Origin of the sequence: Acidisoma silvae, from assembly GCF_020618775.1 — a bacterium.
Taxonomy (GTDB): domain Bacteria; phylum Pseudomonadota; class Alphaproteobacteria; order Acetobacterales; family Acetobacteraceae; genus Acidisoma; species Acidisoma silvae.
Map to the genome: position 1 here is coordinate 392,178 of NZ_JAESVB010000003.1, position 110,244 is coordinate 502,421.

General features: G+C 64.4%; 108 protein-coding genes (2 of these 108 running past the window's edge). 61 read left to right on the forward strand and 47 right to left on the reverse strand.

The window, feature by feature from the left end; all coding sequences use genetic code 11:
* The 20 genes from ASILVAE211_RS09865 to ASILVAE211_RS09960 all read left to right on the forward strand — a co-directional run.
* Window positions 1–937: the 3' portion of a cell division protein FtsX gene (locus ASILVAE211_RS09865; RefSeq protein ID WP_227321128.1), read on the forward strand. The gene continues 89 nt to the left of window position 1, outside the view; the window shows 937 of its 1,026 coding nt (coding positions 90–1,026); the start codon falls outside the window, past its left edge; its stop codon occupies window positions 935–937.
* The gene (locus ASILVAE211_RS09870) at window positions 916–1,611 is read left to right on the forward strand and encodes a YdcF family protein (RefSeq protein ID WP_227321129.1); all 696 of its coding nucleotides are present in this window, start codon (window positions 916–918) and stop codon (window positions 1,609–1,611) included. The genes ASILVAE211_RS09865 and ASILVAE211_RS09870 overlap by 22 nt, the downstream gene beginning before the upstream one ends.
* Window positions 1,608–2,390 (forward strand): lysophospholipid acyltransferase family protein, encoded by a 783-nt coding sequence (locus tag ASILVAE211_RS09875; RefSeq protein WP_227321130.1) that lies wholly within the window; start codon window positions 1,608–1,610, stop codon window positions 2,388–2,390. Before ASILVAE211_RS09870 ends, ASILVAE211_RS09875 begins: the two co-directional genes overlap by 4 nt.
* A gap of 156 nt (window positions 2,391–2,546) precedes the next feature.
* Window positions 2,547–2,966, forward strand: a complete 420-nt coding sequence (locus tag ASILVAE211_RS09880) for an HPr kinase/phosphorylase (protein ID WP_227321131.1) — start codon at window positions 2,547–2,549, stop codon at window positions 2,964–2,966.
* Window positions 2,963–3,862 (forward strand): RNase adapter RapZ, encoded by a 900-nt coding sequence (rapZ, locus tag ASILVAE211_RS09885; protein WP_227321132.1) that lies wholly within the window; start codon window positions 2,963–2,965, stop codon window positions 3,860–3,862. The genes ASILVAE211_RS09880 and rapZ overlap by 4 nt, the downstream gene beginning before the upstream one ends.
* A 36-nt stretch (window positions 3,863–3,898) precedes the next feature.
* Window positions 3,899–4,315, forward strand: coding sequence for a PTS sugar transporter subunit IIA (locus ASILVAE211_RS09890; protein WP_227321133.1), 417 nt, complete (start codon window positions 3,899–3,901; stop codon window positions 4,313–4,315).
* Window positions 4,316–4,317: 2 nt separating this feature from the next.
* The gene (locus tag ASILVAE211_RS09895) at window positions 4,318–4,641 is read left to right on the forward strand and encodes an HPr family phosphocarrier protein (RefSeq protein ID WP_227321283.1); all 324 of its coding nucleotides are present in this window, start codon (window positions 4,318–4,320) and stop codon (window positions 4,639–4,641) included.
* Window positions 4,628–6,469, forward strand: a complete 1,842-nt coding sequence (gene ptsP / locus ASILVAE211_RS09900) for a phosphoenolpyruvate--protein phosphotransferase (protein ID WP_227321134.1) — start codon at window positions 4,628–4,630, stop codon at window positions 6,467–6,469. The genes ASILVAE211_RS09895 and ptsP overlap by 14 nt, the downstream gene beginning before the upstream one ends.
* Before the next feature lie 198 nt (window positions 6,470–6,667).
* Window positions 6,668–7,102: a 50S ribosomal protein L11 gene (gene rplK / locus ASILVAE211_RS09905; RefSeq protein ID WP_227321135.1), complete on the forward strand. Its 435-nt coding sequence runs from the start codon at window positions 6,668–6,670 to the stop codon at window positions 7,100–7,102.
* 4 nt (window positions 7,103–7,106) lie between these two features.
* The gene (rplA, locus tag ASILVAE211_RS09910; RefSeq protein ID WP_227321136.1) at window positions 7,107–7,811 is read left to right on the forward strand and encodes a 50S ribosomal protein L1; all 705 of its coding nucleotides are present in this window, start codon (window positions 7,107–7,109) and stop codon (window positions 7,809–7,811) included.
* Between the two features lie 307 nt (window positions 7,812–8,118).
* Window positions 8,119–8,637, forward strand: a complete 519-nt coding sequence (gene rplJ / locus ASILVAE211_RS09915) for a 50S ribosomal protein L10 (protein ID WP_227321137.1) — start codon at window positions 8,119–8,121, stop codon at window positions 8,635–8,637.
* A gap of 93 nt (window positions 8,638–8,730) precedes the next feature.
* Window positions 8,731–9,108 (forward strand): 50S ribosomal protein L7/L12, encoded by a 378-nt coding sequence (gene rplL, locus ASILVAE211_RS09920; protein WP_227321138.1) that lies wholly within the window; start codon window positions 8,731–8,733, stop codon window positions 9,106–9,108.
* Window positions 9,109–9,426: 318 nt separating this feature from the next.
* The gene (rpoB, locus tag ASILVAE211_RS09925; protein ID WP_227321139.1) at window positions 9,427–13,608 is read left to right on the forward strand and encodes a DNA-directed RNA polymerase subunit beta; all 4,182 of its coding nucleotides are present in this window, start codon (window positions 9,427–9,429) and stop codon (window positions 13,606–13,608) included.
* 131 nt (window positions 13,609–13,739) lie between these two features.
* Entirely contained in the window at window positions 13,740–17,906 is a 4,167-nt protein-coding gene (rpoC, locus tag ASILVAE211_RS09930; RefSeq protein WP_227321140.1) for a DNA-directed RNA polymerase subunit beta', read from the forward strand.
* Between the two features lie 222 nt (window positions 17,907–18,128).
* A complete protein-coding gene (locus tag ASILVAE211_RS09935) occupies window positions 18,129–19,211 on the forward strand; it encodes a helix-turn-helix domain-containing protein (RefSeq protein ID WP_227321141.1) in 1,083 nt (360 codons plus the stop codon).
* Window positions 19,212–19,257: 46 nt separating this feature from the next.
* A complete protein-coding gene (ispG, locus tag ASILVAE211_RS09940; RefSeq protein WP_227321142.1) occupies window positions 19,258–20,400 on the forward strand; it encodes a flavodoxin-dependent (E)-4-hydroxy-3-methylbut-2-enyl-diphosphate synthase in 1,143 nt (380 codons plus the stop codon).
* A gap of 106 nt (window positions 20,401–20,506) precedes the next feature.
* On the forward strand, window positions 20,507–21,766 hold the full coding sequence (hisS, locus tag ASILVAE211_RS09945; RefSeq protein WP_227321143.1) for a histidine--tRNA ligase: 1,260 nt from the start codon (window positions 20,507–20,509) through the stop codon (window positions 21,764–21,766).
* Complete coding sequence (prfA, locus tag ASILVAE211_RS09950) at window positions 21,763–22,827, forward strand: peptide chain release factor 1 (protein WP_227321144.1); 1,065 nt, start codon at window positions 21,763–21,765, stop codon at window positions 22,825–22,827. Before hisS ends, prfA begins: the two co-directional genes overlap by 4 nt.
* A gap of 2 nt (window positions 22,828–22,829) precedes the next feature.
* A complete protein-coding gene (gene prmC, locus ASILVAE211_RS09955) occupies window positions 22,830–23,672 on the forward strand; it encodes a peptide chain release factor N(5)-glutamine methyltransferase (protein WP_227321145.1) in 843 nt (280 codons plus the stop codon).
* 225 nt (window positions 23,673–23,897) lie between these two features.
* Complete coding sequence (locus ASILVAE211_RS09960; protein ID WP_227321146.1) at window positions 23,898–24,383, forward strand: DUF4167 domain-containing protein; 486 nt, start codon at window positions 23,898–23,900, stop codon at window positions 24,381–24,383.
* A gap of 159 nt (window positions 24,384–24,542) precedes the next feature.
* On the opposite strand, the gene ASILVAE211_RS09965 is transcribed toward ASILVAE211_RS09960, so the two are convergent.
* From ASILVAE211_RS09965 to ASILVAE211_RS09995, 7 genes are read right to left on the reverse strand one after another with little or no spacing between them, the layout of a single operon-like run.
* On the reverse strand, window positions 24,543–24,824 hold the full coding sequence (locus tag ASILVAE211_RS09965) for an acylphosphatase (protein ID WP_227321147.1): 282 nt from the start codon (window positions 24,822–24,824) through the stop codon (window positions 24,543–24,545).
* Window positions 24,821–25,528 carry an ATP12 family chaperone protein gene (locus ASILVAE211_RS09970; RefSeq protein ID WP_227321148.1) on the reverse strand — a complete coding sequence of 236 codons (708 nt, stop codon included), beginning with the start codon at window positions 25,526–25,528 and terminating at the stop codon, window positions 24,821–24,823. The genes ASILVAE211_RS09965 and ASILVAE211_RS09970 overlap by 4 nt, the downstream gene beginning before the upstream one ends.
* A gap of 37 nt (window positions 25,529–25,565) precedes the next feature.
* Complete coding sequence (locus ASILVAE211_RS09975; protein ID WP_227321149.1) at window positions 25,566–28,217, reverse strand: AsmA family protein; 2,652 nt, start codon at window positions 28,215–28,217, stop codon at window positions 25,566–25,568.
* Window positions 28,218–28,253: 36 nt separating this feature from the next.
* A complete protein-coding gene (mazG, locus tag ASILVAE211_RS09980; RefSeq protein ID WP_227321150.1) occupies window positions 28,254–29,087 on the reverse strand; it encodes a nucleoside triphosphate pyrophosphohydrolase in 834 nt (277 codons plus the stop codon).
* Entirely contained in the window at window positions 29,084–29,917 is an 834-nt protein-coding gene (locus ASILVAE211_RS09985) for an NAD kinase (RefSeq protein WP_406566040.1), read from the reverse strand. The genes mazG and ASILVAE211_RS09985 overlap by 4 nt, the downstream gene beginning before the upstream one ends.
* Entirely contained in the window at window positions 29,914–30,750 is an 837-nt protein-coding gene (locus ASILVAE211_RS09990; protein WP_227321151.1) for a carbon-nitrogen hydrolase family protein, read from the reverse strand. Before ASILVAE211_RS09990 ends, ASILVAE211_RS09985 begins: the two co-directional genes overlap by 4 nt.
* Before the next feature lie 41 nt (window positions 30,751–30,791).
* Window positions 30,792–31,214, reverse strand: a complete 423-nt coding sequence (locus ASILVAE211_RS09995) for a hypothetical protein (protein WP_227321152.1) — start codon at window positions 31,212–31,214, stop codon at window positions 30,792–30,794.
* Between the two features lie 110 nt (window positions 31,215–31,324).
* Here ASILVAE211_RS09995 and ASILVAE211_RS10000 point away from each other — a divergent pair, with 110 nt between their 5' ends.
* The 3 genes from ASILVAE211_RS10000 to ASILVAE211_RS10010 are packed head-to-tail and all read left to right on the forward strand — an operon-like array spanning window position 31,325 to window position 35,153.
* A complete protein-coding gene (locus ASILVAE211_RS10000) occupies window positions 31,325–32,452 on the forward strand; it encodes an aminotransferase class V-fold PLP-dependent enzyme (RefSeq protein WP_227321153.1) in 1,128 nt (375 codons plus the stop codon).
* A 42-nt stretch (window positions 32,453–32,494) separates the two neighbouring features.
* Window positions 32,495–34,165: a formate--tetrahydrofolate ligase gene (locus ASILVAE211_RS10005; protein WP_227321285.1), complete on the forward strand. Its 1,671-nt coding sequence runs from the start codon at window positions 32,495–32,497 to the stop codon at window positions 34,163–34,165.
* A gap of 49 nt (window positions 34,166–34,214) precedes the next feature.
* Window positions 34,215–35,153: a Gfo/Idh/MocA family protein gene (locus tag ASILVAE211_RS10010; RefSeq protein ID WP_227321154.1), complete on the forward strand. Its 939-nt coding sequence runs from the start codon at window positions 34,215–34,217 to the stop codon at window positions 35,151–35,153.
* A gap of 39 nt (window positions 35,154–35,192) precedes the next feature.
* On the opposite strand, the gene holA is transcribed toward ASILVAE211_RS10010, so the two are convergent.
* The 6 genes from holA to ASILVAE211_RS10040 form a co-directional block, all read right to left on the reverse strand.
* Window positions 35,193–36,206, reverse strand: a complete 1,014-nt coding sequence (holA, locus tag ASILVAE211_RS10015) for a DNA polymerase III subunit delta (protein ID WP_227321155.1) — start codon at window positions 36,204–36,206, stop codon at window positions 35,193–35,195.
* Between the two features lie 34 nt (window positions 36,207–36,240).
* On the reverse strand, window positions 36,241–36,831 hold the full coding sequence (locus tag ASILVAE211_RS10020; RefSeq protein ID WP_227321156.1) for a hypothetical protein: 591 nt from the start codon (window positions 36,829–36,831) through the stop codon (window positions 36,241–36,243).
* Window positions 36,832–36,837: 6 nt separating this feature from the next.
* Window positions 36,838–39,453, reverse strand: a complete 2,616-nt coding sequence (gene leuS / locus ASILVAE211_RS10025; RefSeq protein ID WP_227321157.1) for a leucine--tRNA ligase — start codon at window positions 39,451–39,453, stop codon at window positions 36,838–36,840.
* A 114-nt stretch (window positions 39,454–39,567) separates the two neighbouring features.
* The gene (locus ASILVAE211_RS10030; protein WP_227321158.1) at window positions 39,568–40,140 is read right to left on the reverse strand and encodes a DUF3576 domain-containing protein; all 573 of its coding nucleotides are present in this window, start codon (window positions 40,138–40,140) and stop codon (window positions 39,568–39,570) included.
* Window positions 40,141–40,295: 155 nt separating this feature from the next.
* Window positions 40,296–41,531 (reverse strand): porin family protein, encoded by a 1,236-nt coding sequence (locus ASILVAE211_RS10035; protein ID WP_227321159.1) that lies wholly within the window; start codon window positions 41,529–41,531, stop codon window positions 40,296–40,298.
* Window positions 41,532–41,975: 444 nt separating this feature from the next.
* Window positions 41,976–43,208 (reverse strand): porin, encoded by a 1,233-nt coding sequence (locus ASILVAE211_RS10040; protein ID WP_227321160.1) that lies wholly within the window; start codon window positions 43,206–43,208, stop codon window positions 41,976–41,978.
* Between the two features lie 222 nt (window positions 43,209–43,430).
* Here ASILVAE211_RS10040 and ASILVAE211_RS10045 point away from each other — a divergent pair, with 222 nt between their 5' ends.
* Genes ASILVAE211_RS10045 through ASILVAE211_RS10055 form a run of 3 tightly spaced genes read left to right on the forward strand, consistent with a single transcriptional unit; the run spans window position 43,431 to window position 45,107 of the window.
* Window positions 43,431–44,171 carry a YggS family pyridoxal phosphate-dependent enzyme gene (locus tag ASILVAE211_RS10045; protein ID WP_406566041.1) on the forward strand — a complete coding sequence of 247 codons (741 nt, stop codon included), beginning with the start codon at window positions 43,431–43,433 and terminating at the stop codon, window positions 44,169–44,171.
* Complete coding sequence (locus ASILVAE211_RS10050) at window positions 44,149–44,709, forward strand: Smr/MutS family protein (protein ID WP_227321161.1); 561 nt, start codon at window positions 44,149–44,151, stop codon at window positions 44,707–44,709. Before ASILVAE211_RS10045 ends, ASILVAE211_RS10050 begins: the two co-directional genes overlap by 23 nt.
* Window positions 44,706–45,107 carry a helix-turn-helix domain-containing protein gene (locus ASILVAE211_RS10055; RefSeq protein ID WP_227321162.1) on the forward strand — a complete coding sequence of 134 codons (402 nt, stop codon included), beginning with the start codon at window positions 44,706–44,708 and terminating at the stop codon, window positions 45,105–45,107. The genes ASILVAE211_RS10050 and ASILVAE211_RS10055 overlap by 4 nt, the downstream gene beginning before the upstream one ends.
* Here the strand turns inward: ASILVAE211_RS10055 and ASILVAE211_RS10060 are convergent.
* The 3 genes from ASILVAE211_RS10060 to cysK form a co-directional block, all read right to left on the reverse strand.
* Entirely contained in the window at window positions 45,102–46,379 is a 1,278-nt protein-coding gene (locus ASILVAE211_RS10060) for a protein kinase (protein WP_227321163.1), read from the reverse strand. The two genes, ASILVAE211_RS10055 and ASILVAE211_RS10060, sit on opposite strands and share 6 nt — an antisense overlap.
* A gap of 182 nt (window positions 46,380–46,561) precedes the next feature.
* Window positions 46,562–46,780 carry a hypothetical protein gene (locus tag ASILVAE211_RS10065; protein WP_227321164.1) on the reverse strand — a complete coding sequence of 73 codons (219 nt, stop codon included), beginning with the start codon at window positions 46,778–46,780 and terminating at the stop codon, window positions 46,562–46,564.
* 146 nt (window positions 46,781–46,926) lie between these two features.
* Window positions 46,927–47,877 carry a cysteine synthase A gene (cysK, locus tag ASILVAE211_RS10070; RefSeq protein WP_227321165.1) on the reverse strand — a complete coding sequence of 317 codons (951 nt, stop codon included), beginning with the start codon at window positions 47,875–47,877 and terminating at the stop codon, window positions 46,927–46,929.
* Between the two features lie 158 nt (window positions 47,878–48,035).
* Between cysK and ASILVAE211_RS10075 the strand changes: the two genes are divergently transcribed.
* Entirely contained in the window at window positions 48,036–48,488 is a 453-nt protein-coding gene (locus ASILVAE211_RS10075; protein ID WP_227321166.1) for an RrF2 family transcriptional regulator, read from the forward strand.
* Window positions 48,489–48,500: 12 nt separating this feature from the next.
* On the opposite strand, the gene ASILVAE211_RS10080 is transcribed toward ASILVAE211_RS10075, so the two are convergent.
* From ASILVAE211_RS10080 to ASILVAE211_RS10125, 10 genes are all read right to left on the reverse strand, one after another.
* Window positions 48,501–48,956: an iron-sulfur cluster assembly scaffold protein gene (locus ASILVAE211_RS10080; RefSeq protein ID WP_227321167.1), complete on the reverse strand. Its 456-nt coding sequence runs from the start codon at window positions 48,954–48,956 to the stop codon at window positions 48,501–48,503.
* On the reverse strand, window positions 48,953–50,497 hold the full coding sequence (locus ASILVAE211_RS10085; RefSeq protein ID WP_227321168.1) for a UxaA family hydrolase: 1,545 nt from the start codon (window positions 50,495–50,497) through the stop codon (window positions 48,953–48,955). Before ASILVAE211_RS10085 ends, ASILVAE211_RS10080 begins: the two co-directional genes overlap by 4 nt.
* 128 nt (window positions 50,498–50,625) lie before the next feature.
* Window positions 50,626–51,252, reverse strand: a complete 627-nt coding sequence (locus ASILVAE211_RS10090) for a hypothetical protein (RefSeq protein WP_227321169.1) — start codon at window positions 51,250–51,252, stop codon at window positions 50,626–50,628.
* A 23-nt stretch (window positions 51,253–51,275) separates the two neighbouring features.
* A complete protein-coding gene (gene accC, locus ASILVAE211_RS10095) occupies window positions 51,276–52,619 on the reverse strand; it encodes an acetyl-CoA carboxylase biotin carboxylase subunit (protein WP_227321170.1) in 1,344 nt (447 codons plus the stop codon).
* A 6-nt stretch (window positions 52,620–52,625) separates the two neighbouring features.
* Entirely contained in the window at window positions 52,626–53,087 is a 462-nt protein-coding gene (accB, locus tag ASILVAE211_RS10100; RefSeq protein WP_227321171.1) for an acetyl-CoA carboxylase biotin carboxyl carrier protein, read from the reverse strand.
* Window positions 53,084–53,533 (reverse strand): type II 3-dehydroquinate dehydratase, encoded by a 450-nt coding sequence (gene aroQ / locus ASILVAE211_RS10105; RefSeq protein WP_227321172.1) that lies wholly within the window; start codon window positions 53,531–53,533, stop codon window positions 53,084–53,086. Before aroQ ends, accB begins: the two co-directional genes overlap by 4 nt.
* Before the next feature lie 84 nt (window positions 53,534–53,617).
* Window positions 53,618–54,193, reverse strand: a complete 576-nt coding sequence (locus ASILVAE211_RS10110; RefSeq protein WP_227321287.1) for a malonic semialdehyde reductase — start codon at window positions 54,191–54,193, stop codon at window positions 53,618–53,620.
* A gap of 329 nt (window positions 54,194–54,522) precedes the next feature.
* Window positions 54,523–57,996, reverse strand: coding sequence for a chromosome segregation protein SMC (gene smc / locus ASILVAE211_RS10115; protein WP_227321173.1), 3,474 nt, complete (start codon window positions 57,994–57,996; stop codon window positions 54,523–54,525).
* Window positions 57,997–58,002: 6 nt separating this feature from the next.
* Window positions 58,003–58,614, reverse strand: coding sequence for a thioredoxin domain-containing protein (locus tag ASILVAE211_RS10120; RefSeq protein WP_227321174.1), 612 nt, complete (start codon window positions 58,612–58,614; stop codon window positions 58,003–58,005).
* A gap of 90 nt (window positions 58,615–58,704) precedes the next feature.
* Entirely contained in the window at window positions 58,705–59,211 is a 507-nt protein-coding gene (locus ASILVAE211_RS10125) for a DUF721 domain-containing protein (protein ID WP_227321175.1), read from the reverse strand.
* Between the two features lie 10 nt (window positions 59,212–59,221).
* On the opposite strand from ASILVAE211_RS10125, the gene ASILVAE211_RS10130 reads away from it, so the two are divergent.
* Both ASILVAE211_RS10130 and ASILVAE211_RS10135 read left to right on the forward strand, forming a co-directional pair.
* Window positions 59,222–60,361, forward strand: coding sequence for an A/G-specific adenine glycosylase (locus ASILVAE211_RS10130; RefSeq protein WP_406566045.1), 1,140 nt, complete (start codon window positions 59,222–59,224; stop codon window positions 60,359–60,361).
* A gap of 11 nt (window positions 60,362–60,372) precedes the next feature.
* Window positions 60,373–61,482, forward strand: a complete 1,110-nt coding sequence (locus ASILVAE211_RS10135; protein ID WP_227321176.1) for an S-(hydroxymethyl)glutathione dehydrogenase/class III alcohol dehydrogenase — start codon at window positions 60,373–60,375, stop codon at window positions 61,480–61,482.
* Between the two features lie 15 nt (window positions 61,483–61,497).
* Here the strand turns inward: ASILVAE211_RS10135 and ASILVAE211_RS10140 are convergent, their stop codons facing one another.
* Genes ASILVAE211_RS10140 through ASILVAE211_RS10150 form a run of 3 tightly spaced genes read right to left on the reverse strand, consistent with a single transcriptional unit; the run spans window position 61,498 to window position 63,320 of the window.
* Window positions 61,498–61,869: an HVO_A0114 family putative DNA-binding protein gene (locus ASILVAE211_RS10140; protein ID WP_227321177.1), complete on the reverse strand. Its 372-nt coding sequence runs from the start codon at window positions 61,867–61,869 to the stop codon at window positions 61,498–61,500.
* Complete coding sequence (locus tag ASILVAE211_RS10145; RefSeq protein WP_227321178.1) at window positions 61,854–62,138, reverse strand: toxin-antitoxin system TumE family protein; 285 nt, start codon at window positions 62,136–62,138, stop codon at window positions 61,854–61,856. Before ASILVAE211_RS10145 ends, ASILVAE211_RS10140 begins: the two co-directional genes overlap by 16 nt.
* Before the next feature lie 60 nt (window positions 62,139–62,198).
* Window positions 62,199–63,320 (reverse strand): AI-2E family transporter, encoded by a 1,122-nt coding sequence (locus tag ASILVAE211_RS10150; RefSeq protein WP_227321179.1) that lies wholly within the window; start codon window positions 63,318–63,320, stop codon window positions 62,199–62,201.
* Between the two features lie 138 nt (window positions 63,321–63,458).
* Here ASILVAE211_RS10150 and sseA point away from each other — a divergent pair, with 138 nt between their 5' ends.
* Genes sseA through ASILVAE211_RS10170 form a run of 4 tightly spaced genes read left to right on the forward strand, consistent with a single transcriptional unit; the run spans window position 63,459 to window position 66,929 of the window.
* A complete protein-coding gene (gene sseA, locus ASILVAE211_RS10155; RefSeq protein WP_227321180.1) occupies window positions 63,459–64,310 on the forward strand; it encodes a 3-mercaptopyruvate sulfurtransferase in 852 nt (283 codons plus the stop codon).
* On the forward strand, window positions 64,300–65,517 hold the full coding sequence (gene metC / locus ASILVAE211_RS10160; protein WP_227321181.1) for a cystathionine beta-lyase: 1,218 nt from the start codon (window positions 64,300–64,302) through the stop codon (window positions 65,515–65,517). Before sseA ends, metC begins: the two co-directional genes overlap by 11 nt.
* Window positions 65,498–65,905 carry a phosphoribosyl-AMP cyclohydrolase gene (gene hisI, locus ASILVAE211_RS10165; RefSeq protein WP_227321182.1) on the forward strand — a complete coding sequence of 136 codons (408 nt, stop codon included), beginning with the start codon at window positions 65,498–65,500 and terminating at the stop codon, window positions 65,903–65,905. Before metC ends, hisI begins: the two co-directional genes overlap by 20 nt.
* Before the next feature lie 16 nt (window positions 65,906–65,921).
* A complete protein-coding gene (locus tag ASILVAE211_RS10170) occupies window positions 65,922–66,929 on the forward strand; it encodes a zinc-dependent alcohol dehydrogenase (protein ID WP_227321183.1) in 1,008 nt (335 codons plus the stop codon).
* 1 nt (window position 66,930) lies between these two features.
* On the opposite strand, the gene ASILVAE211_RS10175 is transcribed toward ASILVAE211_RS10170, so the two are convergent.
* The 4 genes from ASILVAE211_RS10175 to ASILVAE211_RS10190 form a co-directional block, all read right to left on the reverse strand.
* The gene (locus ASILVAE211_RS10175) at window positions 66,931–68,556 is read right to left on the reverse strand and encodes an ABC-F family ATP-binding cassette domain-containing protein (protein ID WP_227321184.1); all 1,626 of its coding nucleotides are present in this window, start codon (window positions 68,554–68,556) and stop codon (window positions 66,931–66,933) included.
* Between the two features lie 98 nt (window positions 68,557–68,654).
* Window positions 68,655–69,296, reverse strand: coding sequence for a LolA family protein (locus ASILVAE211_RS10180; protein ID WP_227321185.1), 642 nt, complete (start codon window positions 69,294–69,296; stop codon window positions 68,655–68,657).
* Between the two features lie 84 nt (window positions 69,297–69,380).
* Window positions 69,381–70,364 (reverse strand): UDP-3-O-acyl-N-acetylglucosamine deacetylase, encoded by a 984-nt coding sequence (gene lpxC / locus ASILVAE211_RS10185; RefSeq protein WP_406566046.1) that lies wholly within the window; start codon window positions 70,362–70,364, stop codon window positions 69,381–69,383.
* 155 nt (window positions 70,365–70,519) lie between these two features.
* Window positions 70,520–71,368 carry an NUDIX hydrolase gene (locus ASILVAE211_RS10190; protein ID WP_227321187.1) on the reverse strand — a complete coding sequence of 283 codons (849 nt, stop codon included), beginning with the start codon at window positions 71,366–71,368 and terminating at the stop codon, window positions 70,520–70,522.
* Window positions 71,369–71,415: 47 nt separating this feature from the next.
* On the opposite strand from ASILVAE211_RS10190, the gene ASILVAE211_RS10195 reads away from it, so the two are divergent.
* From ASILVAE211_RS10195 to rpmB, 3 genes are all read left to right on the forward strand, one after another.
* Entirely contained in the window at window positions 71,416–73,341 is a 1,926-nt protein-coding gene (locus ASILVAE211_RS10195) for an ABCB family ABC transporter ATP-binding protein/permease (protein WP_406566047.1), read from the forward strand.
* Window positions 73,338–73,616, forward strand: a complete 279-nt coding sequence (locus ASILVAE211_RS10200) for a hypothetical protein (RefSeq protein WP_227321188.1) — start codon at window positions 73,338–73,340, stop codon at window positions 73,614–73,616. Before ASILVAE211_RS10195 ends, ASILVAE211_RS10200 begins: the two co-directional genes overlap by 4 nt.
* 136 nt (window positions 73,617–73,752) lie before the next feature.
* Entirely contained in the window at window positions 73,753–74,064 is a 312-nt protein-coding gene (gene rpmB, locus ASILVAE211_RS10205) for a 50S ribosomal protein L28 (RefSeq protein WP_227321189.1), read from the forward strand.
* 62 nt (window positions 74,065–74,126) lie between these two features.
* Here rpmB and moaA read toward each other — a convergent pair whose 3' ends face one another.
* Together moaA and ASILVAE211_RS10215 are read right to left on the reverse strand one after the other, a co-directional pair.
* The gene (gene moaA / locus ASILVAE211_RS10210) at window positions 74,127–75,158 is read right to left on the reverse strand and encodes a GTP 3',8-cyclase MoaA (protein ID WP_227321190.1); all 1,032 of its coding nucleotides are present in this window, start codon (window positions 75,156–75,158) and stop codon (window positions 74,127–74,129) included.
* Complete coding sequence (locus ASILVAE211_RS10215; protein ID WP_227321191.1) at window positions 75,158–75,340, reverse strand: DUF3553 domain-containing protein; 183 nt, start codon at window positions 75,338–75,340, stop codon at window positions 75,158–75,160. Before ASILVAE211_RS10215 ends, moaA begins: the two co-directional genes overlap by 1 nt.
* Window positions 75,341–75,546: 206 nt before the next feature.
* Here ASILVAE211_RS10215 and ASILVAE211_RS10220 point away from each other — a divergent pair, with 206 nt between their 5' ends.
* Both ASILVAE211_RS10220 and ASILVAE211_RS10225 read left to right on the forward strand, forming a co-directional pair.
* Complete coding sequence (locus ASILVAE211_RS10220; RefSeq protein WP_227321192.1) at window positions 75,547–76,446, forward strand: UDP-2,3-diacylglucosamine diphosphatase; 900 nt, start codon at window positions 75,547–75,549, stop codon at window positions 76,444–76,446.
* Complete coding sequence (locus ASILVAE211_RS10225; protein WP_227321193.1) at window positions 76,443–77,543, forward strand: glycosyltransferase family 4 protein; 1,101 nt, start codon at window positions 76,443–76,445, stop codon at window positions 77,541–77,543. Before ASILVAE211_RS10220 ends, ASILVAE211_RS10225 begins: the two co-directional genes overlap by 4 nt.
* Window positions 77,544–77,595: 52 nt before the next feature.
* On the opposite strand, the gene zapE is transcribed toward ASILVAE211_RS10225, so the two are convergent.
* Entirely contained in the window at window positions 77,596–78,777 is a 1,182-nt protein-coding gene (gene zapE, locus ASILVAE211_RS10230) for a cell division protein ZapE (protein ID WP_227321194.1), read from the reverse strand.
* A gap of 138 nt (window positions 78,778–78,915) precedes the next feature.
* Here zapE and ASILVAE211_RS10235 point away from each other — a divergent pair, with 138 nt between their 5' ends.
* From ASILVAE211_RS10235 to ligA, 4 genes are all read left to right on the forward strand, one after another.
* Window positions 78,916–79,491 carry a cob(I)yrinic acid a,c-diamide adenosyltransferase gene (locus tag ASILVAE211_RS10235; RefSeq protein WP_227321195.1) on the forward strand — a complete coding sequence of 192 codons (576 nt, stop codon included), beginning with the start codon at window positions 78,916–78,918 and terminating at the stop codon, window positions 79,489–79,491.
* 64 nt (window positions 79,492–79,555) lie between these two features.
* On the forward strand, window positions 79,556–80,473 hold the full coding sequence (locus tag ASILVAE211_RS10240) for an outer membrane protein assembly factor BamD (protein WP_227321196.1): 918 nt from the start codon (window positions 79,556–79,558) through the stop codon (window positions 80,471–80,473).
* Window positions 80,474–80,501: 28 nt separating this feature from the next.
* Complete coding sequence (gene recN, locus ASILVAE211_RS10245; RefSeq protein ID WP_227321197.1) at window positions 80,502–82,202, forward strand: DNA repair protein RecN; 1,701 nt, start codon at window positions 80,502–80,504, stop codon at window positions 82,200–82,202.
* The gene (ligA, locus tag ASILVAE211_RS10250) at window positions 82,199–84,274 is read left to right on the forward strand and encodes an NAD-dependent DNA ligase LigA (protein WP_406566042.1); all 2,076 of its coding nucleotides are present in this window, start codon (window positions 82,199–82,201) and stop codon (window positions 84,272–84,274) included. Before recN ends, ligA begins: the two co-directional genes overlap by 4 nt.
* A 91-nt stretch (window positions 84,275–84,365) precedes the next feature.
* Here the strand turns inward: ligA and ASILVAE211_RS10255 are convergent, their stop codons facing one another.
* From ASILVAE211_RS10255 to ASILVAE211_RS10265, 3 genes are all read right to left on the reverse strand, one after another.
* A complete protein-coding gene (locus tag ASILVAE211_RS10255; RefSeq protein WP_227321198.1) occupies window positions 84,366–85,091 on the reverse strand; it encodes a methyltransferase domain-containing protein in 726 nt (241 codons plus the stop codon).
* Window positions 85,092–85,156: 65 nt separating this feature from the next.
* Window positions 85,157–86,500, reverse strand: a complete 1,344-nt coding sequence (locus ASILVAE211_RS10260) for a glutamate--cysteine ligase (protein ID WP_227321199.1) — start codon at window positions 86,498–86,500, stop codon at window positions 85,157–85,159.
* Window positions 86,501–86,536: 36 nt separating this feature from the next.
* Window positions 86,537–87,262 (reverse strand): 16S rRNA (uracil(1498)-N(3))-methyltransferase, encoded by a 726-nt coding sequence (locus ASILVAE211_RS10265; protein ID WP_227321200.1) that lies wholly within the window; start codon window positions 87,260–87,262, stop codon window positions 86,537–86,539.
* On the opposite strand from ASILVAE211_RS10265, the gene ubiA reads away from it, so the two are divergent.
* Together ubiA and ASILVAE211_RS10275 are read left to right on the forward strand one after the other, a co-directional pair.
* A complete protein-coding gene (gene ubiA, locus ASILVAE211_RS10270; RefSeq protein WP_227321201.1) occupies window positions 87,261–88,160 on the forward strand; it encodes a 4-hydroxybenzoate octaprenyltransferase in 900 nt (299 codons plus the stop codon). The genes ASILVAE211_RS10265 and ubiA overlap by 2 nt on opposite strands.
* A complete protein-coding gene (locus ASILVAE211_RS10275) occupies window positions 88,160–88,813 on the forward strand; it encodes a class I SAM-dependent methyltransferase (RefSeq protein ID WP_227321202.1) in 654 nt (217 codons plus the stop codon). The genes ubiA and ASILVAE211_RS10275 overlap by 1 nt, the downstream gene beginning before the upstream one ends.
* Window positions 88,814–88,933: 120 nt before the next feature.
* On the opposite strand, the gene ASILVAE211_RS10280 is transcribed toward ASILVAE211_RS10275, so the two are convergent.
* A complete protein-coding gene (locus tag ASILVAE211_RS10280; protein ID WP_227321203.1) occupies window positions 88,934–89,794 on the reverse strand; it encodes a universal stress protein in 861 nt (286 codons plus the stop codon).
* A gap of 63 nt (window positions 89,795–89,857) precedes the next feature.
* The gene (gene pdxH / locus ASILVAE211_RS10285) at window positions 89,858–90,460 is read right to left on the reverse strand and encodes a pyridoxamine 5'-phosphate oxidase (RefSeq protein ID WP_227321204.1); all 603 of its coding nucleotides are present in this window, start codon (window positions 90,458–90,460) and stop codon (window positions 89,858–89,860) included.
* Window positions 90,461–90,694: 234 nt separating this feature from the next.
* Here pdxH and fabI point away from each other — a divergent pair, with 234 nt between their 5' ends.
* From fabI to ASILVAE211_RS10300, 3 genes are all read left to right on the forward strand, one after another.
* The gene (gene fabI, locus ASILVAE211_RS10290) at window positions 90,695–91,537 is read left to right on the forward strand and encodes an enoyl-ACP reductase FabI (protein WP_227321205.1); all 843 of its coding nucleotides are present in this window, start codon (window positions 90,695–90,697) and stop codon (window positions 91,535–91,537) included.
* Window positions 91,538–91,563: 26 nt separating this feature from the next.
* Window positions 91,564–92,649, forward strand: a complete 1,086-nt coding sequence (gene aroC, locus ASILVAE211_RS10295) for a chorismate synthase (protein WP_227321206.1) — start codon at window positions 91,564–91,566, stop codon at window positions 92,647–92,649.
* Window positions 92,650–92,720: 71 nt separating this feature from the next.
* On the forward strand, window positions 92,721–93,968 hold the full coding sequence (locus ASILVAE211_RS10300) for a hypothetical protein (RefSeq protein ID WP_227321207.1): 1,248 nt from the start codon (window positions 92,721–92,723) through the stop codon (window positions 93,966–93,968).
* Window positions 93,969–93,983: 15 nt separating this feature from the next.
* Here ASILVAE211_RS10300 and ASILVAE211_RS10305 read toward each other — a convergent pair whose 3' ends face one another.
* The 3 genes from ASILVAE211_RS10305 to ASILVAE211_RS10315 are packed head-to-tail and all read right to left on the reverse strand — an operon-like array spanning window position 93,984 to window position 96,464.
* Complete coding sequence (locus ASILVAE211_RS10305) at window positions 93,984–94,730, reverse strand: TlyA family RNA methyltransferase (protein WP_227321291.1); 747 nt, start codon at window positions 94,728–94,730, stop codon at window positions 93,984–93,986.
* Between the two features lie 28 nt (window positions 94,731–94,758).
* On the reverse strand, window positions 94,759–95,889 hold the full coding sequence (locus ASILVAE211_RS10310) for a Maf family protein (RefSeq protein WP_227321208.1): 1,131 nt from the start codon (window positions 95,887–95,889) through the stop codon (window positions 94,759–94,761).
* Window positions 95,886–96,464 carry a DedA family protein gene (locus ASILVAE211_RS10315; RefSeq protein ID WP_227321209.1) on the reverse strand — a complete coding sequence of 193 codons (579 nt, stop codon included), beginning with the start codon at window positions 96,462–96,464 and terminating at the stop codon, window positions 95,886–95,888. The genes ASILVAE211_RS10310 and ASILVAE211_RS10315 overlap by 4 nt, the downstream gene beginning before the upstream one ends.
* 140 nt (window positions 96,465–96,604) lie before the next feature.
* On the opposite strand from ASILVAE211_RS10315, the gene ASILVAE211_RS10320 reads away from it, so the two are divergent.
* On the forward strand, window positions 96,605–97,096 hold the full coding sequence (locus tag ASILVAE211_RS10320; protein WP_227321210.1) for a disulfide bond formation protein B: 492 nt from the start codon (window positions 96,605–96,607) through the stop codon (window positions 97,094–97,096).
* On the opposite strand, the gene ASILVAE211_RS10325 is transcribed toward ASILVAE211_RS10320, so the two are convergent.
* Window positions 97,093–97,947, reverse strand: a complete 855-nt coding sequence (locus ASILVAE211_RS10325) for an EAL domain-containing protein (protein ID WP_227321211.1) — start codon at window positions 97,945–97,947, stop codon at window positions 97,093–97,095. The genes ASILVAE211_RS10320 and ASILVAE211_RS10325 overlap by 4 nt on opposite strands.
* A gap of 153 nt (window positions 97,948–98,100) precedes the next feature.
* Here ASILVAE211_RS10325 and ASILVAE211_RS10330 point away from each other — a divergent pair, with 153 nt between their 5' ends.
* From ASILVAE211_RS10330 to ASILVAE211_RS10340, 3 genes are read left to right on the forward strand one after another with little or no spacing between them, the layout of a single operon-like run.
* Window positions 98,101–98,409, forward strand: a complete 309-nt coding sequence (locus ASILVAE211_RS10330; protein ID WP_227321212.1) for a DUF3253 domain-containing protein — start codon at window positions 98,101–98,103, stop codon at window positions 98,407–98,409.
* 37 nt (window positions 98,410–98,446) lie between these two features.
* Entirely contained in the window at window positions 98,447–100,219 is a 1,773-nt protein-coding gene (locus ASILVAE211_RS10335) for an ABC transporter ATP-binding protein/permease (RefSeq protein ID WP_227321213.1), read from the forward strand.
* 36 nt (window positions 100,220–100,255) lie between these two features.
* Window positions 100,256–100,897 (forward strand): glutathione binding-like protein, encoded by a 642-nt coding sequence (locus ASILVAE211_RS10340; protein WP_227321214.1) that lies wholly within the window; start codon window positions 100,256–100,258, stop codon window positions 100,895–100,897.
* Between the two features lie 115 nt (window positions 100,898–101,012).
* Here ASILVAE211_RS10340 and ASILVAE211_RS10345 read toward each other — a convergent pair whose 3' ends face one another.
* Window positions 101,013–102,293, reverse strand: coding sequence for a porin (locus tag ASILVAE211_RS10345; protein ID WP_227321215.1), 1,281 nt, complete (start codon window positions 102,291–102,293; stop codon window positions 101,013–101,015).
* Window positions 102,294–102,811: 518 nt separating this feature from the next.
* Window positions 102,812–104,380: a glycosyltransferase family 61 protein gene (locus ASILVAE211_RS10350; protein WP_227321216.1), complete on the reverse strand. Its 1,569-nt coding sequence runs from the start codon at window positions 104,378–104,380 to the stop codon at window positions 102,812–102,814.
* 436 nt (window positions 104,381–104,816) lie between these two features.
* Between ASILVAE211_RS10350 and rpsL the strand changes: the two genes are divergently transcribed.
* The 10 genes in view from rpsL to rplV are tightly spaced (at most 52 nt apart) and all read left to right on the forward strand, a layout consistent with a single transcriptional unit that may run on beyond the window.
* Window positions 104,817–105,188, forward strand: a complete 372-nt coding sequence (gene rpsL / locus ASILVAE211_RS10355) for a 30S ribosomal protein S12 (protein ID WP_011631258.1) — start codon at window positions 104,817–104,819, stop codon at window positions 105,186–105,188.
* Window positions 105,189–105,200: 12 nt separating this feature from the next.
* On the forward strand, window positions 105,201–105,677 hold the full coding sequence (rpsG, locus tag ASILVAE211_RS10360) for a 30S ribosomal protein S7 (RefSeq protein WP_227321217.1): 477 nt from the start codon (window positions 105,201–105,203) through the stop codon (window positions 105,675–105,677).
* Window positions 105,678–105,729: 52 nt separating this feature from the next.
* Window positions 105,730–106,920 (forward strand): elongation factor Tu, encoded by a 1,191-nt coding sequence (tuf, locus tag ASILVAE211_RS10365; protein WP_227321218.1) that lies wholly within the window; start codon window positions 105,730–105,732, stop codon window positions 106,918–106,920.
* 43 nt (window positions 106,921–106,963) lie between these two features.
* Window positions 106,964–107,272, forward strand: coding sequence for a 30S ribosomal protein S10 (gene rpsJ, locus ASILVAE211_RS10370; protein WP_227307423.1), 309 nt, complete (start codon window positions 106,964–106,966; stop codon window positions 107,270–107,272).
* A 19-nt stretch (window positions 107,273–107,291) separates the two neighbouring features.
* Window positions 107,292–107,966, forward strand: coding sequence for a 50S ribosomal protein L3 (gene rplC, locus ASILVAE211_RS10375; RefSeq protein ID WP_227307422.1), 675 nt, complete (start codon window positions 107,292–107,294; stop codon window positions 107,964–107,966).
* Between the two features lie 10 nt (window positions 107,967–107,976).
* Window positions 107,977–108,624: a 50S ribosomal protein L4 gene (gene rplD, locus ASILVAE211_RS10380; protein ID WP_227321219.1), complete on the forward strand. Its 648-nt coding sequence runs from the start codon at window positions 107,977–107,979 to the stop codon at window positions 108,622–108,624.
* A gap of 38 nt (window positions 108,625–108,662) precedes the next feature.
* A complete protein-coding gene (locus ASILVAE211_RS10385; RefSeq protein WP_227321292.1) occupies window positions 108,663–108,959 on the forward strand; it encodes a 50S ribosomal protein L23 in 297 nt (98 codons plus the stop codon).
* A 17-nt stretch (window positions 108,960–108,976) separates the two neighbouring features.
* The gene (rplB, locus tag ASILVAE211_RS10390; protein WP_227321220.1) at window positions 108,977–109,810 is read left to right on the forward strand and encodes a 50S ribosomal protein L2; all 834 of its coding nucleotides are present in this window, start codon (window positions 108,977–108,979) and stop codon (window positions 109,808–109,810) included.
* 4 nt (window positions 109,811–109,814) lie between these two features.
* Window positions 109,815–110,093 carry a 30S ribosomal protein S19 gene (rpsS, locus tag ASILVAE211_RS10395; RefSeq protein WP_227307419.1) on the forward strand — a complete coding sequence of 93 codons (279 nt, stop codon included), beginning with the start codon at window positions 109,815–109,817 and terminating at the stop codon, window positions 110,091–110,093.
* 3 nt (window positions 110,094–110,096) lie between these two features.
* A protein-coding gene (rplV, locus tag ASILVAE211_RS10400) for a 50S ribosomal protein L22 (protein WP_227321221.1) crosses the window boundary here: on the forward strand, window positions 110,097–110,244 show its 5' end (the start). The gene runs 257 nt beyond the window's last position; the window shows 148 of its 405 coding nt (coding positions 1–148); it begins with the start codon at window positions 110,097–110,099; its stop codon lies off the right edge, out of view.

The following is a 110,244-nucleotide window of genomic DNA, read 5'->3' on the forward strand; positions in this document are numbered from 1 at the left end:
CGCGCCGCGCCGCGCCAAGGCCGCGCGCAATCTGCGCCCCGTGGGGTTCGACGATCTTGGGCTGAAACGCGCGCTGTCGGATCGACTGCTGCCGTTTCTGGTCGCCGCGATGGCCTTTCTCGCAGCGCTTGCTTTGGCGGGGGCTTTGGCGACCGCCATGCTGGCCCAGCACTGGCAACAGGGGGCGGAGGCGGAACTGACCATCCAAGTGCCGACACCGAATGACCCGGCGGCGAGCGGGCATGGCACGCGTCTGAGCGCGGTCATGGCCATCCTGCATGCCGAGCCCGGTGTCGTCACCGCCCGTTCGATGAGCAGCGACGATCTCGCGGCGCTTTTGAAGCCTTGGCTGGGTGATGCGGGCACGACTCTCGCCCTGCCGCTTCCGGCCGTGATTGCCGTCACGCTCGACCCTGGCCGGGCCTTGGCCGCCGATCTTCCCGCCAGGCTGACGGCTGTCGCCCCCGATACCGCAGCGGAAAGCGCGGATGTCTGGGCGGGCCGCCTGTCGGCGCTGGCGCGCAGCCTGCAGGCTTGCGCCGCCGTCATGCTGCTTCTGGTCGTGGGTGTCGCGATTGCGGTGGTGACCGTCGCGACAAGGGCCGGCCTGTCGGCGCGGCGCGATGCCATTGAGATCGTGCATGGTCTGGGGGCGACGGACGCCTATATCGCCGGCCGCTTCGCCCGGCGCGCCATGCGGCTGGCTGCGGCCGGCGGTGTCGGCGGCGCGCTGGCAGCGTTGCCGGTGCTGCTGTGGCTTGCCTATCTGGCCGCACCCTTCGCCCAGGGCAGCGCCAGCCTATCCGATCAGACGCCGCTGATCGCCTTGCCCCTGCCGTTATGGATTGCTCTGCCGGCGCTGCCGCTGGCGGCGGCGGCCATTGGTTATGTCACCGCCGAAGGCACGGTTCGCCGATGGCTCAGACGCCTGCCGTAACGCCGCGGCGCCGGCGGCGGACAGCGCGGCAGAAATCTGACGCCGCGCGCCAGAAATCCGGTCGCCTGCCGCCGCGCCGGCTGGGCGCGCGCCTATTGGCGTTGGCCGTCATGCTGGCGCTGGTCGCCTGGTGCGGCGGCTTTCTCTGGTTCCTGCGCAATACCTATATGCCGTCCGACCCGCCGCCGCAGGCGGACGGCATCGTCGTGCTGACGGGCGGCGAGGACCGGCTGGCGACGGCCTTTCAGATGCTCAACCAGGGGCGGGCGGATCAGCTGCTGATCTCAGGCGTGCCGGTAACGGTCTCGCTGCGCGATATGGAGCGTTCGGCGCATCTGGCCCGGCCGCCCGCTGCCTCGCACATCACCATCGGCCATCATGCCCAGACGACTGTCGGCAATGCCGATGAAACCTCGGCCTGGGTGGAGGTGCATCATATCCGCAGGCTGATCGTGGTGACGGCCGGCTATCACATGCCCCGTGCGCTGCTGGAATTGTCACGGTCCATGCCGGGTGTGACGCTCTATCCCATGCGCGTGCAGCCGGTGGCGATTTACGACGGCGCGCGCCTGCATGTATGGCGTTTGCTGGTCTCGGAATACACCAAATGGCTGCTGGCCCAGCTGCGCTTCGGCCGGGTCGCCAGCTTTCTTCGAGGGATACACGACGCATGAGGCGCCTGTGGCTGACGGCCACCTCCTTGCTGTTCAATTTAGGCTTCATCGCGACCACGACGGTCCTGAGCCTCTGGGGTTATGTCTATCTCGTTACGGGGCGGGAAAAGCGGCTGATTCGGCTGGGCCGGCTTTGGGCGCTGGTGATCATCCGACTGCTGCGGATCTGCTGCGGCATACGCGTGCGGATCATCGGCCTGGAACATCTTCCCTTTGACGGGCCGGCGCTCATCGCCTCCGTCCATCAATCGGCCTTCGACACGGCGATTTGGATGCTGATGCCGAAGCCCGCCTATGTCCTCAAGCAGGAACTTCTGAAGGTTCCGGTTTTCGGCCGGTTGATGAAGCCCTCCGGGATGATCGCGGTGGATCGCAAGGCCGGTGCGAAGGCCATCCGCGATCTGATGCGCGACGGCCAGGCCGCACGCGACGATGGGCGGCAAGTGGTGATCTTTCCGCAAGGAACCCGCGCCGGATTTGGCGAGCCGCGCGTTATACAGCCTGGGATCGCGGCACTGGCCGGCGCCATGGCCGTACCCGTCATTCCAGTCGCGACCAATTCCGGCGCCCATTGGGGACGCAATGCCTTTACCAAGCGCCCCGGGGTCATCGACATCGTCATTGGCGCGCCCCTGCCGGCCGGCTTGGCCCGGGCGGCGCTGGTTTCCGCGCTGGATGAGGCCTGGACCGTGCTTGAGGCGAGAATCCACACCCCTGTGGATAAGACTGTGGGCGAGCCGGTCTCGACCTTCGCTTCACGCACGAGGGATTTTCTGTAAGTCTGCAATATATCTCGATTCTTGTTGTCCCCACTCTCCTTCGCACCCTGCTTTAGAGTCCTGGGGATTATCTTGGGATAAGCTTCGCGGCGCATGATGCGTCGCGATTGTCGCTTTCCCCCGCCTCAGTCTTGCCGCATTGTCCGCCGGATGCTGATGCATGCGAGTTGTGCCGCGCGAGATGGCTTGGGGATTCTGCTTACCGGTGCGCCCGGTTCCGGCAAATCTGACCTGCTTTTACGTTTGCTCGACCGGGGGTTTGATCTGGTGGCGGATGATCAGGTGACGATCGGAGACGACGGCATGGCGCGCCCGCCTGCGGCCTTGGCGGGCCTGATCGAGGTGCGTGGCCTCGGCATCATGCGGCTCCCTTTTGTCCCCTCCGCTCGGCCGGTTCTGGTCGCGGAGCTGACGGCCCAGCCGGTCGATCGGCTGCCGCAGCCGCGACGGGATAAAGTTCTCGACCTTCCAGCCATTGCGGTCGATCCGCGCCCGGCCAGTGCCGCGCAGCGCCTGGCTTTGGCTTTCGAGGTCGTGACAGGCCGCGCCAGTCAGCATAGCGGCGCTTTCGCATGACGACGCCCCCGTCGCAGCGTCGCATCGTTCTGGTGACGGGGCTATCCGGTGCCGGCAAATCCTCCATCCTCCATACGCTGGAAGATCTCGGCTATGAGACGGTGGATAACCCGCCGTTTTCGCTGCTCGATGACCTGCTCTCACGGACGGATCAGGCGCTGGCCATCGGGCTTGATGCGCGCACGCGCGGTTTCGAGGCAGCGGCCGTCCTGGCTGCGATCGAACGCCTCAAGACTGAAACCGAGATCACGCCCGAGCTGATTTTCGCGACCGCCGATGATGCGGTTCTCATGCGCCGCTATACCGAGACACGACGCCGCCATCCGCTCGCCCCGCAGGGCCAGGTGCGTGACGGAATCGCCGCCGAACGCGCGCTGATCGACCGATTGCAGGCCGCAGCCGACCTTGTTCTGGACACCTCTGCTTTGCCATTGCCTGTGTTGCGGCAAAGGATTGGGCAGCGGTTTGGCCTCTCGCTCGATGAGGGCCTGTCGCTCACATTGATTTCGTTCGCTTATCGCGGCGGCCTGCCGGCCGAAGCCGATCTTGTTTTCGACGCCCGCTTCCTGCGCAATCCTCACTATGACCAGACGCTGAGGCCGCGCACTGGATTGGACGCTGAAGTTTGCGCATATGTGGCTCAAGATCCGGACTGTGCGGCCTTCCAGACCCTTATCCGATCGATGGTGTTGCTTTTACTCCCACGCTTCGTGCAGGAGGGTAAGAAATATGTCACCGTCGCAATCGGTTGTTCAGGTGGGCGTCATCGCTCCGTTTTTCTGATCGAAACATTGGCTAAGCTATTACGGGAAGCAGGTTGGCAACCGATGGTTGTGCATCGAGAGCTCGATCGACCGGAACGTGAAAAAAGCCTTTCGGGTTCGGCTGCCGCATGAACTCGCGTTTGGCCATGGGAGGCCACTGAACCTATTATGATCGGTCTTGTACTCGTCACTCACGGCCATCTCGCCGAAGAGTTGCGGTCGGCAATGGAGCATGTCGTCGGACCCCAATGCGGGGTTGAGACGGTCTGCATCGGTCCCGACGACAATATGGAAGATCGGCGGCGCGATATTCAGCGCTCGATCGACCGCGTCGATTCCGGCGATGGCGTCGTGCTTCTCACCGATATGTTCGGCGGCACGCCCAGCAATCTGGCGATCTCGCTCATGGATTCAAGGTCGGTCGAGGTGATCGCGGGCGTCAATCTGCCGATGCTGGTCAAGCTCGCGAAAGTTCGCGGTCAGCAGACGCTGGAAAGCGCCGTGACCTGCGCCCAGGAAGCCGGGCGCAAATACATCGCCTGCGCCTCTCAGGTGCTGCAAGGCGTGCGCGGAACCTGCGGTTGACCATGCCCACGCCGCGTCGCTGTTTCAGCCCGAATGACGTGGGGGGCGGCGGGGCTGGCCTGTCCCGCCATATTCTGATCGTCAATAAGCGCGGGCTGCATGCCCGTGCCGCCGCCAAACTGGTGACGCTGGCCGAGCAGTTCGGCGCGGAAATCAATCTCGCCAAAGACGGCCAGACAGTCTCGGCCCGTTCCATCATGGGGTTGATGATGCTGGGCGCGGGGATCGGATCCAAGGTGACCGTCGCGGTCGAGGGCTGGGATGCCAAGGAAGCGCTCGATGCGGTTGCCGCTCTGATCGAAGCCGGCTTCCATGAGGAAGACTGAGCAGAAGGCGGTCCCCAAGCCGCGCACCATTCGGGAAACGACCGTCGAGCGGGACGTCCCGCCTGAACAGCATTTCACCGGCCTGCCCATCGTTGCCGGTATCGCGGTCGGGCCTGCCTATCTTTTCCAGGATCAGACACCCGTTCTGACCACGGCGCCGATTACGGCCGAGGCAGTCGACGGCGAACTGGACCGTCTGGACGGCGCGGTCAAGAAATCCCGCCGTCAGTTGGCCAAGCTGCGTGGCCAATTGGCGATGCTGCCGGCCGAGGGGGCGGCTGAACTGGAGCCGCTGCTCGACGCCTATATGCAGATGATCGGTCCCTCGCGCCTGCTGCGGGGCGTGCGTAAGCGGATCGAAACCCTCTCCGCCGCCGACACCGCCGTGCATGACGAGGTGGAAGAGCTGGCCGGCACCATCCTGGCTTTGCCGGATCGCGACCGCGCCGGTCTCAAGCGACGGGCCGAGGAAATTCGCGAAATCGGACGCCGCCTGATCCGCAATCTGACCGAGACGCCCTTCCAGAGTTTCGCGAAGCTGGCCCAGGGCACCATTCTGGTCATCGACACGCTGCGGCCGGCCGACGCCGCGCTTCTAAGCCCCGCGCGGCTGGCGGGCGTCGTGACGGAGGAAGGCGGCACCGACGGCCATACCGCCGTCATGCTGCGGGCCTTGGGCATTCCGTCCGTGCTGGGCGCCGAGGGCGTGACGGATGCCATTCGCAGCGGCGCGCTGCTGGTGCTGGACGGCAGCCTGGGCAAAGTCACGCTCAATCCCGGCCCTGCCACCATGGCTAGCGCCAAGCGGTCCTCGGCGAGTTTCGCGCGGGAACGGCAGAAGCTGGCCCAGCTGCGGCGTCTTCCGGCCGAGACGATGGACGGCCAGACGGTCGAACTGCTGGCCAATCTGGAAGTGCCGCTGGAACTGCCGCTCATCGCCCAGGCCGGAGTCGAGGGAATCGGGCTGTTCCGCAGCGAGTTCATGTTCATGAACCGGGCCGAGCTGCCGGACGAGGACGAGCAGACGGAGGTCTATGGCGCGGCGGTCGAGGCCATGGAGGGCGATCCCGTCACCATTCGCGTGCTCGACTGGGGCGGCGAAAAAGAGATCGAGGCGCTACAGAACAGCGGCTTCACCACAGAGATTTCAGGCATCAACCCGGCGCTGGGCCTGCGCGGTATCCGCATGCTGCTCCGCAATCCCGAATTGCTGGAAACCCAGCTGGCGGCCATCTTGCGCGCCGGCAGCAAAGGACCGGTCAAAATTCTGCTGCCGATGGTGACCTCGGTCGAGGAAGTCCGCGCCACGCGGGAGATTTTGCAGAAGGTCGTCCGTCGTCTGAAGCGGCGGGGTGAGGAATTGCCGGCGCGCATGCCGCCGCTCGGCATCATGATCGAAACGCCGGCGGCGGCGCTGTCCGCCGATGCCCTGGCGCTGGAGGCCGATTTCTTCGCCATCGGCACTAATGACCTGACGATGTACGCCATGGCGGCCGATCGCGGCGATATCGAAGTCGCCAAACTATATGACCCGCTGCATCCTGGCCTGCTGAGGCTTATTCAATTCACGGTCGAGGCCGGTTTGCGCCTGCGCAAGCCGGTCTCGGTTTGCGGAGAAATGGCCGCCAATCCGAAGCTGACGCCGCTGCTGCTCGGCCTTGGGCTGCGGTCGCTGAGCATGAATGCCAGCGCGGTGCCGAAGGTAAAGCTGGTGGTGCGCAATATTTCGATCGCCGAATGCGCGCGGCTGGCGCGCCGGGTGATGGAACAGACGGAACCTGCCGAGATTCGCGATCTGGTCGCCGAGTTCGCTGAAAAATCCGCCTGACCGTCTTTCCGCGCGGGCGCGGGTCTGATCTGCCGTAAAGGCAGCATGGCTGCTCGGCGATATCGCTTTTGTCACATCGCTGGACTCTGAGCGGTCCTTCCTTTATGTCGCGCCCCTCTATCGGAACGCGGGAGAGAACGGGAAACCGCTCTCGGATGAACCGCGGTCCTTGTTCGCGTTTAAACAGGAACGAGGGTTATGGCGAAAAAAATCGTCGGCTACGTTAAGCTGCAGATCCCGGCCGGCAAGGCCAATCCGTCTCCGCCGGTGGGCCCCGCGCTCGGCCAGCGCGGCCTGAACATCATGCAGTTCTGCAAGGAATTCAATGCGGTCACGCAGGGTATGGAGCCGGGCATGCCGGTTCCGGTGGTCATCACCGCCTTCGCTGACCGTACGTTTACGTTCATCACCAAGACCCCGCCGAACACCTACTTCCTGATGAAGGCTGCGAACATCAAGAAGGGTTCGCCGACCGTGGGCAAGGGCGCGACCGTCGGCAAGGTGACGATGTCCCAGCTGCGCGAGATCGCCGCGACCAAGATGATCCACATGAACGCGAACGACGTCGATGGCGCCGTCCGCATGCTGGTAGGTTCGGCCCGCTCGATGGGCCTTTCGGTGGTGGAGGGCTGATCCCATGGCCAAGAACAAGCGCCTGACGGCCGGCTACGAGACTTTCGACCGCAACAAGGTCTATTCGCTCGCCGAAGCGATCAAGCTGGTGAAGGGCAATGCCCGTGCCAAGTTCGACGAGACGGTTGAGTTCTCGATGAATCTCGGCATCGATCCGCGTCACGCCGACCAGATGGTCCGTGGCCTGATCAGCCTGCCGAACGGCACCGGCAAGGTGCTGCGCGTCGGCGTCTTCGCTCGTGGCGCGAAGGCTGAGGAAGCGCTCGCCGCTGGTGCCGACGTGGTCGGCGCCGAAGACCTGGCCGAGAAGGTCCAGGCCGGTGAGATCGCATTCGACCGCTGCATCGCGACCCCGGACATGATGGCTCTCGTCGGTCGTCTTGGTAAGATCCTCGGGCCGCGCGGCCTGATGCCGAACCCGAAGCTCGGCACCGTGACCATGGACGTCAAGGGCGCCGTTTCCGCCGCCAAGGCTGGCCAGGTTGAGTTCCGCGCCGAAAAGGCCGGTATCATCCATGCTGGCGTCGGCAAGGCGAGCTTTGACGAAGAGAAGCTGGTCGAGAATATCCGCGCGCTCGCCGACGCAGTGACCAAGGCCAAGCCGACGGGTGCCAAGGGCACTTATTTGCAGAAGGCCGCGCTGAGCTCGTCTCAGGGCCCGGGCATCCGCGTGGATGTCTCGACCCTGCTGGCCTCGGCCGCGCAGTAAGTCTATCGAATTCGCTCCGTGGCCTCGGCCACGGGGCGCTTAGGAGAGGGGGACCTCTCCGAACCTGTCCAAGACCAGACGTGAGCCGACATGGGTCGGTGCTTAAACGGCCAGCAGGCCGGCGGTTGGAAGACGGGGAAGCCAGCGATTACGAGGCAGACCTTTCGAGGGCTGCTGACTGAACTTTGGCGGTTCCGGCTTTAAAAGGACAGGCGAACCGAGCGTCTGCGGCGTGTAAACGCCGCTGATGCTCATGGGAAACCCGGCGGCGCCCAATAGGGTTGTCGCCAAGGTGGCGGAGTTGAACTTGGACCGTACGGAGAAGCACGAGTTCGTCGCTTCGCTCGCGTCTGTGTTCGCAGAGACGTCCATGGTGGTCGTGACCCGTAATAACGGGTTGACGGTTGCCGATGTGACCGAACTGCGTCGCAAAATGCGGGCCGAAGGGGTGACCTTCAAGGTTGCTAAGAACCGTCTGGCCAACCTCGCCCTGGAAGGTACCCAATTCGACGGCATCAAGCCAATGCTGAAGGGCCCGACCGCGCTTGCGTGGTCTAAGGATCCTGTGGCGGCGGCGAAGGTTGCTGTTGAGTTCGCCAAGACTAACGAGAAGTTCGTCGTCATCGGCGGTGCTCTTGGCTCCCAGACGCTTGATGCGTCTGGCGTTAAGGCGCTGGCCGAACTGCCGTCGCTCGACACTCTGCGTGCAAGGTTCCTGGGGCTGCTCAATACCCCGGCGACGCGCATCGCAGCTGTTGTTCAGGCGCCGGCCGGCAACCTCGCGCGGGTCTTTGGTGCCTATTCCAGGAAGGACGAGGCGGCCTGATTTCTGGCTGAGCCTGGACTTTCATGGATGTGATGCCGGGAAACCCCCGGCTTGCATTGAACCGATCAAAGTTATTATAGTAGGATTTTGCACATGGCTGACCTTTCCCGCCTGGTGGAAGAGCTTTCGACGCTCACCGTTCTCGAAGCCGCTGAGCTTTCCAAGCTTCTCGAAGAGAAGTGGGGCGTTTCCGCCGCGGCTCCCGTTGCCGTCGCCGCTGCTGCCGGCCCGGCCGCTGCCGCTGCCCCGGTCGAAGAGCAGACCGAATTCACTGTCATCCTGGCCAAGGCCGGTGACAAGAAGATCAACGTTATTAAGGAAGTCCGCGCCATCACTGGTCTCGGCCTGAAGGAAGCGAAGGACCTCGTTGAGGGCGCTCCGAAGCCGGTCAAGGAAGGCGTGAACAAGGACGAAGCCGAGAAGATCAAGAAGGTCCTCGAGGAGAATGGCGCTTCTGTCGAGATCAAGTGATCTTGACCATCCTGGGCTTCCAGGCCCGGGATGGGAGATGCGAACTGCGAACGGGGTGGAGATCAGCTTGATCTCCACCCTTTCCGTGGTTGCGGGGTAGGGTTGCTGTTCCTGCGGCGACGCGCACCCGTTTAAGTTTGTAGAACAGGCCCGGCCGATCTTTGGATTGGCGATTGCGGGCTTGGGGCTGAGCTTCAGCCGTCCTGACGGACGCGGAGCGGGATGGACTTGGTCGGCTTCGTTCGCGGAGCAGGATCATACTGAGACCGGCCGGCATGGTTTCGGCGCGGTGGTACAATCGAGGGCTAAGGGCAAGCGATGAACGCTATTTCAGGTGGCTCGAACCAATCCTTCACTGGGCGGAAGCGTATTCGCAAGAGCTTCGGACGCATCCCGGAAGTGGCGCCGATGCCAAACCTGATCGATGTGCAGCGGGCCAGCTACGAGGCCTTCCTTCAGATGAACGTCGTGCCGGACAGCCGGACGCAGACGGGCCTGCAGGAAGTCTTCAAGTCCGTCTTCCCGATCGATGACTTTGCCGGCCGCGGCCGGTTGGAATTCGTCTATTACGAGCTCGAAGAGCCGAAATATGACGTCGAGGAATGCATTCAGCGCGGCATGACCTTCGCCGCGCCGCTGAAGGTTGTTCTCCGTCTCATCGTCTGGGACGTGGATGAGGACACCGGCGCCCGCTCCATCCGCGATATTAAGGAACAGCCGGTCTATATGGGCGATCTGCCGCTCATGACCGATAACGGCACCTTCGTGATCAACGGCACCGAGCGCGTCATCGTCAGCCAGATGCACCGTTCGCCGGGCGTCTTCTTCGATCACGACAAGGGCAAGACGCATTCCAGCGGCAAGTTCCTGTTCACCGCGCGCGTCATTCCCTATCGCGGCTCCTGGCTGGACTTCGAATTCGACAGCAAGGATCTCGTCTACGTCCGTATCGACCGCAAGCGTAAGCTGCCGGTGACGACGCTGCTTTATGCGCTGGACAGCATGGAGACGGGTAAGCTGCGCGAAGCCCGCGCGGCCAAGGGTGAGCCGGTCGATATCGGCGAAATCCGCGGCATGGGCCCGGAGGAAATCCTGTCCTCCTTCTACGGCCAGGTCGTCTACAGCCACACGCCGAAGGGTTGGGCGCGTCCCTTCGACCCCGAAGCCTTCCGCGGCATGAAGCTGTTCGAGAATCTGGTCGATGCCGAGACCGGCGAGATCGTCGCCAAGCCTGACGAGAAGATGACGACGCGCCTGACGCGCCGCATTGCCGAGAAGACCAAGACCGTCCTCTCGACCCGTCTCGACATGATCGGCCGCTTCATGGCGGTGGATCTGGTGAACGAGAACACCGGTGAGATCTTCGTCGAAGCCGGTGAAGAGCTGACCGACGCCCGCCTCACGGCGCTGGAAGAGGCCGGCATCACCGAATTGCCGACGCTGGCCATCGACCAGGCCAAGGGTCCGTGGATCCGCAATACGCTGGCCGTCGACAAGAACACCAACCGCGACGACGCGCTGATCGACATCTATCGCGTCATGCGTCCGGGTGAGCCGCCGACCAGCGAAACGGCGGAAGCGCTGTTCCGTGGCCTGTTCTTCGACATGGACCGCTATGATCTCTCGGCCGTCGGCCGCGTGAAGATGAACATGCGTCTGAACGTCCAGGCCGAAGACACGGTCCGCGTGCTGCGCAAGGAAGACATCCTGCGCACCGTTCAGATTCTGTGCGAGCTGAAGGACGGCCGTGGGTCGATCGACGACATCGACAATCTCGGCAATCGCCGCGTGCGTTCGGTCGGCGAACTGATGGAAAACCAGTATCGCGTCGGCCTGCTCCGCATGGAGCGTGCCATTCGCGAGCGCATGGGCTCCGTCGATATCGACACCGTCATGCCGCATGACCTGATCAACGCGAAGCCGGCCGCCGCCGCGGTACGTGAATTCTTCGGCTCCTCGCAGCTCAGCCAGTTCATGGATCAGACCAACCCGCTGTCGGAAGTGACGCATAAGCGCCGCCTTTCCGCGCTTGGGCCGGGCGGTCTGACCCGTGAGCGCGCTGGCTTCGAAGTCCGCGACGTTCATCCGACCCATTACGGCCGCATCTGCCCGATTGAGACGCCGGAAGGCCCGAACATCGGTCTGATCAACAGCCTGGCCACTTACGCCAAGGTGAACAAATACGGCTTCATCGAGACGCCCTATCGCCTGGTTGAAGACGGCGAAGTGAAGGACGGCTGGAAGTATCTGTCCGCCATGGAAGAAGAGAAGCTGATCGTCGCCCAGGCCGATGTGCCTCTGGACGGCAACCGCTTCTCGGAAGAGCTGGTCTCCGTCCGTCATCAGGGTGATTTCCGCCTGGTGCCGCCGGATCAGGTGACGGCCGTCGACGTGTCGCCGCGTCAGCTGGTCTCGGTCGCGGCCGCGCTCATTCCGTTCCTTGAGAACGATGACGCGAACCGCGCGCTGATGGGTTCCAACATGCAGCGTCAGGCCGTGCCGCTGATCCGGGCCGATGCGCCGCTGGTCGGCACCGGCATGGAAGCCGCTGTCGCCCGTGACTCGGGGGCGACCATCGTCGCGCGCCGCGCCGGCATCATCGACCAGATCGACGGCGCCCGTATCGTGGTGCGGGCCTCCTCCAGCGAGGCCGGCACGGGCGGTGTGGACATCTACCGTCTGCGCAAGTTCATGCGTTCCAACCAGTCCACCTGCATCAACCAGCGCCCGCTGGTTCGCGTGGGTGACCGCGTTCAGGCCGGCGACATCATTGCCGACGGCCCGTCGACGGAACTGGGTGAATTGGCGCTGGGCCGCAACGTCCTCGTCGCCTTCATGCCGTGGAACGGCTATAACTTCGAAGATAGCATCCTGATTTCCGAGCGCATCGCGCGGGACGACGTCTTCACCTCGATCCATCTCGAGGAATTCGAAGTCATGGCCCGCGACACCAAGCTGGGCCAGGAAGAAATCACCCGCGACATTCCGAATGTGGGTGAAGAAGCGCTTCGCAATCTCGACGAAGCCGGCATCGTCTATGTCGGCGCGGAAGTGCATCCGGGTGACATCCTCGTCGGCAAGGTGACGCCGAAGGGCGAAAGCCCGATGACGCCGGAAGAGAAGCTGCTGCGCGCCATCTTCGGCGAAAAGGCCTCCGACGTTCGCGATACCTCGCTGCGTCTGCCGCCGGGCGTCTCCGGCACCATCGTCGATGTCCGCGTCTTCAGCCGTCGTGGCGTCGACAAGGACGAGCGTTCGATGGCGATCGAGCGCGCCGAGATCGAGCGTCTGGCGAAGGATCGTGATGACGAGAAGGCCATTCAGGAGCGTTCCTTCCTGAACCGGCTGAAGGAACAGCTGCTGGGCCAGAAGGCCTCGGGCGGTTTCAAGGGCATCAAGACCGGCACCGACATCACCGAGGAAGTCCTGGCCGAACATCCGCGTGGCACGATGCGCCACATGGGCGTGCAGGACGATGCGGTGATGGCCGAAATCGAGCTCATCAAGCGCGAGTTCGACGCCTCCGTCGTTCGCCTGCAGCAGCGTTTCGAGAACAAGGTCGACAAGCTGCAGCGCGGTGACGAGCTGCTTCCTGGCGTCATGAAAATGGTCAAGGTCTTCGTCGCGGTGAAGCGCAAGCTGCAGCCGGGCGATAAGATGGCCGGCCGTCATGGCAATAAGGGTGTTGTCAGCCGCGTGACGCCGATCGAGGACATGCCGTTCCTGGAAGACGGCACGCATGTCGATCTCGTGCTCAACCCCTTGGGCGTGCCGTCGCGCATGAATGTCGGTCAGATCCTGGAGACCCATCTGGGTTGGGCCTGCGCCGCGCTTGGCAAGCAGGTCGGTGAGCTGGTCGAGGAATACCGTCGCACCGGCGCCGGTCAGCTGGAACTGCATGACTATCTGAAGGACATCTATGGCGAGAAGGTCCATCGCGACATCATCGCCAATATGACCTCGGCGGAGCTGATCGAACTCGGTCAGAACCTCAAGAAGGGCATCCCCATCGCGACGCCGGTTTTCGACGGCGCCCGCATGGCCGATATCGAGGGCATGCTGACCAAGGCTGGCCTTGCCACTTCCGGCCAGGTGACGCTGACGGACGGCCGCACCGGCGAGCCCTTCGAACGTAAGGTCACGGTTGGCTATATCTACATGCTGAAGCTGCATCACTTGGTCGACGACAAGATCCATGCGCGTTCGATCGGGCCGTACAGCCTCGTCACCCAGCAGCCGCTGGGCGGTAAGGCGCAGTTCGGTGGCCAGCGCTTCGGTGAAATGGAAGTCTGGGCGCTTGAGGCCTATGGCGCCGCCTATACGCTGCAGGAAATGCTGACGGTGAAGTCCGATGACGTGTCGGGCCGCACCAAGGTTTACGAAGCCATCGTGCGCGAGCAGGACAACTTCGAGGCCGGCATTCCGGAAAGCTTCAACGTGCTGGTGAAGGAGCTGAAGTCCCTTGGTCTGAACGTGGACCTGGACAATCAGCCGGCCTGATCTTCGATTTCGGAAGCGGGTTCGCCCGCTTCCGGTCTGAAGATTTGATACGAGTACAACGCGTTCGATAAATCCCTCCTCCTGGCGCGGCTTCGGCCAAGTCAGGAACAGGGTGTGAAGGTGAAGCCCGCATGAACGAGCTTATGAAAATCCTGGGTCAGACCGGTCAGCCGATGACCTTTGACCAGATCCAGATCAAGATTGCCTCCCCCGAGCAGGTGCGCAGCTGGTCCTACGGCGAAATCAAGAAGCCGGAGACCATCAACTACCGTACCTTCAAGCCGGAACGGGACGGCCTGTTCTGTGCCCGCATCTTCGGGCCGATCAAGGACTACGAGTGCCTGTGCGGCAAGTACAAGCGCATGAAGTTCCGTGGCATCATCTGCGAAAAGTGCGGCGTTGAAGTGACGCTCGCCAAGGTGCGGCGTGAGCGTATGGGCCATATCGAGCTGGCCTCGCCGGTTGCCCATATCTGGTTCCTGAAGTCCCTGCCGTCGCGCATCGGCCTGATGGTCGACACCACGCTGAAGGATCTGGAAAAGGTTCTCTATTTCGAGAACTACATCGTGCTGGAGCCGGGCCTGACGGACCTCAAGCTGCATCAGCTGTTGACCGAGGACCAGCTCTTCTCGAAGCAGGATGAATTTGGCGAAGACGGTTTCCGGGCCGGCATCGGCGCTGAGGCGATCAAGCACATCCTGGCCAATATCGATCTCGACGCCGAAAAGACCCGCATGCGCGTGGAGCTGAAGGCGACGACGAGCGAAGCCAAGCGCAAGAAGCTGGTGAAGCGTCTGAAGCTGGTCGAGGCTTTCGCCGAGTCCGGTTCACAGCCGAGCTGGATGATCCTGGACGTCGTCCCGGTCATTCCGCCGGAACTGCGTCCGCTGGTGCCGCTGGACGGTGGCCGCTTCGCGACCTCCGACCTCAACGATCTCTATCGTCGCGTCATCAACCGCAACAACCGCCTCAAGCGCCTGATCGAGCTGCGCGCGCCGGACATCATCGTCCGCAACGAAAAGCGCATGTTGCAGGAATCGGTCGATGCGCTGTTCGACAACGGCCGTCGCGGTCGCGCCATCACGGGTGCCAACAAGCGTCCGCTTAAGTCGCTGTCCGACATGCTGAAGGGCAAGCAGGGCCGCTTCCGTCAGAACCTGCTCGGCAAGCGCGTCGACTATTCCGGTCGTTCGGTCATCGTCGTGGGTCCCGAGCTGAAGCTGCACCAGTGCGGCCTGCCGAAGAAGATGGCGCTGGAGCTGTTCAAGCCCTTCATCTACGCGAAGCTTGAGAAGTATGGCCACGCGACCACCATCAAGGCCGCGAAGCGCATGGTGGAAAAAGAGCGTCCGGAAGTTTGGGATATCCTGGAAGAGGTTATCCGCGAGCATCCCGTCATGCTCAACCGCGCGCCGACGCTGCATCGTCTGGGCATCCAGGCTTTCGAGCCCGTGCTCATCGAAGGTAAGGCGATCCAGCTGCATCCGCTCGTCTGCACCGCCTTCAACGCGGATTTCGACGGCGATCAGATGGCGGTCCATGTGCCGCTCAGCATCGAGGCTCAGCTTGAAGCCCGCGTGCTCATGATGTCGACCAACAACATCCTGAGCCCCGCGAACGGCAAGCCGATCATCGTGCCGAGCCAGGATATCGTGCTCGGCCTGTATTACCTCTCGCTGGAAACGCCCGAATACCGCGCGACCGATGAGAAGGACGCGCCGGCTTTCGGCACGATCGGCGAACTGGAACACGCACTCGCCGCCAAGCGCATCAAGATGCACGATAAGATCCGTGCGCGCATGCAGGTGATGGAGCCGAACGGCGAAGTCGTCCGCAAGGTTATCGTCACTTCTCCGGGCCGTATGCTGCTCGGCCAGATCCTGCCGCTGCATCCGAACGTGCCCTTCGCCCTGCTCAACAAGCAGCTGACGAAGAAGAACGTCTCTGACGTCATCGACGCGGTCTATCGCCATTGCGGCCAGAAAGAATGCGTGATCTTCGCGGACCGCATGATGGGCCTCGGCTTCTCCAACGCGGCGAAGGCCGGCCTGTCCTTCGGCAAGGATGACTTGATCATCCCGGCGTCCAAGGGCGAGCTGATCGGCAAGACCCAGGGCGAAGTGAAGGAATTCGAGCAGCAGTATCAGGACGGTCTGATCACGGCTGGCGAACGCTACAACAAGGTCGTCGACGCCTGGTCGCGCTGCACGGATAACGTCGCCGCCGCGATGATGAAGGAGATTTCCAAGCAGGAAATCGGCACGCCGACGAACTCGGTCTGGATGATGAGCCATTCCGGCGCGCGTGGGTCGCCGGCCCAGATGCGTCAGCTCGCCGGTATGCGCGGCCTCATGGCGAAGCCCTCGGGCGAGATCATCGAGCAGCCGATCATCGCGAACTTTAAGGAAGGCCTCTCGGTTCTCGAATACTTCAACTCCACCCACGGCGCCCGTAAGGGTCTCGCGGATACGGCGCTGAAGACCGCGAACTCGGGTTACCTCACCCGCCGTCTGGTGGACGTGGCGCAGGACAGCATCATCGTCCAGGAAGATTGCGGCACCGAGAAGGGCCTGACGGTTCGCGCCGTCATGGACGGCGGTGAAGTTGTGTCCTCGCTGTCCGAACGCACCCTGGGCCGCACAACGGCCGAGGACATCATCGACCCGGCCTCGGGCAAAATTCTCCTCAAGAACAATGTTCTGATCGAGGAAGTCGAGGCCGAGATGATCGAGAAGGCCGGCGTCGAGGCGGTGAAGATCCGCTCGGTGCTGACCTGCGAGGCGCCGATCGGCTGCTGCGGCCATTGCTATGGCCGCGACCTGGCCCGTGGCACGCCGGTCAATGCCGGTGAAGCTGTCGGTGTCATCGCCGCGCAGTCCATCGGTGAGCCTGGCACGCAGCTGACGATGCGCACCTTCCATATCGGTGGCGCGGCGCAGCGTGGTGCCGAGCAGTCGAGCGTGGAAGCGAGCCATGACGGCACGGTGGTGATCCGCAACCGCAACGTGGTTGTGAACTCCTCCGGTGTTCCCGTCGTCATGAGCCGTAACTGCGAAATCGTGCTGACGGACGGCAACAATCGTGAGCGTGCGCGCTTCCGCGTCCCCTACGGCGCGCGTCTGCTGACCGACGACAACCAGACGGTTGCGCGCACGCAGAAGCTGGCCGAATGGGACCCCTACACCCTGCCGATCATCACGGAACGTGCGGGCGTCATCGAGTTCGCCGATGTGATGGAGGGTGTCACCCTCGTCGAACGGATGGACGAAGTGACCGGCCTCACCTCCAAGGTCATCGTCGACTACAAGCAGGCCACCAAGGCCGTCGATCTGCGTCCCCGCCTCCTGCTGAAGGATGCCAAGGGCGACGTGGTGAAGCTGCCGAACGGCGCCGAAGCCCGCTACTTCCTCTCGCCGGACTCGATTCTCTCGATCGAGAATGGCGCGACGGTTGCGGCCGGTGACGTGGTGGCGCGTATCCCGCGCGAAGGCAGCAAGACGCGTGACATTACCGGCGGTCTGCCGCGTGTGGCCGAACTGTTCGAAGCGCGCCGTCCGAAGGATCATGCGATCATCGCCGAAATCGATGGCCGCGTGGAATTCGGCAAGGATTACAAGGCAAAGCGCCGCATCATCGTGAAGAACGACGAGACCGGCGAAGAGACCGAGTATCTGGTGCCGAAGGGCAAGCACGTCTCGGTGCAGGAAGGTGACTTCGTGCGTCTGGGCGATCCGCTGGTCGACGGTCCGCGCGTGCCGCATGACATCCTGCGCGTGCTGGGTGTCGAGGCGCTGTCCGATTACCTCGTCAACGAAATCCAGGACGTCTATCGACTTCAGGGCGTGAAGATCAACGACAAGCACATCGAGGTGATCGTTCGCCAGATGCTGCAGAAGGTTGAAATCACGGATCCGGGCGACAGCACCTTCCTGATCGGCGAGCAGATCGATCGTTCTGAATTCGATATCGAGAACGATAAGCGCATGAATGCCGGTGAGCGCGTTGCCATTGGCATGCCGGTGCTTCAGGGCATCACCAAGGCCAGCTTGCAGACGCATAGCTTCATCAGCGCCGCCTCCTTCCAGGAGACGACGCGCGTGCTGACCGAAGCGGCAACCGCCGGCAAGATGGATCAGCTGCAGGGCCTGAAGGAAAACGTGATCGTCGGGCGTCTTATCCCGGCGGGCACGGGCAGCGTTATGAACCGTCTGCGCCAGGTGGCTTCGGGCCAGACAAAGGGCCGTACGCTGCGTCAGGAAATCACCAAGCTGGAAAGCCCTGACGTCGCCGCTGAGTAACTTATCGCGAATGTGATCGGCGAGATGCTGGACGGGGTTATGCTCCGTCCAGCATTCGTTACCCTGTGATAGGTTATTCTAGATTTAACCCTGGGCCAGTCGACGGGCCGCGAGAAACGAGGCATTGTCCTCTTTCCCAAAACCCGGCGGGGTGGCGGCTCTCGCACGCGGGTTCGTGTGACGGCTTTGCTACGACACCGAGCCGCACGGAACGTTAGAAGAGTGGCATCCCTTCACAAGCGCACAGATACCGAGATCATGGATCGGAGCTACCCAGGGGCTGACCAGCCGGAGAGTGCCTCCCGTATCGGGAGCGACCTTCGTGAAGCCCGTGAACGTCTCGGCTGGGATATCGACGCAGTCGCTGAGGCATTGCGCCTGAAGCCGGCGTTTGTTCGCGCGATTGAACAAGGCGATATCCGCGATCTGCCCGGCACGGCCTATGCCGTCGGCTTCGTCCGCACGTACGCAACAGCGCTGGGGCTTGACCCCAATGAGGCCATCCGCCGCTTCCGCGCCGAGCGTGAGGACGTCAACCGCAAGACCGAGCTGGATTTCCCTGCGCCCGTACCGTCTCGCGGCATGCCGGCCGGGGCGCTGGTTCTGGTCGGCGCGGTGATCGCCATCGGCGGCTATGTCGCCTGGTATCATTATTCCAGCCGCAGCACCGGTTCGACCGAAACGGTCGATGCGCTGCCCGCGCATCTGGAGCCGCTGGCCCCGCCGCCGGCACCCAAGATGGCAAGCGTGACACCGCCGGCTGCTGCCCCCGCCACGTCGCCGGTTGCGACCGCGCCGCCGGTCGTCGCATCCGCTCAGCCTGCCGAACCTGACGTTTCTCCGTCATCCGCCGCTGCCGCCGTTCCGCCGCCCTTGCCGGCGGCTGTGGTGCCGAGCCCGAATGCGCAGGTCGCCGCTTTAACGCCGCCGACCGTGCAGGCGACGGACGGTGCCGCTTCCGGCGCGTCCACGGCGACGCCGGGCGCGACCGATCCCGGCATGGTCATTCAGGCGACGGCCGATGCCTGGATCGAAATCAAGGATGCGCAGGGCAAGGTCGTCTATCAGACCATCCTGCACCCGGGTGACAGCTATAAGGTGCCGGATCAGCCGCAGCTGACGCTGACCACCGGCAATGCCGAAGGCACGCAGATCATGCTGGCGGGCAATGTCATCGGGCCGCTGAAAGGCCATGTCCTGCATAATATTCCGCTGGATGCCGAAGGCTTGAAAGCGGCCAGCGGTCAGGCGGCGGGTGCGGTGACGCCTGCTGCCCCGGCAGTGCCGCTTCCCGCGGCGCAGTGACGGCGTTCGAGTCCCAGCCGGGTTCCGGCGGGAACAGGAGCAAGTAATGAACTATCGCGCGTATCAGCAGATCATCCGCCGGAAGTCCCGCCAGATCAGCGTGGGCAATGTGAAGGTCGGCGGCGATGCCCCGATCAGCATCCAGACCATGACCAACACGCTGACGACGGATGTGGACGGCACCGTCGCGCAGATCCGGCTGGCCGAGAAGGCGGGCGTCGATATCGTGCGCGTGTCCTGCCCCGATCAGGAAAGCACCAAGGCGCTGAAGGAAATCGTTGCCCAGGCCAATGTGCCGATCGTGGCCGATATCCATTTCCACTACCGTCGTGCCATCGAAGCCGCCGAGGCCGGCGCTGCCTGCCTCCGCATCAATCCGGGCAATATCGGCAGCGCCGAGCGCGTGCGCGAAGTGGTGAAGGCTGCGAAGGATCATAATTGTTCCATTCGCATCGGCGTCAATGCCGGCAGCCTGGAGAAGCATCTGCTCGAGAAATACGGCGAGCCCAACCCGGATGCGCTGGTCGAAAGCGCGCTGGAACACGCCAAGATCCTGCAGGACCACGATTTTCACGAGTTCAAGATCAGCGTGAAGGCGTCCGACGTCTTCCTGGCGGTCGCGGCCTATCAGCAGCTGGCCGAAGTCTGCGATCATCCGTTGCATATCGGCATCACCGAAGCGGGCGGCCTGCGCACCGGCACGGTCAAATCCTCGATCGGCCTTGGCTCGCTGCTCTGGGCCGGCGTGGGTGACACGATGCGCGTCTCCCTCTCGGCCGAGCCCGAGGAAGAAGTCCGCGTCGGCTGGGAAATCCTGAAATCCCTCGGCCTGCGCCATCGCGGCGTGCGCATCATCTCCTGCCCGTCCTGCGCGCGTCAGGGTTTTGACGTCATCCGCACGGTACAGGCGCTGGAAGAGCGGTTGGAACATATCGAAACGCCGCTGACGCTCTCGATCATCGGCTGCGTGGTGAACGGGCCGGGCGAGGCGCTGATGACCGATCTGGGCGTCACCGGCGGCGGTGCCGGCCGCCACATGGTCTATAGCGCCGGCAAGCAGGACCATACGATCGACAAGGGCGATATGATCAACCACGTCGTCGATCTGGTGGAACAGCGCGCCGAAGCGATCCGCAATGCCGAAGCCAAGGCGCTGGCGGAAGCCGCGCCGGCCGCAGCGGCGGAATAAGTCCGCTTCATTACCGGCTCGCGCCTGCTACCCGCTCTCCGCATAGGGGGGCGGGTTTTCGTTTGCTACTAAGAAACAAGAACCTTCAGTCAAGGCACCCATATTCGTGTCCAGCCTTCAGCCTGTCCGTGGTACCCGTGATCTCATTGGCGAGGACCAGCGCCGCTACCGCCACGTGACCGAGACCGCACGCCATGTGTCGGGCCTGTACGGCTTCGAGGAATGGCAGACGCCGATCTTCGAGGATACGGGCGTCTTCTCCCGCACGCTGGGAGAGACCTCGGACGTCGTGACGAAGGAAATGTACACCTTCACCGATCGCGGCGGCGACAGCGTGACGCTGCGTCCGGAAGGCACGGCCGCCGTGTGCCGCGCTTTGGTCAGCAACGGGCTGACGCAGTCCCTGCCACTGAAGGTTTTCTACGCGGGGCCGATGTTCCGCTACGAGCGACCGCAAAAGGGCCGCTACCGCCAGTTCCACCAGATCGGCATCGAGCTGATCGGCCCGGCCGAGCCGCTGGCGGACGCCGAAGTGATCGCCTGCGGCTGGCAGATTCTGACCGCCCTCGGCATCGCCGACAGCGTGACGCTTGAGATCAATACGCTGGGTGATGCCGAGAGCCGTGCCGCCTATCGCGCCGCGCTGGTCGAATACTTCACCCGCTTCGCGGCCGATCTGTCCGCCGACAGCAAGCAGCGGCTTGAGAAGAATCCGCTGCGCATCCTCGACAGCAAGGACGAAGGCGACCGTAAGATTGTCGCTGACGCACCGACGATCGCCGCTCATCTGACGCCGCTTGCAGCCGGTTTTTACGACTCTGTGCGGAATTCCCTGACGGCGCTCGGCATTCCCTTCGTCGAGAATCCACGCATCGTCCGTGGCCTGGACTACTACAACCACACCGCCTTCGAATTCGTGACGACGCAGCTGGGTGCCCAGGGCACGGTCATGGGCGGCGGCCGCTATGATGGTCTGGTGAAGCAGATGGGCGGGCCGGAAACCCCGGCCGTCGGCTGGGCCGCCGGGATCGAACGCCTGGCCATGCTCATCGCCGAGCCCAAGACCGATGCGGCGCCAATCGCCGTTATTCCGGCGGGTGACGACGCGGAGGCCGCCGCCTTCGGCATCGTGCAGCGGCTGCGCGCGGGCGGCATCCGGGCCGATATCGGCTATAAGGGCAACCTGCGCCGCCGCATGGAACGCGCGAACAAGGCCGGCGCGCGGGCCGCGATCATTCTCGGGTCCGAGGAAGCCGCGCGTGGCGTCGCGCAGTTGAAGGATCTCGTCTCTGGCACGCAGAGCGAAGTTTCGCTCGACGCGCTTCTGGAAGCCGTGCGCGCCCTGCCATCAGGATCGCCCGCGTGAGTCTGGCCGCCAAGTTCGACGATATTCTGGCCCGATCGGAAGAACTCCGCGACCTTTTGGCATCCGGCGTGCAGGGCAAGGCATTCGTGCGTGCCTCCCGCGAATTGGCCGAACTCGATCAGGTCGTGGGTCTGATCTCCGACCTGCGGGCGACCGAGCAGAATCTCAGCGAAGCGACGGCGCTGCTGGCGGACCCGGAAATGCGCGAACTGGCTGAGGCCGAGGCGCAGTCGCTGAAACAGCGGATTCCGGTGCTGGAGCATGATATTCAGCTGGCGCTGCTGCCGAAGGACGAGGCGGACGAGCGTTCGGCGATCCTGGAAGTGCGTCCGGCGGCGGGTGGCGATGAAGCCGGGCTCTTCGCCTCCCAGCTTTTCGGCATGTATCAGCGCTATGCCGAGGGCCAGGGCTGGCGTTTCGAGGTAATGGAATATGGCGAGACGGAGCTGGGCGGCCTGAAGGAAGGCATTGCCAGCATCACCGGCCGCAATGTCTTCGCCCGTTTGAAATTCGAATCCGGCGTGCATCGCGTGCAGCGCGTGCCGGAGACGGAGAACCAGGGCCGTATCCATACGTCCACCGTGACCGTCGCCGTGCTGCCGGAAGCGGAAGAGGTGGATGTTGAGATCAATGAGACGGATCTGCGCATCGACGTTTATCGCGCCTCGGGCGCCGGCGGCCAGCACGTCAACAAGACGGAAAGCGCCGTCCGCATCACGCATATTCCGACAGGCATCGTCGTCGCGATGCAGGAGGAGAAGAGCCAGCATAAGAACCGCGCCAAGGCGATGAAGATCCTGCGCGCGCGGATGTATGAGCGTGAGCGCGCAAGCCTGCATGCCACCCGCGCGGCGGACCGCAAGTCCCAGGTCGGTACCGGCGACCGTAGCGAGCGCATCCGCACCTATAATTTCCCGCAAGGCCGGGTGACGGATCATCGCATCAACCTCACCCTGTATAAAATCGACCGGGTGATCATGGGCGAGCTGGACGAGGTTGTGCAGGCGCTGATGGCCGATGATGAGGCGGCGCGCCTTGCGAGCTTCGCCTCCGCGGCCTGATCATGGATCTCGACGCCGCTTTGCGTGATGCGACGCGACGGCTGACGGAAGCCGAGATCGAGGGGCCGAACCGTGAGGCCCGCATCCTTCTGATGCACGCCATCGGCGCCGATCAGACCGGGTTGCTGCGCCGCCGGGGCGGCAAGCTGACGGAGGCGGAAGCCGGGACATTTCAGGCCATGGTCACGCGCCGGGCCGCGCGCGAGCCGGCGGCCGTGATCATCGGCCACCGGGAATTCTGGAGTCTCGATTTCCTCGTCACTGCCGATACGTTGATTCCACGCCCGGATTCGGAAACCGTGATCGAGGCCGCGCTGGATTATCGTCGCGACCGGCCGCCATCGCGCATTCTGGACCTTGGTACCGGCACTGGCTGTCTGCTGCTGTCGGCGCTATCGGAATTTCAGGACGCTTGGGGGCTGGGCGTCGATCTGTCGCCGCCTGCTGCTTTGGTCGCAGAGGCCAATGCGCGGCGTTTGGGTCTGGCCGATCGGGCCGCGATCATGGTCGGGCGCTGGACCGATGCTCTGGCCGGGCGGTTTGACCTCATCCTGTCCAACCCGCCCTATATTCCAGCCGGCGACATTCCGGGCCTGATGCCGGAGGTCGAACGGTTCGAACCGCATCTGGCACTCGACGGCGGACCGGACGGGCTTGACCCGTATCGCCGTCTGTTTGGCGATTTGCCCCGGATTTTGTTGCCCGGCGGGCTGGCTTTGTTTGAATTCGGCATCGGTCAGGCTGAGGCGCTGGTGGCGCTGGCAGAGACCTTGTCTTTGAAGGTTATCGACGTGCGGCGCGATCTCGCCGGGCAGCCCCGAGTCTTGGCTGTGTCCCACCCTTAAAAAAACGGTTGGCTTCCCGTGGCACGCGGGCTAGCGTGCCGCCTGCAAGGTGAAGCGGTCCTGGACGGCTGACCTGCAGCGTTCTCCGGTGCTGTTGCTTGGGCGGTTGTCCCGAAGCCAAATCGTGGAACCCCAAAGTCCGAAGCGTGCGACTGGCTGCCGATAGACCCTCGTGACTTTCACGAGCTGGCCAGTCTGCTAACAGGAAAGCGACTTGTCCTAGTAATGAACATCAAACGTATGCGCGGTCGCGGCCATCGTGGAAACGGCGCCAATGGTGGTGGGGGCGGCGGCAATGGTGGCCAGATCCGGCACCAGAGCTCCGGCGGCTCCAACGGTATTCCGCTGAACCGCAACCATGTCTTCGACAGCAATGGTCCCGATCTTCGTATCCGTGGCACGGCGCAGCAGTTGTTCGAGAAATATCTGCAGCTTGGACGGGATGCGACCAGCGCGGGAGATCGCGTGATGGGCGAGGGCTATTTCCAGCATGCCGAGCATTACTTCCGCATCGTCAGCGCCATGAACCAGGCGGCGGCCCAGCATCAACAGCAGCAGCCGGCGCAGCAGACCAACCAGAACCGCCGCCAGGGCAATGATGACGGGTCTGCGGGCGATGAGTTCGAAGGCCAAAGCGAAGCCGAGGAAAGCCGCCCGGTGGCCGTTGAAGCCCGGGAAATTCCGATCGCCGTCGCCGCACCGGAAGCCTGATTTTGGCCTAGGTTGTCAGGATTTCGTTGAACTAATGTCATTCCCGCGAAAGTGGGAATCTTCTTTGCTACGAGTGGCAACAAGAAGATGCCCGCTTTCGCGGGCATGACGGCTGAGCGATTATGATGAAACCTGACAGGCTCGAGGCTGAATTCATGCTCAGCCTCTGAGGCTGGGCAGAATGTGAAAGCCGGGTTCCTCCGGCGGGGGCGCGATTTCTTCCTCGATCGCCTCCACCTGCGCGAAGCGTGGGCCGCGCCGGCAATTCCGGGCCAATTCCTCCACCGCATCCGCGGTTCCGCTGATTAGCGCTTCCACCGACCCGTCCGCCGTATTGCGGACCCATCCGTCGATGCCGAGCGTATTGGCCTGGTCGGCCATCCAGGCGCGGTAACCCACGCCCTGCACGCGCCCCGAGATGATCAGTCGCTTGCTGCTCATTCATCCCTCCGCGTGAGGTCTAGATAGCGGCCAGCCGCCATTGCGTCCCGCTGGGCGGCAGCGCGGTAGGCGGCCGCTTCCGCATCCGCACCCCAACGCTCTTCCTGAAACAGATCGTCCAATACGGATAGGCGATAAGCCTCTTCCGCGTCGAGCACGCCTTCGGTGACGGCGAGGCCAAGGATGAGACTGCCGAAGATCGGCACGATGACGCCGAGCACGGCCAGCCCGTGGGCATCATGCCGCGACACGGCCAAAGCCAGCGCGGCCAGGCTTTGCGGGCTCTGCGCGACGAAGCCGACACTGGTGGTGGTGGCAAGAAGCGCGTCATGGCGCTGCACCGCCCAGTCCAGCCAAGGCTGCCATTCCGCCTGCTGGCGCTGCGCCAGAGGGGCAGGGTCGGCCACGCGGTAGCACAGCAGATCGCTCTGGCCATAGGCCGCGATGGCGGTCGCGGTATCGGTGGGGTTGGCGGCGATACGCAGAAGCGCCGTCGCCGCCAGCTGCGTCAGCGGCATGTTTTTCGGCTGCACGTCCTGACCCGGTGCCGTTGCTTGCCACTCGGCCGCTATGGCTTCCGCCAGGGCGGGCTGGTCGATCAGCAGCGTCTCGCCGCCCGGCAGCCGCATCGGCTTGCCGTCCAGCAGAAGGGTGAAGCCGCCGGGCTCCGCCGTGATCGAGGTTTCAGTCCAGAAGCGCTTCATGATGCGGGTCAGCCGTTCAGATAAGAGGATGCACCTTCTATTGGCCGTTCAGCAGCTTTTGGAAAAGGTTCATCGGCTTTTGCAGAATGCCCGCGTCGGCATTGCCGCTCGGCGTCGGGCCGGGCTGGCCGTTGCGGGCCAGGGTCAGCGCCGGGCCGCAGGCCGGCGACACGGCGGGTGCGGTATGCTTGCCGCCGCCGATCAGCGATTGCACAAGGCCGTTCAGGCCATTGCTGCCGCTCTGTCCCGGCTGTTGGGCGATGACGACCTTGCCGACCTTGCCGGCGTGCGGGTCAGCGAAAGTGCCGCCCATATCCAGCGGCACGGTGACGGCCATCTCGCCCAGGTAAAGTTCTGGAGTCAGGGCGAGGTTCAGCGATTCCTGCCCGAAATTGAGGGAACCTGTGCCTTGCACCAGCAGGCGCGGCGTATCCAGCAGTAGCGCATTTACCGCCGCTTCGCCGTTGGTCGCGTCCAGGCGGATGGCGAGGCAGCGCATCGGCACCTGTCCGGCGGCATTGAGCAGTTCGGCCGGCACCACGCCGCCGGCGCGGATCGCGGGCGCTATCAGGCTGGACAGCGCATGGGCGTCGATCACGCCATCGACCGAGGCAAGGCCAAAATGCCCGCTGACGCTGCCAGCGATCTGCCGCGTCGTCGCGCCGCTGGCGGTCAGGTTCGCGAAGACCTGCACCAGACCGTTGGCGGCGACCGGAATTCGCAGGGCGTTCAAAAGCGGCGCGATGGCTAGGTTCTGCGCCTGCATGGCGAAGCTCTCGGTCGGCACTGGGGGGCGCGTATCGATGGTGCCGGCTGCCAGCAGCTGGCCGCCCGGCACGACGACGGAAGAGGGTTGCAGGGACAGGAGCCCGCCGGAAAGCGAGGCATGGGCCACAAGGGCGCGATAGTCGGCGCCGCCAAAATGCAGATCGGCGAAGCCGAGATTGGCAGCAGCATCGAAGCTTTTCAGGCTCGCGATGGGCAGCGCGATATCCGGGATGAGCTTGCGCGGGCCTGCGGCCTTGGCGGGAGGGGTAGCAACAGGCGCAGCAGCAGCCGGCGCCGGTTGCGCCGTCGCCGGCTGGGGAGCCGGGGCAGGCGCGGTCTGTGCCGCATTCAGCACCTGATCGAGATCAAGCTTGGCCGAGCGCAGCGTGGCGCCGATGAACAGACGCGGCGCGAAAGCGATATTCAGCGCGCCTTCCAGATCGCCCTGCGGCGCCGTCAGGTTCACGGCAGTCAGGGCGACGCCTTGGGCCAGACCGCCGGTGCCGGCCGCATCCGTCAGCGTGCCGGTGCCATTTAGGGATGTAAAGGCGGGCAGGGGCGCACCGGCCAATGGCGCGAGAAGCGCCAGATTCGCGATCTGCGCGGATAGCGCCAGGCTCAGGCCATGCATGGTCCAGGGGTCTTGGATAGTACCCTGGGCGTGCAGATTGCTTTGCGCGGCATTCAGCGTCAGGTCGACCGGCAGCGGCACGGGGGCAGCGCCCGGCGTGGGTACGGCCATCGGCCCGAGGGAGCCGGACAGCGTGAAGGCCAGACCCTGGCGGTCGCCCAGGATATTGACTGAAACCGGCTGATCCGGTGCCGGCGTTACCAGCGACAGGCTATCGAGCTTCAGGCCGGGCGCAAGGCTGGACAGGTCGGAGGCCTGAGCCTGAAGGCTGAGATTGCTGAAATGCGGCCCACCTTGGCCGCCATCCGCCAGATGCGCGCCGAGCGCCACGCCATGCAGCGGCGGCAGGCTTTGCCCGGCAGGCAGAAGGCCGGGCGGCAGCAGCGGGGTGATGGCCTCCAGAGCCGGAACCTGGGCCTGTAGCGTGAGGTCATAGCCGCGAGCCTGGCGCGGATCGGTGACGCCGCCCTGGGCCGAGAGCGTCGCCCCGGCCGCCGTTACGGTCAGCTGCACCGGCCAGCTGGATTGATCGGCCGGGTTGGTCAGATGCGCGATGGGGCCGGTCTTGCCGGCGAGATGGATCGGCTGCTTCTGCCACAGCAGGTCGGCGTCGATGGCCAGCGGCTCGTCTTCGGGCCGGGCATTCGCGTCACCCTGGGCGGCAAGGCTGGCCTTGGGCAGCTGCACCGTCGCCGTTTGGCCGGCCTGATCGTCCCGCCAGTCGACCGTGCCGTCGGTGATATCCAGCGAATGGACTGTGACCTGCCAGGGACCATGGCCGGTATCGACCGTCACCGGTGGGGCCGGAACGGCGGCCGGCGCCGCTGTATTGCTCACCGGCTGGAACAGCCAATTGGCCCGCCCGTCGGCTGTCTTTTCCAGCAGGATGGTGGGGTGACGCAGCACCAGGGCTTCGATATCGATCTGATGGTGCAGCAGCGGCAGCAGCGCGATACGCGTTTCGATGCTGCTGACACGCGCCATCAGCGGCGCGGCACCACCGGCGATATTGGCGATGCGCACGTCGCTCGCGGTCAGCGTCGGGATCAGCGATAGCTTGACCGCGATCGGTCCGGCGATCGTCACCGGACGGCCCAGCGCCTGACTGGCGGCGGACGTGATCTGGTCCTTGTAGCTGTTCGGATTGAAGGTCAGCACCGCCGCCGTCACGGCGGCGATGGGCACCACGATGATGACCGCAATGCCGCCCAATAGAATGCGCCGCCAAGGCCTGCGGCGCGCGGCCGGGCGGGAGGTGCGGTAAGGCTTGTCTTCGGGCGTGTCGACCATGCCGCTCTTTACCATGAGCGGCGGCGAACCGCGCCCCTAGCCGCTCTTCTCAGCGACCTTCACGGCAACCCAGAGATTTTCCATTTCCTCAAGCCCTGCCTCGCTCGGCTGGCGTCCCTGCTCTGCCAGCAGCGCTTCCACACCCTGAAAGCGGCGCGTAAATTTTGCGTTAGCCGCGCGCAACACGGTTTCGCTGTCCAGGTGCAGCTTACGGCAGAGATTGGCCATGACGAACATCAGATCGCCCATCTCATCCGCGATCCGGTCGGTCTGTCCGGTCGGGATTTCGGCCTTCAGTTCCGCGACCTCTTCCTCAAGCTTATCGAAAAGATCGTCGAGCTTCGGCCAGTCGAAGCCGACACGGGCGGCGCGGGACGAGAGTTTCTGCGCGCGCGTCAGGGCGGGCAGGGTGGTGGCGACACCGTCCAAAGCGCTGACGGGGGTTTGCGTCTTGGCCTTGGCGGCGCGTTCCTCGGCCTTTTGCGCTTCCCAGGCGATGGTCTGGGCGCGGCTGTCGCGCTGGGCGGCGTCACCGAAAATATGCGGATGCCGGCGGATCAGCTTGTCGTTGATGCCCCGCGCCACTTCGGCGAAGGAAAACAAACCCGTCTCGCGGGCAATCTGGGAATGGAAGACGACCTGCAACAGCAGATCGCCCAGTTCCTCCCGCAGGCCGGTCATATCCCCGGTCTCGGCTGCTTCTGCGACCTCGTAAGCCTCTTCCACCGCATAAGGGGCGAGAGACGCGAAACTCTGCTTCAGATCCCAGGCGCAGCCTCCCACCGGGTCGCGCAGCCGCGCCATGGTCTCGATCAGGGCGTGCAGGGCCGCGGCGTCTGTCGGATTGCGATTATCGGGGGCGTCGTTCATGCCGTAAATTGTTCCGTCAGAATACGCTCGGATAGGCCCTGGTCCGGGTCGAAGAGCACCGTCACCGACATCGAGCGTTCCTCGGTCACGGCGACGGAAATGACGTGGCGGACTTCGAAGGAATCCGCGACCGCCGCCACCGGGCGCTTGTCGACCTCCAGCACCTCGAACAGCACGTCGGCCGAGCTGGGCAGCAAGGCGCCATGCCAGCGGCGCGGGCGAAAGGCGCTGATGGGCGTCAGCGGCAGCAGATTGGCCGAAAGCGGGATGATCGGGCCATGGGCCGACAGGTTATAGGCGGTGGAGCCGGCAGGCGTGGATATCAGGATGCCGTCGCAGACCAGTTCCGGCATGCGCACGCGGCCGTCGACCGAGATGCGAAGCTTTGCCGTTTGCCGCAATTGGCGCAGCAGGCTGACTTCGTTCAGCGCCAGCGCTTCTTCGACCGCGCCGGTCTGCGTCACCGTATGCATGCGCAAAGGATGCAGGACCGCGCCCTGGGCTAGCCCCAGGCGCTCGGGCAGCGCTTCATCGACATAGCCATTCATGAGGAAGCCGACCGAGCCGCAATTCATGCCATAGACGGGAATGCCCCGGCCAAGGACGCTATGCAGCGTCTCCAGCATGAAACCGTCGCCGCCCAGCGCCACCACGACCTGGGATTCCAGCACCGGCACATTGCCATAAAGCGCGGTGAGCTTTTCCAGCCGCTCCTGCGCCTGCGGCGCCGAGGAAGCGACGAAGGCGATGCGCGTCAGGCTGGCAACACGCAGGATCGGCTCCGCCGCGAGCGGGGCGCCGGACCGGTTGAGCGTATGGCTGACGCTCATGCAAGTTTCCGATGCGCGAGCACGGGCATGTCACGGCGGATGCGATCGGTGACGATTGCGTCCGCGCGGGCCGTGATCCAGCCGGTGCCGTCTGGCACGCGGGCTGTGACGATTCCCCAAGGGTCGGCGATCAGCGTGCGGCCGAAGGTCATGCGCGGCTCGCCACTGGCATCGAGGTGGCGGCCCCAGCAGGCCGGGGCGACGATCCAGCTTTGCGTCTCGATGGCGCGGGCCTGCAACAGAACCTCCCAATGGTCGCGTCCAGTCGGCACCGTGAAGGCCGCCGGCAGGAAGATGATCTCGGCGCCGGCCTGGCGCAGCTTCAGGAAAAGTTCTGGGAAGCGGATATCGTAACAGATGGACAGGCCGCAGGTGACGCCATGGGCCTGGAAGGTGACAACGCGATCGCCGGCCCCGAAGGTGGCACTTTCCCGATAGCCGAGCCCGTCCGGCGTCACGATGTCGAAGAGATGGATCTTGCGGTAGCGCGCGATCTCCGTCCCGTCCGGATCGAAAACCACAGTCGTATTATAAAGCCTGTCGCCGGCGCGTTCCGCGATGGAACCGCCATGAACGTGGATGCTATTGCTGCGCGCCACTTCGCGCAGAAATTCATAGGCCTCGCCGCCGGTCTCCTTCGACCCTTCGGGCGGCAAGGTCTCGGCGGCGGCGAATTTGGTCGGCCGGTCGCCGCCAAGGCAGGTCCACATTTCCGGCAGCGCCACGATGCGTGGCCGGCCTTCGGTCAATGCGCCTTGGATCAGGTCCCTGGCCTGCGCGATATTTTGCGCCTTGTCCGCACCCGGGTTCATCTGGATCGCACTGATGCGCATGGGCGTCCTTGCTGGCTGGCTTGCGATGGGGCGGCTAAACGTCAGCGGTCGAAACGCGGCTCGGCGCGTGTCGGGCGAGGTTCATAGCGCTCGGCACGCGGGGCGCGGGCGCCGCGATCCGTGCGCTGCTCGGGCTCATCATCATAGCGATAGGGGTCATGCGCCGGTGGCACCGGAGGGCGGCTGCGAGGCGCCTGCGCGGCAGGTGCCGGCAGAGGATTGGTGTCATAGGCGTCCTCGTCCGACCGGTAATTGCGGGCGGGCTCGCCCAGGCGCAGCGACAGGGTGCGGATTTCGTGCTGCACCTCGTCCAGCCGGGCCTCGATCACGTCCAGCCGCCCCTTCAGGCCCAGAACGCTGAAGGGCATCAGCAGAAAGACCAGCCCGTACAGGATCGCCGGGATCAGAACGAGAATTGGCACCCACCAAGGCAGCCAGGGAGGAAGAGTGAAGGGCATCGTCATGCCAATCTCCTTAACAGCAAATCCGCGCGCCTGCGATGGCATCCATGGGGTGGATTTGCGCAGCGCATCATGCCAAGCCCTGACATCCAGCGCCTGAGAAAGTTCGCCTGATGTTGCTGCTGATTCCCGGTCCTGTCATGACCCATGCGGATGTCCGTGCCGCGGCCAATCGCGATATTGCCCCCTGGGACCACGCGGTGCGAGGGGAGATTGGCAGCCTGCTCAACCGCCTGCGTATCCTGGCCGGGGGGATCGAAGGCATTCACGCGGCTTTGCCCCTGCCTGGTTCGGGCCATTTCATCATTGAGGCCGCCATACGGACCTTCGTGCCGCCCGCAAAAGATCAGGGCCAAGACGCGGGCGGCGGCATTTTGATCCCGGGTTCCGGCCAATATGCCCAGCGCATGATGCGGCTGGCGCGCGCCGCCGGCCGGCGCGTCGTTGCGCTGGATGTGCCACTGGACCAGCCGCTCGACCCGGCTTTGGTCGATGCCGCCTTCACCGCCGATCCGACCCTCACGCATCTGGGCATGGTCTATAGCGAGACCAGCACCGGCATCATCCATGGCCCGCAGGCGGTCGGTGCCGTGGTGCGCAAGCACGGCCGCCGCATGATCCTGGATGCGGTATCGGCTTTCGGCGCGCTGCCGGCCAATATCGCGGCGCATCCCGAAATCGACGCTCTGGTCTTTACGCCGAATAAATGCCTGGAAGGGCTGCCGGGCTTCAGCCTGTGCGTCTCGCCCATCGCCCGGCTGCTGGAACGGCAGGGCCATGCCGATAGCTGGTCCTTCGATCTGGCGGATCTGTATCAGAACGGGCTGGAAAACGGGCATGGCGCCGCGCGTTTCACGCCGCCGATCCAGCCGATGGCGGCACTCCACACCGCGCTGGACCGGCTGGATGCGGAAGGCGGCCCACCGGCCCGGCTGCGCCGCTACCAGGACAATATGGCTACCCTCTATGACGGTATGCTGGCGCTGGGCCTAAAGCCCTGTCTGCCGCGCGCGCTGCAAGGGCCGATCATCATGAACGTGCTGGCCCCCGAAAGTGACAAATGGGACTTGCAGGTTTTTGTCGAGACGCTGAAGCGTCATGGCGTGCTGATCAGCAATTTCAGGAATACCGACGCGCCAAGCATGCGCATTGGCGCTATCGGCGCCATTGATCGTGCCGATATAGAAAAGGCCGTGCTGGCTATGGGCCGGGCCTTGGATGAGCTTGGCCTGCGCCGCTGACGGGTTGCGGGTGCAAATGAAAGAGAAAATGACAGTATGAGCATGGGTCACGACGAAGCCATTGCCCGGGCCGCGGTTCTTCGCCCCATTGCCGAAATCGCCGCCCGCGCCGGCATTCCTGATGATGCGCTGGAAGCCTATGGCCGCCTGAAGGCCAAGGTTTCGCTGGAATTCGTGGCGAAAGCCGCAACGCGGCCGGAAGGCGCGCTGGTGCTGGTCAGCGGCATCAGCCCGACGCCGGCCGGCGAGGGCAAGACGACGACAACCATCGGCCTGGGCGACGCGCTCAACCAGCTCGGCACGAACACCATGATCTGCCTGCGGGAGCCCAGCCTCGGCCCGTGCTTCGGCATCAAGGGTGGGGCAACCGGCGGCGGTCGAGCCCAGGTCGGGCCGATGGATCAGATCAACCTGCATTTTACAGGTGATTTCCACGCCATTACCGCCGCCCATAATCTGCTGGCGGCGATGCTCGACAATTCGCTGTTCTGGGACAATCCGCTGGAAATCGACCCGCGCCGCATCCGCTGGCGCCGGGTGATGGACATGAATGACCGCGCGCTGCGGTCCATCGTCAATGGCCTGGGCGGCGTCTCCAACGGCGCGCCGCGCGAGGACGGGTTCGATATCACCGTCGCCTCCGAAGTCATGGCGATTTTTTGTCTCGCCCGCGATCTTGATGATTTGCAGGAGCGGCTGGGTCGCATCGTGGTGGCCGAACGCCGCGATGGCACGGCGGTGACGGCGCGCGACCTCAAGGCCGATGGCGCCATGGCGGCGCTGCTGCGCGATGCGCTGGCGCCCAATCTGGTGCAGACGCTGGAGGGCTCGCCTGCCTTGGTCCATGGCGGGCCTTTCGCCAATATCGCCCATGGCTGCAATTCGGTCATCGCGACCCGGCTTGGCCTTAACCTCGCCGATGTCGTCGTCACCGAGGCCGGCTTCGGCGCCGATCTGGGTGGCGAGAAATTTTTGGATATCAAATGCCGCCAGGCCGGGCTGAAGCCTGCCTGCAGCGTCATTGTGGCGACCATCCGCGCGCTGAAGATGCATGGCGGTGTGGCCAAGGACGCGCTGGGCAAACCCGATGTTCCGGCCGTTCTCAAGGGTGCGGCCAATCTGCTGCGCCATATCGAGAATATGCGGAAATTCGGATTGCCGGTGGTGGTGGCGCTGAACCATTTCACCAGCGACACACCGGAAGAGGTTCAGGCCCTGACCGATCTGCTGGCGCCGCTGGGCGTGACTTTGGTCCCCTGCACGCATTGGGCCGATGGCGCGGCCGGCGCGCTGGAACTCGCCCGCGCTGTCCTGGCGCGCATTGCCGAAGCCAGCGCCGATTTCGCGCCGATTTATGCCGATGACCTCAGCCTGACCGCCAAGATCGAGACGGTGGCGCGCGAGATTTACGGGGCGGCCGGCATTGATCTGACGCCGGCAGCGCAGAAGCGCCTGGCGGCCATCACGGCGGCGGGTTTCGGCCATTTGCCGGTCTGCATCGCCAAGACCCAGTATAGTTTCAGCGCCGACCCGACGCTGCTCGGCGCGCCTGCCGGGCATCGTCTGCCGGTGCGGGAAGTGCGGCTGGCGGCCGGCGCTGGCTTCGTCGTCGTGCTGGCCGGCACGATCATGACCATGCCCGGCCTGCCGCGCGTGCCTGCCGCCGAACGGATCGGGCTGGACGAGCAGGGACGAATCATCGGACTATTCTAAAACAGAAGGGCGCGGCATAAGAGCCGCGTCGTCTAGGGAGCCGTCACAGATGAAAACCCGCATTGCCATCGTTGGCTTGGGCAAGATTGCGATCGATCAGCATGTGCCCTCGATCACGGCCAATGAGAATTTCGAGCTTGCGGCCATCGTCAGCGGCCGGCTTGCGACCGTCAACGGCCTGCCCAGCTTTCGCACCCAGGACGAGCTTTACGCCGCCATGCCGGATGTGACGGCGGTCGCCCTTTGCACGCCACCCGCCGGCCGGTTTGAGACGACGCGGCAGGCGCTGCTCGCCGGTCGCGACGTGCTGATCGAAAAGCCGCCCGCCGCCACGCTTGGCGAAATCGCCGAACTGGCGGCCATTGCCGAGGCGCAGGACAAGGTTTTCTTCACGACCTGGCATTCTCGCTTCAACCCGGCGGTGGCCGAGGCGAAGCGCCTTCTGGCCGGCAAGCGGCTGGCGCGCCTGCGCGTCGACTGGCGGGAAGATGTCCGCCGCTGGCATCCTGGTCAGGCCTGGATCTGGCAGCCGGGCGGCTTCGGCGTTTTCGACCCCGGCATCAATGCGCTGTCCATCGTCACCGAAATCGCGCCGGAGCCGCTGTTCGTGGCGCATGCACGGCTGGAAGTGCCTGCCAATAAGCAGACGCCGATCGGTGCAGAGATGACCTTCGCGACCCCTGATCCCGTTGCGGGCGCCGATCTGACGGCCATTTTCGACTGGCGCCAGGAAGGTCCGCAAAGCTGGAACATCACCGCTGAGACGACCGAGGGCCAGCTTCTGGAACTGACCGATGGCGGCGCCAAGCTTGCCGTCGACGGCAAGCCGGCGATTGCCGAAGACAGCCAGGAATATCCGCGCATCTACGCCATGTTTGCGGAGCTTCTGGCCAGCCGGACCTCGCATGTCGATGTCCGGCCGCTGCGGCTGGTGGCTGATTCCTATCTCGTCGGCGACCGCGTTGCGGTCGAGGCGTTCGAAGACTGACTAAAGATTAGCCTGAGGGGCCGGTGCAGGCTTGACGCTTCAGCGTCCTTTCATGCGCGCGGCGCGGCGGGCAATGGCCAGCATCGCCGCATGGGCGATGGCTTCCGCCGGCAGGCCGGTGCGCTTGCACTGCATTTCGGCATCCCTCAGCGCCAGCTGAATGGCGGCGACCGCTGGGCCCCGCCAAAGCTCGGCTGCGTCCAGCATGGCGCGCTCCCGCCGGAAGAAGACCGGCGGCCGCAGCGCCTTGACCGCATCCTGCGCGCTGAGACCCATGTCGCGGGCAGAGGCGATGCGGGCCAGCTTGTCCATATGCCCATGCGCCGCGCGGATCAGCCCGACGGCGGAAGCACCTTCGGCGAGCGCCGCGGCTGTGGCGCGGTCTGCCTCGGCAACAGCGCCACGCGCGGCAGCGAACAGCGCATCCTCGATCGACAGATCGGCTTGATCGCCCGCCACCATCTGCACGGCATCGAGGTCGACCGTGCCGCCCTCGCCCACGAGCAGCGCGAGTTTCTCGACCTCCGCGCGGATCACGCCGCGATCGGCCCCCGCATGCTGCACCAGCCAGTCCAGGGCGTCGGTTGCGACTGCAACCTTCTCGCCTTCGAAGAGGCCGCGCAGCGTGGATTTGAGCGCCGCGCCTTCCTCAGCGTAGCAGGCCAGGGCGCCGGCCCGCGCATCCTTCTCGGCCCAGGCGCGCAGTTTCGAGCGCGGTGTCAATTCGCCCGCTTCCAGGATGATCAGTGACCCTTCCGCGTCCTTGCAGGCAGCCGTCAGCGTCGCCGCCAGCGTGTCGCCGGCCTCGCGCACGCGCACCACGCGCCTGCCGCCTGTGAAGGACATGGCCGTCGCTTCGAGCGCCAATGTGCCGGTATCGGGTTTGGTGAGTTCGGTGAAACGGAAAGGGTCGTCCAGGCCGCCGGCGACGGCGCGCGCCAGCGTTTCGCCGCGCTCCCGCACCAGCCCGGCATCGGGTCCGTAGATGACCACGGCCCGCAGACGGCCGGCATCCTTGCAGAGAGCGGTGAAGTCGCGAGCGTCGAGTTTCATGGCCGGCGCACCTTACCAGCGAAAACCGGACGGATCAGCCCGGCTGCTTGGCAAGTGCGGCCTGCTGCTCGCGCTTGCGTTCAGCCACCGCAAAATAATGCGCGAGGCTGATGGTGATCTGATCGGCAATCGCATCGGCCGTCCGCTGGGTAACCGTATTGGTTTCCAGCTCCTGCCCGAAAGGCTGGTTGTCGAATGAATTCAGACCGTCGGCTGACTGGGCATAGCCGCTGATCAAAACCTTGTGCTGCGGGTCATCCTGAGAGACCAGCGACCAAGGGGCGCTTGCGACGAAGCGGACATAGGTTGTTGTGCTGTCCCCCTGAACGCCCAAACCAACCTGACTGATGTTGAAGGAGACGGATAGGTTGTAGCGGGTCAGGCTCGGCTGCTCGCCACCGTAAAGCCTCGTCTGTAGCGCTTCCTGGAGAAGCTGCCCTGAGCGCTGGCCCAGAACCGGCACCGCGACCTCGCGCAACTGCGACTGGATGGAGGCGCCGCCCGTCGGGCCATTGCCGAAGGCATCCGGCGCATAGACCGGATGCAGGGAACAGCCGGCCAGGCCGCCCAAAGCAAGCGCGGCTCCCCCGAAATGCAGAAGACGGCGACGGAGGAGCGCGCTCATGACCGGTCAGCCTGCAATGACGAAGTTGACGATACGGTCCGGCACATGGACCTTCTTGACGATACGCTTGCCTTCCAGCAGGCGCGCGACATTGGGCTCGGCCTCGGCGGCGGCAATCACCGCCTCGGCTGGGCTGCCGGGCGGAAATTCCACCGTACCGCGCAGCTTGCCCATGACCTGAACCGCGATCGTCACCGTCTCGGCCGCCGTCAGGCTGTCGTCGAAATCGGGCCAGGCGTCGTTGGCGACCAGACCGCTGCCGGCATGCAACAGGTCGTTCATGGATTCGGCCAGATGCGGCATCATCGGCGCGGTGATGCGCGTCAGCATTTCCAGCGCTTCGATCCGGGCCGCCGACAGTGCCTTGTCATCTGCGGCAGCGGTCGCGTCCTTCTCGGCCTCGGTCATGGCGGCGGCGAGTTCGTACAGGCGGGCGACCGCGACATTGAAGCTGAAGCTTTCCAGCGCTTCGGTGACGGCAGCGATAGTGCGATGCGTGGCGCGGCGCAGTTTGCGCGCGGCCGGGCTCGATTCAGCCGGTGTTTCCACCTGCCCCAGGGACGCGATGCTTTCCGCGAGGCGGAATAGGCGCTGCGTGAAGCGATAGGCGCCGGCGACGCCGCTCTCCGTCCATTCCATATCCCGCTCAGGCGGGTTGTCGGACAGGATGAACCAGCGCGCGGTATCCGCGCCATAGCGCTCGATGATGGCGCCCGGGTCGATCGTATTGCGCTTGGACTTCGACATCGCCTCGATACGGCCGACCGTCACCTGTTCATCGGTGCCGGTCACGACCGAGCGGCCGTCGGCCAGCCGCTCGACCTCGGTCGGGTAAAGCCAGCGGCCATCGGCGCCGCGATAGCTTTCATGCGTCACCATGCCCTGGGTGAAGAGACCGGCGAAGGGCTCGTCCACGCCGATCTGGCCGCTGGCCTGCATGGCGCGGGTGAAGAAGCGCGCATAGAGAAGATGCAGAATGGCGTGTTCGATACCGCCGATATACTGGTCGACCGGCATCCAGTAATCGGTCGCTTCACGTGAAACAGGGGACGCATTCTGCGGCGAGCAGAAGCGGGCGAAATACCAGGAACTATCGACGAAGGTGTCGAAGGTATCGGTCTCACGCACCGCCGCGCCGTTACATTGCGGGCAATTGACGTGTTTCCAGGTCGGGTGATGGTCCAGCGGATTGCCGGGACGGTCGAAGGTCACGTCCTCGGGCAGTACGACCGGCAACTGGTCGACCGGCACGGGCACGGTGCCGCAATTGTCGCAATGGATCACTGGAATCGGGCAGCCCCAGTAGCGCTGGCGGCTGACGCCCCAGTCGCGCAGGCGCCAATTGGTCTCGCCTTCGCCCCAGCCCATCTTCTTCAGGCGGGCAATGGCGGCGGATTTGCTTTCATCGACGCCGAGACCGTCGAGGAAACCGGAATTCATGAGCGTGCCGGGGCCGGTATAGGCCTCGCCTTCCGGCAATTCGCCCTGGGCGGGTTTCACCACCGGGCGGATGGGCAGGCCATAGAGGGTCGCGAAATCCCAGTCGCGCTGGTCATGCGCCGGGCAGCCGAAGATGGCGCCGGTGCCGTAATCCATCAGCACGAAATTGGCGATCCAGACCGGGATTTCAGCGCCTTCGATGAAGGGATGGCGGACGGTCAGGCCGGTGGCGAAGCCGCGCTTCTCGGTGGTCTCGATCGCGGCGGCGGTTGTGCCCAAACGGCGGCATTCGGCGATGAAGGCATCGGCCTCGGCGTTCTGGGCGCCGATCGCCAGCGCCAGCGGATGTTCGGGGGCCAGAGCCAGGAAGGACATGCCGAACAGCGTATCCGGCCGCGTGGTATAGACTTCCACATCGGCGATATCGCCCTTGGGCGCGGTCAGCGGGAAGCGGACGCGCGCGCCTTCGCTGCGGCCAATCCAGTTCGCCTGCATCAGCCGCACGCGTTCCGGCCAGCGATCCAGGTTATCGAGCGCGGCAAGCAGTTCGGGCGCGAATTTGGTGATCGCGAAGAACCACTGCGACAGCTTCTTCTTTTCGATCAGCGCGCCGGAGCGCCAGCCGCGGCCATCGATGACCTGTTCATTGGCCAGCACGGTGCCGTCCACCGGGTCCCAATTGACCCAGCTTTCCTTGCGCTCGACCAGACCGGTCTCGAAGAAGCGCAGGAACAGTTCCTGCTGCTTGCCGTAATATTCCGGCTGGCAGGTGGCGAATTCGCGGGACCAGTCGATCGACAGGCCCATGCGCTGCAATTCGCCGCGCATATTGCGGATATTGTCCCAGGTCCAGGTCGCCGGATGGGACTTGCGCTCGCGGGCGGCGTTTTCCGCCGGCAGGCCGAAAGCGTCCCATCCCATGGGATGCAGCACGTTGAAGCCGCGGGCGCGACGGTAGCGGGCGACGACATCGCCCAGCGTGTAATTGCGCACATGGCCCATATGGATCTTCCCCGACGGGTAGGGGAACATCTCCAGCACGTAGTATTTCGGGCGTCCGTCCGTCGGTACATCTTCGACCGTGAAGCAGGCGTGCTCGTTCCAGGCCTTTTGCCAAAGCGGCTCCTGGGTCCGGAAATCATAGCGCGGGGCCTGCGGCTCGGTCGAAATGGCGTCAGTCATCGGGTGTCTATCCGGCACGTCCTGCGGTCGGGCGACCGCAGGCGATCCTCAAGCAAGAAAACGAACGATGCTCCGGCCAAGGCGATACGGGTCGCCCTTGGCCGGATGCTCGGGTCAGTTGGTGGCCGACTGCACGCGCAGCTGGCGGGCACGGGCAAGAACCTTGTCCTCGACCTGCTCGTTGGTGCCGGGGGAGACTTCGGCATCCGTCCACTGGCCGCCCTGCATGACCTGCTTGAACACCGTCACGCGGACGCCATCGGCGCGCAGATCCTGACCCAGGATATAGGCGGTTGCCTTGTAGCGCTCGCCATTGTCACCCGGCGGCTGATACCAGTCGGTGATGATAACGCCACCGAAGGGGTCTGCCGAGGAGAGAGGCATGAAGGACAGCGTGTCGAGCGCGCCGCGCCACAGATAGGCGTTGACGCCGATCCCGGCCGTGGCGCCGCCGCTGCCGCCATTGGCATGGGGGTTCTTGTTGATGCCGAAGGCGAGACCGTCTGCACCCAGCAGGCCGCCGCCGTTCTTGAAGCCGGCGCCGCTGACTTCGTCGCCGTTCAGGACCAGCGGATCGACCGGCGTCGACGGCGCATTTCCGCAAGCCGTCAAAGCGAGGACGCCGGCGAGGGCGGCGGCGGCGAAGCCCCTGCTGAGGAAAGTGGAAGTCCGTATCGTCAATTCCATTGAGCCTGCCCGGAGAAATTGCCCGCAGGGATGCGGGGGCTTTGTCTCTACTGCCCGTGGCCAGTCCTGCCAAGCTTCAAGCAGCGATAGCCCATAAAGAAAGGCGGCGGGACTGGGTCCCGCCGCCTTCAATCATTGCAACCAGATTTTTCAGATTACCACTGGATCTGGGTGCCGACGCCAAAGAGCTGAGACTGGACGCGGTTGTTGTCCGTGCCGGCATCGCCGGCCGCGAAGTCGTAACCGCCCTGGTAACGCCAGCCATAGTCATAGTCGAGGAAGAGGTTGACGCCCGGAACCAGCGTGTAAGTGCCACCAAGCGCGAGGCCGTTATTGACCTGCTGGCCGGCGCTGAGACCGTAACCGCCGGAGCCGTTCGACACGAGATCACCCGTCGTCTGGAAGCGGAAGACGCTACCACCGACCGTCAGCGGGCCAGCCGTATATTGCAGGCCGAACAGGGTGCCGATGGCTGCATTGCCGCCATCGGGCTCCAGCTGGAAGGAATAGCCGGAGACCTGGTTATAGGCGCCGTAGACGACGTTGCCGCCGACAGTGAAGCCCGCAACCGTCGCGGTCGCACCACCGGAGAAGATGCTCAGGTTCTTATAGCCGACGGTCGGCACCGAGCTGGTGGAGGCGACCTGGCCGGCGTTGAGGTAGTCGGCGCCGATCTGGATGCCGACGGGGCCGAAGGTCTGCGTGTACTGGCCGCCGACGTCGATCAGGTTCTTCGGCTGGCCGCCCTGAATCGTGTTCGGGGTCGAGACCACGGCCGGGCTGTAGTTTTCAGCATTGTGGTTCGGCTCGAAGCCGACCGCGAACTGGAAGCCCGCGAAGGTCGGCGACAGATAGACGATCTTGTTGGTTTCCTGGCTCAGGCCACCGTTATCGACGAAGGGATAAACGACCTGGGCATTGCCCGGGATGATCGCCGGAAGATCGCCCCACCAGCCGCCGTCGTTGAAGCCTTCGAAGGTGCCGGTCTCAAACAGAACGACCGGGCCGTTTTCCTGGCCGAAGCTGACCTGACCGAGCTGGGGCAGGCCGAGATAGCCGTAGGCCTGATGCACGAACAGGGTTTCGGCACCGGCCGAAGCGCCGCCGTTGATGCGGAGTTCGGCGGCGGCACCGTAATGCAGGCCGTTCGCCGCGACGCCATCGAAGCCCGGGAAGAGGCGGAGATAACCGAGGAAGCTGGTGGTCGAAGTCTTGACGCCTGTGCTGGTATTGTTGTCGAGCGTCGAGCCTTCGACGCCGGCATACCAGTTGACGCGGCCGTTCAGGCGGACCGTCACGGAGCCGGGAGCGGCAGTCTGAGCCTGGGCGACAGCCGCCAGACCCAAGGATGCGCCCATCGTGGCGACAGTCGCTAGTAGGAGCTTACGCATTAGTTCCTCCTGGTTAATGCCGGATGACCGGCCTGCAAAACACTCGCCCCTACCTGGATCCACGAGATGCCCATTCGGACTGCCTCGCCTCGGAAGTAGCGCGGCGAATATTGATCATCCGTGCCACGAAACCGCAACGGTCTGAGAGGATAAGCATGACATTTACGAAACACTGTGACTTAAAAAGCACAAATTTGCACATTTGATGTGGCCAGTAAGTTTCGCAAACGGAAAAGGGCGACCAGCAATGCCGGCCGCCCTTCGTGGTTAAGTCTCTGAAATGACAGGGTTAGTTGCGGCCGGCCGACGCGTGCCGGCGGCGCGCGCCAGGAGGGCGATGACCAGCAGTCTCAGCCGCGTGCGTTAGGCGTCAGCCAATAAAAAAGGCGACCGGCATCTCTGCCGGCCGCCTTCCTAAGGCATCAAAGCCTGTAGCGCTGGGTGTTACCAGTAGAGCCAGGTGCCGATCGCGAAGACCTGGGCCTGCACCTTGTTGTTCGCGGAGCCAGCGGCGCCGGTCACGAAGTTGTAGCCACCCTGCCAGCGGGTGCCATACAGGTAGGAGGCGAAGAGCTTCACGCCCGGAACCAGGACATAGGTCGCGCCAGCGGACAGACCGGTTTCGTCGCGCTGACCTTCGGTCTTCGGCGAGGACCAGTCACCCTGGCTCTTGTAGTTGAAGTAGCTCGCGCCGACCGTCAGCGGGCCCGTGGTGTAGAGGCCGCCGGCGAGCCAGCCGACAGCGTTGGCGCCGCCAGCGTAGTTCGGCTCGAACTGGCCGTTCATGTTGCCGAACTTGGTGTTGCCGCCGACCATGAAGCCACCATAGGTCAGGACCGCACCGGCGCTGCCGACGCTCAGGCCCTGGTAGGGAAGGGTCGACTTAGCCGTACCCGTGTAGGAAACCGCGCCGGCATTCATGTAGCCGCCGTCGACCGTCAGGCCGAGGCCGCCAAACTTCGCCTTGTAGGTGGTGCCGACTTCAAACGTGTTGCGACGCAGGTCGGTGGCCGTCGAGGAGGAGACCACGGCCGGGCCGTAGTTCTCGGCGGTCTGGTTCGGCTCGAAGCTGGCGGAGAAGCTCAGGCCGCTGAAGGACGGCGTGATGTAGTCGATCTTGTCCGTGGTGCGGGTGCTGTTGCTCCAGGTCCAGGCATAGATCGGGCGCTCGTTGGCATTGACGAAGAAGTTCTGAATGTCACCGTTCCAGCCGCCGTCATCGAAGGCTTCCTTGCCGCTTTCGAAGCGACCGGCGTCGTTCAGGTAGAGCGCGCCTTCCTGCTGACCGAAGCGGACGAGACCGAGCTGCGGCAGGCCGAGGTAACCGAAGTCGCGCAGCACATACAGCGTCTCAGCGGAAGCGCTGGTGCCGGTGTTTTCGCGGATTTCAGCCTGAGCACCGTATTGCAGGCCGTTGGCGGCAACGCCGTCGAAGCCCGGATACAGGCGGAAATAGCCGCCCATGTTGTCGCCGGAATACTTGGTGCCGCTGACGCTCTGGCCGCTGAAGCCGCTCACGCCGAAGAACTGCGACACGCGGCCATCGAGACGGACGACGATGGAGCCGGGGGAAATGGACTTGGTGAAGTCAGGGCTGGAAACCTGGGCCTGGGCAGCGCCCGCGAGACCGAGAGCGGCCGTCAGCGTCGCGGCGCCGGCCAGAAGAAATTGTCGCATCGAAGAGATATCCTCCGGTTGAAAGACCGCGGCCCTGGCAGGACCGCGGGTTGGCCAACAAGCAAATCGGCCGAAACCACGACCAACAAATTTGTCACAGTGGTGTGTGCGCTATCTGCCACAGGGGCGGGTTGGCTGGGTGTTAAGGTTCCGAGACAACGGAAGGGGTTCGTTGCGAAGCTGTGCTTGACCCTGGGCGTGGGTTGCGCAGAGTCTGGCGCCATGCCCGAAGACCAGTCCGACTGTCCCGCCGATCCGATGTTGCCCGCGATCGCCGGCGCGCTGGCGCGCGTGCGCGGGGAGCTTGACCTCGCGGCAAAGGCGGCCGGCCGTGATCCTGGCGCGGTCAGCCTGGTCGCGGTGTCGAAATTTCACCCCGAGGCCGCCGTGCGCGCCGCCATGGCGGCGGGCCAGCGGGTGTTCGGCGAGAACCGCGTCCAGGAGGCCTTGGGGAAATTCGCCTTGCTGCGGCAAGAGCCGACGCCGTTCCGTCTGCATATCATCGGCGGTCTACAGACCAATAAGGCACGTGACGCCGTGCGCATCGCCGATGTCATCGAAACCCTGGACCGCCCGAAGCTGGCGGACGCCATAGCTGATGCGTCCGAGCGGGAAGGGCGCCTGCCGGACCTGCTCGTTCAGGTCAATGTCGGCGACGAGGCGCAGAAGGGCGGCGTCGCCATGGCCGAGGCCGATGCCTTTATCGAGTCGGTTCATGCCCGATTCGGAACGAGATTGCGGGGTTTGATGTGCATTCCCCCGGCGGAGACTGACCCCAAGCCTCATTTCCTCTGGTTGCAGGCCTGCGCCGCGCGCCATGGGCTGGCGGAATTGTCGATGGGCATGTCCGGTGATTTCACGGATGCCATAGCCTGCGGCGCGACCGAAGTGCGCGTCGGCACCGCGATTTTCGGCCACCGCCCGCCAGCAGGAACGGCCGATGTCCCGACGCCGTCTCTCTGACAAGGAACGGAGCGAATGGCTGAATTTTGCCCAGGCCATCGGCACGAAGCCGTTGCGTCCGGCTCAGGCCAGGGCGATGGAGGAAGCGCGCGCGGCGGTCGCCAAGCCGCCTGACGCACCAGCGCCTTCTGTTCCGACCCCATCGGCTTCCGCCATAATAAAAACGGCCGGACGACCGGCCGCGACCTGGAAAATCCCGGAAATCGAAGTCGGCAAGCTGGCCGGCGGCCTGGACGGCGCGTCCTGGACCCGGTTGCGGCGCGGCCAGATGCGGCCCGAGCGCGTGCTTGATCTGCATGGCCGCACGGTGCAGTTGGCCTTTGCCGCCTTCGAGCGGTTCGTTCTCTCGGCGCGGGCCGATGGTCTGCGCTGCGTCGAGATCGTCACCGGCCGGGGCGCGGGTGAAGGCGGCGTGTTGCGGCGGGAATTGCCGCATTGGCTCAACCTGCCGCATATCAGGAACAGCATTCTGGCGGCGGCGCATCCGCATCGCGCCAACACCGGCGCTGTCGTGCTGTTGCTGCGGCGAACCCGTTGACCCCCTTTGGCGCCCGGCTGCGCGCGCTGCGCGCCGATCGCCAGGTGACGCTGGCACAGTTGGCGGCGCAGTTGCAGGTCACGCCCGCCTATCTCTCAGCGCTGGAACATGGCCGCCGAGGCCGCCCGAGCGCGGGCCTCGTGCATCAGGTCTGCGAGTTTTTCGGGCTGATCTGGGATGACGCGGAAGAACTGGCGCGGCTCGCCAAGCTCTCGCATCCGCGCGTAACGGTGAATACGGCCGGATTGCTGCCCGAGCAGACGGCTTTGGCCAACCGGCTGGCGCAGACTATTCACACGCTGTCGCCGGAGACAGTCGCGGCCATGCATGCGTTGCTGGATGCGACTGCGCCCCTGCCCAAACCACGGCTGCGCCGCCGCGCGAATTCCCGCCTATAGGCGGGCGAGTTCGGCGCAGACATCGCCCATCAGCGGGCGCGCTTGCGGCCTGGGGTGCTGGCAGCGCTCGGCGAGACTTTGCAAAGCCTGGAAACCCTCAGGGCAGCGGCCAGCGACTTCTTCCGCCAGAATGCCCCAGGCGCGTGTTTCGATGCGCTGCAAGGCGGCCGCATCGGCACCTCGTGGATAGAAACCGGCGGCGCCGAGATCGCTCAGCACGGCCGCGCCCCGCGCCCCGTCCCACAGGATATTATGGGCGTAGAGATCGCCATGGATCAGGCCTTTGGCGTGCAGATGCTGCGTGGCCTCGGCAATGCCCCGCACCAGCCGCAGTGCGGTTGCCCGGTCGAGCTGCATGCCGGGGTCATAGACGTCGCGCGAACAGGTCTCGAAACTCGGCGGACCGGCCAGGGGCCGCCATCCATCGGGCAGCAGCGGCATGACCAGACCTTCGACGCCATCGGGGTGCTCGCTCACGGCGCCGAGCGGGGATGTCAGGTTGGGATGCTGGCCGATGGCGAGCATCGCCGCCATCTCGTCCATGGCCGCGCCGTCACTGGTCATGCGGCCCTTGAAAAGTTTCACGGCCACCGCGCGCTGTTCGTCCTGCCAGGTCATCCGATGAACGATGCCTGATGCGCCCTGGCCCAGAACCGCCTCGCTGGTGAGGCCGGACCAGGAAATCAGGCGATGCGTGGCGCGCGGCGGGGGCGGCGGATTGAACGGGTTGCCCGCCATCGCCAGCCAGGCCAGGCGCGGCAAGGATGTGACGCAGCCGGGCCAGGTCGTGAAGGCATTGGCGGATATCCGCAAAAGCTCGAGATTGTCTGCGGCTTGCAGGCTGCCCGGCAGGGCGCTCAGCCGGTTTCCCGAGAGCAGCAGCTTTTGCAGGTTCCGGCGTTCACCCAAAGCATCGGGCAGCGTTGCGATCGCATTATCGGTCAGGGTCAGCCACCGCAGTCCAGGTGGCAGCGATTCGCCCGGAACCTGCGTGATGCCCGCATTGCGGCAGCCGATCTGGCTCAGGCTGGGACAGTTGCCCAGCGCTGGGGGCAGCACGGCGAAACGATTGCCGGAGCCGAAAAAGGTACGCAGCCGATGCAGGCGGCCAAAGTCAGCGGGGAGGGATGTGAGCCGGTTGCCCGCAAGGTCGAGCATTTCCAGCGTATCGGCGAGACCGAAGATCTCATCCGGAAATTCCGTCAGATCCTCATTGATCTGCAGAACCCGCGCACCGGCCAAATCGCCGCGGCGGAGCGCCGACAGGCTCATGGCCGCGTCGTGCGGCGGTCGTCACTTCTATCGAAGTCAGTCGATCTGCGGTCCAGCATGACATTGGCCTTAGCGGAGCCGAAGCCGCCAGCGCAAGTCGCGCAGGAACCGGTAGCACAGCGCGGGCTCCTGCCTGACCGGCCCTTGTCAGGACCAGCCAGGACGCGAGGAGCGTGACGCGTTTAGCGGCGGTAGGTGCCGGTGGCGATCGCCGGGATGTCGAGACGGCTGAAGCCGAGCTCGGCGAGTTCGTCATCGGAATAGGTCATCAGCTCGCGGGTAATGCGGCGGCGCTCGGCCACCACGGCCTTGTAGGCGACGTAGCGGGCGCGGACGGACTGGACGCCATCAGCCAGGAAACGCGCGACGCTACGGTTCTGGGATTGGGCGAGAGTGGTCACGGTGATGCTCCTCAGCATTTGTTCTGAGAAGCAACATATGCGCAACCGCATGCCCGTGCCATTGCGCAATGCAGCAAACAGGCATGCAGTTCCGTCACATATTCGTTATAGCGACTAATGTCTTCTCGGTCGCTAGGATTTACTTGTCACAAGCCATTGAAAAGATTGGTGGAAAGATACCGTTCGGCCGAGGATGCCGCGATGGCAACGATGCGCTTGCCCTTGTTTGCAGGCTCACGGGCGAGCTGGATCGCGGCCGTGAGCGTGGCGCCTGAGGAAATGCCGATCGGGATGCCTTCCAGCCGGGCGCAAAGACGGGCGGTTTTCATGGCGTCACGCTCGGAGATCGGCATGACCCGGTCGATCAGGCCCATATCCAGGATCGACGGACAGAAGCCGGGGCCGATGCCCTGAATTTCATGCGGTCCGGGATCATCGCCCGACAGCACCGCGCTCTCGGCCGGTTCCACGGCCACGGCCTGAAAGCCGGGGCGGCGCGGTTTCAGCGCGCGCGCGACGCCGGTGATGGTGCCCCCGGTGCCGGCGCCGGCCACCAGAATGTCAATCTCGCCTCCGGTATCGGTCCATAGCTCCTCGGCCGTGGTCGCCGCATGGACTTCGGGATTGGCGGGATTGTCGAACTGCCGCGCCATCCAGGCATCCTGCGAATCGGCAATGATCGCGTCGGCCCGGGCGATGGCGCCGGCCATGCCGCCGCGCGCGGGCGTCAATTCAACCGTCGCGCCCAGCAGTCGCAGCATCTTCTGGCGCTCGATGGAGGCCGAGTCCGGCATGACGACCGTCAGGCGATAGCCTTTGGCGGCTGCGACGAAAGCCAGTGCGATACCGGTATTGCCCGAGGTCGGTTCGACGATATGGCCCTGGCCGGGAATGAGCAGGCCTTCCCGCTCGGCCTGTTCCACCATGGCGAGGCCGATGCGATCCTTCACCGAACCCAACGGGTTGAGGAATTCAAGCTTGAGCATGATTTCGGCATTGAGGCGCTCATGCTCGATGAAGCGCGCGAGGCGCACCAGCGGCGTGCCGCCGATCGCGTCCAGAATGCTGCTGAAAACGCGCCCGCGCGGCTCGGCCATCGGATGATGGGTTGGCGCGGTGGTCTGGGATGCACGTTTTTCAGAAGAAATTTTCGTCCGCTTCGATGAAGCCTCTACTTTGGTTGCCCTCATCAGCTTATATAACCCTTGGTAGAAGTGAATTTATCTGGCCCGCGAGTCGGATGGGGATATAGCCCATGCTAATGCGTCGTGAACGTGCCTATACCGCCGTCGCAGTAATGCTGGATATAGGGTGGTATGCCGGTCGGCAGCGTCTGGAAAGTGCCGGTGACATCGCCGACAGACTTTCCATGGCCCGGCGCGGCATCGAGCCGGTTTTGCAGGGCCTGGCCCGTGCCGGTTTGCTTGACAGCACGCGTGGCCCCAAGGGCGGTTATCGCCTGGGTAAAAGCGCCCGGCAGATCACGCTGGACGAAATCGTCGATGCCGTGACCGGCGACGGCAGCGACCAGGGCGAGACCGAAGCGGGCGGGGAATTGCAAAGCAGCGTCGTCGAGCCGCTGTGGACCGAACTTGAGCGGCATGTGCAGACGCATCTGAAAAGCGTCACCCTGGAAGCGCTGATTCAGCGCGCCCAGGCGCAAGGTCTTAAGCGGCCCGCGCACGCGCCGATCGTCTTCGCGATCTGACCAAACTGCCGTTCACCGCTGCCCGGCCAGGGCGGTGGTGACGGCGGTCCAGCCGAGCAGCGCACAGGATATGCGGGACGGCGTGCCGTGCAGCGGCGCGAAGGGCGTCATTGCGGCGATTGGACTGCCGGCCGGGATCGTCCGCCCGCTGCGCAGCGCATCTTCAAACCCTGTCGTGGCCTGATTGACGGCCATCGCGTCCATGCCGGGCAGGATCTCAGCCATCAGGTCGGTCGCCGCGATGCAGATGGCACAGGCGCGCGCCTGATAGCCCAGCGCCGTGATTGTTCCCTCTGCGCCGATATCCAGCTGCACTGAAACACGATCACCGCACAGGAGATTGCGCGCTTCCGCCTCAACGGTCGCGGCTTCCAGGCGCCGCTGATGCCTTGGCCGGCGGGCGCGATCCATGATGACCGCCTGATAGATCTCCTCGGCGGATGTCGCGGTCGGGGCAGCTTGCGTCAAACGGTGGCGCCCAGCTGCCAGGGGGCGAATTCGTCATCGCCGAAGCCGATTTCCTCGCTCTTGGTGCGCTCGCCCGAAGCGATCCGCAGGATCGTCTCGAAGATACGCTGGCCGCATTCCTCCACCGTCTCGACGCCATCGGCGATAGTGCCGCAATTGATATCCATGTCGTCCGGCTGGCGGTCATAGAGCGGCGTATTGGTGGCGAGCTTGAGCGAGGGGGTCGGCTTGCAGCCGAAGACCGACCCGCGCCCGGTGGTGAAGCACAGCACGTTGCAGCCGCCGGCAATTTGCCCGGTGGCCGAAACCGGGTCGAAGCCAGGCCCGTCCATGATCACGAGCCCCTTTTCGGTTACCGGTTCGGCATAGCCCACCACATCGACCAGATTGGTGGTGCCCGCCTTGGCGACGGCGCCCAGCGACTTTTCGACGATATTGGTCAGGCCGCCGGCCTTGTTGCCGGGGGAGGGGTTATTGTCGATCTCGCCGCCGTTGCGACGCGTGTAATCCTCCCACCAGGACAGCCGGTCGAGCAGCTTCTGGCCGATGGCGGGGCTGACGGCGCGGCGCGTCAGCAGATGTTCGGCACCATAGATTTCGGTGGTTTCGGTCAGCACGACCGTGCCGCCGTGACGGACGATGAGGTCGGACGCATAGCCCAGCGCCGGATTGGCGGTGAGGCCCGAAAAACTATCCGATCCGCCGCATTGCAGGGCGACATTGAGATGCGAGGCTGGCACGGTGACGCGCGTCACCGCATTGGCTTCGGGCAGCAGTTCGCAGACCTTGGCAATGCCGGCCTCAACCGTCTTGCGGGCGCCCCCGGTCTCCTGAATGACCATGGTGGCCATCTTGGTGCCGGTCTGGATGCCCCGGCTTTGCATGATCGGGCCGATCTGATTGGTTTCGCAACCCAGGCCGATAATCAGCACGGCAGCGAAGTTCACATGTTCCGCATAGCCCGCGATGGTGCGGCGGAGCGTATCCATGCCGTCTCCGGCGATGGCCATGCCGCAGCCGGTCTTGTGGGTCAGCGCCACGACGCCGTCGATATTGGGGTAATCGGCCAGCAGCCCCTGGTCGCCGGTGAAGGGGTTGCGGCGGAAGGCTTCCGCGACATAGCGCGCCGTGCCGGCCGAGCAGTTCACCGAGGTCAAGATGCCGATGTAGTTGCGGGTCGCGACACGGCCGTCAGCGCGAACGATGCCCTGAAAGGTCGCCTGCGGCTGAATATAGTCGGTCGGCTTCGCATCGACGCCGAAAGCATGGTCGCGGGCGAACGCATGGATTTCGCAGTTATGGACGTGGATATGGTCGCCTGCCGCGATATCCGTCTTGGCGAAACCGATAACCTGACCGTAGCGTAGAATAGGCTCGCCCTGGGGGATCGCCTTCAGCGCCATCTTGTGGCCACGGGGAATGCGCTGTCCGGCCGTCACGCCCCGATCCGGCAGCACGGTGCCCTGCGGGATTTCGACGCGCGCAATGGCGACATTGTCGAGCAGATTGAGATGCATGGTGGACGAAAGCGTGTTCAGCATGGTCGGGCCCCCCAGTCCCTTTGCGGGACCGATCCTTTTATTTTCTGCGCTATTCTTGCGCCTTCATTTTGGCAGGCGCTACCCACAATGCGCAGTCCGAGCATGGCAAAATGCGAATGGTCGGACGATCAGGGCGAGCTGCCGGGCGCCCGTCCGAGTACAGCACCGGTATAGTTTTCGATGACCTGAGAGATGGGTTGCCCGTCCGGCGTTGTCAGCAGGCCGACATTGCGCAGCACATGGTCGGGGATCGCGAAACTGCCGCCGGACGGATCTGCGGCCGGATACCAAAGTTTTTCACTGCTGATGGTCTGGCGCCGGAAATGCAGGCTGCGCACGGCGAGGCCGAAAGGCGTGTCGGTATGGTCCAGCAGCCCGTTCATGGCCGGCGTCAGCCGATCCGGCAGGTACCAATTATCGGCGTCCGACAGCACAAGGTCGCCGCAGAAGAGCTGAACCCGGCGATAGCCGACGGCTTCCCCAGGGGCCAGCCGTAGATTGTGGCGGACGCTTTCAGGCGGATCCTTGGGCGGGCCTTCGACCCGCTGAGCGACGATTTTAGGGACAGGGGCCAGATGGTAGTCGGCGCACCAGCGTGTCAGCACCAAAGTCGCGCTGGGCTCCTGCCGCAGTGCCTGCTGCAGGCGGTCGAGGCGATGGTCGGCCTCGACCCTATTGGCCTGCGTGGCAGGCCAGGTCAGAGAGAGATCAGCGAAGGCCATGGCGGGCGACAGGCAAAGACCGAAAACGATCAAGCCGGCGCGCCACGGCCCGCACCTCATGCTTCGCCGGCGACGAATTTCTCCAGCCAGTGGATCGTGTAATCGCCCGACTGGAAGGTGGGATCGTCCAGAATGCGCCGGTGCAGCGGCAGAGTGGTCTTCACGCCGATGACCGCGAATTCGTCGATGGCGCGGCGCATGCGCGCAATGGCCTGCGCGCGGTCCGGGGCATGAACGATCAGCTTGGCGATCATCGAATCGTAGAAGGGCGGCACCTTGTAGCCGCCGTAAAGCGCGCTATCCACACGCACGCCGAGACCGCCCGGGGCGTGGAAGGTGGTGATCAGGCCCGGATTGGGAATGAAGGTTTCCGGGTCTTCCGCGTTGACGCGCACTTCGATGGCATGGCCCGAGAAGGTCACCGTCGACTGGTCGTAGCCCAGGGGCTCACCGGCCGCGATGCGGATCTGCTCGCGCACCAGATCGACATTGCAGACGAGTTCCGTCACCGGATGCTCGACCTGCAGGCGCGTGTTCATTTCGATGAAGGCAAACTGCTCGTCCTGATACAGGAATTCCAGCGTGCCCGCATTGCGGTAGCCGAGCTGGCTGAGCGCCTTGGTCACCGTTTCCCCAAGCGCGTCGCGCTGTGCGGCGTTCAGTGCGGGCGAGCCTGCTTCCTCCAGCACCTTCTGATGGCGACGCTGCAGGGAGCAGTCGCGCTCGCCGAAATGCACGACATTGCCGTAGGAATCGGCCATCACCTGCATTTCGATATGCCGGGGCTTATCGAGATACTTTTCCATATAGACGGCATCATTGCCGAAAGCGGCCTTGGCTTCGGTACGTGCCACCTGCCAGGCTTCGGCCAATTCGCCGGCGTGATGCGCCACCTTCATGCCGCGACCGCCGCCGCCGGCGGCGGCCTTGATCAGCACGGGATATTGGATGCGCTCGGCGACTTCGGCGGCTTCCGCAAGATTGGCCAGCGCGCCATCGGACCCCGGCACCAGCGGCACGCCCAAACGACGCATGGCGTCCTTGGCCGCGATCTTGTCGCCCATCATGGTGATGTGCTGCGAGGTCGGGCCGATGAAGGCGATGCCATGGGCTTCGACGATTTCCGCGAAGCTCGCATTCTCACTGAGGAAGCCGTAGCCGGGATGGATCGCGTCCGCGCCGGTAATGGCGGCGGCCGAGAGGATAGCCGGGATATTCAGGTAGCTGTCGCGGGCGGCGGGCGGCCCGATGCAGACGCTCTCATCCGCGAGCCGGACATGCATGGCATCCGCATCCGCCGTGGAATGCACGGCGACGGAGGCAATGCCCATTTCGCGGCAGGCGCGCTGAACGCGCAGCGCGATTTCGCCGCGATTCGCAATGAGGATTTTTTTGAACATCTGGGATCAGTCCAGAATCAACAGGACTTCGCCGAACTCTACCGGGGCCCCGCTGCCGATGATGATCTGGGACACGGTGCCGCCGCGCGGCGCCTTGATCTGATTGAAGGTCTTCATCGCCTCGATCAGAAGCAGGGTCTGGCCCGCTTCGACGCGCTGGCCGACGGAGACGAAATTCGGGCTTTCCGGATCGGGCGACAGATAGGCGACGCCGACCATCGGGCTGGTGACCGCGCCTGGATGGCTGGCATCGAGCGCCGGTGCGGCGACGGGAACGGCGGCGACCGGCGCGGCCGCCGCCGGTGCGGCCGCGGCCGGCTGCGCCGGAACATAGCTGACGGGAGCTGCCGCGCGCGCGATGCGGATGCGGCGGTCCTTTTCCGAGATTTCGATCTCGCTCAGGCCGGTTTCGTCGAGAATGGCCGCGAGTTCGCGAATATCCTCAGGATCAAAAGACATCCGGTTCATAGGCCGCCCTCCAGAATCCGTGCCATCGCGGTCAAACCCAGGGCGTAGCCATGTGTTCCGAAACCGCACAGCACACCCGTTGCTATTTTGGAAATGTAAGAGTGATGCCGGAATTGCTCACGGCGATGGATATTAGAAATGTGAACTTCGACGACCGGCAGTTCAGCCGACAGCAGTGCGTCCATCAGCGAGATCGAAGTATGGCTCAGTCCCGCCGGGTTGATGACGATGCCGCTGGCGCGGCCGCGACATTCCTGCACCCAGGAAATCAGCTCGCCCTCGCTGTTCGTCTGCCGAAAATCAATGGCAAGGCCCAGCCCTTCCGCCGTTTCGGCGCAGAGCTGCTCGACATCATCCAGCGTCGCCGAGCCATAGACTTCGGGCTGGCGCAGGCCGAGCATATTGAGATTGGGGCCGTTCAGAACGGCGATGAGCGGTAGTGTCATGGAACGGGGGCTAGCATAGGCCAGAGGCGGGGCCAAGCCTAACCCCGATCCCGGCGGCCGATGTCATAGCGTGCTGCCATGAAATCAGATGACCTCGCAGGTTTCTTCAAACATCAGCCGGGTGTTGCGCCCGGTTTTGGCGGGTTCGGCATAGCCGAGGCTGAGCAGGAAATTGGACCGCCAGCCGCGTCCGTCCAGGAACAGCGCATCGACGCGGGCATTGTCGAAGCCTGACATCGGCCAGCAGTCCAGGCCCAGCAGGCGGGCCGCCATGATGAGATAGCCGCCTTGCAGGCTGCCGTTGCGCATGGCGGTTTCCTGCGAAAAATCGTCGTTCCACGCAAACCAGGGACGAGCATCGGCTTGCGGGTAGAGCCGCGTCAGAAAATCATAGAAGGACGGGTCGAAGGCGACGATGACCGTGACCGGCGCGGTCATGACCGCTTCCACATTGGCTGGCGTCAGCGCGGTGCGCAGGCGTTCCTTCGCTCCCGGGCTGCGGACGAAGACCAGCCGCAGAGGCGAGGTATTGGCCGAGGTCGGGCCGAGCTTCACCAGGTCATACAGATGCCGGTAGGTCTCTTCGTCGATCGCGCGGTCGGTCCAGGCGCTTGGCGTGCGGGCGTCCAGGAAGGCGCGCGCCAGTTCCGGGCTTTCCAGATCATAGGGGAAGGTTTTCGGCTCGGCCGGCGCGGCGATGACCTCCGGCACGCTGTCTTCAACGGCGACGGCTGCCGCTTCGCCGGGGATGGCAATGTCTTCCGCGATCAGCCGGTCAGCCAGCGACGCGTCATGGGCGGGCGCTGCCACGCTCGCCGGCGCATGGGCCGGCACCGCATCTTCGGCCGTCAGCTTGTCGTTCGTCTCAGTCACGTCCGTCATTCGCCCGATCCCCAAACCTAAAGCGGCGGGAACTGATAGCACGCGCCCCGATCGGATCAACGCCCCCAAAGAAACCGAGGGCTGTTCCATAGCCTTGCGCGACCGGCTTATTCGGCGGCCATGCGCGGCGGGGGCGGTTCCGTCATGGCGACGGCACGGTTGAGGTCGACCGACAGCAGGCGGGAGACGCCACGCTCCATCATGGTGACGCCATAGAGCCGATCCATCCGCGCCATGGTGTGATGGTGATGGGTCACGACCATGAAGCGCGTGCCGGTTTCCTTCACAACTTCGTTCAGCAAGGTGCAGAGCCGCTCGACATTTGCGTCATCCAGCGGCGCGTCCACCTCATCCAGCACCGCCAGCGGCGCGGGATTGCTGCGGAAAACCGCGAAGATGAGCGAGAGCGCGGTCAGCGCCTGCTCTCCGCCCGAGAGAAGCGAGAGTGTCGACAGCTTCTTGCCCAGCGGCTGGGCATAGATTTCAAGACCCGCTTCCAGCGGATCGTCGGACCCGACCAGCGCCAGATGGGCGCGGCCACCGCCGAACATGCGCGCGTAGAATGCCTGGAAATTCTTGTCGATTTCCGCGAAGGCGGCGGACAGCCGCTCGCGCCCTTCGCGGTTGAGATGGCCGACCGAGCCACGCAGCTTGGCGATGGCCGCGACCAGATCGCCCTTCTCGCGGTCAATCAGCTCGATCTGCCGGGTGATCTCCTCCGATTCCAGCTCGGCGCGCAGGTTCACCGGGCCCATTTCGTCCCGTTCCTTGGTCAGGCGCTCGAACCGGCGGCGGGCCTTGTCCTCATTCTCCTGGCTGGGCTCGACCGTGATTTCCGGGAAGGCGGGTTCCGCGCCCAGCCGTTCCAGAATGCGTTCGGCGACCGTGCCCCAGGCGTGGTTCGCCTGCTCCACCGCGCTTTCGGCGCGGACAAGGTTTTCGCGCGTCAGCGCCTGAGCGGTTTCAGCGGCGCGCGAGGCCTTTTCGGCGGCCCGGGCCTCATCCTCCGCCGCCTTCAAGCGGCTGGCCGAGGTCTGATGGGCAGCCTGCGCGTCCGCGAATTCGGTCGTCTGCGCCGCGCGGGCCGTCGCCAGCCGCTCGGGCTCTGCCGCGAGTGCCGCATGTTCGGTCGCGGCTTCCTGCCGTCGCTGGTCGAGATCGGCGAGATGGGCTTTGCCGGCCTCGGCCCGTTCCGCCCAGCTTTGCCGTTCCTGTGCCAGAGCCTGCCGGCGCTGGGCGCGGGTGGAACGATCACGCAGCAGCCCGTCATGGCGGGCGCGGCTGTCGCTTTCCTCGCGCCGCGCCAGTTGCAGGGCGCTGCGGGCGGTCTCGACCTCGGCGCGCATGGCCGATAGGTCGGGGAGATTGGCGGCTTCCTCACGAATGGCGGCCAGCGAGGCGTCGGCCTCGGTCTTTTCCGGCTGGGCGGCTTCCAGCTGGGAGACGACACCGGCCAGCCGCTGCTCGGCGGCGGCGGCGCGGGTGGTGAGGGCTGCTGCCGTATTGCGCAGACGCTCGGCTGCCTGATCGGCCTCGCGGCGGGCATTGCGGGCGGCCTGTTCCTCGGTCACCGTCGCGCGGTCGGCCGTCTGGGCCGCGTCCTGGGCGGCTTTCGCTTCTGCCGCGGCCTGGTCGGCGGCAGCCCCATCCTCGCGCAGCTTGCGCAGGCGGTTGCGCTGCGTGAGGCGCACGGTCGCCGCCGTCGGTGTGCCGGCGCGCAGTGTATAGCCGTCCCAGCGCCAGACACCGCCTTCCTTGGAGACGATGACCTGGCCGGGCCGCAACTGCGCCTGCAAACCGGGCGCGCCATCGGCCGGGGCCAGCAGAATATGAGCCAGGGCGCGGGCCAGAGCAGGCGGACCCTGCACCACCTCGCCCAGGGGCTGACAGCCTTCGGGGATGGCGGCGCTGCCGTCGATCGCCGGCAATTCCCGCCAGTAACGCGCGGCTTCTTTTCCGGCCGATGCACTCAGTTCTTCGCCGAAAGCGGCACCAAGGGCGGCTTCCAGGCCGGCCGGAACGGTCAGTTCGTCGACCAGCTGCGGGCCGCCTTGGGTGCCGCCGACGCTCAGCACTTCATTGAGGGCGCGGATTTCCGCGCGCAGCTTGGTGGCGGCGGCTTCCGCCGTATTGGCCTGTTCGCGGGCTTTCGTCAGCGCGCTTTGCGCGGCCACACGGGCCTTTTCGGCCGTTTCCAGCCGGGTCGCTGCCTCTTTCCGCGCCGCTTCTGCCGTCTCGGCCGCTTGCTTCGCTTCGGCGAGCTTGTCCGGCGCGATCAGGTCCAGCGCCAGTCTGTCCCGCTCGACGGTGAGCCGGGCGACCTGTTCGCCCACGCGCCGCGCGCGCTGTTCGGCCTGGGACAGCCGACCGGTCAGCGCCTGGGCGGTGGCGGTCAGCGCCGCATTGCGTTCGGTCGCGGCCTGGGCCGTCGCTTCCGCTTCGCGCGCCGTCTCGGCCGCGCGGGTCATGGCGGCAACAGCCTCGGCCAGCCGCGCTTCGGCCTCGGCCTCGGCGGCGGCCAGGGTCGCGTCTTCGGCGCCGAGGCGCTGCTCGGCCTCGGCGGCGTCGCGCATCAGGCCTTCGGCACGGCCGAGATCGCGCAGGGCCTGTTCCAGGCGCTGATTGGCGGCGCCGATGGCGGCCTTCGCGCGGGCTTCCTCGGCGGCCAGCTGTTCGCTGGCGACGCGCTGGCGTTCCAGCGCGGTGCGGGCCTCGGCTTCCGCCGCGCGAAGTGCGGGCAGAATGTCATGGCCCTGGCCATGCGCCTGTTCGGCGGCACGATTGGCCTCCGCCGCTTCAGCGGCCTTAACCTTCGCTTCTTCCAAAGTGAGGCGAGCGGCTTCGCGAGCACGCTCCACCCGCAGATGCTGAATGGCCAGGAATTCGGCTTCGCTGGCGCGAATGAGGCCGGAAATATTGCGATAGCGCGCGGCCTGGCGCGCCTGACGCTGCAGGGCCTGCAATTGAATTTCCACCTGCCCGCGCATGTCATCGGCACGCTGCAGATTGGCCTCCGTGGCGCGAAGCTTCAGCTCGGCCTCATGCCGGCGAGCAGAAAGCCCGGCAATGCCGGCGGCTTCTTCCAGGATTTGCCGGCGCTCTTCCGGCTTGGCATTGACGATGGCGGCAACGCGGCCCTGTCCGACCATGGCGCAGCTGCGCGCGCCGCTCGCCATATCGGCGAACAGCGTCTGCACATCGCGGGCGCGCATTTCGCGTCCGTTGATGCGATAGGCGCTGCCCGAACCGCGTTCGATCTTGCGGGTGATTTCCAGCTCGGACTGCTCATGCAGCGGCGGCGGAATGATGCCGAGCGCATCCTCCAGCGTGACGGTGACTTCCGCCATATTGCGGGAGGGGCGCGTGGTGGTGCCGGCGAAGATGATGTCGTCCATCTCTCCGCCGCGCAGTGACCGGGCATTGCCCTCGCCCATCGCCCATCTGAGCGCATCGACGATATTCGATTTGCCGCAGCCGTTCGGACCGATGATGCCGGTCAGGCCCGGCAAAATCTCGACGCTGGTCGAATCGGCGAAGCTCTTGAACCCCGCGATGCGTAGACGGGCGACCCGGGCGGGCAAGTGCGATTACCCTGCCAGGCCGATGGCGGAGACGAAGTCGCTGTATTCCATGTCGCCGGCCTGGGTCTTGCCCTTGATGAGGAAGGAGGGCGTGGCTTCGATATTGTACATCTTTTCGTCTGCTACCTGCTGGGTTTGGATCCAGTTCTTGAGAGCGCTGTCGGCGACGGCCTTGTCGAAAACGTCACGGCCCATGCCGGCCAGCGCCGCCATCTTCCAAAGCTCGTCCGTATAGTTCACGCCCGGCGCGAAGGCCCAGGTATCCTGGCTCGCGAAGAGAGCCGTGATGAAGGGGTAATATTGCGTGGTCGGAAGATAGCGCGCGACCATTGCCGCTTCCAGTGCCACGGCGTCGAGCGGGAAGTCGTGATAGACGATCCGCAGCTTGCCCGGCTTCACCAGCTTTTCCATCACGTCCGGCATCGTCGTCATCGAGAAATGGGCGCAATGCGTGCAGGTGAGGGAGAAGAACTCCTCAACCGTCACCGGCGCAGTCGCAGAGCCGATGGAGCGCGGGCCTTCCGTGGCCGGCAGGCTGTCGGCATGGCCCAGGCGCGGCAGGGCCATCGTGCCCATGGCGGCAGCGCCGGTGGTGACCAGGAAGCGACGTGTAATCATAGCAGCAACCTTCAATATGTTGTGGTACGTAGCAGATCAGCCACTAACTGTCGATAATTCAGTCATTGGCTAATGACAGGGGAGTGACGGTCAACCCTCGCCCCGATGGGTGCGGATGGCGATGCCCAGACGCTGCAAAGCGTCATGCAAAGGGCCGGGTTCGATGCCGGCAATGTCGGGTGGCGGCCCGGCCGGGCGCGGTTTGCGGGCGGGTGCGCGCGGGGCGGCCGCGACCGGCAAGGTCGTCTGCTGCACGAAGCGCAGGCGCTTGATCAGCGCATTTTCGCCGAAGGATCCGATATGGTTGTTCAGCCGCGCGATCAATTGCGTCGTCAGATGTTGCAATTCCATCGCGACCGGCCCCTGGCAGGCGATGGTCAGCGTGCCGGCGGAAAATTTCTGTGGCTGGGTGCGGGGGCCGAGCACCGGTCCCATAATGTCCAACCAGTCGATCATGATCTGGGACGTGGCCGGCGCGCGGCGGCGAAAGCCGGGCTGGGTGACGCGAGCGATAAGGCCGCCGATCGGCCGCATCGTATAGGTGCGGGACGGCGCTTCGGAAGCAGGCGTCTTGCGACCGGCCTCCGCTGGCGTCATCTTCTTCGATGTGCCGCCATTCCGCTCGTCCAAAGCCATCCAGCCTTCACCCTCTGTCGCGCGCCTGCTCGATTGGTATGCGCGTCATCGCCGCAGCTTGCCCTGGCGGGCGGAGCCTGGCGAGACCGCCGATCCTTATCGGGTTTGGCTCTCCGAGGTCATGCTACAACAGACGACGGTGACTGCCGTCATTCCCTATTATGAACGTTTCCTTAGCCTGTTCCCGACCGTAAGGAATTTGGCGGAAGCGCCGGATGATGCCGTGATGGCGGCCTGGGCAGGGCTTGGCTATTACGCCCGTGCCCGCAATCTCCTCGCCTGCGCCCGCCGCGTGGTGGAACTGGGCGGCGAATTTCCTGCCGATCTAGACGGGCTTCGGGATTTGCCCGGCATCGGGGAGTACACGGCCGCTGCCGTGGGGGCCATCGCCTTCGGCCTGCCCGCCGTGCCGGTGGACGGCAATGTCGAGCGGGTCATGAGCCGCGTCTGGGCGATCGAAACGCCGCTGCCACAATCCAAGCCGCTTATTAAGGAACGGGCGGCTGCGCTGATGGAGCAGAAGGCCGCGCGGGCTGCGCCGTCCGACACGGCGCAGGCGCTGTTCGATCTCGGCGCCACGCTATGCGCGTCAACCTCGCCGGCCTGCGGGCTTTGCCCCTGGCAGCCGCAATGCGAGGGGCATCGTAAAGGCATCGCCGCCAGCCTGCCGCGCAAGACACCAAAGGCCGCGCGCCCGCGCCGCCATGGCGCGCATTTCCATCTGTCGGATGCCGAAGGCCGTGTGCTGCTGCGCCGCCGCCCGGCCAAAGGGCTGCTGGGCGGCATGGCGGAAATCCCAGGCACCGATTGGCGCGCGGAAGAATGGACCCGCCAGGACGCCTTGGCCCAGGCGCCGGTAACGCAGGCGCATTGGGTTAAGCTCGGTTCCGTGCGTCATGTCTTCACGCATTTCGAATTGCTGTTGGATGTCTATGGCGCGTCGCTTGTGACAATCCCCGAAGGCGCGATCGGGCAAGGTTTTCTGTGTCCGGCCGCCGATCTTGACGCGCAAGCCTTGCCGAGCCTGATGGCCAAATGCCTTGTCTTGGGCCAAAAGACGCTCAAGCAGGGCAGCCCTGCCGCCGATTATCCTGCCGATCTTCTCGTTTAGGAGCTTACCCCATGAAGACCCGTGCCGCCGTCGCCCGCGCCAAGACGCAGCCTTTGAGCATCGAGACCGTCGACCTGGAAGGCCCGCGCGCCGGCGAAGTGCTGGTTGAGATCAAGGCAACCGGCATCTGCCATACGGACGAATTCACGCTCTCCGGTGCCGACCCGGAAGGTATTTTTCCGTCGATCCTCGGCCATGAAGGTGCCGGCGTCGTGGTCGATGTCGGCCCCGGCGTCACCAGCCTGAAGAAGGGCGATCACGTCATTCCGCTCTACACGCCGGAATGCCGCCAGTGCGAATATTGCCTCAGCCGCAAGACTAATCTTTGCGTCGCCATCCGCTCGACCCAGGGCCAGGGCCTGATGCCCGACGGCACGGCCCGCTTCTCCTGCGACGGCGAGCCGATCTACCACTATATGGGCACTTCGACCTTTTCGAACTTCACGGTCCTGCCTGAAATCGCGCTGGCCAAAATCCGCGAGGACGCGCCTTTCGAGAAGGTCTGCTACATCGGTTGCGGCGTCACCACCGGCATCGGCGCCGTCATCAATACCGCCAAGGTCGAGCCGGGTGCGAAGGTCGTCGTCTTCGGCCTGGGCGGCATCGGCCTGAACGTGGTGCAGGGTGCGCGGCTGGCGGGTGCCGAGATGATCGTGGGCGTCGACCTCAACCCAGGCCGCGTGCCGATGGCCGAGAAATTCGGCATGACGCATTACGTCAACCCGAGCGAGGTCGAGGGCGATCTGGTGCCTTATCTGGTCAATCTGACCAAGGGCGGGGCCGATTACACCTTCGAATGCATCGGCAATGTGAAGGTGATGCGCCAGGCGCTGGAATGCGCCCATCGCGGCTGGGGCAAGTCCGTCATCATCGGCGTGGCGCCGGCTGGCGCCGAGATCAGCACGCGGCCCTTCCAGCTGGTCACTGGCCGCCAGTGGCTGGGCACCGCCTTCGGCGGCGCGCGGGGCCGCACCGACGTGCCGCGCATCGTCGATTGGTACATGGACGGCAAGATCAATATCGATGATCTCATCACCCATGTTCTGCCCTTCGAGAAGATCAACGACGGCTTCGATCTGATGAAGCGTGGCGAGTCGATCCGGACCGTTGTGACCTATTAAGGTCCGACGTAACGCTCAGGCTGCTTCCGGCGGCCTGAGCGATTTGCCCAGCGTGAATTCCACATGCACGGCGTCATAGGGAAAAACGACGCCTGCCGCCGTGCGGTCGATCACGCCGGCCAGAACCAAAGCCGTAACGTCCCCATGCACGGCTTTGACGTCGCGGCCGACCCGGCGCGCGACTTCGCGGATGGATAAGACGCCCGCACCGGTCATGGCTTGCAGGATTTCCCAGCGCTTCGTGGTCAGGGTCTGCCAAAGCAGTTCGACCGTCGGGAAGGAGATATGGGCGCCCTGATTCTCTCCGGCGAAAGCCGCAGCCAGACGCTGGTTCACGGCGTCTCGCGATGAGACGGAGAGGGTGACGCTCTTCAGCTTGCTATCCACTGGTCTACATCCCGCCAAAAATCATCAATGAGCTTTTCCGGGGACATGAAATCATAGGGTATTTCGACGTCGCCGAAATGCTTGTGGTCGCCTTTTCCCGCTTCATTGTCGTAACGCAGCACACAGACGCCGCTGACGATCAGCGCGAGTGAGTATTTGTAGCGATGATCTGACCCGCGAACGGAATTCGGCACCGCCCAGACACGCAAAGCGACGAAAGCGTCATCCTGTAGCTGCTGCCGCTCGTTTAGGAGAAGCCGGGCCTTCATGTTGGGATTTACTCCAACGACAAGGTGATGTCAATTTGTCCAACACTAGAGTTACGGCGTTCAACGCCCTCGGCTGCGGCGCAGGGCGGCGATAGTCTTGGCGGCCAGCCGCGCTTCGTGCCGGTCGGCTTCCTCGATATCCCTGGCGCTGGCGACCGGCGTGCCGCTCGAAAATTCCTCGGCCAGAATGAAGCCGACGCCGAGCAATACTGGGCCAAGGAAGACACCCAGGATGCCGAAGGCCAAGGCCCCGCCCAGCACGCCGAGAAGGGTCAGGATAAAGGGCAGATGCGCGCCGCGGGCGATGAACCAGGGGCGCACGAAACTATCGGCGATCGAGATGCCGATGCCGCAATAGGCGGCCAGGGCCAGGCCCGCGACGGTATCGCCGGAACTCAGCAGCCAGATCGCCGCTGGCACCCAGATCAGCGCGCCGCCGCCTGGAACCAGGGAGAAGAAGGTGCCGCACAGGGCGAGCGGTGCTGCATTCGGTACGCCGCTGATCCAAAGGCCCAGGCTCAGCATGACCCCCTGCACAAGGGCGGTGCTGAGAATGCCGTAGACTGCCCCGCGCACGGTGGCACCGACAATGGCCAGCAGCCGGTCCGCCTGGGCGCCGATGATGCGGAACAGGATATTGCCGATATGGCGAGCAAGGGCCTCGCCATAGATGAAGAAAAAGAAGGCGATGAACAGCGCCAGGCCCATGCGGACCACGCCATCTGTCGCCACCACCAGAATATGCAGCCCTTCTTTCGCGGCCATGCCGAGATAGGGATGAATAGCGGCGAGCAGGCTTTCCAGGTCCGCCGACCAGTGGTTCCAGAGGTCGCTGACGGTCGAACCGAACAAGGGCAGACTGGCCACCCAGCCGGGCGCCGGCGGCAGGCCGAAGATCAGCACTTCATTGATCATGCGGCGGATATTGGCGGCATTCTGCAAGCCGCTCTGCGCGATCAGACCCAGCGGCAGCAGAATGACCAGGGCCGACATAACGATCATGGCGAGCGCGGCCATGGCCCGCGACAGGCGCAGGCGCACCCTTAGCCAGACGAAGATCGGCCAGGTCGTGAAGGTCAGGATCGCCGCCCAGGCAATGGCCGCGATGAAGGGTTGCAGCACGGCCAGACAGCCGGCGATCAGCGTGCCGAGCAGCACCCAGATGAGCAGTCTTTCGGTCAAGATGCGCGCAATCCTCTGGGCCAAGCGAGCGGGAGGCGTCTTGTTACAACAGATTGCGGCGAAACGTGAGACGGTGACGTCACCTTGTCGGTGGACGCCGCTGGGTAGAGACTGCCTCGCCTAGCGATGGAGCCCGATATGACGCCGCTCGTGACGACGGACTGGCTGGCGGATCACCTCGACGATCCGAAGGTCATCATCTGCGACTGTTCCTTCTATCTGCCGAACGACCCGCGCAGCGCGGCAGGCTTGTTCGCCGAGGCCAGAATTCCGGGCAGCCGCTTCTTCGATATCGACGTCATCAAGGACGACGCGACCGACCTGCCGCACATGCTGCCGTCGCCGGAAGCCTTCGCGGCACATATGAGCCGCCTTGGCATTGCCAATGACGCGACCGTGGTCTTCTACGATCAGGTCGGGCTGTTTTCGGCGGCGCGCGGCTGGTGGATGATGCGCGTGTTCGGGCATGACCGCGCGGCGGTGCTGGACGGCGGGCTGCCTAAGTGGAAGGCCGAAGGGCGACCGCTCGAAATCAAAGCCCCCGCCGTGCCGCAGGCGGCGGCTTTTGTTCCGACGGCTCGGGCTGATCTGGTGCGCGATGTCACGGCGATGAAGGCGATCGTAACGGAAGGTTCGGCGCTGATTCTGGACGCACGGCCGGCCGGGCGTTTCGCCGGCACGGCGCCGGAACCGCGCGCGGGCGTGCGCGGCGGCCATATGCCGGGCGCCCATAATATCCCCTTCAATCAATTGCTGGCGGCGGACGGCACCATGCTGCCGCCGGACCAGTTGCGCGCGCGCTTTGCGGCCGAGGGCGCGGGCGGCGACCGGCCGGTCGTGACAAGCTGCGGCACCGGCGTCACGGCGGCGGTGCTGACGCTGGGCCTCGCTGTCGCGGGCTTGCCCATAGGCGCGCTTTATGATGGCTCTTGGACGGAATGGGGCGGCCGCCCCGATACCGCAGTGGAAGTTGCAAGCGATGCCGGATGACCGACTGGACGAGACTTCAGAAACCGCACGTTTCGCGACGCGGCTGACGCAGGTGGGGCGCCCCGGCGCCCGCGCTCATGGTTTCGTCAATGCCGCCTTGGTTCGTGGCTCCACCGTGCTGCATCCTGATCTGGCGCATCGCGCTGGCATGGAAAGTCAGCGCTATGCGCAGGCGCAGATCTACGGCACCCACGGCACGCCGACGCATTTCGCCCTGGAAAACGCGATTGCCGAGATCGAGGGTGGCACGCGCTGCCAGATCGTCTCCTCCGGCCTGTCGGCCATCACCACGCCGCTGCTCGCCTTCCTGAAGACGGGCGAGCATGTGCTTGTGCCGGACAATGTCTATGGCCCGACGCGCCGCTTCTGCGACGGCATGCTGGCGGGGCTTGGCATCGCGACGACCTATTACGATCCGATGATCACGGCCGAAGGGCTGGAAGGGCTGATGCGGCCCGGGACGAAGGTGCTGTTCCTGGAAAGCCCGGGCAGCCATACCTTCGAAGTGCAGGACGTGCCGGCTTTGGCCGCCGTCGCCCATGCCCACGGCGCCAAGGTGATGATCGACAATACCTGGGGCATCCATTTCTTTCAGCCCTTCCAGCATGGCTGCGACGTCTCGATCCAGGCGGCGACGAAATATATCGGCGGCCATTCCGACATCATTCTGGGCGCCGTGACGGTCGCCAATGACGCCGACTGGAAGCGCCTGCGCGATGCCGCGACGGCGCTGGGCCAATATGCGAGCCCCGATGATTGCTGGCTGGCGCTGCGCGGCGTCCGCAGCCTGGGCGTGCGGCTGAAGCATCAAATGGAGGCCGGGCTTGACGTGGCAAGCTGGCTGCAAACGCGCCCCGAGGTGCTGCGCGTGCTGCATCCGGCGCTGCCCGACAGCCCCGGTCACGCCTTCTGGAAGCGGGATTTCACCGGCGCCACCAGCCTCTTCGGCGTCGTGCTGAAGCCGCATCACGGCATCGATGCGGTCGGTGCCATGATCGACGGCATGACCCTGTTCGGCATCGGCGCATCCTGGGGCGGGTTCGAAAGCCTGATCCTGCCGACCTCGGGTACCATCAGCCGTTCCGCCGGCACCGGCCAGTTCGGTGGCGAGATGATGCGGCTGCATATCGGCCTGGAAGACGTGGCCGATATCAAGGCTGACCTCGAACGCGGTTTCGCGAAGCTGCATGAGGCCACCGGTGGCTGACATCGCGGACGTCGTTTCCTTCAACGCCGACGGGCTGGTGGCCGCCATCGCGCAGCAGCACGATACCGGCGAAGTGCTGATGATGGCCTGGATGAATGCCGAGGCTCTGGCGGAAACGCTGAGCACCGGCCGCGTCTGCTATTACAGCCGCAGCCGGGGCAAGTTGTGGCGCAAGGGCGAAAGCTCGGGCCAGACCCAGGCGCTGATCGACCTTCGCATCGACTGTGACGGCGACGCCCTGCTGCTGCTGGTCGATCAGAGCGGCGTCGCCTGCCATACCGGCCGCCGCTCCTGCTTTTATCGCGCGGCCCGGCCGGAAGGGCTGGTTGAGATCGCGGCGCCGGAAATTTCGCCGGACGCGCTCTACGGCCATACGCACAACCACTAGACCCGCAGAGACCGCCATGCGCGCCGTTCGCTTTCACAAACCCGGTGACCTGCGTGTGGAGGAGATTCCGCTGCCAGCCGCGCCGGGGCCGGGGCAGGTTCTGCTCACCGTGAAAGCGGCCGGCATCTGTGGCTCGGACCTGCACAACTACCGCACGGGCATGTGGATCGCGCATCTGCCGGTGACCCCCGGCCACGAATTCGCGGGCGAGGTTCTGGCCGTGGGGGCTGGCGTTACCGGCCTCGAACCGGGTGACCTGGCGGTCGCGGATTCCCGTGTCACCTGCGGTGTCTGCGCCAATTGCCTGGCCGGGCGCGCCAATCTGTGCGGAAAACTCGGTTTCGTGGGCGAGGTCTGCGACGGCGGCTTTGCCGAACAGGTGGTGCTACCAGCCAGCGGCCTGCTGAAAGCCCCTGCCGGTTTGGCGCCCGAGATCGCGGCTATGGCTGAGCCGCTGGCCGTTGCGCTTCATGCCATGCGGCGGCTGGACCCGGCGCCCGGCGCGCCGATCCTGGTCACGGGTGGCGGCACCATCGGCGGGCTGACGGCGCTATTGCTGGCCGAACACGGGTTCGGGCCGATCCTGCTGGCTGAGCGCAACGCGGCCCGCGCCAGCCTGTTGCGGGAGGTCGTCGGCGTGCAGCCGGTGCCGCTGGACCACGACGCGGTAAGGGATGCCTGCGGCGGGAATGGTCCGCGCTTCTGCCTGGACGCCACCGGCTCGCTGGACGTGCTGCGCTTCCTGCTGCGCGCCACCGCCCCCGGCGGGCGGCTTGCCATGGTTGGGATATTCCACGGCGAAGGCACGCTGGACCCGAACCTGATCGTCGAGCGCGAACTCGATCTGCGCGGCTGCGCCGTCTATGCCGGCGAGCAGGCCGAGGCTTTGGCTCTGCTGCCGCGTCTGGCCGGCAAGCTTGCGCAACTGGCCGAAACGCCGATCGGCTTGGCCGAGGTGCCGGACGCGTATGAGCGGCTGATCAGCGGCGGCAGCGACCGGCTCAAGACGCTGATCGTGCCGTAAATCAGCCCTTCTTTTTCTTCTTCTTGCCCTCGCGGGCGATCTGGGTTGGGGCCGCGCCGCCCTTGGCGCGCTCGATGACGAATTTGGCGTAATCGTCCATGTCGCCGTCGAAGGGCACCACCGTGCCGTCCGCCGCCAGCCACAGCCGGTCCGCCACCAGTTCCATCAGCGACCGGTCATGGGTGATCAGGATCACCGCGCCCTCATATTCGTTCAGCGCGTCCAGCAGCGCGCGGCGGCTGTCGATATCCAGATGGTTGGTCGGCTCATCCAGGATCAGCAGATGCGGCGCGGCCTGGGCCACGAGATTGAGCAGCAGACGGGCGCGCTCGCCACCCGAAAGGTCGAAAACCGTCGTTTCCTGCTTCGAACGCGCCAGACCCCATTGCGCGAGGCGGGACCGGCGGGCGGATTCGCTGATTTCGGGCAAGGCGCGGCTGATGATTTCCAAAGGGGTGTCGTCCGGGTCCAGCGCCTCGATCTGATGCTGGTGGAACCAGCCGACCTTGATGCGGCCTTCGCGCTGCATATGGCCCGAGCGGATGGCCAGCGCGCCTGCCGCCATCTTGGCGAAGGTGGATTTGCCGGCGCCGTTGACGCCCAGCAGGCCGATACGGTCATCGACGTCGAGACGAAGGTTGAGACCGGTCAGGATCGCCGGGTCATCGCCATAGCCGATATCGACACCTTCCAGCCGCATCAGCGGCGGGGCCAGCGGCCGGACAGGCGAAGGCAGCATGAAGGGGGCCACCCGTTCCTCGATCGTCTCGCCGATCGGCTCCAGCTTGGCCAGGCGCTTCATGCGCGACTGTGCCTGGGCCGCCTTGCTGGCCTTGGCGCGGAAGCGATCGACGAAGCCTTGCAGATGGGCGCGCTCGGCTTCCTGCTTGGCGCGGGACGAGGCTTGCAGGCGCAGCTTCTCGGCGCGCTGGCGCTCGAAATCATCATAGCCGCCGGTATAAAGGTCGAGCTTGCCCTCGTTCACATGCAGGATGTTCTGCACGGAATTGTTCAGCAATTCGCGGTCATGGCTGATGATGAGGGCGGAATAGGGGTATTTCTGCAGCCGCGCTTCCAGCCACAGCGCGCCTTCCAGATCGAGATAGTTGGTCGGCTCATCCAGCAGCAGTAGGTCGGGCTGGGCGAAAAGTGCGGAGGCCAGCGCCACGCGCATGCGCCAGCCGCCCGAGAATTCGGCCATCGGCCGGTCCAGGTCTTCGACCGAAAAGCCGAGGCCGCCCAGAATTTCCCCCGCACGGGCCGGCGCGCGGTCCGCGTCGATTTCGATCAGCCGGCCGTAGATATCGCCCATGCGCTCGGGCTCGGCCGTTTCCAGCTCGGCATAAAGCGCGTCACGCTCCACATCGGCCGCCAGGATGGTCTCGAGCAGCGAGATCGGCGTTGCCGCGTGTTCCTGATCCACGGCGGCCACGCGCGCCGTCTTGGGGATGACGATTTCGCCGCTATCGGGTTGCAGCGAACCGAGGATGAGCTTGAACAGGGTCGATTTGCCGACGCCGTTGCGGCCGACAAGGCCAACCTTGGCATTGACGGGCAGGGTGACGGAGGCGCGGTCGAAAAAGCGCCGTCCCCAGGCATTGAATACGAGGCCGTCAATCTTGATCATGCTGCAATTTGCCGGGAAGGGGGAAGCCAAGCTTGGCGTAAGCTGGTTCCCCTACAGGCTTTTGCCGCAGCGCAATATGGAATTCTGCGATTGGCCGGTCAGTGTTCGAACTGGGGCCCGACGAAAGTGAACATGCTGTTGGGGTAATCGCCGCCGTATTTCACGTCATAGAGGCTGATCTGGGTCTGCCGGCCCTGGGCGTCGCGGATGATCCAGCTGCGCAGCGTCAGCGGGTCGGTTGCGAAGATCAGCGTGATGGTGCCGGCGCTGGGCTTGCTGGTGCGCACCAGGCTTAGCTGGATCTGTCCCTTAGCCCGCGCGATGCCGGTGACGGTCACGTCGCCCGACAGTTTCAGATTATCCTGAAGCAGCAGTCCCAGCGGGGTCGCGGACAGAAAGATATTCGTCGTCTGCTTTACCGCCGGATCGTAATAGACCAGCAGCCCATGGCCCGCGACCAGCAGCAGCTTGTCCGGCCCGTCATATTCGAACCGCATGCGGCCAGGGCGCATCATCCAGACATTGCCGCCGACCGAATTGCCATTGGCATCGACCTGCAGAAAGCGCGCCTGCAGCGATTTGACGCCGTTCAGATAGGTCTGAATGGCGTCGATATCGCCCTGATCTTGGGGCGTAGTGGGTGCGCTGGGCGCCAACTGCGCATGAGCGACGCCCAGCGGCAGGGCCGCGAGCGTCAGAGCGAGGGCGGGTAGGGCACCGAGAAGGATACGACGGTTCATGGCACAGGATGTGGCACTGCCAGGGCCGCTTGAGAAGGCGTTTCCAGTGTCAGCTGGATTAAGGAATTGTTGGGTTGCGCCCGTTCAGGCCGCAGCGGCGGCGATGCCCAGCGGCATCTGCATGGCGCTGCCATAGCTGCGGCTGACCATGCCGCCGGCCGTCACGCGGCGGAAAGCCGTGGGATCGGCGAACAGCGCCCGCAACAGCAGGTTGTTGGTGCGATGGCCCGAGCAGTCGCCGGTGAAACGGCCGATGATCGCGGCGCCGGCCAGCGACAGGTCGCCGACCGCGTCCAGCACCTTGTGGCGAACGAATTCGTGGCTCATGCGCAGACCGGCGGGGTTCACGACATCTTCGCCGTCGACCACCACCGCATTGTCCAGGCTGCCGCCAAGGGCCAGGCCGGCCGCACGCAGCTGCTCGATTTCATGGGCCAGCGTGAAGGTGCGGGCATGGGCGACTTCAGTCCGGAAATTCGTCTCGGTCAGACGCAGGTCAAGTGACTGGCAGCCGATGGCGCCCGCCGCGAAGTCGATCGAGACAGATAGATCGAGCCCGACCCAGCTGCCGCCGGTCGGCAGCGGCTCGAAGGTCGCGGTGGCGCCTTTGTCGGAGACCGTGACGGCGCGCAGGATTTCGATCATCGCGCGCGGGGCGGCAAGATCCATCACGCCGGCGCAGTCGATCAGGAACAGGAAGGGGGCGGCAGAGCCATCCAGGATCGGCACTTCCGGCCCATCGACTTCGACGATGATAGTGTCGATCGCCAGCGCCGCGAGGGCGGCCATGATGTGTTCAATCGTGCCGACGGAAATGTCAGGCCGTTCGGCCGAAGTCAGCTTGGTGCACAGCCGCGTGTCGAGCACGCGGTCGAAGATGGCTGGGATTTCGACGCCGACATCGGTCCGGCGGAAGACGATGCCGGTGCCGGCAGCGGCGGGCAGCAAAGCCAGCCGGGTCTCACGGCCGCTATGGAGGCCGACGCCGCGGCAATCGATGGGGTTGCGAATCGTGCGGGATGCAGCAGGGATTGCCGTCTCGGTATAATATCCCGGCAATCCATCCATGCCTTCAATCCCCAGTTCATCCAAGTGAAAGGCCAAAAACAGCCTCCCTTTATCTGGGCGCAGAGAAGCATTCATTAAGAGGCGCTGCCAGTCAATGATTGTTGCCCTGTGTTACGGCATAAGTTTTTGAATTTAAAAGTTTTTGTGCAGTGCTTTTAGGCGGGTTGATCTAAAGCATGTCGCAAAGTGTGAGCGGCTTCGGCAGGTGCGATCAGGCTGCGGCGGAGAAACAGGTCGATTAGCACGAGGTTCACATTGAACTTGAAATGATCGGTGTCGCGCACTGTTTTCACGGCGCGCTCGATCGGCCAGAGCTCGAAGGCCTCAACCTCGCCGTCACTCGGCATCGGCGTGAAATCCGCTGGCAAAACAAGGTCGTAGCAGTAAAGCAAATCGCGCCGCAGACCCTCGCCGCGTTCCATGTCGTAGCGCAGGCGCCCGACGCGCTGGGCCTGGGCCGCGAGCGACGGCGGGATACCGGCTTCCTCGCCGGCTTCCTTGATCATCGTGTCGTCGGCGCCCATGCCGGCGGAAATGCCGCCGGCGACGATATGGTCGAGCTTGCCGGGGTCGAGCAGCTTGGTCGCAGACCGGCGGGCGACCCAGATGTGCAACCCGTCCGGGCGCTCCACCAATCCGTTGCAATGCACGCCATGGGAGACGATGCCGAAGGACGGCACCGCGCCGCGATCCAGCATGGTGATGGCCGGGCCTTCCTCACCCGCGCGGACGTCGAACATTTCGCCCCGCAGACGATACCGGCCGGATTCTCCGATGGCCTGCGCAAGCGCGGGCAGTTCGGCTACGCGGGCATCTGGCAATGTTATGCCGCCACCCTCATCCGGCGTGAGACCTGCGGTCTGGGCAAAGATTTGGGCGAAATCGGGCTTCAGCCAGCCGACCGCGAGCGCCCCGACCCGGAAGGGTAGACGGCCGCCCGGCAGGGTCGCCGTGCGCGAAGATGTAATATGCCGCAGGAAGAAATCAGCGACGCGGTCAGCCATGCGCGAGAAGCCTTTGCAATGGGAAGGGGTCATGCCACATGCGATCCATGGCCTCTGCACCGCCCTCCAATCCCGTCGGTCAAGGTGCGGCTGCCGCCCCTGAGGCCGCCACCGCCACCCGCACCATGCGGATGCTTCTTCCCTACCTCTGGCCGCCGGGCGATACCATGGCCCGCGTGCGCGTTGTGGCGGCTGTCGCGCTCCTTATTTTGGCTAAGGTCGCCACGGTCTATGTGCCGATCTTCTATGCCAAGGCGGTCGATCATCTGGCGCCGAAGGGCGCGCATGCGCTGGGCAATGGCAATGGCCCGGCTGCCGCCGCCATCACCGTCCCCATCGCGCTGATCGTCGGCTATTGCTTGCTGCGCATCGCCTCCGGCGCCTTCGCCGAATTGCGGGATGCCGTCTTTGCCGCCGTCCAGCAGCGGGCCGTGCGCCGCATTGCGATGCAAACCTTCGAGCATCTGCACAAGCTGTCGCTGCGCTTTCATCTGGACCGCCATACGGGCGGCCTGTCGCGCGCCATCGACCGTGGCACGACGGGGATCGAGCAGGTGCTGCGCTTCGCCGTCTTCAATATCGTGCCGACGCTGTTCGAGCTGGCGCTGGTCACCATCATCATGTGGCGCATCTTCGACTGGCGCTATGCGCTGACGACCATCGTGGCGGTCGCGCTCTATGTCGCTTTCACCCTGATCTTCACCAATTACCGCGTGCGCTACCGCCGGCTGATGAATGACTCGGATGCCGATGCGCAGACCAAGGCCGTCGACAGCCTGCTGAATTATGAGACGGTCAAATATTTCGGCAACGAGGCTTTGGAAATTCAGCGTTTCGACCGCGCGCTGGAGAAGTATGAGCGCGCGGCCACGCGGTCCCAGGTCATGCTCAATCTGCTCAATATCGGGCAATCCATCATCATCGCCCTGGCGCTGGGCGCGATCATGCTGCTGTCGGCGCGGGGCGTCGCTTCCGGCCATATGACGGTCGGGCGCTTCGTCCTCGCCAATACCTATTTGATGCAGCTTTATACGCCGCTGAACTTCCTGGGCTTCGTCTACCGGGAGGTGAAGCAGGGGCTGGTCGATACCGAGCATCTGTTCCGCCTCATGCGCGTCGGCGCTGAGATCGCGGACAAGCCTGGCGCGCATCCGCTGGTGCCGCAGGGCCGCACGGCGGCGCTGACCTTCGAGGACGTCCGCTTCGGCTACAATCCCGAGCGGGAAATCCTGAAGGGTGTCAGCTTTGCCATTCCGCCCGGCGGCAATCTGGCCGTGGTCGGGCCGACAGGCGCCGGCAAGTCCACGCTGACGCGGCTGCTGTTCCGCTTCTATGACGCGAATTCTGGCGCCATCCGCATCGACGGGCAGGATTTGCGGGATCTGACCCAGGAAAGCATCCGCGCCGCCATTGGCGTGGTGCCGCAGGACACCGTGCTGTTCAACGATACCATCCGCTACAACATCGCCTATGGCCGCCCAGGCGCGACTGTGGCGGAGGTGGAGGAGGCCGCGCGTCTTGCCCAGCTCGATGCCTTCATCAAGACCCTGCCGCAGGGTTATGAGACAAAGGTGGGTGAGCGCGGGCTGAAACTATCGGGTGGGGAGAAGCAGCGCGTCGCCATCGCCCGCACGCTGCTGAAAAACCCGGCCATTCTCATTTTGGATGAGGCGACCAGTGCGCTCGACACCAAGACCGAGCAGGAAATTCAGACGGCATTGCGCGCCATTGCGCAGGACCGGACGACGCTGACCATCGCGCACCGGCTGTCCACGGTCGTCGATGCCGATGAAATTCTGGTGCTGGAACACGGCCAGGTCGCGGAACGCGGCAGCCACTGGAATTTGCTCGCCCATGGCGGCATCTATGCCAAGATGTGGGCGGCGCAGGCCGAGCAGGAGGAAGGGGCCGCCGCCGAGCGCGCCGTTTCCGCCGAGATTGTGCCGCAGACGACAAAGGAAGTGATCGAATGAGCGACCGTAATGCCCCCGATTTCGAACGTCTGGCGGCGGCCGAGCCCAACCTGCGCCATGCCGGTGCGGTCGTGGATCAGGCCATCGAATATATGACGAAGGAGCATATCGACCCGATCTCCATCGCCTCCGCCCTGCTGGGCGGTGCACTGGGCATGCTGTCCGGCAGCCTGCCGCGCGCGGCCGTGCTGGCGGTGCTGGATCAGGCGCGAGCCAGCGTGGAATCGGGCGAAATGGCCGAGTTGTCGCATCCGCCCGCGCAGGGGCATGCCTGACCCCCTAACGGCGGGCGAGAAGAATCAGCTGCCACGGGTTGACGCTTGGCGCTGCGTTCGTCATAAGCCCGCCTCCGTCGGGATGCCGTGTGACAGTTTAAACGCGTGTGTTCCTGTTTGATGTGTCGAGGTTCCTATGTCCCGTCGCTGCGAGATCACCGGTAAGGGCGTTATGTCTGGCAACAATGTCAGCCACGCCAATAACAAGACCCGCCGTCGTTTCCTGCCCAATATGCAGGATGCGTCCGTGATGTCTGAAATCCTGGGTGCGCCGATCACCCTGCGCGTCACGCCGCGTGGCCTGCGCACGATCGAGCACAATGGCGGGATCGACAACTTCCTGCTCAGCACGCCGACAAGCCGCCTGACGACCGAAGCGAAGGTCATCAAGCGCCGCCTCGAGCGCGCCGCCGCCCGCAAGAGCGCCGCTGCTGCCGCCACTGTCTGATTTTCGGATGGACTGACGCCTCTGCGGTTAGCGGAGGCGTTTGCCTGGACGAACTGACATGATCAGCCGCCCGTCACACTCATGTGGCGGGTTAGCTGTTTCTGGGGCCTGTCTGCCGCGATCATGAAGTCATGCTTGTGCGGCTTGCGCGCAACGGCGTCCCTCACCAGCCTTTCCATTTCCATATCGCTGGCCCCCGCCCGCAGCGGCGTGCGCAGATCCGCGTGATCCTCCTGCCCCAGGCATAGGAACAGCGTGCCGGTGCAGGTCAGCCGCACGCGGTTGCAGCTGTCGCAGAAATGATCCGTCAGCGGCGTGATGAAGCCAATCCGCCCGCCCGTCTCGGCAATCCGCCAATAGCGCGCCGGCCCTGGCGCGACGCCGGTCGCCGCCGCCTCAGGCTTTAACTCGCGCGACAGCGTCCATCGGTTATCCAGTCTCGGTCGCAGGATCGACAGCGGCAGATACTGGTCCAGCCGATTTTCACCGGTCTCGCCCAGCGGCATTGTCTCGATCAGGCAGAGATCGAAACCCTGATCACCGCACCAGAGGATGAGATCGTCCATCTCATCCTCGTTCAGCCCGCGCAGGGCCACCGTATTGATCTTGATGCGCAAACCGGCGGCCTTTGCAGCTTGGATACCAGCCAGCGTCTGGTCCAGCTTGCCGCCGCGCGTGATGGCGTGGAAACGGTCGGGCCGGAGCGTATCGAGGCTGACATTGATGCGCTTCACGCCGGAGGCGGCCAGCGCCGCCGCATGCTGGGTAAGCCGGCTGCCGTTGGTGGTCAGCGTCAGCTCCTGGAGAGCGGCCGGCCCGATATCCTGACCGAGTGACGCGATCAGCTGCATCACGTCCCGGCGGACCAGCGGTTCGCCACCCGTGATGCGCAGCTTGGTGGTGCCGAGGCGCACGAAAAGCCGCGCCAGCCGTTCCAGCTCCGCGAAGGTCAGCAATTCCTCGCGCGGCAGGAAGGTCATCTGTTCCTGCATGCAATAGACGCAACGAAGGTCGCAGCGGTCGGTCACCGAAATGCGGAGATAGGAGATCGTGCGGCCGAAGGGATCAATCAAAGGCGGCTTCTGGCTTCCCATCAATCATCCACCAGTTCCAGGCTGACGACGCGGGCATTGATCAGCACTTTGCCGGCATCCTCGAAATTCACCGTAATGCGGTCATTCACCACGGACTGCACCTGGCCAGGCCCCCATTCCGGGCAGCCGGGATGGCGCACCCAGGCTCCCGGTTCGATAAACAGAAAGCGGCGGCTCGCCATAGCGATGGTGATCCTTCAAGGCTGCGTCACTATACGCATCGGGGCGGCAAAGGGTAACAGCCGACCCAATTGGCGCTAGGGATGCCATTCCTGCTTATCTAGGCATGGATTATGACGTTTTGAGTGGTTCATCCAAGTGTCACTAGGGTGTGCGGTCTCGACGGATTAGTCGATGCGCGTTCGGACAATCGATCGCGAGTCGCGCCATGAACGACATGTCTTACGATATCGCCGCCCGCCAGCAGCGTGAGCAGGCTCAGTCGAAGAAGGCTCCGCTTTATCGCGCGGTCTTCATCTCGGATGTGCATCTTGGCACCAAGGGCAGCCAGCCTGAAATGCTGAATGCCTTTCTGGCCGATGCCAGCTGCGAGCAGCTTTACCTCGTCGGCGACATTATCGACGGCTGGCGCCTACGCAAGTCCTGGTTCTGGGACAAGCATCACGACGCGATCCTGCGCACCATTCTGCGTCATGCCAAGCATGGTGCCGAAGTCATTTATATTCCCGGCAATCATGACGAGATGATGCGGGCCTGGCTGCCGCTGGGCCTGGAAATCGCCGGCATCAAGCTGATGGAAGAGGCCGTCCACACCACGGCCAAGGGCGAGAAGCTGCTCGTCATCCATGGCGATGCTTTTGACAGCGTCGTCCGCTACGCCAAGTTCCTGGCCCATCTGGGCGACCATGCCTATACCGTGGCGCTGACCGCCAATCGCTGGTTCAACTGGGGCCGCCGTCATTTCGGCTACCCTTATTGGTCGCTGTCGGCCTGGCTGAAGCGTCAGGTGAAGGAAGCCGTCAAATTCATCGACAGTTTCGAGGTCGCGCTGGCTCAGGAGGCCCGCAACCGCGAAATGGACGGGGTCATCTGCGGCCATATCCATCACGCGGAAATGCGCAATATCGGCGAAATCCGCTACTTCAACACCGGCGACTGGGTGGAAAGCTGCACCGCCCTGGTCGAGCATCATGACGGCCGCTTCGAGCTGATCGACTGGCCCAGCGTCCTGCGCGCCAGCCGCCACGCGGCAGCCCCTGCGCGCCTCGCGGCGCCGTCTGTCCCGGCCGTAGACGCTTTGGCCGAGAACGCGCCGATCCCGGCATGACAGACTGGCCCCAGCGCGTTGCCATCATCTCGGATGCCTGGCATCCGCAGGTCAATGGCGTGGTCCGCAGCCTGGGTCAGCTGGTCGGCGAGCTGCGCGCCCGCGGTATTGAGGTCGAGGTCTTCGGGCCGGACCGGTTCCGCACTTTGCCTTGCCCGTTTTACCCGGAAATCCGCCTGGCCCTGATGCCCGGCCAGCGGCTGCATAAGATGCTGCGGGATTTCAAGCCGGACGCTTTGCATATCGCGACTGAAGGGCCTCTGGGCCTGTCCGCGCGACGCTTCGCCCGTGCCGGCGGCTACGCCTTCACCACGTCCTTCCATACCCGCTTCCCGGAATACATCGCGGCGCGCCTGCCCTTTCCGCGTGCCTGGACCGAGTGGATCGCCTATCGCTGGATACGCTCCTTCCACGCGGCAGGTTCCGCCGTCATGGCGGCGACGCCCAGCCTGATCAAAGAGCTGTCAGGGCGCGGTTTCGCCAATGTCTGCCATTGGACGCGGGGCGTGGACACGGCACGCTTCACGCCGGATCTGCGGCAGGAAACAGAAGGCCTGGCGCGTCCGGTCTTTCTCTATGCCGGCCGCCTGGCGGTCGAGAAGAATATCGAGGCTTTCCTTGGTCTGGACCTGCCGGGTTCGAAGCTTGTGGTCGGCGACGGGCCGGATCGCGCCAGCCTTGAGAAGCGCTTTCCGGACGCCCGCTTCACCGGCATGCTGAAAGGGGCGGACCTGACACGCGCCTATGCCTCGGCCGACGTTTTCGTCTTTCCCAGCAAGACCGATACTTTCGGGCTGGTGATGCTGGAAGCGCTGGCCTGCGGCACGCCGGTCGCGGCCTATCCGGTCATGGGGCCGCGCGACATCATCACGGCGGCGGACCCTGGCATCGGCAGGCTGGACGAGGATCTGCGGGTCGCGGCGCTGGCGGCCCTGTCGGCCGACCGCTCGGCCTGCCGCCGCTTCGCCGAGCGCTTTTCCTGGTCGGCGGCCAGCACCATGTTCCTAAACAATCTGGTGCCGGTGGCGTCGCGCAAGTCTGCGGCCAAATCCAAGGGATTCAAGGCAGGCCGTTTGCCTCAGGGCGCGCGGGCCTAGTCCTTTCTCATGTCGTCCCCGGGCGACAGTTTATGGGGTGTGGATCTGCAAACTAAGTCAGATGCGCGAGCTCAAAATAGGCTTCCGTCCGCATTTCCATAAGACGTGACGCCGTGCGCTCGAAAGCCTTGGCACCATCACCGCTAGGATAGAGTTGATCGGGCATCGCTGCGGCGGAGGCGATGATCTTCACGCGATGATCATACAGATTATCGATCAGGTTGATGAAGCGACGCGCCTCGTTGTGATTGTCCGGCGTCAGCAGCGGAATGTCGTCCAGCACGACGGCCTGAAAATGGGTCGCAATGGCCAGATAATCCCCGGCGCCCAGATTGCGCGCGCACAGATCGGCGAAGTCGAACCGGGCAATGCCGGCGGCGGCCTGCGGCACGGCCAGGATGCGGCCCATGACATGCAGTTGCTCGGGCTTCACGGGCGCGCCCCGGCTGAGCTCGGCGAAAGCGGCATCCAGCTTGGCCTGCGCGGCGGGGCCGGGCGGTACGTGCCAGGTATCTTCGTCGTTGCTGGGGCGCAGCCGCCGATAGTCCTGCTTCGCTTCCAGCACCAGCACATCCAGGTGCTTCTTCAGCACGGCGATGAAGGGCAGGAAGGCATCGCGCCCAGGCTGGCCCCGGAACAGATCGTCCGGCACGGTATTGGAGGTCGCGACGACGATGACGCCACGCTCGAACAGCGCTTCGAACAGGCGGCCGAGCAGGATGGCGTCGGCGATGTCGTTGATCTGGAATTCGTCGAAGCACAGCAGGATCGCCTCATCGGCGATGCGGTCGGCGAGTGGCGGGATAGGATCGTCGCCACCCGGATTTTCCTGCTTCCAGGCGAAGACGCGCGCGTGCGTCTCCTGCATGAAGGCGTGGAAATGGATGCGCCGACGGCGCGGCACGTCCGAGGTCTCGAAAAACATGTCCATGAGCATGGACTTGCCGCGACCGACCTCCCCGACAAGATAGAGGCCGTTGATCTCCGACCCTGGCGCTTCATCCACCGGCTTGCGGCGCAGAAAGCGGCCGATCAGGGATTTGCGTGCCAGGCGTGCCGGCGGATCGTAGTGGCGCAGCTTGCTCCACAGGGCTTGCAGGCGTTCGACGGCGGCCGCTTGGGCGGGGTCCGCGACGATCCGTTTCTCAGCCACGGCCTGGCGATAGACGGCCATCGGCCCGACCCCTGTCGGGGCGCCGCTCAAAACCGGCTGTTCGGGTGCGGACACATCCATGCGGCGGAGGACATAATCCTGCTTTCGCGTGTGCACAATGGAGCTTTTCGGAGGACCGGTGCGTGACAGCGGTCCAAGGGCGGGCTATCCGGGCTTGAGCCGCGTTGCGGGTTGGTAAGCATTGGGACGAGAGAGCGCATGACGATCCGGATCGACCGGGTGGTGACCCGTGGCGGCGATGAGGGCATGACCTCGCTCGGCACCGGCGTGCGGGTGCGCAAGGATGCGCTTCGGGTGGAGGCTTTCGGCACGGTCGATGAAGCCAATGCCGCCATCGGCCTGATTCGCCTGCATACCGCTGACCGTCCGGCCGAGGACGCCATGCTGGGCCGAATCCAGAACGACCTTTTCGATCTCGGTGCCGATCTCTGCGCGCCCGAGACTGAGGCGCAGCCTCAGCGCAGCCGCCTCAGAATTGACGACAGTGCCATTTTCCGGCTGGAAGCGGAGGTCGAGGCGATGAATGCCGATCTGCCGCCGCTGACGAGCTTCGTGCTGCCGGGCGGCATGCCGGCTGCGGCCTACGCCCATCTCGCCCGCACCATCACGCGCCGCGCGGAACGTCTGGTGGTCGCGCTCGCGGCGCAAGAACCGGTCAACCCAGCAGCACTTCGTTACCTCAACCGCCTGTCAGATCATCTTTTCGTCCTCAGCCGGGCGCTGAATGCCGGTTCGGGTCGCGAAGTGGCCTGGGTTCCCGGCGGTCACCGGTAGCGGCCTCCGCTTCAAGACGCTAAGGGTCTTCGCGCAAGCTATGGAATGGTATAAGTCGCCGACTATGTCACAGCACCGCCGGATACTTCCGATCGTCCTGATCCTCGCCCCGGCTTTGTCCGGCTGCGGGATGTTCAATTCTGGCCCGACCGCGGCCCAGATTTCGACCCGTAACGCGCATCTGCCGCCCGAGGTCGTCTACAACAATGGCATCAACGCCATTCAGAAGCAGGACTATCAGGCGGCCGTTAACGACTTTAACGACATCGAGCAGAATACGCCCTATTCGCCCTGGGCGACCAATGCCCAGCTGATGCACGGCTATACCGAATATCTGCGCAGCCACTACACCGACGCCATCAGCGCGCTGAACCGCTATATCGACCTGCATCCGGCGGATCGTGACATCGCCTATGCCTATTACCTGCGCGCGCTCTGCTATTACGAGCAGATCTCGGACGTGCAGCGTGACCAGTCCACGACCAATGATGCCATCACGGCGCTACAGGAAGTCGTCAACCGCTTCCCGAACAGCTCGTACGCCCGCGATGCCCAGCTCAAGATCGACCTGGGCGAGGATCAGCTGGCCGGGCATGAAATGGTCGTCGGCAAGTTCTACGAAAAGCAGCATCTCTATGCTGCCGCCGTCGGCCGCTACCAGGTCGTGATCAACAACTACCAGACGACGAACCACGTCGCCGAAGCGCTGGAACGCCTGACCGAAGTTTATCTCAAGCTCGGCATGACGGATGAGGCGCGGCGCACCGCGGCTGTGCTGGCCTATAACTATCCGGGCAGCCCTTGGTACAAATCCGCCTATTCGGCGCTGGCTTCGCAGGGTGTCATCGTCCGCAAGACCGGCGCCGAAAACGCAGCCGACTCGGATTCAGAGACCACGAACGCGACCGGCAGCGTGAGCGCGACGCCGACCACCACGCCGCCGCCCAAATCCTCGGGCGGCTTCTTCGGCTGGCTGTTCTAGTTCCCGATCCCGTGGCTGGACAGGCGCCATGCTGAGCGCGCTTTCCATCCGGGATGTGGTGCTGATCGACCGTCTCGATCTCAATTTCGGTCAGGGCCTGACGGTCCTGACCGGCGAGACCGGTGCCGGCAAATCCATCCTGCTCGATAGTCTGGGCCTGGCCCTCGGTGCGCGGGCCGACAGCGGTCTCGTGCGCGCCGGCCAGGACCAGGCCAGCGTCACGGCCTTCTTCACGCCTGAACTGACCCATCCGGCCTTCGGCCTGCTGATGGAACAGGGGCTGGGGGCAGAGGAAGACATCGTCATCCGCCGCATCGTCAATCGGGACGGCCGGTCGCGTGCCTTCGTCAATGATCAGCCGGTCAGCGCCGGTCTGCTGCGGCGGCTGGCGGCTTTGCTGGTCGAGGTGCAGGGCCAGCACGACCAGATCGGGCTGGCGGATCCTGCCGCCCATGGGCCTTTGCTGGATACCTTCGGCGTCGATCTTGTGGTGACGGACGGCGTCGTCTCCGTCTGGCGGCGCTGGCGGGACAGGCTTGCCGCGCTCGATCGGGCGCGCAAGGCGATGGCCGAAGCGCAGCGGGATGAGGAATGGCTGCGCCATGCCGTGAACGAATTGACCGACCTCGCGGCAGAGCCGGGCGAGGAAGAGGCGCTGGCCCAGGCCCGCCACGCCATGCAGCAGGCCGCCCGCCGGGCTGAGGCGATTGCGGCGGCTCTGTCCGAAATCGCCCCGCGCGAGCGCCGCAATCCGGGGCCGGGGGCCGCTTTGCGGGCCGCCGCCCGCAGCCTGCAACGCCTGCTGCCGAGCAGTCTGTCGGCCGAGGCCGAGCAGGACAATCCGCTGTCGCCCGCGCTGGCCGCCATCGACCGGGCCGAGGAAGCGATTGCTGAGGCCGAGACCCTGCTGTCCCGCCTGTCGCAGGAGGTCGAAGCCGATCCGCGTGAGCTGGAGCGGGCCGAGGAGCGGCTGTTCGGGCTGCGCGCCGCCGCCCGCAAGCATAGCGTGACGGTGGCGGAACTGTCCCTGTTGCGCGACCGGCTGGCGGAACGGCTGGCGGCGCTCGATACCGGCTCCGCCCATCTGACGGAGCTGGAGACGGCGGCAGCCGCTGACCGTCTGGCCTTCATCGCGGCGGCCAAGCATCTGTCCGTGGCGCGCCAGAAGGCCGCGAAAGAGTTGCAGGCTGCCATCATGGCGGAACTGCCGCCGCTGCGCCTGGATAAGACGCGCTTTGTCGCGGAGATCACGGACCTGCCGGAATCCGCCTGGTCCGCGCGCGGCGTGGAACAGGTGCAGTTTTTGATCGCGACCAATCCCGGCCAGACGCCGGGGGCGATCGACAAGATCGCCTCGGGCGGCGAGCTGTCCCGCCTTATGCTGGCGCTGAAACTGGTGCTGAGCCGTGGCTCCCCAGTCGGCACGCTGATTTTCGACGAGGTCGATTCCGGCATCGGCGGCGCGACGGCCGCCGCCGTGGGAGAGCGCCTTGCGCGCCTGTCCCATGATATCCAGTTGCTGACGGTGACCCACAGCCCGCAGGTGGCGGCACGCGGCCAGGCGCATCTGCGCGTCGCCAAGGCCGTCGATGGCGGGCGCAGCGCCACCCGCGTGGAACCTTTGACCGGCGCGGCGCGGCGCGAGGAAGTGGCCCGCATGCTGGCGGGCGAGGAAGTGACGGAGGCCGCGCGGGCGGCGGCCGACAGCCTATTGGGGAATGCGGCATGAGCCGGAAACCGAAAGCCAAGGGTACAGTGGCGCTACGGGCGGAGCTGATGGGCCTCGCGATGAAGATCGCGGCGGCCGATGTCGCCTATCACCAGAAGGACGCGCCTGACGTCACGGATGCCGAATATGACGGCTGGCGTCGCCGCTATAATGAGATTCTGGCGGAACATCCGGACCTCGCCGAGGCCGGATCGCCGGCCGAGAAGGTTGGTGCGGCACCGGCCGCAGGCTTTCGCAAATGGTCGCATCGCGTGCCGATGCTCTCCCTCGACAATGCTTTCGGCGCCGAGGATTTCATTGAGTTCGAAGCGCGTATCCGCCGCTTCCTGGGACTGAAGGACGATTCCGCCCTGCAATTCGTGGCCGAGCCGAAGCTCGACGGCCTCTCCCTCTCCATCACCTACGAAAACGGCGAATTGATCGCTGCCGCGACGCGCGGTGACGGGTTCGAGGGTGAGCTGGTGACGGAGAATATCCGCACGCTCAAAACCGTTCCGCAAAAGCTGACGGGCGCGGCGCCGGCGCGGATGGAAATTCGGGGCGAAGTCCTGATGACCAAGGCCGATTTCCTGGCGCTGAATGCGGCGCAGGAAGAGGCTGGGGATAAGATTTTCGCCAATCCGCGCAATGCCGCCGCCGGCAGCTTGCGACAGCTGGACGCGAAGATCACCGCCTCCCGTCCGCTCTCCTTTTTCGCCTATGCGGTGGGCGAGGCGAGCGAGGAGATTGCCGACAGCCACTGGCATTTCCTGCAAAGGCTCGACGATTGGGGTTTTCAGGTGAACCCGCTGCGGAAACAGGTGGCGGGCGGTCAGGAGGCGGAAGCCTTCCAGACCGATATCGGCCTGGGCCGGGCGGAACTGCCCTATGATATCGACGGTGTCGTCTACAAGCTGGATGACGTGGCGCTTCAGCGCCGCCTGGGCTTCGTCGGCCGCGCGCCGCGCTGGGCCATCGCCTGGAAATTCCCGGCTGAACAGGCTGTGACGATCCTGCGCGGCATCGGCATTCAGGTGGGCCGCACCGGCGCGCTGACCCCTGTCGCGGAACTGGACCCCGTCAATGTCGGCGGCGTGCTCGTCAGCCGCGCCACGCTGCATAATGAGGACGAGATTGCGCGGAAGGATGTTCGCGTCGGCGATACGGTGACGCTGCAACGCGCGGGCGACGTGATTCCGCAGATTCTGGGCAGCATCCCCGAGAAGCGGCCTGCGGATGCGATGGCCTGGGTGCCGCCCGAAACCTGCCCGGTCTGCGGGTCTCTGGCCTTGCGTCCTCCGGGCGAGGTCGTGCGCCGCTGCACGGGCGGCCTGGTCTGCGCCGCCCAGCAGGTGGAGCGGCTGATCCATTTCGTCTCGCGCGGGGCCTTCGATATCGAAGGCCTGGGTGACAAGACGGTGTCCGAGTTCTTTACCGATGGGCTTTTGAAAACCCCGGTCGATATCTTCCGCTTGTCGGAGCATGAGGCTGATATCGCCAAGCGCGAAGGCTGGGGCGAGCTCTCCGCCGGCAATCTGATGCGCGCCATCGAAGCCCGCCGCACGATTCCGCTGGCGCGTTTCATCTATGGCCTTGGCATCCGCCGCATCGGTGAGACGAATGCGAAGCTGCTGGCTCGCCACTACGCAAGCTTTACCCATTGGCGGGACGAGATGCTGGCGGCGCGCGTCGTCGGATCGGATTCGCGGCTGGCGCTGGGCAGCATTCTCGGCATCGGTCCGATTGTGGCCGAGGAACTGGTGGAATTCTTCGCCGAGGACCGCAATGTCGCGGTGCTGGATGAATTGGCGGCGGCGCTCACGATCGAGGATGCGCCGCAGGCTGGGGCCGATACGCCGCTCGCGGGCAAGACCATCGTCTTTACAGGCGGCATGGACAGCATGACCCGGCCCGAGGCCAAGGCGCGGGCGGAAGCGCTGGGCGCGCGGGTGACGGATAGCGTATCCAAGAACACCGATTTCGTGGTGGCAGGGGCCGATGCGGGCTCCAAGGCCAAGAAAGCTGCGGCCCTCGGTCTGACAGTGCTGGACGAAGCCGGTTGGCGCGATCTGGCGGGCCTGCCGCCCATCTAAACGGTCATGCGCGGACTTGTTCCGCGCAACTACCCCTCGTGGCGCCGCGACGGGTAGACCCGCGCAACGAGTGCGCGGGCGACTTTAAGAATCAGGCGCCTGGGCTGGACCAGGCCGTCATCAGGCCGAGTTTCAGCGTGACGCGCAGGCGGCCTTCGTCATTGGTCGGCATCCGCATCAGCGCTGACGGGAAGAGGGCCGCCGGGGCCGCCGTGTGGCTGCGCTGGCGGATAGCATTGCGCTCGCCCGCCGCCTGCAAGTCCCGCAGCAGCGCCAGCGGATTGCCATAGAGCAGCTCGATCTCCTCCTGATCCGCGACCGGAGAGGTGAAGCCGGCGCGTTGCAGCAGCCCGGCGAGGTCACGGAGCTCGGGGAAGGGGGAGATGCGCGGGCTGACGCCACCACGCAGGTCCGACTCGGCTTCCGTCAGCGCGCGCCGCAACTCGTCCAGGGTGCCCAGCAGTGGCAGGCTGGCCAGCAACAGGCCATCGGGCTTCATCGCGCGGCGGATCTGGATCAGCGCGCCGGGCAGGTCATTCACCCAATGCAGCGACAGATTGGCGACGACGAGATCGAAACTGCCGGGGGCGAAGGGAAGCAACTCCTCATCCGCCGCCAGATAGGGCGCGCCGCTGAGCGCTGCCATTTCGATCGAGAGGTCCATGGCAAGGGTCGGAATGCCCATGGCGCGCAGGCGCGGGGCAATAATGCCGCGCCCGCCGATATCGAGGGCTGCCGAGAAATGCCGTGTTGTCTCCGTCGCGCGATCCAGCAGCCGGTCGGCGACATCTTCCAGCACGGGCGCGACTTCGGCCACCGTCCGCGCCGCGCGGGTGCGGTGGCGGCGGACGGCCGCGCGGTCGAAGATATCGGAACTGTCGGTCAGATTGCGGCTTCCGCGAAGATAGGCCGCACGTCGCCCGCCCAGGCGCCGTTATAGCGCGCCAGCCAATATTCGGCCTGGGTGGGGGCGCCGGCGGCGATCTCGCGCAGCGGTTCCAGATAGATGCCTTCGCCTTGGCCGCGCGCAGCCAGACCGTCTTCGACGATGGTGAGCAAAGGCGTCAGCAGGTCGCGAAGCTTGCCTTTCCGCCAGGGCGCATCCAGTCCCTGGGTCGGCACGGCCGCGCGCGTGACCATGAGATCGGCGGCCGAAAGTCCGCGCACGAGTTCCTCGGCGGCCGTCAGCGCCGCGTCGTCATACAGCAGTCCGACCCAGAAGGCCGAGAAGGCGGTCATCATCGCTGGCGAGCCTGCATCCGCGCCGCGCATTTCCAGGAAACGCTTGAGACGCACATCGGTGAAGAGCGTCGTCAGGTGATCGGCGAAGTCGCCCATGGTCGGCCGCTGGCCTTCCAGCCCGGCCAGCTTCCCCGCCATGAAATCCCGAAAGGATCGGCCTGCCGTGTCGATGAAGTGGCCGTCGCGATAGACGAAATACATCGGCACATCGAGCGCGAAATCCGCGAACCGTTCGAAGCCGAACCCATCCTCGAAGACCACGGCCGGAATGCCCGAACGGGCATTGTCGGTATCGGTCCAGACCAGAGCGCGGTTGGACAGCGCGCCATTGGGCTTGCCCTCATAGAAGGGCGAATTGGCGAAAAGCGCGGTGGCGAAGGATTGCAGTGCCAGGCTGACGCGCAGCTTGCGCACCATGTCGGCCTCGCTCGCGAAATCCAGATTGACCTGCACGGTGCAGGTGCGGGTCATCATATCCAGCCCGCGCGTGCCGACTTTCGGCATATAGGCCCGCATGATGCCGTAGCGGCCCTTAGGCATCCAGGGCATCTCGTCGCGCGTCGCGAGAGGATGGAAGCCGAGCGGCGCGAAGCCGAGTCCGAGCGGCTCGGCCACTTTCCGCACTTCCGCCAGATGCTCGTCCAGTTCGGCCTTGGTTTCGTGAAGAGTCTGGCAAAGGCCGCCCGACAGTTCGAACTGTCCGGCGGGTTCCAGAGAAACGGAGGCGCCGCCGCGCGTCAGGCCGATGGGCTGGCCCTTGTCCAGGATCGGCGTCCAGCCGTCGGCGCCGATGCCTTCCAGCATGGCGCGGATGCCGCCGGGCTCATAGGGCGGCGGGGCCAGGGTGTCGTGGCGGAAACCGAATTTCTCGTGCTCCGTGCCGATGCGGAATCGCGCGGCCGGCTTGCAGCCGGCTTCGAAATAGCCGGCCAGCTGGCTGAGGCCGTCGATAGGGGTGAGGTCGCCCTCGCCGGGGTTAGACATCGGCTGTTCCGCTCAAGCGTCGTTAATCAAGAATGGCTATGGGCGCTGCAGCAAGGCGAGACCCACGATAGCGGCGGTCTCTGCCCGCAGAATGCGAGGGCCGAGCGACGCAGGCACAAAAAACGGAAGCCGGCGCAATGCGTCAAGCTCCCGGGGATCGAAGCCACCTTCCGGCCCGATGAGGAGACCGGCCGCCGATGATATCGGCGGCGGAGGCGGCGCTGCATCGTCCCGTTCCACGGCGGCGATCAGCGCCCGCTCATTGGGCCATTGTCGTAGCAAACCGTCAAGCGGCTGGGGCGCATGGACCACCGGCACGGTCAGACGCTCGCATTGCTCGGCTGCTTCCGTTGCGATGACGCGAAGGCGTTCCGGATTCGGCCGGGCCGGCTGGCTGCGCTGGGTGATGACCGGGAGGATGGCGGCAGCACCGAGTTCGGTCGCCTTTTCCACCGCCCATTCCAGCGCCTCGCGCTTGATGATGGAAATCAGCAGCCAGAGGTCGAGTTCCGGCACCTGCGGGCGAATCAGCGTTTCCGCTTCCAGTCGCGCGCCACGCTTGGTGGTTTCACGGATGACCGCCCGCCATTCGCCGTCGCGGCCGTTGAACAGCCGCAGGCTGTCGCCCGCCGAGCGACGCATGACAGTGCCGAGGTAGCGCGATTGGCCTTCGTCCAATAGGACAGGCTTGCCGGGCGCGAGATCGGCCTGGACGTAAAGGCGAATGGACCCGGTATCGGGTGGGGCGGATAGATCTGTCATGACGGCGCATACAGATATCGAACGTGGCGGCTGGGTCGGCAAGCTCCCAACCAGCCTCGTCCCCTATGTCATCCTGGCAAGGCTGGATCGTCCCATCGGCGCCTGGCTGCTGTTTCTGCCCGGCCTGTGGAGCATTCTGCTGCCGCGTGCGGCGTGTTGGTCCAGCCTGCGCCTGATCATCCTCTTCGCCATCGGCTCAGTCGTCATGCGCAGCGCGGGCTGCGTCGTGAACGATATGTGGGATCGCAAGATCGATCGCCTGGTGGAACGCACGGCCGGGCGGCCGTTGGCTTCGGGCGCTTTGTCCATGCGGCAGGCTTTGGGGTTCCTGGTGCTGCTGCTGGCCATCGGCCTCGCCATCCTGCTCAGCCTTAATCACGCAGCCCAGATTCTGGGCGTCTCTTCGCTTATCCTGGTCGCGCTCTACCCGGCGGCCAAACGCGTGACCTGGTGGCCGCAGGCGATGCTGGGCATTACTTTCGGCTTCGGCGCGCCGCTGGGCTATGTCGCCGCGACCGGGCATTTCAGCTGGGCCGCTCTGGCGCTCTATGCCGCCGTCTTCTTCTGGATTCTGGGCTATGACACGATTTACGCCCATCAGGACCGGGAGGATGACGCGCTTGTCGGCGTCCGTTCCACGGCCCGGCTCTTCGCCGAAACCTCCGTGCCCTTCCTCGCCGTCTGCTACGGGCTTGTTGTGGTGCTGCTGCTTGTCGCCGGCAGTCTTGCGCATCTGTCGCTGTGGTTTCTGCCCGTGCTGATTCTGCCGGCCTGGATGCTGGCACGGCAGGTGACCGGGCTGGACGTCAATAATGCGCCGCTGTGCCTGGCTTTATTCAAAAGCAATAAGTGGGTCGGCCTTGCCGTGGCTCTCTCGTTCCTGGCTGGCCGCATCTGATGCCGATTGCCGACTCCGAAGCCTTTCTCCGCGCGCATACGGCCTTGTCGGCGGCGGCCATCGTGCCCGAAATTTCCCTCTATCTTGCGACCGAGATCACCCCGATCTGGCAGGCGACCGAGGCCTGGCTGGCGGAAACCGGGATCGAACCGCCCTTCTGGGCTTTCGCCTGGCCGGGCAGTCAGGCGCTGGCGCGGATCATTCTCGACAGGCCCGATCTCGTCGCAGGCAAGCGCGTGCTGGATTTCGCGGCCGGCTGCGGCCTGGCGGCCATCGCCTGCGCCAAGGCGGGTGCCGCATCCGTGGAAGCCGCCGAGATCGATCCGCTGGCCATTGCCTCTACTCTGCTGAACGCGGCGGAGAACGGGGTTTCCGTCATCGCCGAGACGCGGGACGTGGTGGGGGACGCCTGCCGCTGGGATCTGATTTTATGCGGCGACGTCTGTTACGAGGCACCGATGACCGGGCATATTCTGCCCTGGCTGCGCGCCATGGTGACGGCGGGGGCGGAGGTCTGGGTCGCCGACCCCGGCCGCGCCTATCTGCCGCGCCAGGGCATGGAGGTCATCGAGCGGATGATGGTGCCCACGACTTTGGAGCTTGAGGATACGAAGGAACGCCCGGTGACGGTGTTCCGGCTGGAAGCCGCCTGACTCTCAATTGTCGTGCCCGGCTTTATGCCGGGCATCTACCCGTTTCGGCGCCCAGACGGTGTTTGGGCGCCGAAACGGGTAGACCCGCGTGACAAGCACGCGGGCGACACATTTGAAGCCTTAACGGCTCATCAGCACCGGCAGGTCCGAATTTTCGAGGATATGGCGGGTGACGCCGCCCAGAATGAGCTGGCGCAGGCGCGAATGCGAATAGGCGCCCATCGTCAGCAGATCGGCGCCGAATTCGCGCGTGGCGGCAATCAGCCCGGCACCCACATTCTTGTCGATCGCGCGGAAGGTCGCAACCTCAACCCGGATGTCATGCAGCGCCAGATAGGCCGCCAGGTCGGCCGCGCCCGGGCCACGGCGCTGATAATCCTCTGACGTCAGGATGCGCACCGTCTCGGCTTTCTTCATCCAGGGAATGCCGGCCTGGACGGCGGAAGAGGATTCGGCGGTGCCGTTCCAGCCGACGCAGATGCGGCGGCCGATGCTCGCCGGCGGCGTCGCCGGCGCCAGCAGCACCGGGCGGCCGGAATCGAACAGCACGGCATGCAGCGCGTCGGAGGAGGAAACATCCTGCCCGGCTTCCGGATGCGGGATCACGGTGAGGTCGGCCAGACGCGCCTGCTGGGCGATGATTTCTTCCTCGCGCCCGGCGACGGAAACGAAATTGGCGGTGGCGACACCGCTGCGCGGCTCGCCAATGGTGACGCCATGCGTATTGACCGCCTGCTCGAAGAGCACGCGCACGTCATGGGCGCGGACCGCGCTTTCCTTCTCGGTCGCCACCATCATGTCTTCGATCATGGCGCCGGACAGGCCTTCACCGGCCAGGGGCGCCACGTCGCGCGCGTCGACGCGGACATGCAGAACCGTGAGGTGCGACTGCCACAGGCGCGCCGTGTCCAGCGCCGTATCGAGGGCAGCCTTCCCCGCCGCGGTTTCGTTCAGAAGCAGGATAACCTTGCGCAGCGGCATGTGGATCAGTCCGTTCCGTCTCGGGGTCTCTGTTGTCGTAAGGCTAGTGCCGTAACGTCAGGGTCAGGGAAAGAGGCGGCTCGTTTCCCAGGCGCCGGTTTCGCTGGCGCGGCTGAGGATCAGCCGGTCATGCAGACGGTAAGGCATTTCGCGCCAGAATTCGAATCGCAGTGGCACGACCCGAAAACCGGACCAATGGGGCGGGCGCGAGACATTGTTGTCGGGGAAGCGCGCCTCGGCCTCCGCCAGCCTCGCTTCCAGAACGGAACGCTCCGCCAGCGGCCGGGACTGGTCGGACGCCCAGGCGCCAAGCTTGGAGATGCGCGGGCGGGAGGCGAAATAGCCGTCCGCCTCGACCGGATCCACCTTTTCGACCCGGCCGAGCACGCGCACCTGGCGCTGTAGCGTCTTCCAGTGAAAATTCAGGCAGGCACGCGGATTCTCGGCCAGCTCCTGGCCCTTCCGGCTTTCGTAATTGGTGTAGAAGACAAGTCCCTGCTCGTCGTGGCTTTTGAGCAACACAATGCGCGCATCGGGCTGCCCATCGGCACCGCACGTCGCCAGCGTCATGGCATTGGCGTCGGCGATTTCCGTGCGCTTGGCCTCAGCCAGCCAATCGGTCAGAAGGCGGAAGGGATCGGTATCCGATACTGTCGTGGAAGACATGATACGGCGCTGTCCTTATTTCTGGCCGGGCGAAATATGCGCCATTCTGGCCTGCCCGGCGGGCTCGGCCAAGCGAGGCGCGGCGATGGCTCCACAGCGTGCAGAGCAGCGTCCCCTTGTCCCGTCCCCCCAGCCTGTGTCACGAGGCGGTTTTCCACCCCGGTCATTGCTTTCACGCTTTGGCCGGGGCCTTATCGGTTTGTCCGTCGCTGTCCTATCTGAATGAGGTCGCCCATGTCTCAAGAAGCTTCGGCCCCCCAACCGCCCAAAGGCACGCTTATGGCCGGCAAGCGCGGTGTGGTCATGGGCGTTGCCAATGATCGCTCGATCGCCTGGGGCATCGCTGCCGCCTGCGCCGCCCAGGGGGCGGAGATTGCTTTCACCTACCAGGGCGAGGCGCTGGAGAAGCGTGTGCGCCCGCTGGCCGAAAGCATCGGCGCCGATATCGTGCTGCCCTGCGACGTGTCCGACGAAGCCAGCATCGACGCGGCCTTCGCCGAGGTCGAGAAGCGCTGGGGCAAGATCGACTTCCTGGTCCATGCCATCGGCTGGGCGGACAAGGCTTATCTGCGCGGGCGCTATCTGGACACGCCGCGGGCCGCCTTCCTGCAGGCGATGGATATTTCCTGTTACAGCTTCGTTGCCGTGTCGCAGCGTGCCGCTGCCATGATGAACGATGGCGGTTCGCTACTGACGCTGACCTATCTGGGTGCCGAGCGCGTTATGCCTCACTATAACGTGATGGGTGTGGCCAAGGCCGCGCTGGAGGCCTCGGTGCGCTATCTGGCCGCCGATCTCGGCGACCGGAATATTCGCGTCAATGCCATCAGTGCCGGCCCGATCAAGACGCTGGCCGCCAGCGGTATCGGTGATTTCCGCTATATCCTGAAATGGAACGAGCTGAACGCGCCCCTGATGCGCAATGTCACGACCGAGGATGTCGGCGGTTCCGGCCTTTATCTTCTGTCCGACCTCAGCACCGGCGTGACAGGCGAAGTGCATCACGTCGATTGCGGCTATCACGTCGTCGGCATGAAAAACCCGGCGGCGCCCGATATCGCCGCCGTCACGGGCTAAAACACGAAGGCCGGGCGGAATTTCGCGTGTCTCATAACAGTTTCGGCCATCTCTTCCGCGTCACGACCTGGGGCGAAAGCCATGGTCCCGCCATTGGTTGCGTCATTGACGGCTGCCCGCCCGGCATTGCGCTGACGGAAGCGGATATTCAGCCCTATCTGGACAAGCGCCGTCCCGGCCAATCCAGCTTCACGACCCAGCGGCAGGAACCGGATCAGGTGCGCATCCTGTCCGGCGTCTTCGAGGGCGTGACCACCGGCACGCCGATCGGCCTGATGATCGACAATGTCGATCAGCGCTCGAAGGATTACGGCAATATCGCGCGCAGCTTCCGGCCTGGTCATGCCGATCTCACCTATCATCTGAAATACGGCATCCGGGATTATCGTGGCGGCGGCCGGTCATCGGCGCGGGAGACCGCGATGCGCGTTGCGGCCGGCGCTGTGGCGCGGAAGGTGCTGGGCGAGGGCGTCGTCATTCGCGGCGCCATGGTGCAGATGGGCGCGCATCGGATCGAGCCCGCACGCTGGGACTGGGATGCGGTGGAGCGGAATGCCTTCTTCTGCCCGGACGCCGAGACCGCCATCGCCTGGGAACAGGAATTATTGCAAATTCGCAAAGATGGGTCATCCATCGGCGCAGTGTGCGAAATCGTGGCCGACAACGTGCCGGCCGGTCTCGGCGCGCCGATCTATGGCAAGCTCGACTCCGATCTCGCCAGCGCCATGATGAGCATCAATGCCGTGAAAGGCGTCGAGATCGGTGACGGTTTCGCGGCGGCGTCGTTGCGCGGGGAAGACAATGCCGATGAGATGCGCATGGGCGCTGATGGGAACATCGCCTTTCTGTCGAACCATGCCGGCGGCATCCTGGGCGGCATCTCGTCCGGCCAGCCCGTTGTGGTTCGTTTCGCGGTAAAGCCGACAAGCTCGCTTCTCATTCCGCGCCGATCCGTCGATGAGGCCGGCGAGGAAACGGAGGTCTCGACAAAAGGGCGGCACGATCCCTGCGTCGGCATACGCGCCGTGCCGGTGGGCGAGGCGATGATGGCCTGCGTGCTGGCCGATCATCTGCTGCGCGACCGTGCGCAGAACGGCCCCCGCCTCGGTTAAGGTTTCGCTCTCACAACTCTGTGTTGCGGGGATTGATTGAGGCTTGAGGCCGCATCGCGTATCGCTGCCACATGACCCAAGCACTTTCGCCCGAGACTCTCCAGCAGACGGCTCAAGATTTTCCGGTTTCCGCTTTGCCTGTGGTTGATCAGTTCGTTCTGCTGGCCGGCGGCGATCTATGGACCGCGCGCATCGCGGATCTGTCGGCGCGCGCCTCTGCGGCCAACCGTGTCGGCGGTCTGCTGAAGCAGCGCCACGCTCTGGAATTCGCGATAGAGCGGATGCGCGGCCGTGACGGTGCGGGCGGCGCGCCGGCGCCTTCGGTTGCCGAGCAGCGGTTGCATGCCATTCTGGCGGAACTGGTTCTGGCGGCGGGCAGCTTCAGCGCTGCCGGTCGGGCAAGACTGCAATCGCGCCTGCAGGATGCGTTGCAGGAAGAGGGCCGGCTGGTCGATCTTCTGCATCTTTTCCGCACCGCCGCTTTGCAGCAGGCGCGCGGATTCACCGTGATCTATGCTGGGCTGGAACAGGAAGCGCGTTACGATCTGCTGCTCAGCCGCGACGGTGCCGAAGTCGAATGCATTTGCGAAACGATGTCGGCTGAGGCTGGGCGCGACGTGCATCGCTTCGCCTGGGCGGAACTCTGCGACCGCGTCGAAGGCCAGATGAAGCCCTGGCTGAATGCGCGTCCGGGCCGCTATCTGCTGAAGATGACGCTGGCCGCCGGCCTGCGCGACAAGGAAGCGGCGATGCAGACCCAGCTGCATGACCGTGTCGTCGCCATGCTGCAATCCGGCGCGCGGCTGGATCAGGATCAGGATGCCGTGCTGCGCATCGAGCCTCTGGTTCTGTCCGGCAATAATGCCTCGGTCGAAAATCTGATGGGACGCCTGCGGCGGGAATTTGGGCCGGAAGCCCATTTTTCGGTTTCGGCCTGCGCTGAGGGCATCTGGGCCATGGCGGCCCGCGCCGGCCGCCGCAACGATGTGGCGGCGCTGCTGCGGAGCGAACTCAGCCGCTGGGCGCTGGCCCGCGTTTCCGCCGAGCGTCCGGCCATTCTTTCGATCTTCGTCGAGGATATCGACCGGCCGGAATGGCGCGGCCTGATGGACAGTCTGGAGCTGGAAGGCGCGGCCCGTCATTTCATGACAGCCGACGAGGCCGGCAATGTGGTCGCCGTCACCTGCTACAGCCGCATGGAAATGTTCGGCCTGTCCGGGCCGGACGCGGCGGCCGAGGGGGAGCTGCGCTTCCGCAACCCGGCCCATCCGGCGGCCAAGATTTCTGCCCTCGCGCCCGCGATCCTGTCCTCGCTCTGATCGGCCGCTGTCCGGTCAATCTTCGGGCTGAAAGGTCGCTCCGATCAGGTATTCGTGGTTGCCTTCCGGCCCGGTGATGGGGCTCTCGACGATGCCCTGTACCGTCCAGCCCGGCAGCCCTTTCCACCAGGTCTCTATCTCGGCGCAGTAATGCGCGCGGATGGCCGGGTCGGTGATGACGCCCTTCGGGCCGATTTCGGCCCGCGTCGCCTCGAATTGCGGCTTGATCAAAGCGATGGCCCAGGCGCCCGGCACGCAAAGGGCGAGCGGGGCAGGCAGGACGGACCGCAGGCCGATGAAGCTTGCGTCGCAGACCAGGGCCTCGATCGGCCCAGGCACCTGATCGGCCGTGAGAAGCCGCGCGTTGGTTTTCTCCATCACCACGACACGGCTGTCGCTGCGCAGCTTCCAGGCCAGCTGGCCATGACCGACATCGACGGCATAGACGCGCGCCGCGCCGTGGGTCAGCAGAACATCCGTGAAGCCGCCGGTGGAGGCGCCGACATCGATGGCCGTGCGTCCATCGGCGGAAAAGCCGAAATGCGCCAGGCCATGAGACAGTTTTAGGCCGCCTCGGGACACCCAGGGATGGTCCTGACCCTTGAGGCTGATGGCGCCGTTTTCGGGGATAAGGTCGCCGGCCTTGTCGATGCGGCGGGTGTCCAGATAGGCCTGCCCCGCCATGATCACCGCCTGGGCGCGAGACAGGCTGTCCACGAGGCCGCGATCGACAAGCAGCCGGTCCGCCCGCAGGCGCCGGATTTTGGCAGGCACGGTCATGCGGGCTGTGTCAGTCGTTGGCGGGATAGGAGGCCAGAAGGCGCTTCTGGGTTCGCCACATGCGCAGCAGGGTGAAGAACCCTGTGGGCTTGTGCCCAGCAGCACGATTGGCGGCGGCAATTTCGAAGGCCGAGCGGTAGTGGAAGAACTGCGCCGCATAGGCTTCGCGCAGCGTCGTCTGGGGATCCCAGATATGGGTCGCCTCCGACCCGACGCCGTTAATTTCGATAATGCGGAAGCCTTCGCCGGCGCTGAGATTGGCAGCGTGGTCATAGCGGATATCAAAACGGCCGAAATGGAAATTGGGGATGGAGCGGGCGATGGCGTCGATCCGCTCGGTCAGCTCGCGGGAGATCAGCTTGACGCCGTTCTTGAAGGTCGAGCCTTTGCAGTGGTTGCCGACGAAGACCAGCTTCACGCGCTCGCCGGCTTCCGGCACTTCATGCAGGCGGGAAGCAAGGCGCGGCAGATAGAGATGCGGCACCTGGGCGCAGCGCGGGTCCGCCATCACGAGGTCCCGCAGATTGGAAGTGCCGTCGCCGACGACAACGGGCGAGGATTTCAGTGTCAGCGAGGTGATGGTGCCGGTCTCTTCGCCCGGACGGCGGATGTAGAAAACGCCGGCTTCGCCTTCATGGGGAATCAGGGCTTGCAGCATGTAGCGCGTAAGGCGCGGAAAGGCGGCGAGGTAGCGGGCAAGATCGGCACGATTGTCGACCAGGCAGACGCCGGTGCCGTTGCAGCCGATATCGGGTTTCACAACCACGGGGTAGGACAGGTCCGCCGTCCGCATCGCCGCTTCTGCGATGCCGAGATCGTCGGATTCGGCATAGGCGCCGCTGGTGCAGACGGTATAAAGCGCGACCCAGTCCCGCGACGAGCCGGTGATCTGATCCAGGATGGATTGCTTGGATTCGCCGCAGAGGCCGCCGGCCTCAATGGTCGGGTTGGCAGCCGTCGCCAGGATCGGATTGCCGTAGCGGATGCCGAGCGCGATCCATTGCAGCACGATGGGCGTATAGGCGATCCAGCCCGGCCAGAATTCAAAGAAGGACGTTATGCGTTCAGAGGGGACGGCCGATGGCTTGCCCGAGCGGCGCAGCCGCGAAAGAGGCGTCGAAGCTAGCTGAATATCGCTCACGTCGTCTCTTTTCCTCTCAACTGCCGGGCAACCAGACGGCTGGCAACCAGGAGCACAATGCACAGGACAGCGATGCCGACCCAATGCCACGCGCCCAGATAGGCCAGGATATAGTGCCCGAGCTTCATCGAGACGCTGAATAGCAGGCTAGTCCAAATCAAAGTCGCGCCGATCGCCGTCAAAGTGAAGACCAGGAAGGACGCGCCAAGAAATCCGCAGGTTGTATAAGTGGGAAGGCGCAGGCCAGGCAAGAAGCGGCTGATAAGGATCACTTTTGCGAGCCGGCTATTCAGCCAGTCCCGGCCCATATCGCGGCGTCGGGGCGGAATAAACCGCTCCATCCACGGAATGACGGCGGCGAGCCGGCCCATGCCGTAAAGGCCGATATCACCCAACACGATGCCGACATAAAGCGCGCCGAGGCCGACCGCGAGAGAAATAGTTCCGGCTTGGACCTGGATCGCCGTAACGACGGTTGCGGCGTCCTCAAGGATAAAGGTCGCGCCGATGACCGAAAGCGCCTGCAGGATAGGGTGCCGCAGCGCTGCCGTCACGAAAACGAGGATAGCCGTCATGAATGCAGAGCTGTCGAATGGTTCATCATGAATCCCGGCAGCGTATCGCGCGAAAGCTGCTCAAAACCAAGCGGATTATGAAGATGTGCTGTCAGGGCAGGCCAGTTGGCATAGCCGGCGCCGCGTTTCATAAGACAAATATGAGATTTGCCCAGGACCGACTGACCGCTCTGATCGTCCTGCTGCTGGGGGCAGCCGCGCTCGCTGTCGCCTATGGGTCGCAATACGGGCTGGGCATGGCGCCCTGCGAACTTTGCTACTGGGAGCGCTGGCCCTATCGCATTGCCATCTTGATCGGCGTGCTGGGCTTGATTGTGCCGCAGCCGCTGCGCCGTTTCCTGCTTTGGCTCGGTGTGCTGGATTTTCTGGCCGCCATCGGTCTGGCCGGCCTGCATGTCGGGGTCGAGCAGAAGCTATGGGCGAGCCCGCTGCCGGAATGCAGTGCCGCCAATATCTTCAAGGGCAATCTCAGCACGCTGATGAACAATCTGCCGGCGACCCCGGCCAAGCCCTGCGACGCGCCGAATTTCCTGATCCCCGGCCTGCCTGTCTCCTTCACGACGATGGATCTGATCTATGCGACGGCCTGTTTCGTCGTGGTCATGGTTTGCCTGATGCGTCGGCCGGCCTAGCGCAGCCGCTGTAGGTAAAGGCGCATCTCGGCTGTCGGCAGAGGCGGGCTGAAGATCATGCCCTGGCCCTCGTCCAGTCCCAAAGCTTCCAGCGTCGCGCGCTGGCGGCCCTGATCGACCCCGTCGGCGCAGACGGAGAGGCCGATGGCATGGGATGTCTCGATCACGGCACGGGTCAGCGCCAAGGCTTCGTGGTCGGTCGGCAGTCCACGCAGCATGAGGCGGTCGCATTTGAGGGCCGTCAACGGCAGATCCCGCAACGCGACCAGACTGGCGACGGCATGGCCGAATTCATCCAGCAGCAGATTGACCCCGATATCGCGCAGGCCGGCGAAGGCTGTGGCGGCATCGTCATCCAGACGAAAGGCCAATTGCTCGGGGATAGCAATTTCCAAGGATTCCGGTGGCAGGCCGGTTTGTGCCAGGGCGGTGCGCACCTGCCGGCAAAGATCCTCGCTGCTCAGTTGCGGGCCCAGCAGCTTGACGGAAATCCGGATATCGGGCCGTGCCCAGGTTTTGGCTTCGGCGCAGGCCGCGTGCAGGACCAGTTCACTCAACATGCGGGCAAGGCCGCGATCCGGGGTGGTGGGCAGGTTGGGCCCGGTGGCGCTGCCAAGCCGCCGCATAGGCCAGCGCAGAATCGCTTCCACGGCCAGAAGATCGCCGGTGCGCAGGCAGTGGCGGGGCTGATAATCCAGGACAAGAGCGTCGCGTGTCACGGTTTTCCGCAATTCGGCCTGCGGGTGCCGGTCCGCAGCAGTGCGGGTGCCGTTGGGCCTTCTGGAGAGGGAACGCCCAATTCGAAGAGCGCGATCAAGGGAGGGGCAAACCGGATGGAGGCTAGGAGCCAAGATATTACTGGCCTGTAAATAGCCCCGCTTTTCGATGCCCGAGCGGTTCCGCAGCTTGCTCTCTAACGTAAAAGATAAGTCCCAACCCGTGACTGTCCGGGGCGCGCGTGGTTAAGGTCCGCCTCAGCGTTACATCAGGAATATTTTGCAGTCATGGATGAGTTGAACGGTCCTGCGGATGAAACGGCAGCCGCCGAGTCCGAGGCCAAGAAAAAGGCGCCGAACAGCTACGAGGTCGCAATCCTCGATAGGCTGAGCAAGACCCCGGACGGCAAGTCCATCACGCCAGCGGATGTGGCCATGTCTCTGTCGGAAAACTGGCGCCCGGTTCTGACGCATGTTCGCGTCGCCGCCCGTCGACTGGCGGAACAGGATAAAATCGAAATTCTGCGCCACGGCAAAGCGATCGTCCCGGCCGACATGAAGGGCGTCATCCGCCTCCGGCTTAAGCAGAGCCAGTAATCGCCCTCCAGCATCCCGTTAGCCGATAGGATCAAGAATGCGCCAGACGATGCGCCGTGTGGGGCCCGTGCTACGGGATGCCTGGTATCTCTCCATCCCTTACTTCCGGTCCGAGGAGAAATGGAGCGCGCTGATCCTGCTGGTTTCGACCATTGCCCTGAACCTGTCCCTGGTCGGGATGACGGTGATGCTGAACTTCTGGAACGGCGCCTTTTTTGATTCCATCCAGTCGAAGGACTGGACGTCCTTCACGCAGCTAATCTTCCTCTACAAGAAGACGGCGCATGGATTTCTGCCCGGCTTCTGCGAAATCGCCGCCGTCTATATCCTGGTCGCGGTCTATGCGACCTATCTCAGCCAATGGCTGCAGATCCGCTGGCGGCGCTGGCTGACCGCCCGCTATCTGGACGACTGGATCGGCGACCGCACCTATTACCGCATGAGCCTGACGTCCAAGCTGGACGTGGACGGGACAGACAACCCCGACCAGCGAATCAGCGAGGATATCGCGAATTTCGTGACGAGCACGCTCAGCCTCGGCCTCGATCTCATGAACAACGTGGTCACCTTGTTCAGCTTCCTGGGCATCCTCTGGACCATCTCGGGCTCCATCACCCTGCTGGGCGTCACCATCCCCGGCTATATGGTCTGGGTCGCGCTGATCTACGCCATCGTCGGCACCTGGCTGACCCATCTGATCGGCCGGCCGCTGGTGCGCCTGACCTTCAATCAGCAGAAGGTGGAAGCCGATTTCCGTTTCGCCCTGATGCGCCTGCGGGAGAATACCGAGGGCGTGGCGCTGTATCACGGTGAGGCGGAGGAGCGGGGCGCGCTGAACGGCCGCTTCGGCTTCGTCGTCGGAAACTGGTGGGCGATCATGCGGCGGACGCGGTTCCTCAATTTCCTGACGACGGGCTACGGCCAGATCGCGAATATCTTTCCGATCGTCGTTGCCGCACCGCGCTATTTCTCCGGCGCCATCGCGCTGGGCGTGCTGACCCGGATCAGCGACGCTTTCGGGCAAGTGCAGTCCGCCTTGTCCTGGCTGGTCTCGAACTATTCCAATATCGCGTCCTGGAGTGCGACCGTCGAACGTCTGGGTACCTTCCACCGCTCGATCGAGGCCGCGCATGTCAAACTGCCGGACGGCGCCGTTCGCGACCAGCACGGTGAGGCCGTGGTGTTGGACGATGTCAGCCTGTCGCTGCCGAACGGACAAAAGCTGATCGAACATGCGACGTTCCGCGTCGCCGCCGGCCAGTCCATCGTCATCACCGGCGCCTCGGGCTCGGGCAAGTCGACGCTGTTCCGGGCGCTGGCTGGTATCTGGCCTTATGCCCAGGGGACGATCACCTTGCCGGCCGGCCAAAGCCTGTTCCTGCCGCAGCGGCCCTATATGCCGCTCGGCTCGCTGCGCCGCGCGGCGACCTATCCGCTGGACCCGGCTTCTGTGCCTGACGAGGTTCTGGCCGAGGCCATGACGGCCTGCGGCCTCGCCCATCTTCTGCCGGAACTGGAAGAGAAGCGCGGCTGGTCGCAGGTTCTGTCAGGCGGTGAGCAGCAGCGCCTGGCGATCGTGCGGGCCGTGCTCGCCAAGCCGGAATGGTTGTTTTTGGACGAGGCGACGGCGAATCTGGATCCCGAGGCCGAGATCGCCCTGTATGCGCTGCTGCGGGTGCGCCTGCCCCAGACGACCCTCATCTCGATCGCGCATCGGGAGTCGGTCGCGCGCCTGCATGACCGCCGAATCGTGCTGGCGAAGGGACGAATCGAATCCGATTCGACAATTCTGGCCGCGCCCGCCGAATAGGCGGGCCGCAGGTCCAGATCATGAGGGAGACATCGCGTGATTGATCTTTATTACTGGACGACGCCGAACGGCCATAAGGTGACGCTGTTTCTGGAAGAGGCCGGGCTCGACTACCGCATCCTGCCCGTCAATATCGGCCGCGATGAGCAGTTTCAGCCGGATTTCCTGAAAATCGCGCCGAACAATCGTATCCCTGCGATTGTCGATCAGGCGCCGGCGGGCGGTGGCGCGCCGATTTCGGTGTTCGAATCCGGTGCGATCCTGCTCTACCTCGCCGAGAAAACCGGAAAATTCATTGCCAGCGATCTGCGGGAGCGGGTGGCGACGCTGGAATGGCTGTTTTGGCAGATGGGCGGTCTGGGGCCGATGGCCGGGCAGAACCACCATTTCAACCACGCCGCGCCCGAAAAAATTCCCTACGCCCAGAACCGTTATATCAAGGAGACGGGGCGGCTTTACGGTGTGCTGGACCGCCGGCTGGCCGACCGGGATTTCCTGGCCGGGGATTATTCAATCGCCGATATGGCCTGCTATCCCTGGATCGTCTCGCATGAGCGGCAAAGCCAGAATCTGGACGACTTTCCGCATGTGAAGCGTTGGCATGAGACCATCAAGGCGCGCCCCGCGACGGTGCGTGCCTATGCCCAGGTGCAGAAGGTCAACCCGCCTAAACCTTGATCGTTCATAGCGAGCCCATACGAAAAAGCCGGACCGTGCAGCAGCACGGTCCGGCTTTTTCAGTCTTGGCCAGAGGTGAAGGGCAGCGATGCCGCCCTTCGTCCCGGTCAGGTCATTACCACTGGATCTGGGTGCCGACGCCGAAGAGCTGGGACTGGATCTGGTTGTGTTCGGTGCCGGCATTGCCGGTTTCGAAGTTGTAGCCACCCTGCTGGCGAATACCATAGAGGTAGTCGGCAAACAGGTTCACGCCCGGCACCAGGGTGTAGGTGAGGCCGGCGGCCACACCGTCGTTCTGCTGCTGGCCGGTGGTGAGGCCGGCGGAGGTGATGGTCGCGCCCGAACCGGTATCGATGCCGCCCGGCAGGTCACCGGTCTGGTTGAAGCGGAAGAAGCTGCCGCCGAACACGACGGGGCCCATCGTATACTGCGCACCGGCCAGGAAGCCGGTGGCCTTGCTGCCGCCATCGGGTTCCAGCTGGAAGGTGAAGCCGTCGGCCATGTTGAAGGCACCGGTTACGGCATTGCCGCCGATGGTCAGGCCGCCATAGGTCACCGTCGCGCCGCCGGTGAAGATGCTCATGTTCTTGTAGCCGGTGACGCCTTCCGGATCGCCGGTATTCGCGACCTGGCCGGCCGTTGTATAGTCAAGGCCAACCTGCACGCCCAGCGGGCCGAACTTGCCGGTGTACTGGCCACCGATGTCGAGCATGTTACGCGGCATGCCGCCCGAAATCGGGGTCGCCGAGGAGGTGACGGCCGGGGCGTAGTTCGAGGCCGTCTGGTTCGGCGTGAAGCCGAGGGCCAGCTGGAAGCCGGAGATGGTGGGGGACAGGTAGACGATCTTGTCGGACGCCTGATCATAGGCCGAGCCGCTGTCCGGGAAGGGATAGACGGGGTTCGCGGCCGCCGGCACCATGCCTTCGATATCGCCGTTCCAGCCGCCGTCGTTGAAGCCTTCGAAGAAGCCGGTCTCAAAGAGAACGGACGGGCCGTTCTGCTGGCCGAAGCTGACCTGGCCAAGCTGCGGCAGGCCGAGATAGCCATAGGCCTGGAAGACATACAGCGTTTCGTCGCTGGCCGACTGGCCGCTGTTCATGCGGATTTCGGCGGCGGCACCGTAATGCAGGCCGTTCGCGGCAACGCCGTCGAAGCCCGGATACAGACGCATATAGCCGAGGAAGCTGTCGGTGGAGGTCTTCTGGCCGGTTGAGCTGTTGCTGTCGATCGATGACGATTCAATGCCAGCGTACCAGTTGACGCGTCCATTCAGACGAACCGAAACCTGGCCGGGGGAAAGGTTGGTGGCCGCGGTCTGCGCGTGAGCCGCATCAAGGCCCGCGTAGCCGATCATGCCGGTGAGCGTCGCCGCACAGCCTAACAGCAATTTCCGCATTTTTTTATCTCCCAATCAGCGTTGTTCGTTTCCCCCACTGAACGCCAGCGGCTCATCAAACGCTCAACGAAACTGAACATCGATTAGTCCTGGCGCGACTTAACTGCAACAGGAAGAACGTAGATATATCCAGGGATGTTGCTAAGTTGTCACACATTTCGATGTGTTGTTATGAATGATATGATTGTGACGATATGGATATCACGGGAATTTGCATTGCATTGCGCCATGTCTATTTATAATTGATAACACATCATAACATATGATGTTATTGATGCTTATTCAGAATAAATATACCAAGAAGATGTCCTCTGCCGGACCTGCTGCCGCGCCGGCGCCAAGCGCACATCGCAAACCATCCGGCGCTGCGACCTTGGCCGGATGGTTTGAGTGGCCCGGATATGAAGCCTAGCGTTAGTCAGCCTCGGCTTGAATCACCTTCAACCGTCTTGAGGCCCGCCGCCGGGGATGCCCGCTTTCGCGGGTATGACGCTGTTTCAATCAAAAGCTGACGAAGTCTAAAGCGCTGCCAGATAGGCAATGTCGTCCGTGCTCAGGGTAAAGCCCGGCTGGGGGCCGTCGGACGCGGGTTGGCCTCGGATCTCTTCATAGACAAGCCCGGCGTGCTGGCTAAGAAACCATAAGGTGGTTTCCGTGGCGGTGCTGGCGCCGAGTGCCACTACCCGCGTGCCGGGTGCGCAGAAGCCGATATTGGCCAGCGCTTCGCCGAACGCGCCGACCACCACGGTCGCACCTTTGAATAAAGCAATCTGCTCCGGCAGCGTCATGCCTCGTGTTTCGACGATGGCGAAGCCCTGCTCGCGCAAAGTGGCCTCAATCTCTTCCTGATTGCGTGGTGCGGCGGTCGGGTCCGTCTCGCTCACAAAAATTTTCAGCGGTGCCACGGCCGGGATGGGCTCAGCCAATTGACGCAGGGCCGCGAGGCAGAGCGGAGACTGATAAAGGCCCGGGTCGCTCAAGCCGTCGATCAGAATAAGCCGCTGGCATCGCGTCGGCTGATGATCCAGCACAGTGAGGTTCGTGGGGTGGAGCGCCGGTCCCTGGAGGGCCTCCCGCATCCGATCGGCCAGCGGCGATGGCTGGACGATGATCCGCCCCAGGGCCCGTCCCAGCATCTTCTGGGCCAGCCAGGCCTGCCCCAGCATCACGGCCAGCTGACCGGCCCCGGCGCCTGGGATGGCGGGCTGGGCGCGGCACAGCAGGCTCAGCTCCGCGATGTCCCGGCGGCCGCCCGTCTGGGCAGCGGTCGCTGCGGCTTCGCGTCCTTCCGCAACCGCCTCGGCCGTCACGTCAATGCCGGGAATGGCCACGTGATTAAGGTCACGGTCGAAGATCAGACCTGAAGGGAGGATCGTGGCGTCCGGGACTTCCCGCAGGGACAGCGTGCGGCCGGGGAATACCCCGCGCCCGTAGGATCGGTTCAGGCCGGACCAGATTTCGGCGGCAATCTGCGCGCCGTGGCGAATGCTGGGGGCGGCTGTGCCGAAAGCCGGGGACAATAGGCGCAAGCGCAGGAAGGGTTGCCCCGCAGTGCCGTGTTCCGGCCAGGGCAGGCTTTGCGTGAGATCGATATCGGTCAGGACGATGTAAGGCGCGGCCGGCCGCGGCGTGATGTGCAGGCGCACGGCCGCGAGAGAGGCGCCCGGCGGCGGCAATGCAATCTCCGTCGCCGGCAGGTCTATCTGTTGGCTACCGTCGGTGAAGCTCAGATCGTAGCGGCAGTCGAAAAAGGGGGCGGATTCGGCGGAGAGGCGAAAGCGGATGCTGTGCGCCGACAGGCCATAACCCTGGCTGCCGCAGGACTGTCCGGCGGCGGTCCAGGGCGTCTTGAGGCCACCCCTGTAAACAATCTGGTATTCCGGCGCTGGATTGAGCTGGGGCGGTCCCTTGCCGGCCGGCGCGAGCAGCACCGCCTCGATCGCATTTCCGCTGCCGGGCTCGCCCAACCAGACCCCGTCATGGCCGCGCACGTCGCCACGGGCGCTGATATGCGCGAGCATATTAGCTGGGCGCGGAGCGGGGCTTGCGTCGGCTTGTGCGGCCGCGATCGGGTCTGAAGGGGTCATGCGCTCCACACTCTATTCCTAACCTATCGTTCAATCGCCGCAGTACCGTGTCTTGCCAATACCCTAGCGTCCCGCCCCTGGGGGATGACGATGAAGGTGTCACGGCTGCGCCTCTTGGCGTTCTAGCCGTGGTGCGGTACGGATGCATATCACCTCCCCGGCCTGCGGGGGCAATTGCGTGCTTGAACTGTCGTAGCGCGCTTGACTCTGCGGACCCCGGCCCGTAGGTATCGCGCCCTCGGCCGGACCCCAGACTGAGTGTTTGGGTTCAAGCCACCATTCGTAATTGCCGCAGCTGCGGAGCCGTCGGAAACCTGGTTTCTGACTCAGACCGCGGCGAGGACATTGACCGCTCGCAAGGCTTTGCCCTTGTCCTGCGGCCTTTTGTGCGAACGGAGGTTGGCCCTGTGGGATGTGAAGATCGGAAACGAGGTCTATGCCGACGATCAACCAGTTGATTGCTAAGGGGCGCGAACCCAACAAGGCGCGCAATAAGGTACCGGCTCTGCAGGGATGCCCTCAGAAGCGCGGTGTCTGCACGCGCGTTTATACCACCACGCCGAAGAAGCCGAACTCGGCGCTTCGTAAGGTGGCGAAGGTGCGTCTTACCAACGGCTACGAAGTTGTGAGCTACATTCCTGGTGAAGGTCATAACCTTCAGGAACACAGCGTCGTGCTGATCCGCGGCGGCCGCGTTAAGGATCTTCCCGGTGTCCGCTACCACATCCTGCGTGGCGTGCTCGACACTCAGGGTATCGCCAAGCGTCGTCAGCGCCGTTCGCTGTATGGCGCGAAGCGTCCGAAGTAAGAGGGTCGGTTTATGTCTCGTCGTCACCGCGCGGTTAAGCGCGAAATTCTCCCGGACGCCAAGTTCGGCGACATCGTCATCACACGTTTCATGAACGTGCTGATGTACGACGGTAAGAAGTCCACTGCGGAAAGCATCGTCTACGGTGCTCTGGACACATTGAAGCGTCGCGGCGGCAACGGTGCCGACCCGGTGCGCATGTTCCATGAAGCCCTGGACAATGTGAAGCCCACCGTCGAGGTGCGCTCGCGTCGTGTTGGCGGTGCCACCTATCAGGTGCCCGTGGAAGTCCGCAGCGAGCGTCGCCAGGCTCTGGCGATCCGCTGGATCATCGACTCGGCCCGCAAGCGCGGCGAGCACACATTGGAAGACCGGCTCTCCAACGAACTGTTGGATGCGGTCAACAATCGCGGCGCCGCCGTGAAGAAGCGTGAAGATACCCATCGTATGGCCGAAGCCAACAAGGCTTTCAGCCACTATCGCTGGTAACATTAGTTCAGCCTGACACGTCGGTAGCAAGTCGGCTCACGGAGAGAAGACGATGGCTAAGGCCAAATTTGAGCGTAACAAACCTCACTGCAACATTGGCACCATTGGTCACGTTGACCATGGGAAGACCTCGCTAACCGCCGCCATCACGAAAGTGCTGGCAAAGGCTGGTGGCGCGACCTTCACGGCCTACGACCAGATCGACAAGGCTCCGGAAGAGCGCGCTCGCGGCATCACGATCTCCACGGCTCACGTGGAATATGAGACCGCCGCCCGCCACTACGCGCATGTCGACTGCCCGGGCCATGCTGACTACGTGAAGAACATGATCACGGGTGCCGCCCAGATGGACGGCGCTATCCTGGTTGTGTCCTCCGCTGACGGCCCGATGCCCCAGACCCGTGAGCACATCCTGCTCGCCCGTCAGGTCGGCGTGCCGGCGCTGGTGGTCTTCATGAACAAGGTCGACATGGTCGACGATGCCGAGCTGCTTGAGCTGGTTGAGATGGAAGTTCGTGAACTTCTCTCCTCCTACCAGTTCCCGGGCGACGACATCCCGATCACGAAGGGCTCCGCCCTGGCCGCTCTGGAAGACAAGACCCCGGAAATCGGCGAGCAGGCGATCCTGGCGCTGATGAAGACGGTTGACGACTACATTCCGCAGCCGGAGCGTCCGCGTAACCTTCCGTTCCTGATGCCGATCGAAGACGTGTTCTCGATCTCGGGTCGTGGCACGGTGGTGACCGGTCGTATCGAGCGCGGCATTCTGAAGGTTGGCGACGAAATCGAAATCGTCGGCATCAAGAAGACCGTCAAGACGATCTGCACGGGCGTTGAAATGTTCCGCAAGCTGCTCGATCAGGGCGAGGCTGGCGACAACATCGGCGCGCTGCTGCGTGGCACGAAGCGTGAAGACGTCGAGCGCGGCCAGGTTCTGGCAGCTCCCGGCTCCATCACGCCGCACACGAAGTTCAAGGCCGAAGCGTATATTCTGACGAAGGAAGAGGGTGGCCGTCACACGCCGTTCTTCACCAACTATCGTCCGCAGTTCTACTTCCGCACCACGGACGTCACCGGCGTCGTCTCCCTGCCGGAAGGCACGGAAATGGTTATGCCCGGCGACAACGTGTCGATGGAAGTCGAGCTTATCGCGCCGATCGCCATGGATGACGGTCTGCGTTTCGCGATCCGCGAAGGTGGCCGCACCGTCGGCGCCGGCGTGGTTGCGAGTGTGACCGCGTAATTACGCGCTAGGAAGATTTGGCCGCGAAACTGGAAGCCTGACGATGGACAATCAAAACATCCGCATTCGCCTGAAGGCGTATGATCACCGCGTGCTCGATGCGAGCACGAAGGAGATCGTGAACACGGCGAAGCGTACAGGTGCCCGGGTTCGCGGCCCGATCCCGTTGCCGACGCACATTGAACGGTTCACGGTGAACCGTTCCCCCCATGTTGATAAGAAGAGCCGCGAGCAGTTCGAAATCCGGACCCATCGCCGCCTTCTCGACATCGTGGAGCCGACACCGCAGACGGTGGACGCCCTGATGAAGCTCGACCTCGCGTCGGGTGTCGATGTCGAGATCAAGATCTGAGACTGGAAAGACCGCCTCTATGCGCACCGGAGTGATCGCCAAGAAGCTGGGCATGTCTCGGCTTTTCAAAGATGATGGGAGCCATGTTCCCGTCACTGTTCTGCACCTCGACCAGGTGCGGGTGGTGTCCACCCGTACGCAAGAGTTGGATGGTTATACCGCCGTCCAGCTGGGTTTCGGCCTGGCCAAGGTAAAGAACGTCAGCCAGCCGAATCGTGGCCATTTCGCCAAGACAAAGGTCGAGCCTGCGAAGAAGGTTTTCGAATTCCGCGTGGCCGAGGATGCTCTCCTCGAACCGGGTTCGGTGATCTCCGCGGCCCACTTCTCCGTCGGGCAGAAAGTGGACGCCGCTGGCATCTCTAAGGGTAAGGGCTTCGCCGGTGGCATGAAGCGCTGGAATTTCGCCGGCTTGGAAGCAAGCCATGGCGTGTCCGTCAGCCATCGTAGCCTTGGTTCGACGGGTAACCGTCAGGATCCCGGCAAGACCTTTAAGAATAAGAAGATGGCCGGTCATCTCGGTGGCGAGCGCATCACGACCCTCAATCTTGAGGTCGCGGGCATCGATGTCGAGCGCGGTCTGGTGATGGTTAAGGGCGCTATTCCGGGTGCCGTTGGCGGCTATGTGCTGCTGCGTGACGCGATTAAGCGTGCGCGGCCTGCCGACGCTGCCTATCCCGCCGCGCTGGTGGGCTGAGGATTGCGACATGCAGATCGATATTAAAACTCTTGATAACGGATCGGCTGGCTCGGTTGAGCTGGCTGACGAGATTTTCGGTGCCGCTCCGCGCACTGACATCATGGCGCGTGTGGTGCATTGGCAGCAGGCGCGTCGCCGCTCCGGCAACCACAAGGTGAAGGGCATGTCCGAGGTTTCGGGCACGACCAAGAAGCCGTTCCGCCAGAAGGGTACGGGTAACGCCCGTCAGGGTAGCCTGCGTTCGCCGCAGTATCGCACCGGTGGCGTTGTCCACGGTCCGGTTGTGCGCGACCATGGGTATGACCTGCCGAAGAAGGTGCGTCGCCTGGGTCTCATCTCGGCCCTGTCGCAGAAGCAGGCTGAAGGCAAGCTGATCGTCATCGACAGCGCCGCCGGCGTCGAGAAGACCAAGGATCTCGCTGCGAAGCTGAAGATCCTGGGCTGGACCTCAGCGCTGTTCGTCGATGCGGATGTGGACGCGGGTTTCCTGCGCGCCAGCCGCAGCCTGATCGGTGTCGACGTGCTGCCGACGGTCGGTGCGAATGTCCTCGACATTCTGCGCCATGATCTGCTGGTCGTGACTTCGGCCGGTTTGGAAGGTCTGACGGCGCGCCTGGCTGACAAGGCCGTCGTCGCGGCGGAGATCGCAGCATGAGCACCCCCGGTTTTGCCGCGCGCAAGCGCGCTGAGAAAATGTCGCGTGAGGCCATCTACGAGGTCATCCGCACTCCGGTGATCACCGAAAAAGCGACCGCCCAGAGCGAGCGCAACCAGGTGACCTTTCGTGTCGCTTTGGATGCCACGAAGCCGGAGATCAAGACCGCGGTGGAAAGCCTGTTCGGCGTGAAGGTTCTGGGTGTGAACACCCTGGTCACGAAGGGCAAGACGAAGCGGTTCCGTGGCCGTCCTGGCCAGCGTGCGGATGTCAAGAAGGCGATCGTTCAGTTGGCCGACGGCCAGTCGATCGACTTCACGACGAGCCTCACCTGAGGCTTTGGGGATAGATCATGGCGCTTAAGCAATTTAATCCCGTTACCCCGAGCCTCCGCGGCACCGTTATGGTGTCGCGTGAAGGCCTGTGGAAGGGAAAGCCGGTTAAGGGACTGACGGTCGGCAAAAGCTCGTCCGGCGGTCGCAACAATCATGGCCACACCACGGTGCGGTTCCGTGGCGGCGGACATAAGCAGAGCTATCGTATCGTTGACTTCAAGCGTCGTAAGTTTGATGTCCCCGGCACGGTCGAGCGTCTGGAATATGATCCGAATCGTACGGCCTTCATCGCGCTGATCAAGTATCAGGACGGCGAGCTTGCCTACATCATCGCGCCGCAGCGTCTTGCTGTCGGTGACCAGGTCGTGTCCGGCGTTCGCGCCGACATCAAGCCGGGCAATGCGATGACGCTGGCGGCCATTCCGGTCGGCACGATCATCCACAATATCGAGATGAAGCCGGGTGCGGGCGCCAAGGTTGCGCGCTCCGCGGGGACTTTCGCTCAGCTCGTCGGCAAGGATGCCGGCTATGCCCAGGTCAAGTTGATGTCTGGTGAGCTGCGTGTTGTCCGCGCCGAGTGCATGGCCACCATCGGTGCCGTGTCCAACCCGGACAACTCGAACATTCACATCGGTAAGGCGGGTCGGTCCCGCTGGCTCGGACGTCGCCCGCATAACCGCGGCGTCGTCATGAACCCGGTCGATCACCCGCATGGCGGTGGTGAAGGCCGGACCTCCGGTGGTCGCCATCCGGTGACGCCGTGGGGCAAGCCGACCAAGGGTTACAAGACGCGCGTTAACAAGCGGACGGACAAGTTGATCATCCGCCGGCGCAACAAGAGCAAGGGCTGAGTCCATGTCACGCTCCGTTTGGAAAGGCCCGTTTGTAGACGGGTACCTCCTGAACAAGGCCGAGGCGGCACGCGCTTCGGGCCGCAACGAAATTATCAAGATCTGGTCTCGCCGGTCGACGATTCTGCCCCAGTTCATTGGGCTGACCTTCGGCGTCTACAACGGGCATAAGTTCCTGCCCGTCCAGGTCAACGAGAACATGGTCGGGCACAAGTTCGGTGAATTCTCGCCGACGCGTACCTTCACGGGCCATTCGGCCGACAAGAAGGCAAAGCGGGGCTGATCGATGAGCAAGCCGAAACATCCCCGGTCTCTTGGAGAGACCGAAGCGCAGGCGCTGGTAAGCAATATCCGCGTCAGCCCGCGTAAGCTGAACCTTGTTGCGGCTCTGATCCGCAACAAGCCGGCCGCCGTCGCCGTCGCCCAGCTGACCT

What these genes read in the sequence shown, in the direction of transcription:
- ASILVAE211_RS09870 (WP_227321129.1), top strand. Translation starts at nt 916, where the DNA reads ATGGCTCAGACGCCTGCCGTAACGCCGCGGCGCCGGCGGCGGACAGCG.
- ASILVAE211_RS09875 (WP_227321130.1), top strand. Translation starts at nt 1,608, where the DNA reads ATGAGGCGCCTGTGGCTGACGGCCACCTCCTTGCTGTTCAATTTAGGC.
- ASILVAE211_RS09880 (WP_227321131.1), top strand. Translation starts at nt 2,547, where the DNA reads ATGCATGCGAGTTGTGCCGCGCGAGATGGCTTGGGGATTCTGCTTACC.
- rapZ (WP_227321132.1), top strand. Translation starts at nt 2,963, where the DNA reads ATGACGACGCCCCCGTCGCAGCGTCGCATCGTTCTGGTGACGGGGCTA.
- ASILVAE211_RS09890 (WP_227321133.1), top strand. Translation starts at nt 3,899, where the DNA reads ATGATCGGTCTTGTACTCGTCACTCACGGCCATCTCGCCGAAGAGTTG.
- ASILVAE211_RS09895 (WP_227321283.1), top strand. Translation starts at nt 4,318, where the DNA reads ATGCCCACGCCGCGTCGCTGTTTCAGCCCGAATGACGTGGGGGGCGGC.
- ptsP (WP_227321134.1), top strand. Translation starts at nt 4,628, where the DNA reads ATGAGGAAGACTGAGCAGAAGGCGGTCCCCAAGCCGCGCACCATTCGG.
- rplK (WP_227321135.1), top strand. Translation starts at nt 6,668, where the DNA reads ATGGCGAAAAAAATCGTCGGCTACGTTAAGCTGCAGATCCCGGCCGGC.
- rplA (WP_227321136.1), top strand. Translation starts at nt 7,107, where the DNA reads ATGGCCAAGAACAAGCGCCTGACGGCCGGCTACGAGACTTTCGACCGC.
- rplL (WP_227321138.1), top strand. Translation starts at nt 8,731, where the DNA reads ATGGCTGACCTTTCCCGCCTGGTGGAAGAGCTTTCGACGCTCACCGTT.
- rpoB (WP_227321139.1), top strand. Translation starts at nt 9,427, where the DNA reads ATGAACGCTATTTCAGGTGGCTCGAACCAATCCTTCACTGGGCGGAAG.
- rpoC (WP_227321140.1), top strand. Translation starts at nt 13,740, where the DNA reads ATGAACGAGCTTATGAAAATCCTGGGTCAGACCGGTCAGCCGATGACC.
- ispG (WP_227321142.1), top strand. Translation starts at nt 19,258, where the DNA reads ATGAACTATCGCGCGTATCAGCAGATCATCCGCCGGAAGTCCCGCCAG.
- prmC (WP_227321145.1), top strand. Translation starts at nt 22,830, where the DNA reads ATGGATCTCGACGCCGCTTTGCGTGATGCGACGCGACGGCTGACGGAA.
- ASILVAE211_RS09960 (WP_227321146.1), top strand. Translation starts at nt 23,898, where the DNA reads ATGAACATCAAACGTATGCGCGGTCGCGGCCATCGTGGAAACGGCGCC.
- ASILVAE211_RS09965 (WP_227321147.1), bottom strand. Translation starts at nt 24,824, where the DNA reads ATGAGCAGCAAGCGACTGATCATCTCGGGGCGCGTGCAGGGCGTGGGT.
- ASILVAE211_RS09970 (WP_227321148.1), bottom strand. Translation starts at nt 25,528, where the DNA reads ATGAAGCGCTTCTGGACTGAAACCTCGATCACGGCGGAGCCCGGCGGC.
- ASILVAE211_RS09975 (WP_227321149.1), bottom strand. Translation starts at nt 28,217, where the DNA reads ATGGTCGACACGCCCGAAGACAAGCCTTACCGCACCTCCCGCCCGGCC.
- mazG (WP_227321150.1), bottom strand. Translation starts at nt 29,087, where the DNA reads ATGAACGACGCCCCCGATAATCGCAATCCGACAGACGCCGCGGCCCTG.
- ASILVAE211_RS09985 (WP_406566040.1), bottom strand. Translation starts at nt 29,917, where the DNA reads ATGAGCGTCAGCCATACGCTCAACCGGTCCGGCGCCCCGCTCGCGGCG.
- ASILVAE211_RS09990 (WP_227321151.1), bottom strand. Translation starts at nt 30,750, where the DNA reads ATGCGCATCAGTGCGATCCAGATGAACCCGGGTGCGGACAAGGCGCAA.
- ASILVAE211_RS09995 (WP_227321152.1), bottom strand. Translation starts at nt 31,214, where the DNA reads ATGACGATGCCCTTCACTCTTCCTCCCTGGCTGCCTTGGTGGGTGCCA.
- ASILVAE211_RS10000 (WP_227321153.1), top strand. Translation starts at nt 31,325, where the DNA reads ATGTTGCTGCTGATTCCCGGTCCTGTCATGACCCATGCGGATGTCCGT.
- ASILVAE211_RS10005 (WP_227321285.1), top strand. Translation starts at nt 32,495, where the DNA reads ATGGGTCACGACGAAGCCATTGCCCGGGCCGCGGTTCTTCGCCCCATT.
- ASILVAE211_RS10010 (WP_227321154.1), top strand. Translation starts at nt 34,215, where the DNA reads ATGAAAACCCGCATTGCCATCGTTGGCTTGGGCAAGATTGCGATCGAT.
- holA (WP_227321155.1), bottom strand. Translation starts at nt 36,206, where the DNA reads ATGAAACTCGACGCTCGCGACTTCACCGCTCTCTGCAAGGATGCCGGC.
- ASILVAE211_RS10020 (WP_227321156.1), bottom strand. Translation starts at nt 36,831, where the DNA reads ATGAGCGCGCTCCTCCGTCGCCGTCTTCTGCATTTCGGGGGAGCCGCG.
- leuS (WP_227321157.1), bottom strand. Translation starts at nt 39,453, where the DNA reads ATGACTGACGCCATTTCGACCGAGCCGCAGGCCCCGCGCTATGATTTC.
- ASILVAE211_RS10030 (WP_227321158.1), bottom strand. Translation starts at nt 40,140, where the DNA reads ATGGAATTGACGATACGGACTTCCACTTTCCTCAGCAGGGGCTTCGCC.
- ASILVAE211_RS10035 (WP_227321159.1), bottom strand. Translation starts at nt 41,531, where the DNA reads ATGCGTAAGCTCCTACTAGCGACTGTCGCCACGATGGGCGCATCCTTG.
- ASILVAE211_RS10040 (WP_227321160.1), bottom strand. Translation starts at nt 43,208, where the DNA reads ATGCGACAATTTCTTCTGGCCGGCGCCGCGACGCTGACGGCCGCTCTC.
- ASILVAE211_RS10045 (WP_406566041.1), top strand. Translation starts at nt 43,431, where the DNA reads ATGCCCGAAGACCAGTCCGACTGTCCCGCCGATCCGATGTTGCCCGCG.
- ASILVAE211_RS10050 (WP_227321161.1), top strand. Translation starts at nt 44,149, where the DNA reads ATGTCCCGACGCCGTCTCTCTGACAAGGAACGGAGCGAATGGCTGAAT.
- ASILVAE211_RS10060 (WP_227321163.1), bottom strand. Translation starts at nt 46,379, where the DNA reads ATGAGCCTGTCGGCGCTCCGCCGCGGCGATTTGGCCGGTGCGCGGGTT.
- cysK (WP_227321165.1), bottom strand. Translation starts at nt 47,877, where the DNA reads ATGGCCGAGCCGCGCGGGCGCGTTTTCAGCAGCATTCTGGACGCGATC.
- ASILVAE211_RS10075 (WP_227321166.1), top strand. Translation starts at nt 48,036, where the DNA reads ATGCTAATGCGTCGTGAACGTGCCTATACCGCCGTCGCAGTAATGCTG.
- ASILVAE211_RS10085 (WP_227321168.1), bottom strand. Translation starts at nt 50,497, where the DNA reads ATGCTGAACACGCTTTCGTCCACCATGCATCTCAATCTGCTCGACAAT.
- accC (WP_227321170.1), bottom strand. Translation starts at nt 52,619, where the DNA reads ATGTTCAAAAAAATCCTCATTGCGAATCGCGGCGAAATCGCGCTGCGC.
- accB (WP_227321171.1), bottom strand. Translation starts at nt 53,087, where the DNA reads ATGAACCGGATGTCTTTTGATCCTGAGGATATTCGCGAACTCGCGGCC.
- aroQ (WP_227321172.1), bottom strand. Translation starts at nt 53,533, where the DNA reads ATGACACTACCGCTCATCGCCGTTCTGAACGGCCCCAATCTCAATATG.
- ASILVAE211_RS10120 (WP_227321174.1), bottom strand. Translation starts at nt 58,614, where the DNA reads ATGATTACACGTCGCTTCCTGGTCACCACCGGCGCTGCCGCCATGGGC.
- ASILVAE211_RS10125 (WP_227321175.1), bottom strand. Translation starts at nt 59,211, where the DNA reads ATGACGCCAGCGGAGGCCGGTCGCAAGACGCCTGCTTCCGAAGCGCCG.
- ASILVAE211_RS10135 (WP_227321176.1), top strand. Translation starts at nt 60,373, where the DNA reads ATGAAGACCCGTGCCGCCGTCGCCCGCGCCAAGACGCAGCCTTTGAGC.
- ASILVAE211_RS10145 (WP_227321178.1), bottom strand. Translation starts at nt 62,138, where the DNA reads ATGAAGGCCCGGCTTCTCCTAAACGAGCGGCAGCAGCTACAGGATGAC.
- sseA (WP_227321180.1), top strand. Translation starts at nt 63,459, where the DNA reads ATGACGCCGCTCGTGACGACGGACTGGCTGGCGGATCACCTCGACGAT.
- metC (WP_227321181.1), top strand. Translation starts at nt 64,300, where the DNA reads ATGCCGGATGACCGACTGGACGAGACTTCAGAAACCGCACGTTTCGCG.
- hisI (WP_227321182.1), top strand. Translation starts at nt 65,498, where the DNA reads ATGAGGCCACCGGTGGCTGACATCGCGGACGTCGTTTCCTTCAACGCC.
- ASILVAE211_RS10170 (WP_227321183.1), top strand. Translation starts at nt 65,922, where the DNA reads ATGCGCGCCGTTCGCTTTCACAAACCCGGTGACCTGCGTGTGGAGGAG.
- ASILVAE211_RS10175 (WP_227321184.1), bottom strand. Translation starts at nt 68,556, where the DNA reads ATGATCAAGATTGACGGCCTCGTATTCAATGCCTGGGGACGGCGCTTT.
- ASILVAE211_RS10180 (WP_227321185.1), bottom strand. Translation starts at nt 69,296, where the DNA reads ATGAACCGTCGTATCCTTCTCGGTGCCCTACCCGCCCTCGCTCTGACG.
- lpxC (WP_406566046.1), bottom strand. Translation starts at nt 70,364, where the DNA reads ATGGATGGATTGCCGGGATATTATACCGAGACGGCAATCCCTGCTGCA.
- ASILVAE211_RS10190 (WP_227321187.1), bottom strand. Translation starts at nt 71,368, where the DNA reads ATGGCTGACCGCGTCGCTGATTTCTTCCTGCGGCATATTACATCTTCG.
- ASILVAE211_RS10195 (WP_406566047.1), top strand. Translation starts at nt 71,416, where the DNA reads ATGGCCTCTGCACCGCCCTCCAATCCCGTCGGTCAAGGTGCGGCTGCC.
- ASILVAE211_RS10200 (WP_227321188.1), top strand. Translation starts at nt 73,338, where the DNA reads ATGAGCGACCGTAATGCCCCCGATTTCGAACGTCTGGCGGCGGCCGAG.
- rpmB (WP_227321189.1), top strand. Translation starts at nt 73,753, where the DNA reads ATGTCCCGTCGCTGCGAGATCACCGGTAAGGGCGTTATGTCTGGCAAC.
- moaA (WP_227321190.1), bottom strand. Translation starts at nt 75,158, where the DNA reads ATGGGAAGCCAGAAGCCGCCTTTGATTGATCCCTTCGGCCGCACGATC.
- ASILVAE211_RS10215 (WP_227321191.1), bottom strand. Translation starts at nt 75,340, where the DNA reads ATGGCGAGCCGCCGCTTTCTGTTTATCGAACCGGGAGCCTGGGTGCGC.
- ASILVAE211_RS10220 (WP_227321192.1), top strand. Translation starts at nt 75,547, where the DNA reads ATGAACGACATGTCTTACGATATCGCCGCCCGCCAGCAGCGTGAGCAG.
- ASILVAE211_RS10225 (WP_227321193.1), top strand. Translation starts at nt 76,443, where the DNA reads ATGACAGACTGGCCCCAGCGCGTTGCCATCATCTCGGATGCCTGGCAT.
- zapE (WP_227321194.1), bottom strand. Translation starts at nt 78,777, where the DNA reads ATGGATGTGTCCGCACCCGAACAGCCGGTTTTGAGCGGCGCCCCGACA.
- ASILVAE211_RS10235 (WP_227321195.1), top strand. Translation starts at nt 78,916, where the DNA reads ATGACGATCCGGATCGACCGGGTGGTGACCCGTGGCGGCGATGAGGGC.
- ASILVAE211_RS10240 (WP_227321196.1), top strand. Translation starts at nt 79,556, where the DNA reads ATGTCACAGCACCGCCGGATACTTCCGATCGTCCTGATCCTCGCCCCG.
- recN (WP_227321197.1), top strand. Translation starts at nt 80,502, where the DNA reads ATGCTGAGCGCGCTTTCCATCCGGGATGTGGTGCTGATCGACCGTCTC.
- ligA (WP_406566042.1), top strand. Translation starts at nt 82,199, where the DNA reads ATGAGCCGGAAACCGAAAGCCAAGGGTACAGTGGCGCTACGGGCGGAG.
- ASILVAE211_RS10260 (WP_227321199.1), bottom strand. Translation starts at nt 86,500, where the DNA reads ATGTCTAACCCCGGCGAGGGCGACCTCACCCCTATCGACGGCCTCAGC.
- ubiA (WP_227321201.1), top strand. Translation starts at nt 87,261, where the DNA reads ATGACGGCGCATACAGATATCGAACGTGGCGGCTGGGTCGGCAAGCTC.
- ASILVAE211_RS10265 (WP_227321200.1), bottom strand. Translation starts at nt 87,262, where the DNA reads ATGACAGATCTATCCGCCCCACCCGATACCGGGTCCATTCGCCTTTAC.
- ASILVAE211_RS10275 (WP_227321202.1), top strand. Translation starts at nt 88,160, where the DNA reads ATGCCGATTGCCGACTCCGAAGCCTTTCTCCGCGCGCATACGGCCTTG.
- ASILVAE211_RS10280 (WP_227321203.1), bottom strand. Translation starts at nt 89,794, where the DNA reads ATGCCGCTGCGCAAGGTTATCCTGCTTCTGAACGAAACCGCGGCGGGG.
- pdxH (WP_227321204.1), bottom strand. Translation starts at nt 90,460, where the DNA reads ATGTCTTCCACGACAGTATCGGATACCGATCCCTTCCGCCTTCTGACC.
- fabI (WP_227321205.1), top strand. Translation starts at nt 90,695, where the DNA reads ATGTCTCAAGAAGCTTCGGCCCCCCAACCGCCCAAAGGCACGCTTATG.
- ASILVAE211_RS10300 (WP_227321207.1), top strand. Translation starts at nt 92,721, where the DNA reads ATGACCCAAGCACTTTCGCCCGAGACTCTCCAGCAGACGGCTCAAGAT.
- ASILVAE211_RS10315 (WP_227321209.1), bottom strand. Translation starts at nt 96,464, where the DNA reads ATGACGGCTATCCTCGTTTTCGTGACGGCAGCGCTGCGGCACCCTATC.
- ASILVAE211_RS10320 (WP_227321210.1), top strand. Translation starts at nt 96,605, where the DNA reads ATGAGATTTGCCCAGGACCGACTGACCGCTCTGATCGTCCTGCTGCTG.
- ASILVAE211_RS10330 (WP_227321212.1), top strand. Translation starts at nt 98,101, where the DNA reads ATGGATGAGTTGAACGGTCCTGCGGATGAAACGGCAGCCGCCGAGTCC.
- ASILVAE211_RS10335 (WP_227321213.1), top strand. Translation starts at nt 98,447, where the DNA reads ATGCGCCAGACGATGCGCCGTGTGGGGCCCGTGCTACGGGATGCCTGG.
- ASILVAE211_RS10345 (WP_227321215.1), bottom strand. Translation starts at nt 102,293, where the DNA reads ATGCGGAAATTGCTGTTAGGCTGTGCGGCGACGCTCACCGGCATGATC.
- ASILVAE211_RS10350 (WP_227321216.1), bottom strand. Translation starts at nt 104,380, where the DNA reads ATGACCCCTTCAGACCCGATCGCGGCCGCACAAGCCGACGCAAGCCCC.
- rpsL (WP_011631258.1), top strand. Translation starts at nt 104,817, where the DNA reads ATGCCGACGATCAACCAGTTGATTGCTAAGGGGCGCGAACCCAACAAG.
- rpsG (WP_227321217.1), top strand. Translation starts at nt 105,201, where the DNA reads ATGTCTCGTCGTCACCGCGCGGTTAAGCGCGAAATTCTCCCGGACGCC.
- tuf (WP_227321218.1), top strand. Translation starts at nt 105,730, where the DNA reads ATGGCTAAGGCCAAATTTGAGCGTAACAAACCTCACTGCAACATTGGC.
- rpsJ (WP_227307423.1), top strand. Translation starts at nt 106,964, where the DNA reads ATGGACAATCAAAACATCCGCATTCGCCTGAAGGCGTATGATCACCGC.
- rplC (WP_227307422.1), top strand. Translation starts at nt 107,292, where the DNA reads ATGCGCACCGGAGTGATCGCCAAGAAGCTGGGCATGTCTCGGCTTTTC.
- rplD (WP_227321219.1), top strand. Translation starts at nt 107,977, where the DNA reads ATGCAGATCGATATTAAAACTCTTGATAACGGATCGGCTGGCTCGGTT.
- ASILVAE211_RS10385 (WP_227321292.1), top strand. Translation starts at nt 108,663, where the DNA reads ATGTCGCGTGAGGCCATCTACGAGGTCATCCGCACTCCGGTGATCACC.
- rplB (WP_227321220.1), top strand. Translation starts at nt 108,977, where the DNA reads ATGGCGCTTAAGCAATTTAATCCCGTTACCCCGAGCCTCCGCGGCACC.
- rpsS (WP_227307419.1), top strand. Translation starts at nt 109,815, where the DNA reads ATGTCACGCTCCGTTTGGAAAGGCCCGTTTGTAGACGGGTACCTCCTG.